The sequence below is a fragment of the Bradyrhizobium sp. SZCCT0148 genome, assembly GCF_018129985.1.
Classification (GTDB): domain Bacteria; phylum Pseudomonadota; class Alphaproteobacteria; order Rhizobiales; family Xanthobacteraceae; genus Bradyrhizobium; species Bradyrhizobium japonicum_H.
On sequence record NZ_JAFCKT010000007.1, the window covers coordinates 112,409 to 223,894 of the forward strand.

The 111,486-nt window shown below is 64.5% G+C and carries 113 protein-coding genes, 1 pseudogene and 1 riboswitch; of the genes and pseudogenes, 51 read left to right on the forward strand and 63 right to left on the reverse strand.

Translation table 11 applies throughout. The features are described from left to right. Positions 1–48: 48 nt before the first annotated feature. The 5 genes from JQ580_RS21530 to JQ580_RS21550 are packed head-to-tail and all read right to left on the reverse strand — an operon-like array spanning position 49 to position 4,934. Entirely contained in the window at positions 49–1,356 is a 1,308-nt protein-coding gene (locus tag JQ580_RS21530) for an adenylate/guanylate cyclase domain-containing protein (RefSeq protein ID WP_212282222.1), read from the reverse strand. Positions 1,357–1,385: 29 nt separating this feature from the next. Further along, positions 1,386–2,549: an ABC transporter permease gene (locus JQ580_RS21535; RefSeq protein ID WP_212282223.1), complete on the reverse strand. Its 1,164-nt coding sequence runs from the start codon at positions 2,547–2,549 to the stop codon at positions 1,386–1,388. After that, positions 2,546–3,478, reverse strand: coding sequence for an ABC transporter ATP-binding protein (locus JQ580_RS21540; protein ID WP_212282224.1), 933 nt, complete (start codon positions 3,476–3,478; stop codon positions 2,546–2,548). Before JQ580_RS21540 ends, JQ580_RS21535 begins: the two co-directional genes overlap by 4 nt. After that, entirely contained in the window at positions 3,475–4,263 is a 789-nt protein-coding gene (locus JQ580_RS21545) for an HlyD family secretion protein (RefSeq protein WP_212282225.1), read from the reverse strand. Before JQ580_RS21545 ends, JQ580_RS21540 begins: the two co-directional genes overlap by 4 nt. Next, positions 4,260–4,934 carry a TetR/AcrR family transcriptional regulator gene (locus JQ580_RS21550; protein WP_249134336.1) on the reverse strand — a complete coding sequence of 225 codons (675 nt, stop codon included), beginning with the start codon at positions 4,932–4,934 and terminating at the stop codon, positions 4,260–4,262. Before JQ580_RS21550 ends, JQ580_RS21545 begins: the two co-directional genes overlap by 4 nt. 105 nt (positions 4,935–5,039) lie before the next feature. Here JQ580_RS21550 and JQ580_RS21555 point away from each other — a divergent pair, with 105 nt between their 5' ends. From JQ580_RS21555 to JQ580_RS21565, 3 genes are read left to right on the forward strand one after another with little or no spacing between them, the layout of a single operon-like run. Beyond that, positions 5,040–5,375 carry an ArsR/SmtB family transcription factor gene (locus JQ580_RS21555; RefSeq protein ID WP_212282227.1) on the forward strand — a complete coding sequence of 112 codons (336 nt, stop codon included), beginning with the start codon at positions 5,040–5,042 and terminating at the stop codon, positions 5,373–5,375. Then, a complete protein-coding gene (locus JQ580_RS21560) occupies positions 5,372–5,836 on the forward strand; it encodes an SRPBCC family protein (protein ID WP_212282228.1) in 465 nt (154 codons plus the stop codon). Before JQ580_RS21555 ends, JQ580_RS21560 begins: the two co-directional genes overlap by 4 nt. Before the next feature lie 9 nt (positions 5,837–5,845). After that, positions 5,846–6,259, forward strand: coding sequence for a GFA family protein (locus JQ580_RS21565; RefSeq protein WP_212282229.1), 414 nt, complete (start codon positions 5,846–5,848; stop codon positions 6,257–6,259). Between the two features lie 4 nt (positions 6,260–6,263). Here the strand turns inward: JQ580_RS21565 and adhP are convergent, their stop codons facing one another. The 11 genes from adhP to JQ580_RS21620 form a co-directional block, all read right to left on the reverse strand. After that, positions 6,264–7,289, reverse strand: coding sequence for an alcohol dehydrogenase AdhP (adhP, locus tag JQ580_RS21570; RefSeq protein WP_212282230.1), 1,026 nt, complete (start codon positions 7,287–7,289; stop codon positions 6,264–6,266). 134 nt (positions 7,290–7,423) lie between these two features. Further along, positions 7,424–7,834, reverse strand: a complete 411-nt coding sequence (locus JQ580_RS21575) for a DUF2000 family protein (protein WP_212282231.1) — start codon at positions 7,832–7,834, stop codon at positions 7,424–7,426. Positions 7,835–7,914: 80 nt separating this feature from the next. Beyond that, positions 7,915–8,304 carry a DUF4189 domain-containing protein gene (locus JQ580_RS21580; protein ID WP_212282232.1) on the reverse strand — a complete coding sequence of 130 codons (390 nt, stop codon included), beginning with the start codon at positions 8,302–8,304 and terminating at the stop codon, positions 7,915–7,917. Positions 8,305–8,501: 197 nt separating this feature from the next. Continuing rightward, the gene (locus JQ580_RS21585; RefSeq protein WP_212282233.1) at positions 8,502–10,106 is read right to left on the reverse strand and encodes an NTP transferase domain-containing protein; all 1,605 of its coding nucleotides are present in this window, start codon (positions 10,104–10,106) and stop codon (positions 8,502–8,504) included. Continuing rightward, a complete protein-coding gene (locus JQ580_RS21590; protein ID WP_212282234.1) occupies positions 10,103–10,804 on the reverse strand; it encodes an XdhC family protein in 702 nt (233 codons plus the stop codon). The genes JQ580_RS21585 and JQ580_RS21590 overlap by 4 nt, the downstream gene beginning before the upstream one ends. Positions 10,805–10,806: 2 nt before the next feature. Continuing rightward, a complete protein-coding gene (locus JQ580_RS21595) occupies positions 10,807–11,130 on the reverse strand; it encodes an XdhC family protein (protein ID WP_007602422.1) in 324 nt (107 codons plus the stop codon). Between the two features lie 11 nt (positions 11,131–11,141). After that, the gene (locus JQ580_RS21600) at positions 11,142–12,344 is read right to left on the reverse strand and encodes a vWA domain-containing protein (protein WP_212282235.1); all 1,203 of its coding nucleotides are present in this window, start codon (positions 12,342–12,344) and stop codon (positions 11,142–11,144) included. A 137-nt stretch (positions 12,345–12,481) separates the two neighbouring features. Then, positions 12,482–13,390, reverse strand: a complete 909-nt coding sequence (locus JQ580_RS21605) for an AAA family ATPase (protein ID WP_212282236.1) — start codon at positions 13,388–13,390, stop codon at positions 12,482–12,484. Between the two features lie 60 nt (positions 13,391–13,450). Then, positions 13,451–14,257 (reverse strand): FAD binding domain-containing protein, encoded by an 807-nt coding sequence (locus JQ580_RS21610; RefSeq protein WP_212282237.1) that lies wholly within the window; start codon positions 14,255–14,257, stop codon positions 13,451–13,453. Between the two features lie 33 nt (positions 14,258–14,290). After that, the gene (locus JQ580_RS21615) at positions 14,291–14,776 is read right to left on the reverse strand and encodes a (2Fe-2S)-binding protein (protein ID WP_026201687.1); all 486 of its coding nucleotides are present in this window, start codon (positions 14,774–14,776) and stop codon (positions 14,291–14,293) included. Between the two features lie 134 nt (positions 14,777–14,910). Further along, positions 14,911–15,357 (reverse strand): SRPBCC family protein, encoded by a 447-nt coding sequence (locus tag JQ580_RS21620; RefSeq protein WP_212282238.1) that lies wholly within the window; start codon positions 15,355–15,357, stop codon positions 14,911–14,913. A 173-nt stretch (positions 15,358–15,530) separates the two neighbouring features. Between JQ580_RS21620 and JQ580_RS21625 the strand changes: the two genes are divergently transcribed. The 3 genes from JQ580_RS21625 (at position 15,531) to JQ580_RS21635 (ending at position 18,271) form a co-directional block, all read left to right on the forward strand. After that, on the forward strand, positions 15,531–16,886 hold the full coding sequence (locus JQ580_RS21625) for a 3-carboxy-cis,cis-muconate cycloisomerase (RefSeq protein ID WP_212282239.1): 1,356 nt from the start codon (positions 15,531–15,533) through the stop codon (positions 16,884–16,886). Between the two features lie 98 nt (positions 16,887–16,984). Further along, a complete protein-coding gene (gene pcaD / locus JQ580_RS21630; protein WP_094972207.1) occupies positions 16,985–17,767 on the forward strand; it encodes a 3-oxoadipate enol-lactonase in 783 nt (260 codons plus the stop codon). A 111-nt stretch (positions 17,768–17,878) separates the two neighbouring features. Continuing rightward, complete coding sequence (locus JQ580_RS21635) at positions 17,879–18,271, forward strand: carboxymuconolactone decarboxylase family protein (RefSeq protein WP_014494190.1); 393 nt, start codon at positions 17,879–17,881, stop codon at positions 18,269–18,271. Here the strand turns inward: JQ580_RS21635 and JQ580_RS21640 are convergent. Both JQ580_RS21640 and JQ580_RS21645 read right to left on the reverse strand, forming a co-directional pair. Continuing rightward, positions 18,233–18,769 carry a hypothetical protein gene (locus JQ580_RS21640; RefSeq protein WP_212282240.1) on the reverse strand — a complete coding sequence of 179 codons (537 nt, stop codon included), beginning with the start codon at positions 18,767–18,769 and terminating at the stop codon, positions 18,233–18,235. The genes JQ580_RS21635 and JQ580_RS21640 overlap by 39 nt on opposite strands. A 221-nt stretch (positions 18,770–18,990) precedes the next feature. After that, positions 18,991–19,176 (reverse strand): hypothetical protein, encoded by a 186-nt coding sequence (locus JQ580_RS21645; protein ID WP_212282241.1) that lies wholly within the window; start codon positions 19,174–19,176, stop codon positions 18,991–18,993. A gap of 276 nt (positions 19,177–19,452) precedes the next feature. Here JQ580_RS21645 and JQ580_RS21650 point away from each other — a divergent pair, with 276 nt between their 5' ends. The 5 genes from JQ580_RS21650 (at position 19,453) to JQ580_RS21670 (ending at position 24,553) form a co-directional block, all read left to right on the forward strand. Next, positions 19,453–20,370, forward strand: coding sequence for an ABC transporter permease subunit (locus JQ580_RS21650; protein ID WP_015685118.1), 918 nt, complete (start codon positions 19,453–19,455; stop codon positions 20,368–20,370). A gap of 11 nt (positions 20,371–20,381) precedes the next feature. After that, positions 20,382–21,701, forward strand: coding sequence for a high-affinity branched-chain amino acid ABC transporter permease LivM (gene livM, locus JQ580_RS21655; RefSeq protein ID WP_212282242.1), 1,320 nt, complete (start codon positions 20,382–20,384; stop codon positions 21,699–21,701). Continuing rightward, the gene (locus JQ580_RS21660; protein WP_212282243.1) at positions 21,698–22,531 is read left to right on the forward strand and encodes an ABC transporter ATP-binding protein; all 834 of its coding nucleotides are present in this window, start codon (positions 21,698–21,700) and stop codon (positions 22,529–22,531) included. The genes livM and JQ580_RS21660 overlap by 4 nt, the downstream gene beginning before the upstream one ends. Continuing rightward, on the forward strand, positions 22,528–23,271 hold the full coding sequence (locus tag JQ580_RS21665; protein WP_212282244.1) for an ABC transporter ATP-binding protein: 744 nt from the start codon (positions 22,528–22,530) through the stop codon (positions 23,269–23,271). The genes JQ580_RS21660 and JQ580_RS21665 overlap by 4 nt, the downstream gene beginning before the upstream one ends. A gap of 163 nt (positions 23,272–23,434) precedes the next feature. Further along, positions 23,435–24,553: a branched-chain amino acid ABC transporter substrate-binding protein gene (locus JQ580_RS21670; RefSeq protein ID WP_106951892.1), complete on the forward strand. Its 1,119-nt coding sequence runs from the start codon at positions 23,435–23,437 to the stop codon at positions 24,551–24,553. A 76-nt stretch (positions 24,554–24,629) separates the two neighbouring features. Here the strand turns inward: JQ580_RS21670 and JQ580_RS21675 are convergent, their stop codons facing one another. Beyond that, positions 24,630–25,016, reverse strand: coding sequence for a response regulator (locus JQ580_RS21675; RefSeq protein ID WP_212282245.1), 387 nt, complete (start codon positions 25,014–25,016; stop codon positions 24,630–24,632). A gap of 241 nt (positions 25,017–25,257) precedes the next feature. Here JQ580_RS21675 and JQ580_RS21680 point away from each other — a divergent pair, with 241 nt between their 5' ends. The 3 genes from JQ580_RS21680 to JQ580_RS21690 are packed head-to-tail and all read left to right on the forward strand — an operon-like array spanning position 25,258 to position 29,381. Continuing rightward, positions 25,258–28,065, forward strand: coding sequence for a PAS domain S-box protein (locus tag JQ580_RS21680; RefSeq protein WP_212282246.1), 2,808 nt, complete (start codon positions 25,258–25,260; stop codon positions 28,063–28,065). A 58-nt stretch (positions 28,066–28,123) separates the two neighbouring features. Next, positions 28,124–29,119, forward strand: coding sequence for a P1 family peptidase (locus JQ580_RS21685; protein WP_212282247.1), 996 nt, complete (start codon positions 28,124–28,126; stop codon positions 29,117–29,119). A 49-nt stretch (positions 29,120–29,168) separates the two neighbouring features. After that, the gene (locus JQ580_RS21690; protein ID WP_212282248.1) at positions 29,169–29,381 is read left to right on the forward strand and encodes a KTSC domain-containing protein; all 213 of its coding nucleotides are present in this window, start codon (positions 29,169–29,171) and stop codon (positions 29,379–29,381) included. 13 nt (positions 29,382–29,394) lie between these two features. Here JQ580_RS21690 and JQ580_RS21695 read toward each other — a convergent pair whose 3' ends face one another. After that, positions 29,395–30,171: an EF-hand domain-containing protein gene (locus JQ580_RS21695; protein WP_212282249.1), complete on the reverse strand. Its 777-nt coding sequence runs from the start codon at positions 30,169–30,171 to the stop codon at positions 29,395–29,397. Positions 30,172–30,425: 254 nt separating this feature from the next. Between JQ580_RS21695 and rpe the strand changes: the two genes are divergently transcribed. Together rpe and JQ580_RS21705 are read left to right on the forward strand one after the other, a co-directional pair. Beyond that, positions 30,426–31,127: a ribulose-phosphate 3-epimerase gene (rpe, locus tag JQ580_RS21700; protein WP_166475522.1), complete on the forward strand. Its 702-nt coding sequence runs from the start codon at positions 30,426–30,428 to the stop codon at positions 31,125–31,127. A gap of 166 nt (positions 31,128–31,293) precedes the next feature. Next, positions 31,294–31,437: a hypothetical protein gene (locus JQ580_RS21705; RefSeq protein ID WP_212282250.1), complete on the forward strand. Its 144-nt coding sequence runs from the start codon at positions 31,294–31,296 to the stop codon at positions 31,435–31,437. Here JQ580_RS21705 and JQ580_RS21710 read toward each other — a convergent pair. After that, positions 31,419–31,595 (reverse strand): hypothetical protein, encoded by a 177-nt coding sequence (locus JQ580_RS21710; protein ID WP_212282251.1) that lies wholly within the window; start codon positions 31,593–31,595, stop codon positions 31,419–31,421. The two genes, JQ580_RS21705 and JQ580_RS21710, sit on opposite strands and share 19 nt — an antisense overlap. An 81-nt stretch (positions 31,596–31,676) precedes the next feature. Between JQ580_RS21710 and JQ580_RS21715 the strand changes: the two genes are divergently transcribed. Further along, the gene (locus JQ580_RS21715; protein WP_245324506.1) at positions 31,677–31,835 is read left to right on the forward strand and encodes a hypothetical protein; all 159 of its coding nucleotides are present in this window, start codon (positions 31,677–31,679) and stop codon (positions 31,833–31,835) included. 23 nt (positions 31,836–31,858) lie between these two features. Here the strand turns inward: JQ580_RS21715 and JQ580_RS21720 are convergent, their stop codons facing one another. The 5 genes from JQ580_RS21720 to JQ580_RS21740 form a co-directional block, all read right to left on the reverse strand. Continuing rightward, on the reverse strand, positions 31,859–33,298 hold the full coding sequence (locus JQ580_RS21720; protein ID WP_212282252.1) for a serine/threonine protein kinase: 1,440 nt from the start codon (positions 33,296–33,298) through the stop codon (positions 31,859–31,861). Positions 33,299–33,304: 6 nt separating this feature from the next. Then, the gene (locus JQ580_RS21725; RefSeq protein ID WP_212282253.1) at positions 33,305–34,045 is read right to left on the reverse strand and encodes a metallophosphoesterase family protein; all 741 of its coding nucleotides are present in this window, start codon (positions 34,043–34,045) and stop codon (positions 33,305–33,307) included. Between the two features lie 129 nt (positions 34,046–34,174). Then, positions 34,175–34,780 carry a hypothetical protein gene (locus tag JQ580_RS21730; protein ID WP_212282254.1) on the reverse strand — a complete coding sequence of 202 codons (606 nt, stop codon included), beginning with the start codon at positions 34,778–34,780 and terminating at the stop codon, positions 34,175–34,177. Then, positions 34,773–35,459: a hypothetical protein gene (locus JQ580_RS21735; RefSeq protein WP_212282255.1), complete on the reverse strand. Its 687-nt coding sequence runs from the start codon at positions 35,457–35,459 to the stop codon at positions 34,773–34,775. The genes JQ580_RS21730 and JQ580_RS21735 overlap by 8 nt, the downstream gene beginning before the upstream one ends. Continuing rightward, positions 35,456–36,250 carry a MotA/TolQ/ExbB proton channel family protein gene (locus JQ580_RS21740; RefSeq protein ID WP_212282256.1) on the reverse strand — a complete coding sequence of 265 codons (795 nt, stop codon included), beginning with the start codon at positions 36,248–36,250 and terminating at the stop codon, positions 35,456–35,458. Before JQ580_RS21740 ends, JQ580_RS21735 begins: the two co-directional genes overlap by 4 nt. Positions 36,251–36,435: 185 nt before the next feature. Between JQ580_RS21740 and JQ580_RS21745 the strand changes: the two genes are divergently transcribed. From JQ580_RS21745 to JQ580_RS21755, 3 genes are all read left to right on the forward strand, one after another. Beyond that, on the forward strand, positions 36,436–37,806 hold the full coding sequence (locus JQ580_RS21745; protein ID WP_212282257.1) for a sensor histidine kinase: 1,371 nt from the start codon (positions 36,436–36,438) through the stop codon (positions 37,804–37,806). Positions 37,807–37,814: 8 nt separating this feature from the next. Further along, on the forward strand, positions 37,815–38,465 hold the full coding sequence (locus JQ580_RS21750) for a response regulator (protein WP_212282258.1): 651 nt from the start codon (positions 37,815–37,817) through the stop codon (positions 38,463–38,465). Between the two features lie 113 nt (positions 38,466–38,578). Continuing rightward, entirely contained in the window at positions 38,579–38,884 is a 306-nt protein-coding gene (locus tag JQ580_RS21755; protein ID WP_212282259.1) for a hypothetical protein, read from the forward strand. 35 nt (positions 38,885–38,919) lie between these two features. Here the strand turns inward: JQ580_RS21755 and JQ580_RS21760 are convergent, their stop codons facing one another. Further along, entirely contained in the window at positions 38,920–39,507 is a 588-nt protein-coding gene (locus JQ580_RS21760; protein WP_212282260.1) for a TetR/AcrR family transcriptional regulator, read from the reverse strand. A 558-nt stretch (positions 39,508–40,065) separates the two neighbouring features. Between JQ580_RS21760 and purB the strand changes: the two genes are divergently transcribed. Beyond that, complete coding sequence (purB, locus tag JQ580_RS21765; protein WP_212282261.1) at positions 40,066–41,373, forward strand: adenylosuccinate lyase; 1,308 nt, start codon at positions 40,066–40,068, stop codon at positions 41,371–41,373. Positions 41,374–41,432: 59 nt separating this feature from the next. Here the strand turns inward: purB and JQ580_RS21770 are convergent, their stop codons facing one another. Continuing rightward, a complete protein-coding gene (locus JQ580_RS21770) occupies positions 41,433–41,924 on the reverse strand; it encodes a hypothetical protein (RefSeq protein WP_212282262.1) in 492 nt (163 codons plus the stop codon). 152 nt (positions 41,925–42,076) lie between these two features. On the opposite strand from JQ580_RS21770, the gene JQ580_RS21775 reads away from it, so the two are divergent. Further along, a complete protein-coding gene (locus JQ580_RS21775) occupies positions 42,077–43,249 on the forward strand; it encodes a M20 aminoacylase family protein (protein WP_212282263.1) in 1,173 nt (390 codons plus the stop codon). A gap of 111 nt (positions 43,250–43,360) precedes the next feature. Here JQ580_RS21775 and JQ580_RS21780 read toward each other — a convergent pair. The 3 genes and pseudogenes from JQ580_RS21780 to JQ580_RS21790 form a co-directional block, all read right to left on the reverse strand. Further along, positions 43,361–45,216, reverse strand: a pseudogene (locus tag JQ580_RS21780) (caspase family protein). Positions 45,217–45,244: 28 nt separating this feature from the next. Next, on the reverse strand, positions 45,245–47,041 hold the full coding sequence (locus JQ580_RS21785; protein WP_212282264.1) for a caspase family protein: 1,797 nt from the start codon (positions 47,039–47,041) through the stop codon (positions 45,245–45,247). Between the two features lie 216 nt (positions 47,042–47,257). Beyond that, positions 47,258–49,165, reverse strand: a complete 1,908-nt coding sequence (locus JQ580_RS21790) for an acyl-CoA synthetase (protein ID WP_212282265.1) — start codon at positions 49,163–49,165, stop codon at positions 47,258–47,260. 247 nt (positions 49,166–49,412) lie between these two features. On the opposite strand from JQ580_RS21790, the gene JQ580_RS21795 reads away from it, so the two are divergent. Together JQ580_RS21795 and JQ580_RS21800 are read left to right on the forward strand one after the other, a co-directional pair. Continuing rightward, complete coding sequence (locus JQ580_RS21795; RefSeq protein WP_212282266.1) at positions 49,413–50,492, forward strand: SecDF P1 head subdomain-containing protein; 1,080 nt, start codon at positions 49,413–49,415, stop codon at positions 50,490–50,492. 254 nt (positions 50,493–50,746) lie between these two features. Beyond that, positions 50,747–51,553, forward strand: a complete 807-nt coding sequence (locus JQ580_RS21800) for a Crp/Fnr family transcriptional regulator (protein ID WP_212282267.1) — start codon at positions 50,747–50,749, stop codon at positions 51,551–51,553. Between the two features lie 10 nt (positions 51,554–51,563). Here JQ580_RS21800 and JQ580_RS21805 read toward each other — a convergent pair whose 3' ends face one another. Next, on the reverse strand, positions 51,564–52,205 hold the full coding sequence (locus JQ580_RS21805; protein ID WP_212282268.1) for a glutathione S-transferase family protein: 642 nt from the start codon (positions 52,203–52,205) through the stop codon (positions 51,564–51,566). 225 nt (positions 52,206–52,430) lie between these two features. On the opposite strand from JQ580_RS21805, the gene murI reads away from it, so the two are divergent. From murI to JQ580_RS21835, 6 genes are all read left to right on the forward strand, one after another. Next, positions 52,431–53,219, forward strand: coding sequence for a glutamate racemase (murI, locus tag JQ580_RS21810; protein WP_212282269.1), 789 nt, complete (start codon positions 52,431–52,433; stop codon positions 53,217–53,219). 61 nt (positions 53,220–53,280) lie between these two features. After that, on the forward strand, positions 53,281–54,054 hold the full coding sequence (locus JQ580_RS21815) for an HpcH/HpaI aldolase family protein (RefSeq protein WP_212282270.1): 774 nt from the start codon (positions 53,281–53,283) through the stop codon (positions 54,052–54,054). A gap of 63 nt (positions 54,055–54,117) precedes the next feature. Continuing rightward, positions 54,118–54,501: a cupin domain-containing protein gene (locus JQ580_RS21820; protein WP_166468824.1), complete on the forward strand. Its 384-nt coding sequence runs from the start codon at positions 54,118–54,120 to the stop codon at positions 54,499–54,501. A gap of 104 nt (positions 54,502–54,605) precedes the next feature. Further along, positions 54,606–55,373: an acyltransferase gene (locus JQ580_RS21825; protein ID WP_212282271.1), complete on the forward strand. Its 768-nt coding sequence runs from the start codon at positions 54,606–54,608 to the stop codon at positions 55,371–55,373. 198 nt (positions 55,374–55,571) lie between these two features. Continuing rightward, positions 55,572–56,189 carry a 30S ribosomal protein S4 gene (gene rpsD / locus JQ580_RS21830; RefSeq protein WP_212282272.1) on the forward strand — a complete coding sequence of 206 codons (618 nt, stop codon included), beginning with the start codon at positions 55,572–55,574 and terminating at the stop codon, positions 56,187–56,189. A gap of 88 nt (positions 56,190–56,277) precedes the next feature. Then, positions 56,278–57,345: a threonine aldolase family protein gene (locus JQ580_RS21835; protein ID WP_212282273.1), complete on the forward strand. Its 1,068-nt coding sequence runs from the start codon at positions 56,278–56,280 to the stop codon at positions 57,343–57,345. Between the two features lie 99 nt (positions 57,346–57,444). Here the strand turns inward: JQ580_RS21835 and JQ580_RS21840 are convergent, their stop codons facing one another. Genes JQ580_RS21840 through grxD form a run of 4 tightly spaced genes read right to left on the reverse strand, consistent with a single transcriptional unit; the run spans position 57,445 to position 60,923 of the window. Next, positions 57,445–58,707 (reverse strand): serine hydrolase domain-containing protein, encoded by a 1,263-nt coding sequence (locus tag JQ580_RS21840; protein ID WP_212282274.1) that lies wholly within the window; start codon positions 58,705–58,707, stop codon positions 57,445–57,447. Between the two features lies 1 nt (position 58,708). Beyond that, positions 58,709–59,995, reverse strand: a complete 1,287-nt coding sequence (locus JQ580_RS21845; RefSeq protein ID WP_212282275.1) for a serine hydrolase domain-containing protein — start codon at positions 59,993–59,995, stop codon at positions 58,709–58,711. Between the two features lie 46 nt (positions 59,996–60,041). After that, positions 60,042–60,593 (reverse strand): O-acetyl-ADP-ribose deacetylase, encoded by a 552-nt coding sequence (locus JQ580_RS21850; RefSeq protein WP_212282276.1) that lies wholly within the window; start codon positions 60,591–60,593, stop codon positions 60,042–60,044. 3 nt (positions 60,594–60,596) lie between these two features. Beyond that, positions 60,597–60,923 carry a Grx4 family monothiol glutaredoxin gene (gene grxD, locus JQ580_RS21855; protein ID WP_094972247.1) on the reverse strand — a complete coding sequence of 109 codons (327 nt, stop codon included), beginning with the start codon at positions 60,921–60,923 and terminating at the stop codon, positions 60,597–60,599. Positions 60,924–61,162: 239 nt separating this feature from the next. Between grxD and egtB the strand changes: the two genes are divergently transcribed. Next, positions 61,163–62,458: an ergothioneine biosynthesis protein EgtB gene (egtB, locus tag JQ580_RS21860; protein WP_212282277.1), complete on the forward strand. Its 1,296-nt coding sequence runs from the start codon at positions 61,163–61,165 to the stop codon at positions 62,456–62,458. A 48-nt stretch (positions 62,459–62,506) separates the two neighbouring features. Next, on the forward strand, positions 62,507–63,478 hold the full coding sequence (egtD, locus tag JQ580_RS21865; protein WP_212282278.1) for an L-histidine N(alpha)-methyltransferase: 972 nt from the start codon (positions 62,507–62,509) through the stop codon (positions 63,476–63,478). A 195-nt stretch (positions 63,479–63,673) separates the two neighbouring features. Here the strand turns inward: egtD and JQ580_RS21870 are convergent, their stop codons facing one another. Together JQ580_RS21870 and JQ580_RS21875 are read right to left on the reverse strand one after the other, a co-directional pair. Further along, the gene (locus JQ580_RS21870; protein WP_212282279.1) at positions 63,674–64,867 is read right to left on the reverse strand and encodes a low temperature requirement protein A; all 1,194 of its coding nucleotides are present in this window, start codon (positions 64,865–64,867) and stop codon (positions 63,674–63,676) included. Positions 64,868–64,892: 25 nt separating this feature from the next. Next, positions 64,893–65,129, reverse strand: coding sequence for a BolA family protein (locus JQ580_RS21875; protein WP_018316584.1), 237 nt, complete (start codon positions 65,127–65,129; stop codon positions 64,893–64,895). 196 nt (positions 65,130–65,325) lie between these two features. Here JQ580_RS21875 and JQ580_RS21880 point away from each other — a divergent pair, with 196 nt between their 5' ends. Then, complete coding sequence (locus tag JQ580_RS21880) at positions 65,326–65,685, forward strand: DUF427 domain-containing protein (RefSeq protein WP_212282280.1); 360 nt, start codon at positions 65,326–65,328, stop codon at positions 65,683–65,685. Between the two features lie 121 nt (positions 65,686–65,806). Here JQ580_RS21880 and JQ580_RS21885 read toward each other — a convergent pair whose 3' ends face one another. After that, positions 65,807–65,980, reverse strand: a complete 174-nt coding sequence (locus JQ580_RS21885) for a DUF1328 domain-containing protein (protein WP_007612121.1) — start codon at positions 65,978–65,980, stop codon at positions 65,807–65,809. Between the two features lie 163 nt (positions 65,981–66,143). Here JQ580_RS21885 and JQ580_RS21890 point away from each other — a divergent pair, with 163 nt between their 5' ends. Then, on the forward strand, positions 66,144–67,331 hold the full coding sequence (locus tag JQ580_RS21890; protein ID WP_212282281.1) for an acyltransferase family protein: 1,188 nt from the start codon (positions 66,144–66,146) through the stop codon (positions 67,329–67,331). Between the two features lie 120 nt (positions 67,332–67,451). On the opposite strand, the gene purL is transcribed toward JQ580_RS21890, so the two are convergent. Next, complete coding sequence (gene purL / locus JQ580_RS21895; protein ID WP_212282282.1) at positions 67,452–69,662, reverse strand: phosphoribosylformylglycinamidine synthase subunit PurL; 2,211 nt, start codon at positions 69,660–69,662, stop codon at positions 67,452–67,454. A 184-nt stretch (positions 69,663–69,846) separates the two neighbouring features. On the opposite strand from purL, the gene JQ580_RS21900 reads away from it, so the two are divergent. Next, the gene (locus tag JQ580_RS21900; RefSeq protein ID WP_212282283.1) at positions 69,847–70,326 is read left to right on the forward strand and encodes a PaaI family thioesterase; all 480 of its coding nucleotides are present in this window, start codon (positions 69,847–69,849) and stop codon (positions 70,324–70,326) included. Positions 70,327–70,402: 76 nt separating this feature from the next. Next, the gene (locus JQ580_RS21905; RefSeq protein WP_212282284.1) at positions 70,403–71,368 is read left to right on the forward strand and encodes a DMT family transporter; all 966 of its coding nucleotides are present in this window, start codon (positions 70,403–70,405) and stop codon (positions 71,366–71,368) included. Between the two features lies 1 nt (position 71,369). On the opposite strand, the gene JQ580_RS21910 is transcribed toward JQ580_RS21905, so the two are convergent. The 3 genes from JQ580_RS21910 to purQ all read right to left on the reverse strand — a co-directional run bounded on the left by JQ580_RS21910 (position 71,370) and on the right by purQ (position 73,969). Then, positions 71,370–72,107 carry a tetratricopeptide repeat protein gene (locus JQ580_RS21910; protein WP_212282285.1) on the reverse strand — a complete coding sequence of 246 codons (738 nt, stop codon included), beginning with the start codon at positions 72,105–72,107 and terminating at the stop codon, positions 71,370–71,372. Between the two features lie 192 nt (positions 72,108–72,299). After that, the gene (locus JQ580_RS21915; protein ID WP_212282286.1) at positions 72,300–73,271 is read right to left on the reverse strand and encodes a tripartite tricarboxylate transporter substrate binding protein BugD; all 972 of its coding nucleotides are present in this window, start codon (positions 73,269–73,271) and stop codon (positions 72,300–72,302) included. Continuing rightward, positions 73,268–73,969: a phosphoribosylformylglycinamidine synthase subunit PurQ gene (gene purQ / locus JQ580_RS21920; protein WP_212282287.1), complete on the reverse strand. Its 702-nt coding sequence runs from the start codon at positions 73,967–73,969 to the stop codon at positions 73,268–73,270. Before purQ ends, JQ580_RS21915 begins: the two co-directional genes overlap by 4 nt. Positions 73,970–74,137: 168 nt before the next feature. Between purQ and JQ580_RS21925 the strand changes: the two genes are divergently transcribed. After that, a complete protein-coding gene (locus JQ580_RS21925; RefSeq protein WP_212282288.1) occupies positions 74,138–75,154 on the forward strand; it encodes a magnesium and cobalt transport protein CorA in 1,017 nt (338 codons plus the stop codon). Positions 75,155–75,163: 9 nt separating this feature from the next. Here the strand turns inward: JQ580_RS21925 and JQ580_RS21930 are convergent, their stop codons facing one another. Genes JQ580_RS21930 through purC form a run of 5 tightly spaced genes read right to left on the reverse strand, consistent with a single transcriptional unit; the run spans position 75,164 to position 77,984 of the window. Next, the gene (locus JQ580_RS21930; RefSeq protein ID WP_249134337.1) at positions 75,164–75,712 is read right to left on the reverse strand and encodes a hypothetical protein; all 549 of its coding nucleotides are present in this window, start codon (positions 75,710–75,712) and stop codon (positions 75,164–75,166) included. A 12-nt stretch (positions 75,713–75,724) separates the two neighbouring features. After that, positions 75,725–76,387, reverse strand: a complete 663-nt coding sequence (locus JQ580_RS21935; RefSeq protein WP_212282289.1) for a hypothetical protein — start codon at positions 76,385–76,387, stop codon at positions 75,725–75,727. Positions 76,388–76,401: 14 nt separating this feature from the next. Next, positions 76,402–76,947, reverse strand: a complete 546-nt coding sequence (locus JQ580_RS21940; protein WP_212282290.1) for a hypothetical protein — start codon at positions 76,945–76,947, stop codon at positions 76,402–76,404. A 14-nt stretch (positions 76,948–76,961) separates the two neighbouring features. Then, the gene (gene purS / locus JQ580_RS21945; protein WP_008135030.1) at positions 76,962–77,204 is read right to left on the reverse strand and encodes a phosphoribosylformylglycinamidine synthase subunit PurS; all 243 of its coding nucleotides are present in this window, start codon (positions 77,202–77,204) and stop codon (positions 76,962–76,964) included. Positions 77,205–77,216: 12 nt separating this feature from the next. Continuing rightward, a complete protein-coding gene (gene purC / locus JQ580_RS21950; RefSeq protein WP_173015815.1) occupies positions 77,217–77,984 on the reverse strand; it encodes a phosphoribosylaminoimidazolesuccinocarboxamide synthase in 768 nt (255 codons plus the stop codon). A gap of 321 nt (positions 77,985–78,305) precedes the next feature. Between purC and JQ580_RS21955 the strand changes: the two genes are divergently transcribed. Continuing rightward, complete coding sequence (locus JQ580_RS21955; RefSeq protein ID WP_106951846.1) at positions 78,306–78,629, forward strand: DUF1476 domain-containing protein; 324 nt, start codon at positions 78,306–78,308, stop codon at positions 78,627–78,629. Between the two features lie 15 nt (positions 78,630–78,644). Here JQ580_RS21955 and JQ580_RS33915 read toward each other — a convergent pair whose 3' ends face one another. The 8 genes from JQ580_RS33915 to JQ580_RS21995 form a co-directional block, all read right to left on the reverse strand. Then, positions 78,645–79,028 (reverse strand): hypothetical protein, encoded by a 384-nt coding sequence (locus JQ580_RS33915; RefSeq protein WP_249134338.1) that lies wholly within the window; start codon positions 79,026–79,028, stop codon positions 78,645–78,647. 115 nt (positions 79,029–79,143) lie between these two features. Beyond that, on the reverse strand, positions 79,144–79,632 hold the full coding sequence (gene cynS, locus JQ580_RS21965) for a cyanase (protein ID WP_106951845.1): 489 nt from the start codon (positions 79,630–79,632) through the stop codon (positions 79,144–79,146). 16 nt (positions 79,633–79,648) lie between these two features. Continuing rightward, on the reverse strand, positions 79,649–80,572 hold the full coding sequence (locus JQ580_RS21970; protein WP_212282291.1) for an ABC transporter ATP-binding protein: 924 nt from the start codon (positions 80,570–80,572) through the stop codon (positions 79,649–79,651). A gap of 5 nt (positions 80,573–80,577) precedes the next feature. Next, positions 80,578–81,417, reverse strand: a complete 840-nt coding sequence (ntrB, locus tag JQ580_RS21975; RefSeq protein ID WP_212282292.1) for a nitrate ABC transporter permease — start codon at positions 81,415–81,417, stop codon at positions 80,578–80,580. 148 nt (positions 81,418–81,565) lie between these two features. After that, on the reverse strand, positions 81,566–82,948 hold the full coding sequence (locus JQ580_RS21980) for a CmpA/NrtA family ABC transporter substrate-binding protein (protein WP_212282293.1): 1,383 nt from the start codon (positions 82,946–82,948) through the stop codon (positions 81,566–81,568). Between the two features lie 118 nt (positions 82,949–83,066). Next, on the reverse strand, positions 83,067–83,945 hold the full coding sequence (locus tag JQ580_RS21985; protein ID WP_212282294.1) for a sulfurtransferase: 879 nt from the start codon (positions 83,943–83,945) through the stop codon (positions 83,067–83,069). Between the two features lie 55 nt (positions 83,946–84,000). Then, positions 84,001–85,134 (reverse strand): acyl-CoA dehydrogenase family protein, encoded by a 1,134-nt coding sequence (locus JQ580_RS21990; protein WP_212282295.1) that lies wholly within the window; start codon positions 85,132–85,134, stop codon positions 84,001–84,003. A gap of 34 nt (positions 85,135–85,168) precedes the next feature. Then, complete coding sequence (locus tag JQ580_RS21995) at positions 85,169–85,711, reverse strand: OsmC family protein (RefSeq protein ID WP_212282384.1); 543 nt, start codon at positions 85,709–85,711, stop codon at positions 85,169–85,171. A 246-nt stretch (positions 85,712–85,957) separates the two neighbouring features. On the opposite strand from JQ580_RS21995, the gene JQ580_RS22000 reads away from it, so the two are divergent. After that, the gene (locus tag JQ580_RS22000) at positions 85,958–86,635 is read left to right on the forward strand and encodes a TetR/AcrR family transcriptional regulator (protein ID WP_212282296.1); all 678 of its coding nucleotides are present in this window, start codon (positions 85,958–85,960) and stop codon (positions 86,633–86,635) included. Positions 86,636–86,740: 105 nt separating this feature from the next. Here the strand turns inward: JQ580_RS22000 and JQ580_RS22005 are convergent, their stop codons facing one another. Further along, entirely contained in the window at positions 86,741–88,303 is a 1,563-nt protein-coding gene (locus JQ580_RS22005) for a bifunctional AfsR/SARP family transcriptional regulator/alpha/beta hydrolase (protein ID WP_212282297.1), read from the reverse strand. Positions 88,304–88,450: 147 nt separating this feature from the next. Between JQ580_RS22005 and mddA the strand changes: the two genes are divergently transcribed. Genes mddA through JQ580_RS22025 form a run of 4 tightly spaced genes read left to right on the forward strand, consistent with a single transcriptional unit; the run spans position 88,451 to position 91,660 of the window. Further along, positions 88,451–89,242 (forward strand): methanethiol S-methyltransferase, encoded by a 792-nt coding sequence (mddA, locus tag JQ580_RS22010; RefSeq protein WP_212282298.1) that lies wholly within the window; start codon positions 88,451–88,453, stop codon positions 89,240–89,242. A gap of 35 nt (positions 89,243–89,277) precedes the next feature. Beyond that, positions 89,278–89,925 carry a helix-turn-helix transcriptional regulator gene (locus JQ580_RS22015; protein WP_212282299.1) on the forward strand — a complete coding sequence of 216 codons (648 nt, stop codon included), beginning with the start codon at positions 89,278–89,280 and terminating at the stop codon, positions 89,923–89,925. After that, the gene (locus tag JQ580_RS22020) at positions 89,922–90,899 is read left to right on the forward strand and encodes an NADPH:quinone oxidoreductase family protein (RefSeq protein WP_212282300.1); all 978 of its coding nucleotides are present in this window, start codon (positions 89,922–89,924) and stop codon (positions 90,897–90,899) included. The genes JQ580_RS22015 and JQ580_RS22020 overlap by 4 nt, the downstream gene beginning before the upstream one ends. Before the next feature lie 8 nt (positions 90,900–90,907). Continuing rightward, positions 90,908–91,660 carry a hypothetical protein gene (locus tag JQ580_RS22025; protein ID WP_212282301.1) on the forward strand — a complete coding sequence of 251 codons (753 nt, stop codon included), beginning with the start codon at positions 90,908–90,910 and terminating at the stop codon, positions 91,658–91,660. A gap of 59 nt (positions 91,661–91,719) precedes the next feature. Here the strand turns inward: JQ580_RS22025 and JQ580_RS22030 are convergent, their stop codons facing one another. Beyond that, positions 91,720–92,613, reverse strand: coding sequence for a LysR family transcriptional regulator (locus JQ580_RS22030; protein ID WP_212282302.1), 894 nt, complete (start codon positions 92,611–92,613; stop codon positions 91,720–91,722). 114 nt (positions 92,614–92,727) lie between these two features. Here JQ580_RS22030 and JQ580_RS22035 point away from each other — a divergent pair, with 114 nt between their 5' ends. The 3 genes from JQ580_RS22035 to JQ580_RS22045 all read left to right on the forward strand — a co-directional run bounded on the left by JQ580_RS22035 (position 92,728) and on the right by JQ580_RS22045 (position 96,920). Next, complete coding sequence (locus JQ580_RS22035; RefSeq protein ID WP_212282303.1) at positions 92,728–93,480, forward strand: SDR family NAD(P)-dependent oxidoreductase; 753 nt, start codon at positions 92,728–92,730, stop codon at positions 93,478–93,480. 348 nt (positions 93,481–93,828) lie between these two features. Next, entirely contained in the window at positions 93,829–95,004 is a 1,176-nt protein-coding gene (locus tag JQ580_RS22040) for a GGDEF domain-containing protein (RefSeq protein WP_249134339.1), read from the forward strand. A 212-nt stretch (positions 95,005–95,216) separates the two neighbouring features. Continuing rightward, the gene (locus JQ580_RS22045; RefSeq protein WP_212282385.1) at positions 95,217–96,920 is read left to right on the forward strand and encodes an amidohydrolase; all 1,704 of its coding nucleotides are present in this window, start codon (positions 95,217–95,219) and stop codon (positions 96,918–96,920) included. A 21-nt stretch (positions 96,921–96,941) separates the two neighbouring features. On the opposite strand, the gene JQ580_RS22050 is transcribed toward JQ580_RS22045, so the two are convergent. Further along, complete coding sequence (locus JQ580_RS22050) at positions 96,942–98,141, reverse strand: TrmJ/YjtD family RNA methyltransferase (RefSeq protein ID WP_212282305.1); 1,200 nt, start codon at positions 98,139–98,141, stop codon at positions 96,942–96,944. 348 nt (positions 98,142–98,489) lie between these two features. Here JQ580_RS22050 and JQ580_RS22055 point away from each other — a divergent pair, with 348 nt between their 5' ends. Together JQ580_RS22055 and JQ580_RS22060 are read left to right on the forward strand one after the other, a co-directional pair. Further along, the gene (locus tag JQ580_RS22055; protein ID WP_212282306.1) at positions 98,490–99,704 is read left to right on the forward strand and encodes an NADP-dependent isocitrate dehydrogenase; all 1,215 of its coding nucleotides are present in this window, start codon (positions 98,490–98,492) and stop codon (positions 99,702–99,704) included. A 96-nt stretch (positions 99,705–99,800) separates the two neighbouring features. Beyond that, a complete protein-coding gene (locus JQ580_RS22060; RefSeq protein WP_212282307.1) occupies positions 99,801–100,301 on the forward strand; it encodes a DUF3455 domain-containing protein in 501 nt (166 codons plus the stop codon). Between the two features lie 14 nt (positions 100,302–100,315). Here the strand turns inward: JQ580_RS22060 and JQ580_RS22065 are convergent, their stop codons facing one another. Together JQ580_RS22065 and alaS are read right to left on the reverse strand one after the other, a co-directional pair. Next, positions 100,316–101,548 (reverse strand): cyclic nucleotide-gated ion channel, encoded by a 1,233-nt coding sequence (locus JQ580_RS22065; RefSeq protein WP_212282308.1) that lies wholly within the window; start codon positions 101,546–101,548, stop codon positions 100,316–100,318. A 6-nt stretch (positions 101,549–101,554) separates the two neighbouring features. Next, positions 101,555–104,233, reverse strand: a complete 2,679-nt coding sequence (gene alaS, locus JQ580_RS22070; protein ID WP_212282309.1) for an alanine--tRNA ligase — start codon at positions 104,231–104,233, stop codon at positions 101,555–101,557. Positions 104,234–104,456: 223 nt separating this feature from the next. Then, positions 104,457–104,547, forward strand: a riboswitch (glycine riboswitch). Positions 104,548–104,709: 162 nt separating this feature from the next. Here alaS and gcvT point away from each other — a divergent pair. From gcvT to gcvP, 3 genes are read left to right on the forward strand one after another with little or no spacing between them, the layout of a single operon-like run. After that, positions 104,710–105,858: a glycine cleavage system aminomethyltransferase GcvT gene (gene gcvT / locus JQ580_RS22075; protein ID WP_212282310.1), complete on the forward strand. Its 1,149-nt coding sequence runs from the start codon at positions 104,710–104,712 to the stop codon at positions 105,856–105,858. Positions 105,859–105,867: 9 nt separating this feature from the next. Further along, positions 105,868–106,236: a glycine cleavage system protein GcvH gene (gcvH, locus tag JQ580_RS22080; RefSeq protein ID WP_212282311.1), complete on the forward strand. Its 369-nt coding sequence runs from the start codon at positions 105,868–105,870 to the stop codon at positions 106,234–106,236. A 17-nt stretch (positions 106,237–106,253) separates the two neighbouring features. Continuing rightward, positions 106,254–109,121 carry an aminomethyl-transferring glycine dehydrogenase gene (gene gcvP, locus JQ580_RS22085; RefSeq protein WP_212282312.1) on the forward strand — a complete coding sequence of 956 codons (2,868 nt, stop codon included), beginning with the start codon at positions 106,254–106,256 and terminating at the stop codon, positions 109,119–109,121. A gap of 117 nt (positions 109,122–109,238) precedes the next feature. Here gcvP and JQ580_RS22090 read toward each other — a convergent pair whose 3' ends face one another. Together JQ580_RS22090 and recA are read right to left on the reverse strand one after the other, a co-directional pair. After that, positions 109,239–110,234 (reverse strand): hypothetical protein, encoded by a 996-nt coding sequence (locus tag JQ580_RS22090; protein ID WP_212282313.1) that lies wholly within the window; start codon positions 110,232–110,234, stop codon positions 109,239–109,241. Between the two features lie 103 nt (positions 110,235–110,337). Further along, positions 110,338–111,426: a recombinase RecA gene (gene recA, locus JQ580_RS22095; protein ID WP_212282314.1), complete on the reverse strand. Its 1,089-nt coding sequence runs from the start codon at positions 111,424–111,426 to the stop codon at positions 110,338–110,340. Between the last annotated feature and the right edge of the window lie 60 nt (positions 111,427–111,486).

The following is a 111,486-nucleotide window of genomic DNA, read 5'->3' on the forward strand; positions in this document are numbered from 1 at the left end:
AGCAATCGCCGATGCATGATGACCTGCGTGCCACAACGTGTTGGCGCCCTATCCGAGCTGAAACACCGGCACCTTCTGCTCATAGCCGCGCACCTCGACTTCGCCGAGCGCAACGGCATCGTCACCGTCGTTGCCCAGCGCCTCGCGCACCGTCGCGGAAATCAGGAGCTGCGAACCGAACTCCTTGTTGAGTGCCTCCAGACGGGAAGCGAAATTCACGGTGTCACCGATCACGGTGTATTCCTTGCGCCGGGGCGAGCCGATATTGCCGGCGACGACCTCGCCGAAATGAATGCCGATACCGATGCGAAGCGGCCAGCTCGTCTGCGCGTTGATGCGGTCCATCGCCCTCAGCATCTCGCGGCCGGCGGCGACGGCGCGCTGCGCCGCGTCTGACGCCTCCAGCGGCGCACCGAACAAGGCAAGAAAGCCATCGCCCAGGAATTTGTTCACGATGCCGCCCTGACGGTCGAGAATGTCCACCAGCACTGCAAAGGCGCCGTCGAGCCGGTCGACCACCTCCTGCGGAGTGCGGGACTGCGCCCCTGCCGTGAAGCCGCGAAAATCGACGAACATCACCGCGACGCGGCGAACATCGCCGCCCCCGCTGGTGCCCGCCGCCATCAGGCGCTCCACCACTTGCGGAGAGACGTGCTGGCCGAACAGGTTCGTCACCTGGTCGCGTGCGTTGGCCGCCGCGATGCTCGCGGCAAACTGGCGGCGCAGTTGCGCGCCGACGGCGCCCGCCAGCACACCGCAGATCAGGATGACGACGCTGCGCACGGCGTGGAAATACACCAGGGGATCGCCGGCCTCGTCCGCCGAATTGTAGTACAGCGCGACGGAGAGAAGCCCGGCTGCAGCCACAAAACCGGTGAATGCAGAGAGCCAGAAATCGAGCCGCAGGGTCGAAAGGATGACGAAGATGAAGTACATGAGCGGCACGGCGAAACCGAGCGCCTGGCTTGCGCCCATGGTGCGGGTTTGCAGGATCAGGATCACGGTCGGCAGTGACGTCTCGATCAGCGTGCCGATGTAGCGCCTGGCGACGGGTACGTCGCGACCGAGCCGCAAATTCTTTCTGATCTGGGTATGAACCCAGACCTCGAACAGAATGAAACCGGCAAGCAGAGCATAGACCGCGATAATTCCGTCCGATCCGCGCCATACCCGGTTCACCACGCCGGGGTCGATCAGATAGATCGAGGTGAGCAGCAGCATCATGATGCAGCCCGTCAGGATCAGTGCCCGCACCCGCAAGAGCTCGGTGCGCAACACCTCCCGTGTCAACTCGCGCTCGAAATCCTCCGACAGCACGGCATGGTGCCGCGTCTTCCTACTCGCAAACCTGACCATTTGCCCCTCGATTCCGGAAGCATTGTGCCTCAATCCAGGGTGCGGCGGAAGCGGGTCACGGCGATGGTCATGGCGAGCCCCATCAGGGCCGCCAGCGCCAGCGTGTCGAAGTGCAAATTCTGCATGCTCGCCCCCTTCAGCATGATGGCGCGGACAATGCGCAGATAGTGGGTCAGCGGCAGGCATTCGCCGACATATTGCGCCCAGGTCGGCATGCCCGCGAACGGGAACATGAAGCCGGACAGCAGAATGCTCGGCAGGAAGAACATCATCGACATCTGCATGGCCTGGAGCTGGTTCTGCACCACGGTCGAGATCGTGTAGCCGATCGACAAATTGGTGGTGATGAACAGGGTCGAGAGCAGTGCCAGCAGGAACAGACTGCCGAGCACGGGAACGCCGAACAGGCCGACGCCGATGCCGATGATGAGGAAGGCCTGCAGGAAGCCGACCAGCACGTAAGGAACGATCTTGCCGAACATCACCTCGACGGGCTTGATCGGCATCGAGAGCAGGCTCTCCATGGTGCCGCGCTCGACCTCGCGCGTGACCGACAGCGCGGTGAAGATCAGCATCGTCATGGTGAGGATGGTGCCGACGAGACCTGGCACGATGTTGAGGCTTGAGGATGCGGCCGGATTGTAACGGGCGTGCGCGCGGATCTCGAACGGCATCTCCGGGGGATCGCCGATATAGAGATCGTGCTTGAGCGCAGTCTGCACGATCATGCCGAGCGAACCGATCGCCGCACTGGCCGCCACCGGATCGGTCGCGTCGGCAGCGACCAGCAGCGCCGGCCTGTCACCACGCCGCACCGCGCGCTCGAAGCCGCGCGGGATCTCCACGCCGAACAGGACCTTGCCGGATTTCAGGAGGTTGTCGAAATCCTCGACGTCATGGACTTCGTAAAGGAAGCGGAAATAAGCCGTGTTCTCGAGAGCCTTCAGGATCGAGCGGGCGAGATCGGAGTCCTCCTGCAGCAGCACCGCGCTCGGCAGATGGTGCGGCGTGGTGTTGATGGCGTAGCCGAACAGCATCAGCTGCATCACCGGCAGCATCACGATCATCGCGAACGACACGCGGTCGCGCTTGAGCTGGATGAATTCCTTGATCAGCATCGCATAAGAGCGCCGCAGGAAACCGAAGCGCTCACGGATGTCGCGGCGCGGCGCGGGATGGTCGACGGCACTCATTGGAAATTGTCCTTGGAGCGCCCCATCAGTTCGATGAACACGTCTTCCAGCGATGGCGACGATTGGTGCCAGTGCAAGCCGCTTTTTTCCCGCCACGGCGCGATGCTGGCTTCGAGCGCGGCTACGTCGCGGCCGGAAACGTGGAGCGAGGTACCGAACGGCGCCACCATGTCGATCCCGGGCTTGCCCGTGAGCCCGGCGGAGAGCTCGTTCAGCCCCTCGCCCGTCACGGTGTAGGTCGTCAGCGCGGATTTCGCGATCACCTGCTCGACCGTGCCGTGCGCGAGCAGATGGCCGTAGGCGATGTAGGCGATCTCATGGCAGCGCTCGGCTTCGTCCATGTAATGGGTAGAGACCAATACGGTGAGGCCGTCGGCCGCAAGTGCGTGGATCTCGTTCCAAAAGTCGCGCCGCGCCTTGGGATCGACGCCGGCAGTGGGCTCGTCCAGCAGCAGCAATTGCGGATTGGGGAGCGTACAGGCCCCCAGCGCCAGCCGTTGCTTCCAGCCGCCGGAGAGTTCACCCGCCAGTTGCTCCTCGCGCCCTGAGAGCCCGATTCGCTTGATCATGTCGCGCGCGGCGCCGCGCGCGTCGGCGAGACCGTAGAGGCGCGCGACGAATTCGAGGTTCTCGCGCACCGAGAGATCCTGGTACAGGCTGAAGCGCTGGGTCATGTAGCCGACCTGCCGCTTGATCTTTTCGGCGTCGCGCAAAATGTCGTAGCCGAGACAGGTGCCCTCACCGCTGTCGGGCGTGAGCAGCCCACAGAGGATACGGATGGTCGTGGTCTTGCCCGAGCCGTTGGGGCCAAGGAAGCCGTAGATCGAGCCGCGCTTCACCTGCATCGATAGATCGTGCACGACCTCGCGGCCGCCGAACGATTTGGTCAGGCCCTTGACGTCGATTGCGATGCCGTTGTCGCCGTTCATCGCTTGTCCGCCACTGGGGTCTTCGGATTGAGATAGACGTCGATCGGTTGTCCAACCCGTAGCGCGTCGGGGCGCGAGGGCCGCGCCTGGATCAGATAGACCAGCTTGCTGCGCTCATCGAGGCTGTAGATGACAGGCGGGGTATATTCGGCCGACGTCGCGATGAAGTAGATCTTTGCGGTCAGATCGGCCGCGCAGTTGTCGCAGGAGACCCGCACCGTATCGCCGATCGCAAGCTTCGGCAGCGCGGTCTCCGGGACGAAGAAGCGCAGCTTCATGTTGCCGGGCGGCATGATCGACAGCACCGGACGCTGCGCCGCCACCATCTCGCCCTCGCGGAAATAGATCTGCTGGATGGTGCCAGCGACGGGCGCAAAGCCCTTGCGCCGCGCCATTCGGGTTTCCGACGTCGCCACCCGCGCTTCCGCGACGCGCAAGGCGGACACCGCGGAGTCGAGATTGGCCTGCGTGCCCGAGCCGGTCTTGCTCAGCGAGGCCGCGCGATCGTAGGTCTGCTGCGCGTTGGCAAGCGTCGCCTTCTGCTGGTTGAGATCGGCGAGCTGGAGATCGTCGTCGACGGAATAGAGGGCATCGCCAACCTTGACTTCATCACCCTCGCGGACATTGAGCTTCGTGACCCGGCCGGCTTCATCAGGGCTGACGAAAATCATGTCGGCTTCGACCCAGCCCTGAAAGCCGGGATCGCGCTTGTCGTTGCAGCCGGCAAGGCCGGCTGCGAACACGAGCGCCAATGCACCTAGAGAGAATAGCCGCGACGACCTCATGTCGTCCTCCGTTCGCCAAAAATCAAATCGAGATGGACGCGCAGCATCTCCTGCGCGTCGAGCGGCGCGTGCCGCGCAAACAGGCTTTGCCAGATCACCGCGATCATTGCGGGGGCGACCAGGATCTGCGGATAGCGCGCGAGGTCCTTCTCCCGGATCTCGCCACGGGCGATGCCCAGCTCGATCAGCGCGCGCATGGCGGCGATCCCGCGCGAGACGACCTCGCGGTAGTAGAAGTCGGCGACGGCGGGAAAGCGCGGCCCCTCCGCCACGATCAGCCGAACCAAATCGCCGCGCCTGGTGCCGATGACTTCTTTCAAGAAATTGCCGGCAAAAGCCTCGACGAGCTCCCGCACCGATCCCGTCGGCGGCGGCAGCGCAGTCAACTTCGTTACAACGGGCACGATGACGATGCGCACCAGCTCTTCGAACATCGATTCCTTGTCTTTGAAGTGCAGGTAGATGGTGCCCTTGGCGACGCCGGCACGCTTGGCGATGTCGTCGAGCCGCGTTGCGGCAAATCCGCGGGCGATAAACTCCTCCATTGCAGCGTCCACGATCGCCGCGCGCCGCTCCTGCGCGCGCGTAGCCCGATTCGATGCAGGCACATCTTCCTGGGGAGGCTTCGCGCTCTGGGCAGACTCATTGGTCAATTTGGTTGGCTTTCTCATGGGTCAATACTGACTGAACAGTCAGTCAACATCAAGCCTGGAGTCCATGGACCGAAAGATCGAATTAGTCTTGACTAATATATTAGTATTAGCTAATTGAATGGCATGATTGAAGCCGCTTCAAATCCCGTCACCACCGTGATGCGCGCCCTCGCCGATCCGACCCGGCGGGCCGTGTTCGAGCGCGTATTCGAGAGCAAGGAAATCACCGTCGCCGAGTTGACGCGCGGCAGCGGCGTGACCCAGGGCGCGATCTCGCAGCACCTGAAGTCGCTGAAACAGGCGGGCCTCGTCGCGGAGCGCGCCGAGGGCCGCAACGTCTATTATCGCGCCGCGCCGCAGGGGCTCGAACCGCTGGTCACCTGGATGGACCATTACGGCGTGTTCTGGCGCGAGCGTTTCCAGAATCTGCGTGACCTCTTGAAGGAGATCGATCCGTGAGTGCCGTGGCCTCCAAACTCCAGACCCAGGACATCGTCATCGACGAGGTCTTCCCTCACGCCGCCGCGACGATCTGGAAGGCGCTGACCAGCGCCCAATTGATTGCGCGCTGGCTGATGCCGCCGACCGGTTTCGAGGCCGTCGAAGGCAATACCTTCACCTTCAAGACCAATCCGGCCGGCGCGTGGGATGGCACGATTTATTGCCGCGTGCTGGAGGTCGTGCCGAACCAACGTTTCGCCTATGCCTGGAAGGGCGGCGACGACTGCAATACCGGCTACGGCTCGGCGCTCGACACCGTCGTCACCTGGTCGCTCACGCCGGTCGAAGCCGGGACGCGCGTGCGCGTGGTGCATTCCGGCTTCATGACGCCGACGAACGACACGGCTTATCGCAACATGAGCGACGGCTGGGTCAAGGTGCTGCGACGGCTCGATGCCGTCTCCGGCGAAGACAAGTGAGGCATCGCGATGGACAAGCCCTATACCGGCGGCTGCGCCTGCGGCGCGATCCGCTATTCGATTGCCGGCGAGCCCTTCTTCACCAATCATTGTCAGTGCCGAGACTGTCAGCGGGAAAGCGGCAGTGGCCACGGCTCGTACGCGACGTTCGCGCGGGCCGGCGTCACGGTCACTGGCGAGACCAGGCTTTGGGACATGGTCGGCGACAGCGGCAATGTGAAGACGCGCGGCTTCTGCCCGCAATGCGGCGTCGCGGTTTACCTGACCTTCGCGGCGATGCCCGACATCTTCACCATCCGCGCCGCAAGCCTCGACGAGCCCGCACGTTACAGGCCGCAGGCTGTCACTTACGCCGCGCGCGGCCACGGCTGGGACCACCTCGATCCCGACCTTATCAAGTTCGAAGGCATGCCGCCCGGATGAGGCGCTAGCCGAAATCAAGCACCATACGGCCATCAATCTTGCCGGCCTTCATCCGGTCGAAGACGTCGTTGATCTGCGCGAGCGGCACCTTCGTCACCTCGGCCTTCACCTTGCCGTCGGTCGCGAATGCGATGGCTTCGTCGAGGTCACGCCGCGTGCCGACGATCGAGCCGCGCACGGTGATGCGCTTGAGCACGACGTCGAAGATCGGCGTCGGGAATTCGCCCGGCGGCAGGCCGACGAGGCTGACGGTGCCCTTGCGGCGAACCATCTTCAGCGCCTGCGCGAACGCGGCGGTCGAGACCGCCGTCACCAGCACGCCGTGGGCCCCGCCGCCGGTTGCCGCAAGAACCTTGTCGACGGCGCCGGCTTCGAGCGCGTTGACCGCGAGATCGGCGCCGGTATCGCGCGCCAGTTCCAGCTTGTCCCCGGCGATGTCGATCGCCGCGACCTTGAGCCCCATCGCCTTGGCGTACTGGATCGCGACATGGCCAAGCCCGCCGACGCCTGAGATCACGACCCACTCGCCGGGCCTCGCCTCAGTCTCCTTCAGTCCCTTATAGGTGGTGACACCGGCGCACAGGATGGGCGCGATGGTGGCGAAGTCGACCGTCGCCGGCAGCTTTGCAGCGAAGGCGGCCGAGGCAATGACATATTCGGCGAAGCCGCCGTTCACGCTGTAGCCGGTATTGTGCTGGTGCTCGCACAGCGTCTCCCAGCCGGTCTCGCAATATTCGCAAGACATGCAGGCGTCGTGCAGCCAGGCAACTCCGACGGCATCTCCGACTTTCAAATTCTTCACGCCCGTCCCGAGCGCGGCGACGATGCCGGCTGCCTCGTGGCCGGGAATGAAGGGCGGTACCGGCTTCACCGGCCAGTCGCCGGAGGCTGCATGCAGATCGGTGTGACAGACGCCGCAGGCCTTCACCTTGACCAGAATCTCGCCGGGACCAGGCTGCGGCACCGGCACGTCCTCGATCACGAGCGGCTTGCCGAATTGCTTGACGATTGCGGCTTTCATGGTCGGCATCGGTCTGCTCCTGTGACTTTGGAGCAGAATAGCGACGACGCCCTCCACGCCTTTGATGGGGGTCAAACAGCACAAAGTTTGCGCAAGCCGGCCCCATCATGACACGACGATGACGACGTGCGGATGCCGGCGTGTCAGCTATGAAACTTCAGGCCGTCAACGATCTTGTCGATCACCTTGCGCTCGGCGCGCATCGCGATGCCGACGAGATTGAGGTCCGCGCGCGCTACCGCCCGCACCGCCTCGCGATTGGCCGCGTCGTGCGTGGTGCTGAACATGTCCTCGGTATAGACCGCCGGCTTGACGTTGCGCGCCAGCGCGCGGTCCAGCGCACGCGACAACGCCGGACCGTCGGCGCCGTAGATCAGGATCGGCTGTCCGATCAGGGCATGATATTTCGTGGCTGATGCGTCTTCATAGGCTTCGCCGATGCATTCGGGAAAAGCCGCGGCGATGCCGCTGGTGAGGAAGGACGCGACGTTGAGCTTTTGCCAGGCTTGAAGATCGGTACGGATCACGACCGCGATCTTGGTATCGAATTGCATGTGGTTCCTCGATTGTCATTCCGGATTGGATGCTACGCATCGCCCTGGAATGACGGCAAGACGAATCAGCACTCGAAAAATCAACCCTTGGCGTCGCAGGCCCAGGCGCGGATCACGCATTCCTTGCCGCCGTATTTGTAGCATTCGCGCGTGGCGGCATTGAGCGAGGCAGAGATCTTCGGCTTGACCGCATAGCCATACGCGCCGCAGGGGTTGGCGAGATCGACCGACATCGCGGCGCAGGCGCGCTTCATCGTCACGGTCGTGCAATCGCCCTTGCACTGCTTCTGCGCCGCGGCACGCGCTTCGTGCTCGTGGCCGTAATCAAAAGCCTGGCCATAAGCGCCGCACTTGCCGACTGCAATCGCGCCGGCGGCGTGGGCTTCGGTGATGTAGCGGGCGCCCGTGACGGCAATCGAAAGGACAAAGCAAAACATCGCGCAACGGCGCGCGACGGCGTTCGAAGACATGGAAAATCCCCTCCCCCCAAGGCAGGTGGAGGAACTCTAAGCGCGGGACCGTTTCCAGTTGGTGAACGAGCGGTTGAAATCGAACGATCGGGAGGTGCCGTAGGGTGGGCAAAGCGAAGCGTGCCCACAAGTCCAGACTGCAATTCGGAGGGATGGTGGGCACGACGCTGTGCGCCTTTGCCCATCCTGCGGCAGCGTCATCCGCCTCGGGCCGCCTCCAGCGCCTGCGGCGTGTCGATGTCGAGGAAGGCGCTCTCGCCATCGACCGGCACTTCGGCCACGGCCTCGGTGTGCTTGGCGATCAGATGGCGGGCGCCGACGTCGCCGTCGAGCGTCATCAGCTCCTTGAAGAAGCGGCGCGACCATAGCACGGGATTGCCGCGGCGGCCCTCGCTCACGGGCACGACGATGAGATTGCCGCGATCTGGCGCAAAGCCGTCGATGAGACGGTCGATCAGGCCGGCATCGATCAGCGGCATGTCGCCTAGGCACACCACGGCGCCGTCGCAAGTGTCGGGGACGGCAGCAATGCCTGATTTGACCGAGCTGGCGATCCCGCCGGCGAAATCCGGATTCTTCACAAACCGTACCTTCAGGCCCTGCAACGCCTGCTCGATCAGCTCGGTCTGATGGCCGGTGACCACGATCACCTCGGATGCTTTCGACGCCAGCGCCTGCTCGGTCGCGATCCGCACCAGCTTCTTGCCGTCGAGCTCGGCCAAAAGCTTGTTCGGTCCTCCCATCCGGGTCGAACGACCTGCCGCGAGCACGATGGCCGCGACCCGGCTGTTGCCCTCGATCTCGGGCGTCGCGCGGGGCTGCGGCCGCGTGACGATCTCCATCAGCAGGCCGCCCACGCCCATGCCCATCAGTTCGGCGCGCGTCACCTTGATGCCGGCGAGCAGCCGCATCAAGACCCAGTCGAAGCCATTCTCGACCGGCGAGCGGGCGCAACCCGGGGCGCCCAGCACCGGGACATCGCCGGCGCGGGCGATCAGCAGGAGATTGCCGGGATCGACCGGCATGCCGAAATGCTCGATCTCGCCGCCGATCCCCGTGACGGCCGCCGGGATCACGTCGCGGCGATCGGCGATTGCGGAGGCGCCGAACACGATGACGAGCTCGGCACCGAGGCCGAGCAATTCCTTGATCGCGGCCGAAAGCGCCTGCTCCTCGTGCGGCACGCGACGCTCGGCGATGATGCCAGCGCCGGCCGGCGCGAGCCGCTCCGACGTGACGCGCAGCGTCTTGTCGATCACCTTGGAGGAGAGGCCCGGCAGCAGCGTCGAGACCACGCCGACGCGCTTGATCACGTAAGGCGCGATCTTCAGCACGTTCCTGCCGGCGGCTCTCACCGCGGCATCGCGCAAACGGCTTTCGACGCCGAACGGGATGATCTTGACGGTGCCGACCATCTCGCCTTCGACCACCGGCTTGCATGCGGTGAGCGTCGCAAAGGTGATGGCCTCGTCGATACTGTTGATGCGGTCGACCGCGGCGCGGTCGATCACCAGCACGCCCGGACGTGCGGCAAACAGATTTGCGCGGCCGGTGAAAGCACGCTCGACATGGATGCCCTCGCCGCCGACGGCCAGCGCGATGCCGGCGGCCGCAACGTCCTCGGAGACGTCGCCCGCCTCCATGCGCACCACGACGATGTCCTTGATTCCGGCGCGCTCCAGCGCCTCAACCTCGGCGGCGCCGATCGTCGTCCCCTTCTTCAGCACGAGCGGTCCCTGGCGCAGCGTGTGGACGGTTACTCCGCCGATTGCATCCTTGGGACTCGCAGGGCCGAACTTCATGCCGCCTCTTCTTTTTCTTTGGGTGGCAGGCGTAGCACCGCTGTGATCTCCGCCATGATCGACACCGCGATCTCGGACGGGGAGACCGCGCCGATCGCGAGGCCAATGGGCGCGTGGATGCGCGCGATGTCGCTTTCCTTGGCGCCCTGCGCCCGCAGCCGGTCGCCGCGCTTGGCGTGCGTCTTCCGCGAGCCGAGCGCGCCGATATAGAAGCAGCCGCGCTCGAAGGCGTGCAGCAGTGCGGGATCGTCGATCTTGGGATCGTGCGTCACCGCGACGAAGGCGGTGTAGGCATCGACATTGAGCGGCGGCAGCGCGGTGTCCGGCCATTCGGCCACCAGCGGAATGTCGGGGAAGCGCTCGGGGCTCGCAAAAGCCGTGCGCGGATCCACGACCGTGACGTCGTAGCCGAGCGAACGCGCCAGCGGCGCCAAGGCCTGGCTGATATGGACCGCGCCGACGATGACGAGCTTCGCGGTCGGCGCATAGACGTTGAGGAACAGCTTCTTGCCGCCGGCCTCGACACTGGCGCTCTTGCCCATGCGAAGTTGCTTCTCGAGTTCGGCACGCAAGGGATCTTTTGCAAAATCCTTCGCCTTCACCAGGCGCTGTTCGCCGCTCTCGGTGTCGGTCACCAGGATTGCCGGGCGGCGCGCGGCGCGCTCGGCGTTGAGTTCGTGCAGGATCTCGAGCTTCACGGCTAACCCACCTTCTCGACGAAGACGCGGATGGTGCCGCCGCAGGATAGCCCGACATTCCAGGCGGTCTCGTCGGCGACGCCGAACTCCAGCATCCGCGGCTTACCGCTCTGGATCACGTCCATCGCCTCGGTGACCACGGCGCCCTCGACGCAGCCGCCGGAGACCGAGCCCAGGAACGTGCCCTCGTCGTTGATGACAAGGCTCGAGCCCGCCGGGCGCGGCGCCGAGCCCCAGGTCTCCACCACGGTGGCGAGCGCGACGCCGCGGCCGGCCTTCTGCCAGTCCTCCGCGGCCTTCAGAATGTCCTCGTCGCGATCGAGCATGGCATAACCTCTCAAGCTGCGGAACGGATCAGGTTGCGATGATGCGGCGGCAGCGGCCGCGAGAGCGTCGTAATCAGCTCCTGGATCGAGCTCAAATTATGTACCGGACGGAATTCGTCAACGTGCGGGAGCATCATTTTGATGCCCTGGGCCTTGGCCTCGAAGCCGCCGAACCGCAGCAGCGGATTGAGCCAGATCAGCCTCCGGCATGACCGGTGCAGCCGGTCCATCTCAAAAGCCAGCTTGGAGTCCGCCTCCCGCTCCAGCCCGTCCGATATCAGCAGCACGATGGCGCCCTGGCTCAGCACGCGCCGCGCCCACAATTTGTTGAAGTTGTGCAGCGAAGCCGAGATCCGGGTGCCGCCGGCCCAGTCCTCGACCGAGGCCGAGCAGCTTGCCAGCGCCTCGTCGGGATCGCGCTGGCGGAGCGCGCGGGTGACGTTGGTGAGCCGGGTACCGAAAAGGAACACCGAGACGCGCTTGCGCGCATCGCCGATAGCATGGAGGAAATGCAGGAACAGGCGGGTGTACTCGCTCATCGAGCCCGAGATATCGAGCAGCGCCACGATCGGCGCCGGCTTCTCGATCCGGCCGAGGCGATGGATTTCCACGATGTCGCCGCCGGTTCGCAAGGAGGCGCGCAGCGTGCGGCGCAGGTCAAGACGCAGCCCGCGCGCATCAGGCCGGTGGCGGCGCGTCAGGAGTTCGGCCTGTGGCAATCGCATCCGCTCGACGGCACGCAGCGCCTCGGCGATCTCCGCGGCGCTCATCTGCGCAAAATCCTTTTTCTGGAGGATTTCCCTGTCGGACACCGACAGCCGCAGATCCTGCTCCTGATGCTGCGGCGTCTCTGTCATGCGCGGCTGTGACATCGCCTCCTGCACGCGGCGGGAGCCGGCCTGCGGCTTCTTCTTGGCCTCGTCCGGCAGCGGCACCGAGTCCAGCATGTGCTTCCATTCTTCCGAGGCGCGGAAGAACAGATTGAAGGCCTGCTTGAAGATCAGCGCATGCTCATGACGCTTGACGAAGATCGCCTCCAGCGTGGTGAAGACGTCGGCGCGGTTGCCGATGTCGATCACCTGCAGCGCGCTCATGGCATCGATGACCGCGCCCGGACCGACCGGCATGCCGGCCGAGCGGAGCGCGCGGGCAAAGCCGACGATGTTGTCGGCGAATTGCTCGGTCTGCTCTGGGGCAAGGTGGTTGATGGCCATGGTCTCGTATCCATCCCGTCGTCATTCCGGGGCGCGCCTCTTGGCGCAAGCCCGGAATCCATACTCCCGATCGTGGTTATGGATTCCGGGCTCGCGCTACGCGCGCCCCGGAATGACGAACTCAATTCGACGCGCGATCAGTTCTCGCTCGTCGCTTCCTTCAGCACCTTCTGCAGGGTGTCGCCCTGCATGCGGGTGATGTCGTCCTGATACTTGAGCAACGCGCCCAGCGTGTCGCCGACCACTTGCGGGGTCAGCGAGCGGGCATCGAGTTCGGACAGCGCTGTGGCCCAGTCGATGGTCTCGGCGACACCCGGCGACTTGTAGAAGTCCTGGTTACGCAGAGCCTGGACGAAGCGCACGACCTGCTGCGACAGCTTCGCGGAGATGCCGGGCACGCGCGACTTGACGATCGCGAGCTCGCGCTCCGCGGCGGGATAATCAACCCAGTGATAAAGACAGCGCCGCTTCAGCGCGTCGTGAATCTCGCGCGTGCGGTTGGAGGTGATGATGACGATCGGCGGATGTGGCGCCTTCACGGTGCCGAATTCGGGGATCGTAACCTGGAAGTCGCTGAGAATTTCGAGCAGATACGCCTCGAACGCCTCGTCGGCGCGGTCGAGTTCGTCGATCAGCAGCACCGGGGGTCCTGCGACGTCGGGCTCGAGCGCCTGGAGCAGCGGCCGCTTGATCATGAAACGGTCGGCGAAGATGTCGCTCGACAACTGGTCGCGGTCGGTGTCGCCGGCGGCTTCCGCCATCCGGATCGCGATCATCTGCGCGGCGCTATTCCACTCGTAGACCGCGGAGGAGACGTCGAGACCCTCGTAGCATTGCAGGCGGATCAGCTTCCGCCCCAACGCGGCCGACAAAACCTTGGCGATCTCAGTCTTGCCGACGCCGGCCTCGCCTTCCAGAAACAGCGGCCGGCCCATGCGCAGCGAGAGATACGTCACAGTTGCCAGCGACCGCTCGGCGAGATAGCCGCGCGACGTCAGGAGTTCGAGCATCGCATCGACTGATGCCGGCGGGGTCGCTGAAGTCATGAAAAAGCCAGTCTCGCTACGCCCTCACCGGGACAAGTTTGGCCGAGGCGTGAGGTTGACTCACTCCTTGGCATTGGCGGCATCGAGGGCGCGCCGCGTCAGCACACCAATGAGATGCGCGCGATACTCGGCGCTGCCGTGGATATCGCTGTTGAGGCCCTCGGCCGGCACCTCGATGCCGTCGAGCGCTTTCGCGGCGAAGCGCTTCTTGAGGGCTTCCTCGAACGCCTCGACGCGGAAGACGCCGTCGGAGCCGGCACCGGTCACGGCAACCCGCACGTCCGACGGACGCCGCGCGACGAACACGCCGACCAGCGCATAGCGCGAGGCCTGGTTGCGGAACTTGATGTAGGCCGCCTTCTTCGGCAGCGGGAACATCACCTTGGTGATGATCTCGTCGGCTTCCAGCGCGGTCGAGAACAGCCCTTGGAAAAACTCCTCGGCCTTGAGGCGGCGCTTGTTGGTGACGATGGTGGCGCCCAGCGCCAGCACGGCGGCTGGATAATCTGCGGTCGGATCGTTGTTGGCGAGCGAGCCGCCGATCGTGCCCTTGTGACGTACGGCGGGATCGCCGATCTGGCTGGCGAGATTTGCGAGCGCCGGAATGGCCTCACCCACGATCGCGGAGCTTGCGACTTCGGCGTGCTTTGCAGTGGCGCCGATCACCAGCGAACGGCCCTTCATCTCGATCGTGTTGAGCCCCTCGATATGAGAGAGGTCGACGAGATGCGGGGGGCTCGCGAGGCGCTGCTTCATCACGGGAATCAGCGTGTGGCCGCCGGCGATGAGCTTGGCGTCTTCGTTCTTCACCAGGAGGTTGGCGGCCTGCCGCACGGTCCCGGGGCGATGATATTTGAATTCGTACATCTGAATGTCCTGATCGCGGGATCGTTGCGCGCGTTAGGCGAGATCGGATTTCGCCATCGCCTTGGCGCCGGCGGAGATCGAGGCGACGATGTTCTGGTAGCCGGTGCAGCGGCAGAGGTTGCCTTCCAGCTCTTCCCGGATCGTATGGTCGTCGAGCTCGTTGCCCTTGCGATGGACAATGTCGATAGCGGTCATGATCATGCCCGGCGTGCAAAAGCCGCACTGCAGGCCATGGTGCTCGCGGAAGGCCTCCTGCATCGGATGCAACGGCGCGCCGTCCGCGGCCAGCCCCTCGATCGTCTTGACCTCATGGCCGTCGGCCATCACCGCCAGCGTGGTGCAGGACTTTACGGCCTTGCCGTCGACATGAACGACGCAGGCGCCGCACTGCGAGGTATCGCAGCCGACATGGGTGCCGGTCAGGCGCAGATTCTCGCGCAGGAACTGCACCAGCAGGGTGCGGGGATCGACGTTGGCCGTAACTGGATTGCCGTTCACGATGAGGGAGATTTTTGCCATAAGCACTCTCTATCAGCGCCCCAACGGGTCCCGTCGAAGCGGTTCTTATAATTATTCCAACCCATCATATGGGCCATTATGCCCCGGGGCAACATCACCCGGGGCGCAAGGCGCCATGCCGAAGGCGCTGACCTTCAGCCCTGTACCGCCTTGGCGAAGTTCGCAAAAAATTCGTCGGCGAGCTTCTTGGCGGCGCCGTTGATGAGGCGTTGGCCGAGCTGCGCCAACTTGCCGCCGATCTGCGCCTCGACCTCGTAGGACAGCAGCGTGCCGCCGTCCTTCTCCGCCAGCTTGACCACGGCGCCACCCTTGGCAAAGCCGGCGACCCCGCCTTCGCCCTCACCCGAGATCTTATAGCCGTTCGGCGGATCGAGATCGGAAAGCGTGACCTTGCCCTTGAAGCGGGCCGACACCGGGCCGACCTTCATTTTCGCCGTCGCGCGAAAGCCGCCGTCCTCGGTCCTCTCGAGCTCCTCGCAGCCGGGGATGCAGGCCTTCAGCACCTCGGGATCGTTGAGCTTGGCCCACACGGCCTCGCGCGGCGCCGCAAGCTGGACTTCGCCGTTCATCGTCATGGCCATGAGGGTGCCTCCCGGATCGCGTAACTTATAGCGCTGATCAAGTAACGCAGGGACGCGGCAAAGGAAAGGGTGGCGGCCGGTCAAGTGCAATGCATATTCGCAACTGCAAAAGGACGTGTGAGCCGGGTTGGGGATTGGCACGGCCGGGCCATGGTGATTAGGTCGCGCGCAATATGAGCACCTCCCTCTCCCCCCTGCTCGCACCGATGCTGTCGAGCGCCGCCATGCGCGCGGTCTGCGATGATTGCTCGACCCTGCAGAACATGCTCGATTTCGAGGCAGCCCTGGCACGCGCGGAGGCCGCCACGGATGTGATTCCGGCCTCTGCTGTCGGAGCCATCGAGGCCGCCTGCAAGGCTGATTCCTTTGACATGGCGGCACTGGCCGAGGCCGCGACGCGATCGGGCAATCTGGCGATACCCCTGGTCAAGATGCTGACCGCCAAGGTCGGCAAGGCCGACACCGAGGCCGCGCGCTTTGTGCATTGGGGCGCCACCAGCCAGGACGTCATCGACACCGCGACCATGCTCACGCTTCGCGCCGGTATCGACGCTCTGGACACCGACCTCAGCCGCGCCATCAAGGGCTTTGCCGAGCTGGCTCGGACCCATCGCAACACCGCGATGGTGGCCCGGACCTGGCTCCAGCACGCACTGCCTATGCCGTTCGGCCTCAAGGCCGCCGAATATGCGGCAAGCCTCGCCCGCTCCCGCTGCCGCCTGCGGCGGCTTCGCCGCGAGGGCCTCGCCCTGCAATTCGGCGGCGCGGCCGGCACGCTCGCGGCCCTCGGCGACAAGGGGCTGGCGGTAGCCGAACGGCTGGCGCAGGAGCTGAGCCTGCCGCTGCCGGAAGCGCCTTGGCATACCCATCGCGACCGGATCGCGGAGGCCGCCTCGTGCCTCGCGATCCTCGCCGGCAGCTGCGGCAAGATCGCGCGCGACGTCTCGCTGATGATGCAGACCGACGTCGGCGAAGCGTTCGAGCCGGCCGGCGAAGGCCGTGGCGGCTCCTCGACCATGCCGCATAAGCGCAACCCGGTCGCGGCCGCCAGCGCGCTTGGCTGTGCAACCATGGCCCCACAGCTTGCCGCGACGATTTTTGCCGCGCAGGTGCAAGACCACGAGCGCAGCGCCGGCTCCTGGCACGCCGAATGGCCGACGCTGCCGCAATTGATGCTGGTCACCTCCGGCGCGCTGGCCGCCATTGTCGACATCGCAGAGGGCCTGGAGGTCGATGCCGCACGCATGCGCAGCAATCTCGATGCGACGCATGGGCTGATCATGGCCGAGGCAGTCACCTTTGCGCTGGCCGACAAAATCGGCAAGAGCGATGCGCATCATCTCGTCGAGGCCGCCAGCAAGCGTGCAGTCGCCGAGAAGAGACATCTGCGCGAGGTGCTGTCGGCCGATTCGCACGTCACCGCGCACCTCTCGCCGGAAAAAATTGCGGCATTGTTCGAGCCGATGGCCTATCAAGGGTCTTCCCAGGCCCTGATCGACCGGCTGCTCGCTTCATTGGATCTCCCTTGATGTCATTGCCGGGCTTGACCCGGCAATCCATCATCTTGGATAGATTCCCTTTCTAGATGGATGCGCGGGTCAAGCCCGCGCATGACGAGGAGTAACCCATGCCCATGATCGATGCCGATGGATGCCTGCTCAACGTCTCCGTCGAGGGCCGCGACGGCGGGCCGACGTTGATGCTCTCCAATTCGCTCGGCTGCACGCTGCAGATGTGGGAGCCGCAGATGAAGGCGCTGACGCAGGTGTTCCGCGTCATCCGTTACGACCGCCGCGGCCACGGCAAGTCGAACGTTCCGCCCGGTCCTTATACGATGGAGCGCTTCGGACGCGACGTGCTCGCGATCCTCGACGACCTCAACATCGAAAAGGTGCATTGGTGCGGCCTGTCGATGGGCGGCATGGTGGGACAATGGCTGGGCGCGAACGCGCCGGAGCGCTTCGGCAAGCTCATCCTCGCCAATACCTCCTGTTACTATGCCGAACCGACCAAATGGCTCGAGCGCATCGACGCCGTGAAGAAGGGCGGCATCGCGGCGGTCGCCGATGCCGTGATCGCGGGATGGCTGACGCAGGATTTCCGGGACCGCGAGCCCGACATCACCGCGAGGATGAAATCGATGCTGCTCGCCTCCCCCGTCGAAGGCTACCTCGCCTGCTGCGAGGCATTGTCGACGCTCGACCAGCGCGAGTTGCTTCCCAAAATCAAGAGTCCGACGCTGGTGATCGCCGGCCGTCACGACATGGCGACGCCGATCTCGGCGGGCGAGTTGATCCGCTCGAGGATTCCGGGCGCCAGCATGACCATCATCGACGCCGCGCATATTTCCAACGTCGAGCAGCCGCACGCCTTTACGGATGCGGTGGTTGGATTTTTGACGCAGCGCTAACCGCAGAACGCCGTCATTGCGAGCATAGTGAAGCCATCCAGAGATCTCTCCGCGGAGACATTCCGGATTGCTTCGTCGCTACGCCCCTCGCAATGACGGAGAGGAGGATGAATGGACGACCAGAAGCGCCGCGATGCCGGCATGAACGTACGCAGGAAGGTGTTGGGCAACGCCTGGGTCGACAAGTCGATCGCTAACCGCAATGCCTTCAATACCGATTTCCAGGACATGATCACCCGCTATGCCTGGGGCGAAATCTGGACCCGGCCGCATTTCGACGAGCGCACGCGGCGGGTGCTGGTGATCGGCACGATGGTCGCGCTCGGGCAATGGGACGAGTTTCGCCTGCATGTGCGTGCGGCGCTCGCAGAGGGGGGCTTCACCCCCGACGACATCAAGGAGATCCTGCTGCAGCAGGCGATCTATTGCGGCGTGCCCGCGGCAAACCACGCCGTCAAGGAAGCCTCAGCGATTGTGCAGGAGCTCGGCCTGCTCAAGTCCTAGCGACGCAGGGATCTCGGCAGGGGTCTCGACGGTCTGCGGCGCCGCCTCGGGCCGCTCGATCAGGATCACGATGGCAGCACCGAGCAGCAGCAGCAGTTCGGTGGCGTGCAGCCGCAGCGCGGCCATCTCGCCGACCTTCGACGCCATCACCATACTCGCAAACGAAATCAGGCTGCCGATCGCCAGGGCAATTCCGAGCGCCTCGTCGCTGCCGCCGGACTTGCGGATGCGGGGAATGCAGAGCAGCACGAGGTAGATCGCAAAGAACGCAACGACGGTCAGCCGGCCGAGCGCAAGCAGCCAGGCGGCACGTACCGTCTCCATGCCCGCCATCTGAAGATGGTCGCTGAGATATAGTGCAACGGCCACGCTCGGCCGCTCGTAGAGGCCGTGCACCGGCGCGATGATGATGTTGATGGCCACAAGTGTCCAGGCCGGAATGAAATAGGCCGCCAGCAGCGCGCCGTTGACCGAGCCGATCCGCCAATTCCTGAACATGCCGCTTCCCGCTTCTCGACCATGCGCCTTCGCTGGAAGGCTTTGCCGGGGAGCTAACTCGCATCAGACTGTGGCGGCAATTTAAACCCTTTGTTTACCTTAACTGCCCTCGCAGAGGTCGTCGTCCGGCTTCGGCTCTGCGAGCCGCGCCGGACGTGAACGACCAAAAGAAAAGACCCCGCCTTTCGGCGGGGCCTCGTGCTCCTGAGCTCCCAAACTCGCTACTTCTGGCCGTGCTGGCCGCCCTGCTGCTGGCCCGGGCGATCGCCCTGGCGCATCGGATCGTTCTGTTGCTGCTGTCCAGGTTTCTGACCACCGCCCTGCTGCTGCCCGGGCTGTTGATCGGGGCGCTGCTGGCCGGGATTCTGACTCTGCTGACCCGGGTTCTGGTTCTGCTGCTTCGTCATTCGGGGAACTCCCTTGTTGAACATCAGAGAAGAGATAACCACTGGGAGACGGATTGGTGCCCATGAAACCGGGTTCCTCGTAGTTCCGGAACCAGAGCCCCAAATGACCTCTGTACAAGACCTTCTGCCGTGGCGTGAGCTGTTGCAGCGGCCAGTTCCCTCCTGTTACAAATCCGGAAGAATGCTTAAGGGCTGCCGGGGCCCAAGAAACCACACTCCAACCCACTCTCCTAAGAGCTCCCTTTTGAGCCCGCGTCAGGTTTGGTACGGCAGCCCATGGATTACTTCGCCCAGCAGCTCATCAACGGTCTCGTTCTGGGCTCCATCTACGGCCTGATCGCCATCGGCTACACGATGGTCTACGGCATCGTCGGCATGATCAACTTCGCCCATGGCGACGTCTTCATGATCGGCGGCTTCATTGCCCTGATCACCTTTCTGCTGCTGATCTCGACCGGGCTGACCGCGATCCCGGTGATCCTGCTGATCGTGCTGCTGGTCTCGATGGCGATCACCGCGCTGTATGGCTGGACCATCGAGCGCATCGCCTACCGGCCGCTTCGCCACTCCTTCCGCCTCGCCCCGATGCTGTCGGCGATCGGCATGTCCTTCGTGCTGACCAACTATTCGCAGGTCGCGCAGGGCGCACGCGTCAAGCCGATCCCGCCCGTCATTACCGGCGGCTATACCCTGCACGAGAGCGCGGACGGCTTCGTCATCCAGCTCTCCAACATCCAGATCATCGTGGTCATCACCACCATCGTGCTGCTGGCGATCTTCACCTGGCTGGTATCGCGCACAAGGCTTGGCCGCGACATGCGCGCCTGCGAGCAGGACCAGACCATGGCGGCGCTGCTCGGCGTCGACGTCGACCGCACCATCTCGATGACCTTCGTGATCGGGGCGGCGCTAGCCGCGGTGGCGGGCCTGATGTACCTGCTCTATTACGGCCTCGTCGATTTCTTCATGGGCTTCGTCGCCGGCATCAAGGCGTTCACTGCTGCCGTGCTCGGCGGCATCGGCTCGCTGCCGGGTGCCATGCTCGGCGGCCTCGCGATCGGCCTGATCGAGACGTTCTGGTCGGCCTATTTCTCGGTCGAGTACAAGGACGTCGCCGCATTCTCGATCCTGATCGTGGTCCTGATCTTCATGCCGACCGGCCTGCTCGGCCGTCCCGAAGTCGAAAAAGTCTGACGGTCGCACGCGTGAAAGCTCCCTCGACCCACCCGATCAAACCTGCAACGAGCATCCCCGCTCTCCTGAAGACAGCCTTCGTCAACGCGCTGATCGCGCTGGTGCTGTTCTCGCTGATGATCGGCATCCGCACCGAAGCGGGCTCCTCGGGCCAGCTCACCTATTGGACCCGCTTCGGTGACCTCGCATCCATCGTTGCCGCCGTGTTCGGCGGCTCGATCGTGATCGAGCTGCTCAGGCAATGGATCGGTCCGACCGGCGCCGAGAAGCTGGTGCCGCCGGCGGTGCAGAGCGGCATATCGTTCATCGGCCGCTATCTCGCGCCGGCGCTCCTGATCTTTACGCTGCTGGTGCCGGTGATGTTCTATAACCAGCGCTACATCCTCGACCTCGCGATCCTGGTGCTCACCTATGTCATGCTGGGCTGGGGACTGAACGTCGTGGTCGGCCTCGCCGGCCTGCTCGATCTCGGCTACGTCGCCTTCTATGCGGTCGGCGCTTATTCCTACGGGCTGCTCGCCACCAATTTCGGCTGGTCGTTCTGGATCTGTCTGCCGCTGGCCGGCATTCTCGCCGCGTTCTGGGGCGTCCTGCTCGGCTTCCCCGTGCTGCGCCTGCGCGGCGACTATCTTGCCATCGTGACGCTCGCCTTCGGCGAGATCATCCGCCTCGTGATCATCAACTGGCAGGATCTCACCGGCGGGCCCAACGGCGTCTCAGGCATTCCCCGCCCCTCCTTCTTCGGCATCCCGCTCGACAACAGCGATGACGGGCTCGCCGCCCGGCTCGGCATCGAATATTCGCCGACGCACCGCATTGTCTTCCTGTTCTATCTGATCCTGGCCTTGGCGCTGCTCACCAACTGGGCGACGATCCGGCTGCGCCGCCTGCCGATCGGGCGAGCCTGGGAAGCCCTGCGCGAGGACGAGGTCGCCTGCCGCGCGCTCGGCATCAACACCACGACCACCAAGCTCACGGCGTTCGCGACCGGCGCGATGTTCGGCGGTTTTGCCGGCGCGTTCTTCGCCACCCGGCAGGGCTTCATCAGCCCGGAATCCTTCACCTTCCAGGAATCGGCACTGGTGCTCGCCATCGTCGTGCTCGGCGGCATGGGATCGCAGCTCGGCGTCGCGCTCGCCGCGCTGGCCATGATCGGCGGCTTCGAATTGTTCCGGAGCCTGGAGAGCTATCGCATGCTGGTGTTCGGCATGGCCATGGTCCTGATCATGATCTGGCGGCCGCGCGGCCTGATCGGCCATCGTGCGCCCACCGTGTATCTGACCAAGGCTCAGGCGATCTCCTCCGACCTCGTCAAGGAAGGGCACGGATGAGCGGCGACAAGATTCTCAACGTCGACCGGCTCGCCATGCGCTTCGGCGGCATCGTTGCCGTGCAGGACCTTTCGTTCGCCGCCGAGCGGAGGAAGATCACCGCGCTGATCGGGCCGAACGGCGCCGGCAAGACCACCGTCTTCAACTGCATCACCGGGTTCTACAAGCCGAGCGGCGGCGCCATTCGCCTCACCCATGACGGCGGGACGACAATCGCGCTGGAGCGGCTGAACGATTTCCGCATTGCCAAGCAGGCCAAGGTGGCCCGCACCTTCCAGAACATCCGGCTGTTTCCCGGCATGACCGCGCTGGAAAACCTGATGGTGGCGCAGCACAACGCCTTGATGCGCGCCTCCGGCTTCACCTTCCTCGGCCTGATCGGCGCCCCCGGCTATCGCGAGGCCGAAAAGCGTGCGATCGATCTCGCCACGGACTGGCTCAAGCGGGTCAATCTGCTCGACCGCGCCGACGACGCTGCCGGCAATTTCGCCTATGGCGACCAGCGCCGGCTCGAGATCGCGCGCGCGATGTGCACCGAGCCCGCGCTGCTGTGCCTGGACGAGCCTGCCGCCGGCCTCAATGCGCGCGAGAGCGCGGCCCTGAGCGAACTCCTGCTTTCGATCCGCGACGAGCTCGGCACCTCGATTCTCCTGATCGAGCACGACATGTCAGTGGTCATGGAGATCTCCGACCACATCGTGGTGATGGACCATGGCGTCAAGATCGCCGAAGGCACGCCGCGTGAGGTCCGCGACGATCCCAAGGTGATCGCCGCCTATCTCGGCGCCGATGAGGAAGAGGCGGCAGCCGTGATGGAGGGCGGCTCATGACCGCGGCACCGTCCCCCCTGCTCGCGATCCGAGGGTTGCGCGCCGCCTACGGCAAGATCGAGGCGCTGAAGGGCGTCGACGTCGAGATCAACTCCGGCGAGATCGTGGCGCTGATCGGCGCCAACGGCGCCGGCAAGTCGACGCTGATGATGACGATCTTCGGCAAGCCGCGCGCCCGTGCAGGCCAGATCCTGTATGAAGGCCGCGACATCACCGACGTGCCCACCCACGAGATCGCACATTTGCGCATCGCGCAATCGCCGGAGGGCCGCCGCGTCTTCCCGCGCATGAGCGTGGCGGAAAACCTCCAGATGGGGGCGGATGCCACCGAATGCACCGATGCCGAACGCGAGGCGACGCTGCAACGCGTCTTCGCGCTGTTTCCGCGGCTGAAGGAACGCTACGCCCAGCGGGGAGGAACCCTGTCCGGCGGCGAGCAGCAGATGCTGGCGATCGGCCGCGCCTTGATGAGCCGTCCCCGCCTGCTCCTGCTCGACGAGCCCTCGCTTGGCTTGGCGCCGCTGATCGCGCGCCAGATCTTCGATGCGATCCGGACACTGAACCGACAGGACGGCCTGACCGTCCTGATCGTCGAGCAGAACGCCAACCACGCCCTCAAGCTCGCTCATCGCGGCTATGTCATGGTCAATGGCCTGATCACGCTGGCCGGTACCGGCGCCGAGTTGTTGCAGCGCCCCGAGATTCGCGCCGCCTACCTGGAAGGCGGCCGGCACGGCTGACCGGACCGGCAAGCCCCACCTGCGTCCGGGCTCATGTGGCGAGATATCTCTCTCGATGCCCGTATTTTGCCGGTGACTTCTCGGTAAATTCATTCGACAATGGCGCCGGTTTGGACCGGGCACGCCCGGCAACTTCCACAGGCGACCACCCGCGAGGTATCTCATGAAATCACTGAAGCTCATCGGTCTGGCATTCGGCGCATCGCTCGCGCTGTCGGGCGCGGCATTCGCGCAGGATGTCACCGTCGCAGTCGCAGGCCCGATGACCGGCGGCGAGTCCGCCTTCGGCCGCCAGATGAAGAACGGCGCCGAAATGGCCGTGGCCGATATCAACGCCGCCGGCGGCGTCAACGGCAAGAAGCTCGCGCTGTCGGTCGAGGACGATGCCTGCGACCCGAAGCAGGCGCGCTCGATCGCCGAAAAGATCGCCGGCGCGAAGATTCCGTTCGTGGCCGGGCACTATTGCTCGTCGTCGTCGATCCCGGCTTCGGAAGCCTATGCCGACGGCAACGTGCTGCAGATCACGCCGGCCTCGACCAACCCGCTGTTCACCGAGCGCAAGCTCTGGAACGTGGCGCGCGTCTGCGGCCGTGACGACCAGCAGGGCCTGATCGCGGCGCAGTACATCGCCAAGAACTTCAAGGGCAAGAACATCGCGATCCTCAACGACAAGACCACCTATGGCAAGGGTCTGGCGGATGAGACCAAGAAGGCGCTCAACAAGGCCGGCGTCACCGAGAAGATGTATGAATCCTACAACAAGGGCGACAAGGACTTCAACGCGATCGTCTCGCGCCTGAAGCGCGACAACATCGACCTCGTCTATGTCGGCGGCTATCATCAGGAGAGTGGCCTGATCCTGCGCCAGATGCGCGACCAGGGTCTCAAGACGATCCTGATGGCCGGCGACGCGCTCGCCGACAAGGAGTACTCCTCCATCACCGGCCCGGCGGGCGAAGGCACGCTGTTCACCTTCGGCCCGGATCCGCGCAACAAGCCGACCGCCAAGAAGATCGTCGACGCCTTCAAGGCCAAGAACATCGATCCGGAAGGCTACACGCTCTACACCTACGCGGCGATGCAGGTGTGGTCGCAGGCGGCCAAGAAGGCCGGCACCACCGACGCCAAGAAGGTCATGGAAGCGATGAAGGCCGGCAAGTGGGACACCGTGATCGGCCCGATCGAGTACGACGCCAAGGGCGACATCAAGCAGCTCGACTACGTCGTCTACAAGTGGGACGCCAAGGGCGGCTACGCCGAGATCAAGGGCAACGGCACCTAAGCCCGCTTACGGCACCCAGCCGGTACGATCATCACCGCGCCCCGGCTTGTCCGGGGCGTTTCTTTTCGCGGCGGCTTTAGACAGCTGCGGGCAGCTCGCCGCCGGCCGCAGCCTGGGCTTTCCGAAGCGCCTGCAGCAGATCGTTCGGCCGAAACGGTTTCTGCAGGCAGACTACGCTGGCGAGGTGAGGCGACTGCTCCATGAAATCCAGCGCCGTCATTCCGGACACCGCAATGACGGGAAGCCCCGGCGCGCGCTCGCGCAAGGCCGCGATGACGTCGACACCGCTGATATCGCCGAGGAAGATATCAACGATCGCAGCGTCAAAGGAGCCTTCCGCGAAGGTTTTCAGCCCGGCCGCACCGCTGTCGGCCTCGGCCACCTCGTAGTGATTGACCCGAAGCACGATCGCAACCATCGCGCGCACGTCCTTCTGGTCGTCGATGATGAGAATACGAGGCATGAGAATAACCCTCACGGATCAAATCGTACGATTCAAACCTGGAACCCGCTGCAATGGGGAAGCATTATGACATCGCGCAGTAAAGCGCACCTTACCCAATCCCCATTCCGCGTTCCCACCAAAATTAAGTAAGCTGTAACCTTCGGTTGAGTCGCCGCTGCAACAGTTCACGACACGCGCCCGGGCCGGGCTACCGTGGGTTCGTGGATGTCGAGACTGCCAGTTCTTGGAGTTGCGGTGGATGCTCAAGACGGGTCTGCATGAGATGAACGCGCCTGCGATCGACCGAAGCACGTTTCTTTCAACGCTGCCGGCCACACCGGCCGACCGGACTGCGGCATTATGGATCGTCGGCATCTCCTCAATCCTGTTCGCAGCGGCAGTTCCGTTTGCAGGTATAAAGTTACCTCCGATTCCCGCCTTCGTCGCATGCTATCAATCAGCATTGGCGGTTGGCGACATCGTCACGGCCGTGCTGCTGCTGTCGCAGTTTTCGGTGTTGCGGACTCGCGCGCTGCTGTGGCTGTCGGGCGGCTTCCTGTTTACCGCCACGGCAGCGGTGCTCCATGCCCTCACCTTCCCCGGCCTGTTCGCACCGGACGGGCTGTTCGGCGCCGGCGCCCAGACCACAGTCTGGCTCTACATGATCTGGCACGGCGCCTTCCCGGTGTTCGTGCTGGGCTACGCCTGGCTCAAGGATGAGGATGGCGGCCCCAGAATCCGGGGCGCGACCACCAACGCGATCTACGCCATCGTGCTCGGCGTCATCGCGACCATGGGTGCGTTCGCCTGGATTGTCACTGCCCAGCATGATCTGTTGCCGGTGCTGCTCCGCGACGGCCGTTACACGCCGACCATGATCGGGGTCGTGTCCTTTGTGTGGTCGCTGAGCTTCGCCGCGCTCGTTTCGCTGTGGTTCCGGCGCCCGCATTCGGTCATCGACGTCTGGCTCATGGTCGTGATGTGCGCATGGTTGTTCGACATCGCGCTGTCCGCAATCGTCAACGTCGCGCGGTTCGATCTCGGTTTCTATGCCGGCCGAATCTACGGCCTCTGCGCGTCGAGCTTCGTGCTCGCGGTGCTGTTGATCGAGAACGTTCGCCTTCAGGCCCGGACGGTGGGTCTCGTCGGCCGACTGCGCGAGCAATCGGCGTCGGATCGCGACTTCTATGGCAAGCGTCTCGCCCTGTATGGCGCCGTCGTCGAATCGTCCAACGACGCCATCATCACCCAGTCGCTCAACGGCGTCATCACCGGCTGGAATCGCGCAGCCAAGCACCTGTTCGGCTACTCCGCCGCAGAGGCCGTCGGCAAGCCGATCGACATCATCGTGCCGGAGGACCGCAAGCCGGAAGTCAGGAGCATTCTCAATCGGATCAGCGCCAACGAGTCGATTGCCCAGCACGAGACGGTCCGTATCAGGAAGGATGGTCGTGCGCTCGACGTCGTCCTCAACGTCTCGCCGCTTCGGGCGGAGAGCGGCGAGATCATCGGCGCCTCGAAGATCGCCCACGACATCACCGAGGAGAAGCAATCCAGGGAAAAGCTTCGCCGCGAGATCGAGGAGCGCCAGCGCATCTTCGAGACCTCGCAGGACCTGATCCTGGTCACCGATGGCTTCGGCAATCTCATCCAGGTCAGCCCGAGCGTGAAGGATATTCTCGGATACAGCCCGGACGCGATGATCGGCCACAGCGCGACCGAGTTCATCCACCCCGACGACCTCGATAGAACCCGGGAGGAGATGCGCGCGGCGCGGCGCGGTGCGGTCAAGCGCAGCTTCGAGGCGCGCTATTATCATTACGACGGTCACGAGGTCGCGCTCAACTGGATGGGCACCTGGTCCGAGCCGGTGAAACGTCACTTCTTCATCGGCCGGGATCTCACGGAGAAGCAGGCCGCCGAAGCCCAGTTCCGGCAGGTTCAGAAAATGGATTCCATCGGTCAGTTGACCGGGGGCGTCGCTCACGACTTCAATAACGTGCTGACCGTCATCACCGGCACGATCGGCATCTTGTCGGATGCCGTCGCCGACAGGCCCGAGCTGGCTGCGATCACCAAGCTGATCGACGACGCCGCCGAGCGCGGCGCGCAGCTGACCAAACATCTGCTTGCCTTCGCCCGCAAGCAGCCGCTGCAGCCCCGTGAGATCGACGTCAATGCGCTGGCGCTCGAAGCCGCCAAGCTGTTGCACCCCACCTTAGGCGAGCAGATCACGATCATCCCGCAGCTCACCGAGGACGCCTGGCCTGCGCTGGTCGACCCAGGCCAGCTTTCGACAGCGATCCTCAATCTTGCGCTGAACGCGCGTGACGCCATGCCCGAGGGCGGCACCTTGGTGCTGGAGACCCGCAACGTCTTCCTCGACGACGGCTATGCCAGCATGAATGCCGACATGGTCGCCGGCAGTTACGTGATGATCGCTGTCAGCGACACCGGATCCGGAATCCCGCCGGAGCTGATCGACCGGGTTTTCGACCCCTTCTTCACCACCAAGGAAGTCGGCAAGGGCACCGGACTCGGGCTCAGCATGGTGTTCGGCTTCGTCAAGCAGTCCGGCGGCCACATCAAGATCTACAGTGAGGAAGGCCACGGCACGAGCGTCAAGATCTACCTGCCGCGCTCGAGCGGCGTGCAGGAGGCCGATATCGACGCTCTGCAGAACGCGCCCATCGCCGGCGGCGACGAGAAGATCCTGATCGTCGAGGACGATGCGCTGGTTCGGCAATATGTGGTGACCCAAGTCAAGAGCCTCGGCTACACCGCGCTCGAGGCTGCCAACGGCGCCGAGGCCCTGACCATCATCGACAGCGACAAGACCATCGACCTGCTGTTCACCGACATCATCATGCCGGGCAACATGAACGGTCGCCAGCTTGCCGATGAGGCCGCCCGCCGGCGCCCCGACCTCAAGACGCTATTCACCTCGGGCTACACCGAAAACGCGATCGTCCACCACGGCCGGCTCGATTCCGGCGTGCTGCTGCTGGCAAAGCCCTACCGCAAGTCCGAGCTTGCCAAGATGCTCAGGACCGCGCTCGCCAGTTGAGCCTGCGGCCTCCCTGAGGTATCGCAGATCGCGAACTGCACTCGACGATGGGGCTGCCTTGAAAAATCTGCTCACCGATATTGCCGGCGTGCGCGTCGGCCATGCCGAAGATGCGAAAGTGGCCTCGGGCACGACCGCGATCATCTTTGACCAGCCGGCAGTCGCGGCAATCGATGTCCGCGGCGGCGGACCCGGCACGCGCGAAGACGCACTGCTCGATCTCGCCAACACCGTCGAGCGCGTCGACGCGATCGCACTGTCAGGCGGTTCCGCGTTCGGCCTCGATACCGGCGGCGGCGTGCAGGCCTGGCTCGCCGAGCAGGGCCGCGGCCACCGGGTTCGGGAAGCATTGATCCCGATCGTGCCGGGCGCCATCCTGTTCGACCTGCTGAATGGCGGCGACAAGGCCTGGGGACGGTTCTCGCCCTATCGCGACCTCGGCTACGCCGCGGCAGCCGCCGCCGGCACCGACTTCGCGATCGGCAGCGTCGGCGCCGGCCTCGGTGCGACCACGGCGACGTTCAAGGGCGGGCTCGGCTCGGCCTCGGCAGTGACGCCTGATGGCGTCAAGGTCGCCGCGATCGTCGCCGTCAACGCGGTGGGAAACGTCACCATCGGCGACGGACCTTGGTTCTGGGCGGCGCCGTTCGAGGTCAACGGCGAGTACGGCGGACGCGGCCTGCCGAAGAAATTCACCGACGACATGCTGCGCATGCGCATCAAGGGTGGCCCTGCCGCGAACGCGCGCGAAAACACCACCATTGGCGCCGTCGTCACCGACGCGGTGCTGACCAAGCCCCAGGCCAAGCGGCTGGCAATGATCGCGCACACCGGATTTGCACGCGCAATCTATCCGGTACATGCACCACTCGATGGCGACGTACTGTTTGCCGCGGCCACCTGCAAGAAGCCGATCGAACCGCTGGTTGGCCTCACCGAGCTCGGCATGGTCGCCGCCAACGTGGTCGCGCGGGCGATCGCGATCGGCGTGTACAACGCGACGGCGCTGCCGTTCCCCGGCGCGCTGCCAGCGTGGAAGGACCGGTTCGGCTAGAAACGAAACGGCGGATACGGCGTTGTTCCGGCGGTCGAGGTGTATCGCAATGCCGTCTTCCGTGATCCGCTTCTTCCGCTATGCGCCGGACAGGCGCGAGCTGAAGGTGACTTTCGTCAGCGGACGCATCTATGCCTACGAGGGTGTTCCGGCCGAGGTCGCCGCCGCCTTCGGAGAAGCGCGTTCAAAAGGAACGTTCTTCAACCGCAACATCCGTGACCTGTATGTCTATCGTGACATCACGCACGAGTATGCCGACTGATCTCGGATGCCGCTCAAACGCTCATCGACATCGACGTACCGGCAGACGCCAAGGAACCCTGCCCCTTTCCGCCCTGCTGCTGCATCAACTGCGCGAACAGATCGTAGGCCGAAGTGCGGGGGCTGGAGGCGCCCTGGACTGTCGTCGACATCTTGAAGCCGTCGGCATAGGTGACGGTCGTCGTGGTCGAGCCGTCGGCAGCGGTCGTCGTTGTCGAGGTCGATCCGCCGCTGGGCTTCGACGAGGAGTCCGATCCATCGCCCGCGCTTCCGGCACCTTGCGCGTGATGCTGCCCGTGGCCGCTCTTCAGCGCCTTCGACATCTCATCCAGGCTCACGCTGCCGTCCGCATTCGAATCCAGCTTGGAGAATACGTCGTCGGCCTTTGCGAGGTTGGTCCCGCCGGCGCCGAGCGCGTCCTCGAATTCGGACTTGGTGATGCTGCCGTCGCCATCCGCATCGATTTGCGAGAACAGATCCTTGAGTGCTGCATCCCGGCTCTTCGACGCCGAAGAGGTCGAGTTCGAGGAGGTCGAATTCGTCGCGCCGCCGGTGGCGTTACTCGACGACTGGCTCTGTGCCGCGAACAGCGCGTTCATCGTTTCCGGCGAGATCTGCGGAGATTTGCCGGCGCTGACCAACGAGGTGGTGGTGATGCTGCTGTCGATTGCGAACGGATTTGTCGCGCCCTGCGAGGATCCCGCCTTCTGCGTCGGCGAGGACGACTTCGCGTTCGTCAGCGACTGGATCGCGTCGAGCGCGCTCGATACGGCACCAAGAGCGAACAACATTGCACAACTCCAACCGATGCGGCATGCCGCAGCCAATGTTCTGGCAGTGAAGTCAGCAAGCGGCATGCCAGCGCAAAAAGTTCAATGAAATCCGCGCCTCGTGCGCATCGCCGAGCCTCGAAACACCGGCAATTCGTGCCGGTGGCGGCAGAAATTTCCGCCCACAGGACGCACGCCTGTCGTGCATTGCCCGCCGGGGGAGCCCATGTTAGGCGAGGCTCAATCACCTTTCGGCCGCCATCGGAAACCGCGTCATGACCCAAGCCTTTGCCCCCCGCCCCCTGGCAATTGCGCCCTCGATCCTGGCCTCGGACTTCTCCAGGCTCGGCGAGGAGGTGCGCAGCGTCGACGCCGCCGGCGCGGACTGGATTCATCTGGATGTGATGGACGGTCACTTCGTTCCCAACATTTCCTACGGCCCCGACGTCATCAAGGCGATGCGCCCGCACACGAAGAAAGTGTTCGACGCGCACCTGATGATTTCGCCCTGCGACCCCTATCTCGAGGCCTTTGCTAAAGCCGGCTGCGACCACATCACCGTGCATGCGGAGGCCGGTCCGCATCTACACCGCTCGCTCCAGGCGATCCGCGCGCTCGGCAAGAAGGCCGGCGTGTCGCTCAATCCCGGCACGCCGATCAGCACGCTCGAATATGTCCTCGATCTCGTCGACCTCGTGCTGGTGATGTCGGTCAATCCCGGTTTCGGCGGCCAGGCTTTCATCCCCTCCGCGATCGGCAAGATCCGCGACATCCGCGCGATGACGGCGGGACGCCCGATCGACATCGAGGTTGATGGCGGGGTCGGCCCCGACGTTGCGGGCGCGCTCGCGGCGGCGGGCGCCAACGCCTTTGTTGCCGGTACATCCGTGTTCCGGGGCGGCACGCAGGAAGCCTACAAGACCAACATTGCCGCGATCCGCAACGCTGCGTTGGGGGCGCGCGGCGAAGCGATCTGATCTGGATCGAGCGCGCACGCGAACGAGCGGATTTTCCAGCGGCTTTTACGGGTGTTGCAACGCGCAATGCCTAAAATTTGCAACCTTCATCCGTACTCGTCCGGACTTCACTGATTCGCGCAAATCACCGCTAGTGATTCCTGCCTGCTTTTGACGGGAGGACATCATGACGACGACGCTGATTTGGACTGGCGTGGCATTGTGGCTCGGGTTCAACGCGGCAATTGCAGTTCGCAGCTGCTACGTGGCGCAGCCGGCGAAGGTCGCGGATTCAGCCCGCATCATTCACCTTCATCGTCGGCAGGGTTGAGCGTCATGCAAATCGCCCTCGTGAAGCGCCAGCCGAAGCGCAGATGCCGAATCCCGCGCCGCCCGCATCCGAGCCTCGATTTCTTCTTCGGCCGCTTCGAGCGCACCGATCACCAGCTCGACGACGATGCGGGGCTCGACACGACGGACCTCGATCATTGTTTTCCCTCGCAACGCCGACACTGAGACTTCCTTTCCGGACACCCCATGAAGCCGCACTGCCCGAACTGCCTGAAAGAAATGACCAAGGCATCCGCCTCGCGTAACCTGTTCAATTGCGAGCCCTGCCGCGAGATCATCCAGTATTTTGGCGGCAGCGCAGATCACGGCGAGCCCGGCCCGCAATTCTCGTGGCCGATTCGCCGCAAGCGCGTCGCCCACACCGCCCACGCGGCCTGATCGAGCCTCAAGTCGGCAGGTGCCTAACGCGGCGCTTCGCCGGCATCGGGCTCGCCGGCTTCCCCCGCCATTCGCGGCGGCCGCACCACGGTGACGGTGCAGGACGCTTCCGCGGCCACCTTGGCCGAAACGCTGCCGAGCAGCGTGCGCCTGAACGAACCCTGCCGCGCCCCGATGATGACGTGGTCGACGTGGTTGACCTCGGCGAATTCCAGGATCGCCGCGGCGGGATCGACCGCCTCCAGCACATGAGCCGACAGCCGGCTCTCGTCCAGCTTCAGCGGCGTGGCCCAATGCCGGAGCGCCACCAGCCGGTCGATATGCTTGTTGGAGCCCTGCTCGTCCAGCGTCCGGTCAATCGCGATGCGGTTGAGCTTCAGCACGTTGAGGCAGGCAAGCCGCGCGGACGGCAAGGTAGCGAGGATGCGCTCGGTGGTGACGCGCAACGCCTCGTTCAGCTCGGGTGCGCCTTCCGTCGTATCAAGCGCGACGGCGAGGATCGGGCTCGATGCGATCTGGGCAGCAACATCCGATTTCGCGCGTGGCGCCATGACACCTTGGTTGAAGCGGCGCCGCCAGGCGATGCTGAGGGGGTCGCGCTTCATCCGTTCCGAGCGCGTCGTGAGCCTGATCTGATCCGGATGGGTGAGATCGAAAGCGAGCTGGGACGCCGTCGGATAGCGCCGCACCGGCTCGATCTCGAGGCACCGCAATACCACTTCCTGGAGCCATGGCGGATAGTCCGCGCGCAAGCTTCGCGGCGGATGCGGATCGCGCCACAGCCGGCGCCGCATCGCACGCAACGTCTCGCCCTCGCCGAACGGCCGCTCGCCGGTGGTGAAGAAATAGAGCAGCACGCCGAGCGAAAACAGGTCGCTGCGCGGATCGTCGCGAACACCTGACAACCGCTCGGGTGCCATGTAGGGCGCGGTGCCGTAAGGCAGGCGGAATTCCTCCTGCAGGAGATCCGGCAGGTGGTTGTGATGCGACAGGCCGTAGTCGATCAGCACGGCCTCGCCGCTCTCGCGGAACATGATGCTGCTGGGCTTGATGTCGTGATGGATCACGTTCTGGCGGTGCAGATCAGCGAGCGCGGTTGCGATCCTGGCGACGAGCTGCCGCGCTTCGTCGTACGGCAGCGGCAAGTCGGGCAGCCGCTTGTAGAGCGTTGTGCCGCCGATGCGCTCGATCACGACATAGGCCTGATGCGCGAAATCGCCCGTGCCGAAGCAGGCCGGGACGTGCGGACCCGCCAGCCGCGGCAGGATCATCATCTCCATCTCGAAGGAGACGATCGCGGCGGGGTCCTCGCCCTCAGACACCCGCGGGATTTTCATCAGCAGGGGCACGTCGATGCCGGGATGGGTGACCGTCCACAGCGTCGCCATGCCGCCGGCATGAACGCATTCCCCGATGGTGTAACCATCGATCACCGCACCGGATTTGACCAGGGGCTTCGGCATCGACCTCTAACGCCCCTGCGAGAGCCGATCGGCGAGCCAGTGCGGCAGGCCGTTGTCGCGAATCCTGTCCGCCGCGGTGCCGATGTCGTAGGGCGCGCGGCAGTAGGTGATCTGGCACGATTCGGTGTCGAACAATACGAAGGCCGCCGACGGATCGCCGTCGCGGGGCTGGCCGACCGATCCGAGCACCGCGAGCCATTGCCGGCCGCGCAGAAGCTGCACCGGAACGTCGGTCTTGGGCACGAAGCTCGTCATCTTCGCTGTCACCGACATCGAATAGAGCGCGGGACGATGGACATGGCCGCAGAACGTGACATGGGCGGGCGTCGCAATCAGGCTCTTGGCGGCGTCCGCCGTAGAGCGGATATAGTGCCAGCGTTGCGGGCTGGAAGCTTCCGAATGCACGAAGAGACGGTCACTATCCTCCACCAGCATCGGCAGTTCGGTCAGGAACCGCCGCTGCGCGGTATCAAGCCGGCCGCGGGTCCATTCGATTGCAATCTGCGCCTCGGCGTTCATGGTCTCCGTCGGGGAATTGACGGCCTGGTCATGATTGCCGCGGACGGCGATCGCCCCCTGGGCAACGAGCTCCTTCGCAGTATCCACCACCCATTCCGGATCGGCGCCATAGCCGACGAAATCGCCAAGCAGGACAAAGCGCTCCGCGCCCCTGGCACGGGCGACCTTGAGACAGGCCTCAAAGGCCTGCCTGTTGCCGTGGATATCCGAGAAGACAGCTAGCAGCACGCACCCTCCACCCTCCAATTCTTATTGAAGGCCGGTAAGGCCAAATTGAGGGAAGTCAAAACCATGCGCCAGAGGCGCGCCGTTTACCAGCGCAGCCTTTCGGGGATGATCCTGCCGATGCTGACGAGCCTATTGCTCGTCCTTTGGCGGCATTCGGGGCGGCGGCAGCGGCGTAAAGCTCACGCCTTGCGCGCCGGCTGGCGGCGCGATGAATTCGCCAGTCGAGGAATCACCGCCGGTCGTTTCCATGATCGTCTTGGGCGTCACATATTCCCGGACCATGTCGATGAGGCTGCCATCGCCGCCGCCGAAATCCGCGGCGCGGCCACCTTGAGGATGGCCCAGAGCGATCTCGTTCTCTGCGGCATGGGTCTTGTCGGCAAGGGCATCGTTATAGGGCACGCGGAACGCACGTGGGATACCGCTCGGGCGATTGTCCTCGTCCAGTTGCTCGACCCACAGGTAGATCGAGCCGGGATCGCCCCGAAGCGAATGCGGCTCGACGATGCGAGCCTTCAGCAGCTTGAAAGTCGCCGGCAGCCGGTCGGAGCTGGCCCAGCCGAGCAGCCCGCGCATTTCGCTGAAGCTGACGACGTAGAAGGCGCTGGTCACGACCACCGCGATCGCCTTCCACGACCAGTGCAGGCGCGCGTAGACCAGCACGACCAGCAGCAGCGCGCCGATCACGGCGTAGGCGAGCGACAGCGTGAGGATGACCGTTTGCAAATTACTCACGGATCGTCCTCACTGCGGGCATCCTGACCCCGGTGTTGGGATCGACACCGGCGCCGTTGGCTCTCACGTTGCGGAAGGTCTCCAGCAGCGATTTCGGCCGCTGGCTCACGTCGATGACCTTGCCCTCGGCATCGAGCCGGAACCGCACCGCTGTCTTTTCGTCGCCGGTGTGGTCGAGCGTGAACTTGTTGTCGAAGACCACCTGCGCCGTCGGATTGAGCTTCTGCACCTTCACATTGGCCGTGACGGGTTCGCCGGTCGTGGCGACGAAATGCGAGACGTTCACCGTGTATTCGCCTGGGACGATGCCGCGCACCGTGACGATCTCCTCACGGATCGGCGAGGCAATCTTCTTGCCGGCGACCATGATGAAGTCGTTGGCCCCGCCACGGTCGTCACGATCGAGGGTCAGGAAGCCGGCCTCGCGATGGCGATACCAGGCGATGTTGCCGGCGGGATCCTGCACGAACAGGTCGAGATCGTCGGGATGGCTATCCGGCCAGTCCAGTGTGATCATGAACTCCGCCTTGGAGTCGATCTTGCCCTCCTTGGCATCCGGGGAGACCGCGAGCAGCGCGAGGAAAAACAGGAACGCGATCACCTGGAGCGCCTTGAACAGCATCACGCCCAGCGGATCGAACGGCTCCTCGCGCGGATAGAGACCGAAATCATCCATCATGGCGGCGTTCCGGAGCCCTTGTCTGAGCTCTTGTCCGAACCCTTGCGCTCCAGCACCGGCGTTACATAGGTTTCGGTCAGTACGACCGCATCCGAGAACACCCGCTGGGTCGCGGCGTCCAGCATGTAGTACTGAATGCGGACCAGGATCGAGCCGACGAGGCCGGCGAGCGTCGTGTACATCGCAACCGCCATGCCGTCGCTCATCAGCCCCATCGAAGAGCGCATCGCCACCTTGTCGGCAGCATCCAGCCCCGCGATAGGCGCCAGCATGATGATGAAGCCGACGATGGTGCCGAGCAGGCCGAGCTTCATCAGCGTATCCGAGACGAACGCCCCGAACCCATTGGAGCCGCGCAGCCGGTCCGCAAGCGTCCGCAGCAGCAGCGTCTGGTCCACCGGGCGAAAGTCCTGCGCGGCCGCTTTCGTGACCAGGCTCTGGATGTGGTCGCGCACCAGTCCGCGCGGCAGCACCGCCGCGTTCGCATCGAGCACCTTGCCGCCATCGGGCGCCGCGAGCGCCTCACGGCAGCGCCGCGCTGCTGCGCCTTCACGCGCGATCGCGCGCGTGCGCAGAAAGCAGTGGCCGCAAGTCAGGACATAGAGCACCGCGATGACGCTGGAAATGTAGGTGCGGTCCGAGGTCAGCATCAGGTGGATCAGGCCGAACCGCCACAACAGCACGGCGGCGAAGATCGAGAGCCCCGTGAAGATCATCCAGAACAGGAGCGCGCTGCGCTCTGACGGGTCGGTCGTCGCAGACGCGATCGGTCCAATCGTGATCGAACTCATGCTGCACTGCTCCTGGCCAGTCACGTTTCCCACTCGATTAGATCAAAACCGCCCCATCAGGTCCAAAGACCCATGCCCAATCCGGCTTGGGAAATTTGCCCGAGCTGCAATCTGGCCCTACCCCGCAATTGGCAAGGCGCGGCGGCGTTGTTAGGCTGACCTTATCAAACGTCGAGGGTGATCGCATGCGCCTCGTGCTTCAGCTTGTCGCCCGTCTCCTGCTTATCGTGGCGCTGTGCCTCGGCGCGGCAACCATATGGGCCACTTTCGACGCCTATCGCAGCGTCGACCGCTCGACTGCGGCCTCCGCGCAGCGGGTCGCGCAGGCGCTTCAGGCCTTGTACTGGCATGAGTTCTTGTTGCGCAGCAGCAGAACGCGCGAGCAGCTTTTGCCGGTTCCAGAATGGCGCACACTGGAGACGATGAAGTTGATCTCGCCCGGCGTCTGCGTCGAGTTCCAGCCGGCCATCGCATTTGAAAAGCCGCTCTGCGGCCAGAGCGAGGGGCTGGGCAAAACCCCGCCACGCTGGTTTGCATCGATCGTGCCGAGCTTCCTCGGCAACCATGCTGAAGTCATACGGCCCGTCAGTCCCCGCGCCGCCTCGGCCGGAACGGTGGTCGCGACACCGGATGCCGCGGCCGCCATCTCGCTCGCCTGGGAGTACATCCTCAACGTGATCGACGTCGCGCTGTTGATGGCGGCCGCGATCGCGCTGCTGGCTTCGCTGGCGATCGCCCATGCGCTGGCCCCGGCACGCACGATCGTGACCGCCCTGCAGCGCATGGCGCGCGGGCAGTATCGCACCAAGCTGCCACGCTTCCGTTCGATGGAACTGGCCATGATCGGCAGCGCCGTCGACGAGCTCGGCGGCCGGCTGGAGGAAGCCACCGAGCAGCGCGCTGCGCTGACGCGGCGGCTCATCGAAATCCGCGACGACGAGCGCCGCGCCCTTGCCCGCGAGCTGCACGACGAATTCGGGCAGAATCTCTCGGCGATCCTCGCCTTTGCCAATACGATCGAGACGGCGAGCACGAAGGGAAAAGCCGACAACGGCATCGCACAGGATGCGCGCATGATCTCGCAAGCCACCCATCATCTGATGGCCTCGCTGCGCGATGCGCTGAAGCGCCTGCGAAATCCCCTGCCTGATGAGCTCGGGCTCGAGGCAAGCCTCGTCAATCTCGTCGACAGTTGGCGCTCGCAGAGCACGGCACGGCCGACGATCCAGCTCGATCTCCGGGGCGACCTCACCGACATCAGCGGTCCGGCCGCCACCACAGCCTATCGCGTGGCGCAGGAATGCCTGACCAACGCGCTGCGTCACGGGGCGGCGCGAGAGATCTCCTTGCGCATCGAACGCCAGGCCGGCGAGGACGACGCGCTGCTGATCCGGGTCGAGGACGACGGCGGCGGCGATGCTGAGCGCGTCGCGCAATCGGCCGGCTTCGGCCTGACCGGCATTCGCGAGCGCATCACGGCGGCCGGCGGATCGCTCTCGATCCTGCCTGCGCGCGGCGGCCTCAGCGTTGCCGCCACCATCCCGCTCGCCGCGTGAGGCCGCAGGTGAGCGAGGTCGCGGCAACAGGCATCTCCGTGCTGCTGGTGGACGACCACCCGATCGTCCGGCAGGGCTATCGGCGCGTGCTCGAAAGCCAGGGCGATCTGCATGTCGTGGCGGAAGCCGACAACGCCGCGGACGCCTACGGCGCGTTCAAGGCGCATGATCCCGATGTCGTCTTGCTCGACATCTCGATGCCGGGCGCGAGCGGGCTGGAGGCGATCCGCAACATCCGCGCGCGCAGCCCGCGGGCTCGGATCCTCGTCTTCACCATGCACAATGAGGCCGTGTTGGTGAAGTCGGCCTTCAGCGCCGGCGCCAGCGGCTTCGTCACCAAAAGCAGCGAACCGTCCGCCGTCGTCGCAGCGATCCGTGCGGTCGCGCGCGGCGAGCGTGCCATGAGCGACGATATCGCACACATCCTCGCCGAGGACAGCCTGTCGGCGGGGTCAGTGCTGGATCAGTTGGGCGAACGCGAGATCGAGATCCTGCGCCAGTTCGCCGGCGGCGCCACCACCGAGCAGATCGCGACGCATCTCAATCTCAGTGTGAAGACAGTGCAGAACTACCACTATCTGATCAAGACCAAGACCGGTGCGCGCACGGACGCGCAGCTCGTGCGGCTCGCGGCGACGTGCGGGCTGGCGCGGATCTAGCAGCAAAGCTGCCGCACTGCCCTGGTCCCTTGAAGCTTCTCAATCTTCCGAACGATATTGGAACGGACCCCATCCGGCTCCGGTTGTTACCGGCGGGAAGGAGTCACGAGGTCATGAGTAAGGGTCATCACAAGGCAGCCGACCATCACCCGATCATCACCGTGGGCGAGCTCATCGACGAGCTTTGCCGCTTGCCGGACACGGCCGTCGTCCACTTTTGCTGTCCGATGCTCGACCAGGAGCTGACCTTCCACCGCCTTCGCAAGCGGTCGAAGGAGGCCGTCGAAATCGCGGTCAATGCCTATCCGAACAGTCCGCCGGTCGTGCCGTCGGCGGATGCCGCCTTCCACGCGCGCAGACGTCCGGCTTCAGCGCCCCCGCTTGGCGACGGCGCTCTTCTTCACAAGGCAAGAGGTTAATCGGCGGCTTCCGGCTTGAACCGGGTGTTGCGGCCTCAGGCCGCCTTCAGACCGCGCAGCAATAGCGCGAGCGTCGCATCGACGCGCGCAGGAAGATCGGCGTCCTTCCACTCGTCGGCATGAGCCGGATGGTGGAAACGGACGGTCGCATCGAAGATCGCGCGAGCCGTCGTCTTGACGTCGCCCGGGGCGAACACACCCTGCGCCACTCCATCAGTCAGGATCGCCGAGATCTGGTCGATCATCGTGTCCTTGTGGCATTTGACGGCCGCGCAGGCTTCGCGGGCCAGCGTCAGATACGTATCGAACATTTCGGGGTCGTCGAGCACGCGCGATCGCTTGGCGGCGAACAGCGTGCGCAGCCAGCGATCCAGTCTTGCCGGCGCCGGGCCCTGCTCCTCGGCGATCTGGCGCAACGGCGCATCGATGCGGTCCAGCCAGCGTTTGGCGACGGCCTCGCGCAGCGAGGCCTTGCTCGGAAAATGGCGATAGACGCTGCCGTGGCTCACATCGAGTGCACGGGCGACGTCGACCACGGTGGCCTTGGCAAGTCCAAAGCGCCTCAGCACATCCTCGGTGACTTCGAGGATCCGCTCCGGCGTCAAGACAACGGCTTCATTCATGCCAGCACCATGTTCCCGTTGAGGGCTCAGTTACTCCGGCAGTAGGGCCGCTTCCGAAGCGCCCTAGCCGGTCGTTTCGGAAAGCCTATGCCTTAATGAGGCAGTTTTGCAGCCTGCGCCGCGATTTGGCGCGCCACCAGCATGTTGAGCCATTGCCCAATCACACCGGTCAGATTGAGGATTTCGGTCGTCATCGTCGTAAGTCTCCATTCGTCCGCGGATCCCCGTTCTTCAATCCGCCCTCCGATCCGAGCTTGCTTCGGATGTCGGGCTTTCCGGGGCTTGTCGCGGGACGCCAAGTGAAGCGTCGGGAACGGATATACACGTCCCGCTGACAGATTTCAATATCTGTCAGTCAATGATCCGTGATTGATAGCTAATTTTTGCGGCCAGAGCCTCGTCCGGCTAGCCGGTCCGGTGGATAGGCTCGGCGATACTCCACTCCTGTGGCCCAGACCGTTTGTTTCGCCCTGCCCGCTCTGTTAAATCACGGCGTAAAAAGCATTTTGGCCGGCGCCGCCCCTTTGGACCGCCCGCCCACCTTCCTGGAGCCGTCAGATGATCCCCCGCTATACCCGCCCGGAAATGGCCTCGATCTGGGAGCCGCAGACCCGGTTCAAGATCTGGTTCGAGATCGAGGCGCATGCGGCCGACGCGCTGGCCGAGCTCGGGACCATCCCCAAGGAGGCCGCCAAGACGGTCTGGGCCAAGGCCAGGAACGCCACCTTCGACGTCGCCCGCATCGACGAGATCGAGCGCGAGACCAAGCACGACGTCATCGCCTTCCTCACCCACCTCGCCGAGATCGTTGGCCCCGAGGCGCGCTTCGTGCACCAGGGCATGACATCCTCCGACGTGCTCGACACCTGCCTCAACGTCCAGCTGACCCGCGCCGCCGACCTCCTGCTCGCCGACCTCGACAAGGTGCTGGCCGCACTCAAGAAGCGCGCCTTCGAGCACAAGATGACGCCGACCATCGGCCGCAGCCACGGCATCCACGCCGAGCCCGTGACCTTCGGCCTCAAGCTCGCTTACGCCTATGCCGAGTTCTCGCGCGCCAAGGAACGCCTGATCGCGGCGCGCAAGGAGGTCGCCACCTGCGCAATCTCTGGCGCCGTCGGCACCTTCGCCCAGATCGATCCGCGCGTCGAAGAGCACGTGGCCAAAGCCATGGGTCTCGTCCCCGAGCCGATCTCGACGCAGGTGATTCCGCGTGACCGCCACGCGATGTATTTCTCGACCCTTGGCGTGATCGCCTCCTCGGTCGAGCGCATCGCGGTCGAGATCCGCCACATGCAGCGCACCGAGGTGTTGGAGGCCGAAGAATTCTTCTCCGAGGGACAAAAAGGCTCCTCCGCCATGCCGCACAAGCGCAACCCGGTGCTGTCGGAGAATCTCACCGGTCTCTCCCGCATGGTGCGCGCTTACGTGACGCCGGCGCTTGAGAACGTCGTCCTCTGGCACGAGCGCGATATCTCGCACTCCTCGGCCGAGCGCATGATGGGCCCGGATGCCACCGTCACGCTCGACTTCGCGCTGGTACGCCTCGCCAGCCTGATCGACAAGCTGCTGGTCTACCCCGCCAACATGCAGAAGAACCTCGACCGCCTCGGCGGCCTCGTGCATTCGCAGCGCGTGCTGCTGGCCCTGACCCAGAAGGGCGCGAGCCGCGAGGATTCCTACAAGCTCGTGCAGCGCAACGCGATGCCGGTTTGGCGCGGCGAAGGCGATTTCCTTCAGCTCCTGAAGAAGGACGCCGAGGTGAAAAAATATCTGGGCGATGCCGAGCTCGATGAGCTGTTCGACCTCGGCTATCACCTCAAGCACGTCGACACGATCTTCAAGCGCGTGTTCGGGGAGAGCTAAGCGCTCATTGCGTCGCCCGGTAGCCACGCACGTGGCGGCCGGGGCCCGTGCGATGGGGTCTAGAGTCGCTTCTGCAGCCATTTCACGAGCGCGGGGCTGCCGATGGTGGCGGCGGTGAAACCGCACATATTGCCGTCGACATAGCCCGCGCGGCCGCGCCCCTGCACGTAGCGCTTGCTGAAGAAGATCGTGTGCGGCTTGGTTCCGGCCTCATCGACGAAAATGAGCTGCCAGCGCAGATCGGGCTGATAAGACAATTGGGCCGGCGCCAGCACCTTGACGGCTGCCGCAAGTTCGGTCGCGTCGCTCTCGCTCAAAACCAGCGACTTGCGTTCGCTTGTGTAGCTCGCAAAATGCTCCGGCGAGATCGGAATGCTGGCGAGAAGACGATCGGAGATCTTCAGCAGATCGACCCGCTTGATCCGGCCTGCCTGGATCCCCTGACCGATCGATGCGATCGCCGACGCCGCAGATCCGATATCGCAGGCGAAAGCCGGGCTGGTCATAATCGCGAGGCAGGCCGCCAGCACGAGTCTATCGCGTCCAAACATCTTGGCTTGCCCCTGTCCCCGGCCTGTTGCTGCCTCATCTTATAGTCGCCTAACGTCACGACGAAAGCCCGTCGACCGTTTGCGGAGTGCGATGCTGCGGAGTACGCTTGCCGTTGTCGCCCCTGCGAACACAGAAGAAACGGACCCTTCCCATGCCCATCGTCAACCGTGTTGCCGCCCTCTCCGACGAAATGGCCGCCTGGCGCCATGACTTCCACGAGAACCCGGAATTGCTCTACGAAGTCCACCGCACTGCCGGCATCGTCGCCGAGAAGCTGCGCGAGTTCGGTTGCGACGAGGTGGTGACGGGCATCGGCAAGACCGGCGTCGTCGGCGTGATCCGCGGCCGCAAATCGGCGTCCGGCAAGACCATTGGGCTCCGCGCCGACATGGACGCGCTTCCAATCATGGAGACCTCAGGGGTGTCTTACGCCTCGAAAGTCCCCGGCAAGATGCACGCCTGCGGCCATGACGGCCACACCGCCATGCTGCTGGGTGCTGCCAAATATCTCGCCGAGACGCGCAATTTCGACGGCACGGCAATCATGATCTTCCAGCCCGCCGAGGAAGGCGGCGGTGGTGGCAAGGCCATGGTCGAGGACGGGCTGATGACGCGCTGGAACATCCAGGAGGTCTACGGCATGCACAACATGCCCGGCCTGCCGGAAGGACACTTCGCAACCACGCCCGGCGCGATGCTTGCCTCCTCCGACAACATCCAGATCACGGTCCACGGCAAGGGCGGCCACGCCGGCGCGGGCCCGCACAAATCCGTCGACAGCGTGCTGATCGGCTCGCAGATCGTGAATGCGCTGCAGTCAATCGTGGCGCGCAACGTCGATCCGCTGAAGTCGGCGGTCATCTCGATCACCCAATTCCACTCCGGCACGGCCTTCAACATCATCCCTGAAGTCGCCGAACTCGGCGGCACCGTGCGCACACTCGATCCCGAAGTGCGCGATCTCGTCGAGCGCCGCATCGGCGAGGTTGCCGAGAGCGTTGCCCGCGCCTATGGCGGCTCTGCCGAGACGAAGTACACGCGGATGTATCCGGTGACGATGAACCATGCGCGCGAAGCCGGGCTTGCCGCCGACGTCGCCCGCGACATCGTCGGCGCCGAGCGCGTCAACGACAAGTTCATCCCGATGATGGGCGCCGAGGATTTCTCCTTCATGCTGGAAGCGCGTCCCGGCGCGATGGTGCTGGTCGGCATGGGCGACGGCAACGAGTGCCATCACCCGGCCTACGTCTTCAACGACAACATTCTCGGGCACGGCGCCTCGTTCTGGGCGCGTCTGGTCGAGACGCGGATGCCGGCGGGGTAGTCGCGTGGCACCGCGATGCGGATCCACGCGACGCCGGCGGCAGTAAGTTCTAATTGTCTGCGGAATACGGGCGCTTTGCACGACGTTCGCGCGCAGCAATTGGCGAGCGCGTCAATTACACACTTCTACGTTGGCGCCGGCAGTGCCGTTAATACCCTTTGCCTGCAGCGCCGGTGAGAAACCCTGGATGTGGCAGCCTGCTCGGACTGGGCGGCAGCCCGCATTGTTACAAACCATCTGCCCGGATGCCTGCGGCTTCGAGGGTGCCGCCTCAGTTTTCCTGCGCTCAACATCACGCTTCCTGGAATCATCCGGTGTCGCAACCGGCTTCTTCTCCGGAATCTTCTCGCACTCGTTGTCGTCACCGACGCGATAACCGGCGCGGCAGGTGATCTTCGCACATTGATCGCCGTCGGCCTTGAAGCCGAAATTGCACACCAGCGGGCAGACCCGTCCGGGCTTCGCCTTCAGTGCGTCGAGCGCATCGACGCTGGCGAGCTTCACGTTGAACTGGGTTCCGGCATATTTGTTGAACAGCGTCAGCGAACGCTGCGAATTGGCGTCCAGTCGCCATCGGCGGGAGCAGACAAGCAGCCGACGCGGCGCAATTCGCTATGCACCGATTTTGTCAGATCAACCGTCGACAATGTGGATGCCGGCGCGGGCGAAAGGGCCGCAACCTTTTGCTCGGCCTCGGACACTTGCCGATCGGTAGGGAGCTTTGCGTCCTGCTCCGCCTTTTCCGCAGCTTGCCTTGCGGCAAGTTCGGCCTTGGCCTTTTCCGCTACCTGCTTCTCGGCCAGCGCTTTCTCAGCCGCCGCCTCGGCCGCCTTGCGCTGCCGTTCGGCGGCTTCGGCCCTCGCTTGCTCGATCTGCTTCTGTTTCTCCGCCGCGACCCGGGCTTCCTCGGCAGCCCGGGCCGCCACTGCCGCCTTGTCCTGCTCGGCCTTCTGGGCGCGCTCCGCAATGAGCCTCGCTTTTTCCAGCTCTGCCGTCCTCGCCTTCTGTTCGGCGGTCGCGCGCGTTTCTTCGGCCGCTATCTTGTTCAACTGGCCCTTGGCGAGGTTGGCATAAAAGCCATCGGGATATTGCGCGAGGAACGCCTCCCAGCCGTCGCGCGTGCCGAGTTGAAGCGCAAGTTCGTAGTCGCGCCTGAGCTCAGACTGCGGATTCGCCTGCGGACCCGCTGCGACCGGCCTGGCAGGAACCAGCGGCACGTCATCACCGCCCAGCGAACCATACACAAAGGGTTCCTGCTTGTTCGCGGTGCTCCTCAACACATCATCGCGTACGAAGCCGAATGCCTTGCGCAGATCGAGCCCAGGCTTTGGGAGATGCTCGGCAAGAGCGACCGCAAACGGGCTATTCCGGGCGTCGCCATCCGACGCCGTCGACCCCGCCTTGGCCGCGAACGCGATCATCGTGTTCGGGCTGGTGGGCTCGACCTTGGCAAGTCCCCGCCCGATCGCGCGCGAAGCCACGGTGCGCTTCATCGTCTTGGCAAATGGATTGTCACGGCATGCATCGAGAATGATGAGGCGAAGCTGCTTGGCAGGCTCTATGCTCACCAGCACGCGATCGATCGGCAACGCCTCGTCATAGACGTCGGTGTCGGTCTCGAGCGCGGCATCGGTCGGGATCAGGTAGTTGGTGCCATCCACCTCCATGCCGTGCCCCGCATAGTAGATCACCGCGACATCGGCATCTCGGGCCCGTCCGCCGAATTCGCGCAACGCCTTTCGCATGTCAGACGCGTTCAGGTCCTGCCTGACATCGACCGTATCGAAGCCGGCTTTCCTCAACATCCCGCCGATCAAGCCGGCGTCGCTCGCCGGATTGGCCAGCTTCGGCACGCTTTTGTAAGCGGAATTGCCGATCACGAGCGCGACGCGCTTCTCGGCCTGCGCGGGGGCGCTGCCGAACCATATCGCCAAGGCGCAGAAGGTAATGAGCCGTAGCGCAATCATCGGTGGCCCCGAACGCGATGTCTGGCCATCAATTGCACACCTCGCCTGTGATCTTGACACTGGCGTTTGCATTAGGAACTAGCCCGAGACGACAACCCTTTGCGACGGGCCTGCATCCAGCGCTATTGCAGATTATCTGCCCGGAGGCTTGTGACTTCGGCGTGGCAGATTCCGCATCCCTTCGGCCTTGGTCTCGCTTTATGGACTCCTCACGCGCGACCGGCTTCTTCTCCTGGATCTTCTCGCACTCGTTGTCATCGCCGACGCGGTAGCCGGCACGGCAGGTGATCTTCACGCATTGATCGCCGTCGGCCTTGAAGCCGAAATTGCACACCAGCGGGCAGACCCGTCCGGGCTTCGCCTTCAGTGCGTCGAGCGCATCGACGCTGGCGAGCTTCATGTCGAACTGGGTTCCGGCATATTTGTTGAACAGCGTCAGCGAACGCTGCGACGTCGCATTCCAATCACCGTCCGCAGCGGCGGACAGGCAACCGACGCGGCGTAACTCGCTTTGCACGGATTTTGTCAGGTCGGCCGCCGATAAGGTAGAGGCCGGCGCGGGCGAGAGCGCAGCGACTTTCTGGTTCTCGGCTTCGGGCATCTGCCGATCGGCCGCTGGCTTTGCGCCCTGCTCCGCCTTCTCGGCCGCCTGCTTGGCAGCGAGCTCGGCCTTGGCCTTCTCCGCCGCCTGCTTCTCGGCCAGCGCTTTCGCCGCCGCCGCCTCGGCCGCCTTGCGCTGCCGTTCGGCCGCTTCGGCCTTGGCCTGCTCGATCTGCTTCTGCTTCTCGGCGGCGATCCGGGCCTCTTCCGCTGCCTTGGCAGCCGCTGCCGCCTTCTCCTGCTCCGCCTTCTGGGCCCGCTCGGCGATCAGCCTCGTCTTCTCCAGCTCGGCCGCCTTGGCCTTTTGTTCGGCCGAAGCGCGCGTCTCTTCGGCGCCGATCTTGTTCAGCTGGCCCTTGGCGAGGTTGGCGTAGAAACCATCGGGGTATTGCGCCAGGAATGCCTCCCAGCCATCGCGCGTCGCAAGCTGGAGCGCGAGCTCGTAGTCCCTGCGGATGGCTTCCTGTGGGTTGGCCTGGGGACCGGTTGCCGCCGGCCTCACTACGAGGGGAACGTCGTCGCCGCCGAGCGAGCCGTAGACATAGGGCTCCTGCTTGTAGCCGGTAGCCTTGAGCACGTCGTCGCGCACGAAGCCGAAGGCCTTGCGCAGATCGAGGCCGGGCTTGGGCAGATGCTCGACCAGCGCGGTGGCGAACGGGCTGTTCCGGGAATCGCCATCGGACGCCGTCGATCCTGCCTTGGCCGCAAAGGCGATCATCGTGTTCGGGCTGGTCGGCTCGACCTTGGCCAATCCCCGACCGATGGCGCGCGAGGCCAGCGTGCGCTTCATCGTCTTGGAGAACGGGTTGTCCCGGCAGGCGTCGAGAATGATCAAGCGCAGCTGCTTGGCCGGCTCGACCGCGAACAGCGCACGTTCGACCGGGATGGTCTCGTCGAGCACGTCGCCATCCGTCTCCAGCGTGGCGTCGGTCGGAATGAGATAGTTGGTCCCGTCGAGCTCGATGCCGTGGCCGGCGTAGTAGATCACGGCCATGTCCGCATCGCGCGTCCTGCCGGCGAACTCGCGCAGCATGCGCCGCATCTCGCTGGCGCTGAGGTCCAGCCGGACGTCGACGGAATCGAAGCCGGCCTTCTTGAACATGCCGCCGACCAGCGTGGCATCGTTCGCGGGGTTACCCAGCCTGGGAGCGCTTTTGTAGGCTGAATTGCCGATGACGAGCGCCACCCGGCGGTCGGCTTGCGCCGGACCGCAGGCAAGTCCCATCGCCAACATCAACAATGCAAATAGCCGAAACGGAATCACTTGCGTCCCCCCGGATGCAATTCCATGAGACTATTCGGTAGCGTCGCCGATTACCAATTCTTCCTCTGTGAGGTCAGTCACATAGGACCTTTCCAGCTGCGATATGGATAATGCGGCGAAGCGTCGCCCCCTCCCTGTCGAGTTGGGCGACGCCGAAGCCTGTTCCGTTTGGGCTCGCTAGACCTGCACCACCTCGTGCCGCATCACGAACGGCGCCAGCAGTGAGTGGACCTCGCCCGCAACCGCCTCGCGCTGGTCCGCCGGCAGGCCGGCAAGCGTCACGGTCGCAATCGAGCCATGGCTGCCGTGAGCGCCGACCTTGACCTTACAGTCGATGCCGCGCGCGACCAACGGCGTGAGCACCTGGGCAAATACCCGCTCGGCCGCATCCCAGCGCAGTCGCGGCTTGAACACCTTGCCGACGCCGGTCACCGGCATCGGATCGATCGGAATGACTTGCACAGGCACCGCGGCGCGCTCCGGGGTACGCTCGCGCACCCACGTCTCCAACTCGCCCGGCTCGACTTTCGCGCCCGGCTTCAATTGCACGTAACCAACGGGCAGTTCGCCGGCATAGGCGTCGGGCTGGCCGACGACGGCGGCGAAGCCAACCGCGGGATGCCGGAACATGATCTCCTCGATCGGGGCGGGATCGATGTTGTGGCCGCCACGGATCACGAGATCCTTGGCGCGACCGGTGATCCAGAGATAGCCGTCGGCATCGAGCCGGCCGAGATCGCCGGAATTGACCCAGACGTCGTCGACGAAGGCACCCTTGTTGTGCTCGTCGTTGAGATAACCGCCGAACACGCCGGGCCCAGCCATGATGACCACGCCGATCTCGTCAGGCTTGCAGTCTCGGATCAGGCGACCATCGGCATCGAGCTGCACGATGCGCACGCGCGCATAGGGCATGGGAAGGCCAACCGAGCCGAGCCGGATCGGCCGCGACGGATAGGCCAGCGTGTGCACGCTCGACGTCTCGGTCATGCCGTAGACCTCGACCACTGGCAGCTTCAGCTTGTCCTGGATGGCGGAGCCCACCGCTACGGGGATCGCCGAGCCGCCGCCAGCGGCGTATTTCAGACTTGAGATATCGGCTTGATCAGGCGGCACCGCGAGCGTCGCGGCGAGCACCGTCGGCACGCTCGACAGCGCCTCGGGCTTGAAGCGTTCGACCAGGCGCCAGATGTTCTTCACTGCATTCGGATTGCGCCAGCCGCCGGGCGACAGCACCACCAGCGAGCCGCCGCTCGATAGCGTCGTCAGCACCTGTGTCAGCGAACCTCCGACGTGAAACAGCGGCATGCCGAACAGCAAATTGGCGCCGGGCTTCGCCTTCAGCAAGAGATTAAGACCCCAGGCCTGATAGACTTGGTTGCTATGCGTGTGCCGCACCAGTTTCGGCGTGCCGGTGGTGCCGCCGGTGTGGAAATAGGCCGCGATGTCCCCGCCCGAAATCTTGCGCCCGCTGACAAGCCGGTCCGACGGCTGCTGCTTGACCAGGTCGTTGAAGGCGAAGACGCCATTCGCGGGATCCCCGCCGCCGAACACTTGCACGATCGCCTTGAGGTGCTTCAATTGCGGGCGGATCTGCTCGACCTTCTGCCAGATGTCGGTGCCCGGCATCGGCCCGAGAGCCACCAGGATCTTGGTGTTTGCAGCTTCCAGGATCTCCGCGATCTGGTGCGGCTCCAACAGCGGATTGACGGGATTGGCGATGCCGGCGGCCTCCGCGCCGAACAGCGTCACGAAGGCATCCGGCACCAGCGGCAACATGAAGCTGATGACGTCGCCCTTCTCCGCGCCGAGCGCGTGAAACATGTTGGCGGCCTGCGTGACGCGTGCAATGAAATCGCGGTAAGTGACCACCAGCGGCGTGTCGGCGGGATCGGCGTTTTGCAGAAACTGGATCGCCGCCCCTTCGGGATTGCGCGCTGCGCCGAGCTTGATCGCGTCAAACGTGCTCTCGGCGGCGATGCGGTCTGCATAGGGGACTTGCTCGAGCGCACGGACCTCCTCGTCTGTCAAAAGATCCGGATAGTCGTTGCCGATAAGCCGATCGAGCGCGTGGATGCCCGCCATGGAATTCCGTCCTCCCTCAGATACATGTCCCCGCCCCTGTCTTTTGACATTTTGGCTCGGCGAGGCCCGACCGATGGCCGACCGGGCGCGGACAGAATGATGGATGATTTGGTGTTCGTCCATGGCTGGCGAACTCCCACGATCGAACGCGACGTGCCCGGCGCTTGAACCTCGGCCGCCGACCCGGGGACCAAGAACTGGCACTGGATTCGCTCGCCAGCGCCCTGCCGCAAGACTTGAGGTCATCATGACGACGCCCATGCGGAACCGCATCACACGGCTGATCGCCACGTTCGCTATCGCGTCGGCCATCGCCCTGCCCCGCGCGGCCCTCGCTGCAGACAGCGGGCTCGACAAGATGCGCGCCAGGATCGCGGCATTCATCACCGACAAGATGGAGAAGCTGGGCGGATCGCACATCATCTACAAGGTGGACAGCGACGCCTTGCGGGAGACGATCACCACCGATCTGCGCGACGAGGTGTACAAGGCCCTGCGCGAAGGCAAGATCGCCTTCGCCGGCCTTGCGATCCGCGATGGCGGCGTCGACGTCAAGATCGCGGACGCCAAGGGCCGCGAACTGCTCGCGCGCAAGCTCGAATCAGCCGCGGAGGGATTGCCGACGCACGCGCTCGCCGTGACCGACGCCGGAGACGGGCTGATCAGGCTCGCGCCAACCGATGCCGGATCCGCAGCACGTCTGCGCGATCTCGTCGAGGACTCCATCGCCATGATCGAGCAGCGCCTCAAGGACGCCGGCGTCACACTGGCCAGCGTCCAGCCTGAGGGGACGGACCGCATCCGCATCTTCCTGCCAGGCGTGATGGAGCCCGACCGCATCACCGCGATCTTTGCCAAGCAGGTCAAGGTCAGCTTCCGCCTGATCGACGCCACGATGTCGGCGGAGCAGGCGCAATCCAGCACGCCTCCGGCGGGCACGGAAGTCATGTTCGGCTTCAAGGACAAGCGCCCCTATCTCGTCAAGGCCAGCGCGCTAGACGGTGACGACATCAGCTACGCGGGACCGGGATACACAGGCGACACCAAGGAGCCGATCGCCTCGTTTCGCTTCAACGGTCGCGGTACGCGACGCTTCGCTCACATCACCGCCGAGAACGTTGGAATGCCCTTCGCCATCGCGCTCGACGACAAGGTGATCTCCGCTCCCGTGATCCGTGAGCCCATCACCGGCGGCTCCGGCCAGATTTCCGGCAACTTCACCCTGGAAGAGGCCAACAGCGTCGCGATGCTGCTGCGCGCCGGCTCGCTGCCTGGACGTCTTGGCCTCGTCGAGCAACAGGTCGTCCAACCCGCCGCCAAGCCGTAGCGCGAAGATCGTCCGAGGCGCCCCGCCCCAAGGGCACTCGCCCCCTCCGCGACGCTGACGCCCGCCTGCGAATCACGGCGGCGTTTCAGCCGAGGCACGACCAACCGACAATTGCCGAAACGCACAATCAGGCTAAAATTTGCCTCTTGCGGCGTGACGGCCAAAGGCTTCATTTCAGGCGGCCGTCATTCGTTTTCGGCTATACCTGTCGAGCATACCGACCAGGACTGAAGGCCTTACGCGGGGTTAGTACCATGCCGACCGGCAGCGCAGACATTTCCTCGATTCTCGACCGCATTCTCGATGCGGCGACCGACAATCTCAGGATCGCGAAGATCCTGGTCCAGATGGGCCTCGATCCGAACAACGTCACCTACGACGCGATCTTCAATCGGATGCTGGAGATCTTTGTCCAAAACATCACGCTCGCCAATCTGTTCGCCGCGGTCGGCGCCGGCTTCTTCGTCGCCACCCTCCTGATGCGGACGATGGTGCCCCTGCGCGTCGCAAACATGATCGGCTGCGGGTTCTTCGCCGTTTTCGGCGCGCTCTCCGCCAACGTCGCGACGTTCCTGCTCTATCTGTTGCTGCTTCCGATCAACGCCCTGCGCCTGCGGCAGATGCTCAAGCTGGTCAAGAAGGCGCGCCATGCGGCCGAAGGAGACATGTCGATCGAATGGCTCAAGCCGTTCATGACCGAACGCAAATATCGGCGCGGCGACACGCTCTTCAAGCTCGGCGATCCCGCCAAGGAGATGTTGCTCACGGTCACCGGCAAGTTCCTGGTCAAGGAGATCAATGTCGAGATCGGGCCCGGCGCGCTGATGGGAGAGCTCGGCTTCCTGACGCCGGACAATCGGCGCACCGGGACGATCGAATGCATCGAAGGCGGCCAGGTCCTGACCATCACCTATGACCGGCTGCTCGAGATTTACTTCCAGGATCCGCAGTTCGGCTACTATTTCCTGGTATTGACCAGCCAGCGCCTGCTGCAGAACATCGATCGCCTGCAGAAGCAGCTGGCGACGGAGCGGGCGGCCACGACGAACAGGATCGCGTGATCGCTGTCGCTTAGTCCAGCAGCAGCGCCATGCCGGGATCGCCCTTCTCCATCGCGCGCCGGTAGGCCGGGCGGGCACTGACACGGCCAAGATATTTGACCACGTTCGGGCAGCGCGCGAGATCATAGGGCTGGAAGTAGCGCATCGTCGTCAGCGAAAAGCCCATCATGATGTCGGCGGTGGTGAAGGCCTCGCCCGCCAGATATTCGGCATCGCGAAGGCGCGCATCGAGCATATCGTAGGAGCGATCGAGCCGTCCCTTCATGGCAAGCAGGGTCGGGTTGTCCTTTGCAAGCTCCAGCCGATTCAGAATCATCATCCGCCCCATGCCGGGTTGCAACGTGCCGTTGGCGAAGCGGAGCCAGTACAGGAACTGCGGGAAGCCGGGATCATTGGGGCCCAGCACCAGGCGGCCGTTGCCGTATTTTGCAATGATGTAGTCGACGATGGCGCCGGACTCCGCGAGCACGAGATCGCCGTCGGTCACGACGGGTGCCGCCCCGCTCGGGTGCAGCGCCTTGTACTCAGGCGGCGCCAGCATGGTGATGGGATCGCGTGCGTAGCGCTTCAGCTCGTAGCGAAGCTCCAGTTCCTCGCACAACCAGACAATGCGCTCGGACTGAGACTTGCCGAGATGATGGACGGTAAGCATGTTGCCTCCTTCGGCGGTAAATTGGTCACCTCGTGATGACGCATATGGCCCGCCATTGCCAGAGCTGGATTGGGGTCTCGTGCCCGGGCGGCAGCGCATCGCTTCTTCGACGGTGCGCTGCAGAGCCGAGGTCCACCGAGGGGACTTACAGCCGCCCCATCAGCGGTCCCGCCGCAAAATCGCCCTAAAAACCGAATGGTAACCATGACGGGCTAGGGTAACGACGTGACCAATTCTCCAACGATCCTGGTGTTCGATTCCGGCCTTGGCGGGCTCACGGTGCTGCGCGAAGTCGTGGCCGCGCGTCCGGACGCTCATTTTGTCTACGTCGCCGACGACGCATTCTTCCCTTACGGCCATCACAGCGAGGACGAGATCATCGCCCGGGTCGTGCCGCTGATGGGTGAACTGATCGGCACGCATGACCCTGATATCGTTGTCATCGCCTGCAACACGGCCTCCACTCTGGTCCTGTCCCACTTGCGCGACGCTTACTCGGTGCCCTTTGTCGGCACGGTGCCGGCGATCAAGCCGGCCTGCGCGCAATCGAGGACCCGGCGCGTCTCCGTGCTCGGCACCAAGGGCACGGTGAAGCGCGAATACACCAAGGCCCTGATCCGCGATTTCGCGCAAGGGTGCGAGGTGACGCTGGTCGGCTCGCCCGAGCTCGCGTCGCTGGCTGAAGCCGAGCTCAGCGGCGCTTCCGTCAGCGACGGCGACATCCTGGCCGAACTCGCCCCCTGCTTCGTCGGCGAAGACGCAACCTCGCGTACCGATACCGTGGTGCTCGCCTGCACACATTACCCGCTGCTGCTCGACCGGCTCAAACGGCTGGCGCCCTGGCCGGTCGACTGGATCGACCCGGCGCCGGCGATCGCCCGCCGCGTCTCGGATCTGCTCGGACCGCCGGCCGATGGCAGCCAGTCCGGCGCCGAGATGATCTTCACCTCGAACCGCGTCCATGGCCTCAGCGCCAGGCTGACGCCGTTCTTCGGCGGCCGCGCGCTGGCCTGACTTTGCGCCTCGGCGCCGCGCTGCTAGGTTTTGCCGTCGCCACCTCACCGCAGGCCTTTCCATGTCGGTCCAGACCCCGCCGCTCAACCGCCTCCGCCAATTGTGGCGCGAAGGCCGCCCCGCCTTCGGCGCGATCGCGACCATCCCGAGCGTGCAGACGGTGCAGATCATGGCGCGCTCACTCGACTGGATCATCGTCGATCTCGAGCATGGACCGATCGGCCTTACTGAAGCGCACGCGATGATCGCCGCGACCACAGGCACGCCGTGCACGCCCTTGGTGCGGATCGCGGCGAACGAACCGTGGCTTGCGAAAGCGCCGATGGACATCGGTGCCTTCGGCATCAACTTTCCGATGATCACGAACCGCGCCGATGCCGAGAAGGCGGTGCGCAGCGTGCGCTACCCGCCCCGCGGCGACCGGCTCTGGGGCCCGTTCCACGCCCCGTTCCGCTGGGGCCAGTCGATGCCGGACTACATGGCAAGCGCCGATGACGAAATGATCTGCATGATCACCATCGAGCATGTCGACGCCGTCAACCGCATCGACGAGATCATGGCGACGCCGGGCATCGACGTCGCGGTGATCGGGCCCGGCGATCTCGCGACGTCCATCAACAAGCGCGGCCAGATGGACGATCCGGACTTGCTGGAGCTGGTCGCCCGCGCCGAGGCCGGCATCCTCAGAAGCGGCGTGCCGATCGGCGGGGTGGCCCGCACCGCCGATCAGGCCAACGCCCTGGTCGATCGCGGTTACCGCGCGATCGCGCTCGGCTTCGACTGGTCGCTGTTTCAGCGCGGCATCATGGCGGCATTCGAGGGCATCAGACGCTGAGCGGGCCGATGCCACCTTGCCGGGAACTGCGGCCCTGCTAGGGTCGGCACCAGGGAGGAAACAATGCTCAAAAAGACCTTGCTCGCTCTTGCCTTCACCGGCCTCGCCGTCGCGGCTTTCGCGCAGCAGCCCGGAATCAAGCGCACTCCGCTCCAGAAAGTCGAATTTCCGGACGGTTACAACACCATCACAGCCATCGCGGAAGTCCCGGCGGGAGGCTCGGCCGGACGCCATACCCATCCGGGAATCGAGACCGGCTACGTGCTCGAGGGCGAGCTCAATCTCCTGATCGACGGTCAGCCTGAGAAAACCCTGAAAGCCGGCGATTCCTACCAGATCCCGGCAGGCGTCGTGCACGACGCCAAGGCCCATGGCGATAAAGCCATGAAAGTGCTGGGAGTTTACGTGGTCGACAAAACCAAGCCGTTGGCGTCGCCGGCTCCCTGAACCGGTCGAACCGCCAGACCCCTGGCGGGTTGGTTCGTGCTAAGAAAACGGCGAGCGGGACCCCGCTCGCTGCACATTTTTTCATCTCTGGGAACCGAAGACCAATGCGCGGGACGCCAAAGCCCATTTCGCTGCCGCGGCGCCTGATCTGCGACCTCATGCACGCGTCGATGGACGTGCCGTTCGTTTCGCTCTCCCGTTCGCTGGATATCCGCCCCCTGCTCGAGGCACGCGCCAGTGCCGCCGCACCAGCGGGCTGGGCTGCGACCTTCGTCAAGGCGTTCGCCCTGGTCGCCAGGGACGAGCCGATCCTGCGTACGGTCTACGCCAAATGGCCCTGGCCGACGTTCTACGAATTGCCGCACAGCGTGGCGTCGGTGGCGATTGCCCGGGTCGAGGACGGCGAGGAATGCGTGATGCCGCAGCGAATCGCGGCGCCCGAGGCCATGGCGTTGGCCTCGGTCGACGCCGAGATCCGGCGCGGCAAGACGGCGCCGATCGCAGACGTCCCGATGTTCCGGAAGATCATGCGGGCAACCCGCCTGCCGCTGCCGCTGCGGCGGCTGTCCTGGGCGATCGGCCTGAATTTCGGCCGTCAGCGTGGCAATTGGTTCGGCAGCTTTGCGGTGAGCTCGGTGGCCGCCTATGGCGGCGGCGAGCTTCGTCCCATCACGCCCGGCCCGTTCATCATCAGCTATGGCCTAGTCGAGCCAGATCAGACTATCCATGTCGTAATCCGCTGGGATCACCGCGTTACCGATGCGGCGCCGATCGCCCGGGTCCTGACCCGGCTGGAACAGGTCCTGAATACTGAAATCGCTGCCGAATTGCGGGCGGGCGGCGCGAAGCCGATAAGAGCAGTCGGGACATGATTCCTGGCCCATTCGCATTGACAGAACGGCCCAAACTCACCTAAAAGCCGCCTGCTCGCGGGCCGATTTCGGCCCGCGAAGCGTTTCGCGACCCGTGGTCCACTCCCTTAAGCTTTGGGGATCGGACCTGTCAGTGCCGGGCTAGCCCGGCACACAGGAGGGCGCGTTTCCTCAAACCAAGTACCTGAAGAGGACGCGATGACTAAGCGCAGTGAGGCGAAGTATAAACTCGATCGCCGTATGGGCCAGAACATCTGGGGCCGCCCGAAGAGCCCCGTGAACCGCCGCGAGTACGGCCCCGGACAGCACGGCCAGCGCCGCAAGGGCAAGCTCTCGGACTTCGGCGTGCAGCTGCGCGCCAAGCAGAAGCTGAAGGGCTACTACGCTAACATCTCCGAGCGCCAGTTCCACGGCATCTATGTCGAGGCGAGCCGCCTCAAGGGTGACACCGGCGAGAACTTGATCGGCCTGCTCGAGCGTCGTCTCGACGCGGTCGTGTACCGCGCCAAGTTCGTCTCGACGATTTTCGCCGCCCGCCAGTTCATCAACCACGGCCACATCAAGGTGAACGGCCGCAAGGTCAACATCTCGAGCTACCAGCTCAAGGTCGGCGACGTGATCGAGGTCAAGGAAGCCTCCAAGCAGCTCGCCCACGTGCTCGAAGCCAGCCAGCTTCCCGAGCGCGACACTCCCGACTATCTCGAAGTCGACCATGGCAAGATGACCGCGAAATACATTCGCATCCCCGGCCTCTCCGACGTGCCGTTCCCGGTGCAGATGGAGCCCCATCTGGTCGTCGAATTCTATTCGCGCTAAGATCTGAATATAGAAAGGCCCCGGTTCGCCGGGGCCTTTTTGCTTAAGAGCCACGTTGCAGTGGCCGCAATGCTTTAGGAGGCGTCGCATGCTCTATACCCCTCCCCCGATCGACCCCAAGGCGCCGCCGGTGCGCATCAATCTGCTCTCGGACACGCAGACCAAGCCGACGGCTGCGATGCGCGAGGCGATGGCACGGGCGGAGGTCGGTGACGAGCAGGTCGGCGACGATCCGACCGTGAACGCACTGTGCGAGCGAGTCGCGGAGCTGCTCGGCAAGGAAGCCGCCGTCTACATGCCGTCGGGCACGATGTGCAACGTCACCGCGACGCTGGTGCATTGCCGTCCCGGCGACGAGATCCTCGCCCATGAGACCGCGCACATCATCGCCCGGGAAGGCGGCGCGCATGCCGCGATCGGCGGTTTCCAGGTGACGCAGCTCAAAGGCCCCGACGGCCAGTTCACGCCGGAGACATTCCGGAAAGCTCTGCATCCGCGCACCCGCTACCAGCCGCCGCAGACCGTCGTCAGCGTCGAGCAGACCGCCAATATCGGCGGCGGCACGATCTGGAAGAAGGCCGCGCTCGACGAGATCGTCGCAATCGCGAAACAGCACGGCCTGGTCACCCACATGGACGGCGCGCGCCTATTGAATGCGACCGTCGCCAGCGGCATCTCCCCGCGCGACATGACCGCGGGCTGGGATTCGGCCTGGATCGACTTCTCGAAAGGACTGGGCGCTCCAATCGGCGGCGTACTCGCCGGCTCGCGCGCCTTCATCGACGCGGTCTGGCAATGGAAGCAGCGCCTCGGCGGCTCGATGCGGCAAGCCGGCATTTGCGCCGCCGCCTGCATCTACGCGCTCGACCATCACGTCGACCGTCTTGCCGACGACCACGCCAATGCGCGCGCGCTTGCCCGCGGGCTGTCGCAGATCGCAGGAATCGAGGTGCAGGAGCCTGAGACCAATCTGGTGTTCTTCAAGCCCGACGGCGCGGGCGTTGCCGGCGACAAGATGGTTGCGGCGCTGCGCCAGCGCGGCGTGACGCTGGCGATGATGGATGGCCGCATTCGCGCCTGCACCCATCTCGACGTCACTGCGGCCCAGGTCGAGGAGACGATCGGCTACGTGCGCGAGATCGTGCGCGGGGCGTGAATTCTCGTAGCCCGGGTGAGCGCAGCGATACTCGGACTTCACGCGCAGAAATCCCGGATGTCGCTTCGCTCATCCGGGATAACACAGACCGCGAAGTGCCTACCGCCCCATTGTCTGAAGGATCAGCGTCTTTAGCGCCAGCTGGATCCGGCCGCGCTGCGACGGCGTCTGCACCATGAAGATCCCGAACAGATCGTCTTCGGGATCGATGAAGAAGAAAGTGCCGCCGACGCCGTCCCAGCGATATTCGCCCAGCGGCCATGACGTGCCTGGCGGCACCGAGGTGCGCACGGCGAAACCGAGGCCGAAGCCGGAACTTCCGCCCGGATAGTACATCTGGTCGCGCGCGATCCCTGTCTCGGGGCCGATATGGTCCGATGCCATCAGCGCGATCGTCTCTGCCTTGAGATAGCGCCGGCCGTCATAGGTCCCGCCGTTCAGCAGCATCTGCGCAAAACGGGCGTAGTCGCCGACGGTGCCGACCATGCCAGCGCCGCCCGACTGCCAGATCGCCGGACGCCTGATGTCGCGGAGCGGCGTCGCGGGATTGATGTTGCGATCGTTCGGCAACGGTTCGGCAATGCGCGAGAATTTGACAGGGTCAGTGACGAAGAATGCCGTCTCCGTCATGCCGAGCGGATCGAGCAACCGCTCCTTCTCGAACTGCAGCAACGTCTTGCCAGAGATGATTTCGATGACGCGGCCGAGCACATCGGTGGCAAAGCCGTAGTCCCACAGCGTGCCCGGCTGCTCGGCGAGCGGCAGCGTGGCGAGCTTCGCGACGAAATCGGCGTTGGAAACATCGCCATTGAAGAGGTTGGCCGCCGCATAGAGCTCGCGCACCGCACCGCCGCCAGAAAATCCATAAGGCAGCCCCGCGGTGTGGCGCAGCAGGTCCTTGATCGTCACCGGACGCGCCAGCGGCTCCAGCGTCAGCGAGACCTTGCCGTCCTCCGCCTTCTTCTCGACGCCGACCTTCATACCGGCAAAGGCCGGAATGTAGTTTGCGACGGGATCGTCGAGCGAAAGCTTGCCTTCCTCGATCAGCATCATCGCCGCGACCGACGTGACCGGCTTCGACATCGAGTAGAGACGGAAGATCGTATCCGCGCTCATCGAGATTTCGGTCGCGACGTCACGGACGCCAAAATTCTCGTAATAGACCGGCTTGCCGTGCTGCTGGAGCAGCAGGATGGCACCGGGGATCTTGCCGGTGGCGACCTCGTTCCGGATGTAGTCGGAAACCTTCGCCAGCCCCTCGGGCGAGAAAGTGCGGGCGGCACGTCCCTCGGAGCCGGCCTTCGCACCGACCACGCCAATCAGAAATACGAGCGCCGCGAGGAACGCGCGGCGCCCGAACATGTCACTTTTCCATGGCTTCATAGACCAGCTGCTTCAATGTCCGCTGTACGCGCTGGCGCTCGGTCGGGGTCTGCTCCAGCAGCACGAAGAACATGTCCTGCTTGGGGTCGATCACGAAATAGCAGCCGGAGGCGCCGTCCCATTTCAGCTCGCCAAGATCACCGGGCGGCGGCGGCTTGGCGTTGCCGGGATCGGTACGAACGGCGAGCCCGAGACCGAAGCCGAAACCGTCGCCGGGAAAATAGAAATAGTCGCGATCAACGCCTGAGCCCGGGCCGATCTGATCGGTCGTCATCAGCTTGAATGTCTCGGGCTTGAGAATGGTCCTGCCGTCGAGGCTGCCGCCATTGAGCAGCATTTGCGCGAAGCGTTCATAGTCGGCCATGGTCGTTACCATACCGCCGCTGGCAAACTGGATCTTCTTGGCCACCGTCGGATCGTTGATCCGGCCGACCCGGAAATCGCTGTCGTTTGGCACCGGCTGCGCCAGCAGCTTCTGCTTCTCGGGAGCCGTCACGAAGAAGCCGGTATCGACCATGCCGAGCGGGTCGAGCAGCTTCTCACGCATGACGTCGATCAGCGGCTTGCCGGCCGCGATCTCCATCACGCGTGCCAGCACGTCGGTGGAATGGCCATATTGCCAAAGCGCGCCCGGCTGGTTGTGCAGCGGCAGTTTCGCGATGCGTTCGGCGAACTCGGCGAGGTCGAAATCGCCGGCATAGATGTTGGCCTCGCGATAGGCCTTGCGGACCAGGCTGTCGCCATAGAAGCCGTACGTAATGCCCGACGTGTGCGTCATCAGATCGTGCACCGTCATCGGCCTGTTCGGCGGCACCAGTTCGAGCGACTTGGTGCCGTCCTCCGCCTTCTTCTCGACGCCGACCTTCACGTTGGCGAAGGACGGGATGTATTTCGAGACGGGATCATCCAACTTGATCTTGCCGTCCTCGATCAACCGCACCGCGACCACCGACGTGAGCGCCTTGGTCATCGAGAACAGGCGGAAGATGGTCTTGTCGGTAATCGGTGCCTTGCTGACCACGTCCTGCACACCGAAGGCTTCGTGGTAGACGGGCTTGCCGTGCTGCTTGATCAGGACAGTCGCGCCGGCGATCTTGCCGGTCGCGACCTCGTTCTTGAAGAATTCGCTGATCTTGCCGAGCTTGTCCTGATTGAAATGCGCGCCGGCCGGAATCTCGTAGGTGCCCTCGGCTTGAGCCAGCGACATCGCGCCGAGCGACACCAGCGCGCCGCAGGCCAGCGCACGCAGTCCAGATTTTGAAATCATATCCCCTCCCCGGAACATGGTCCGGCGGAGTGTACCGGCCGCATCATCAGGCACAAGGGCCGGGGTGTCGCGCAAGTGCATCGGCATGGAGCCTGGCGTTCGGCTCGGAGAAGCAGCAGAACACGACACGCGTTACGGATGGCGCTGCCGAGAGCCCTTCGACCGTCGTGCGCACAGCAATGTCGGCGGCGCGGTCGGCGGGGAAACGGAAAATGCCGGTCGAAATCGCGGGGAATGCCACCGAGGTCAGTCTGTGCTTCCCGCACAGCTCCATCGAACGGCGATAACAGGAGGCGAGCAGATCGTCCTCGCCGAGGATACCGCCATTCCAGACGGGCCCGACGGTGTGGATTACATGGGCAGCCCTAAGTCGGTAGCCCTTGGTGATCTTGGCATCGCCCGTCTTGCAGCCATGGAGCATGCGGCATTCGGCGACCAGATCGGGCCCGGCGGCCCGATGGATCGCACCGTCTACGCCGCCTCCACCAAGAAGGGACGTGTTCGCAGCGTTGACGATGGCGTCAACGCTCAGCGTGGTGATGTCGGCGACGACGACCTCGAGCTCGGCGCCGCCAATGCGGCGCGTCAGCCAAGTCACCTATCAGGCCGCGACGACGACGCCCTTCTCGGTGAGAAGCTGCTGCAATTCGCCAGCCTGGAACATCTCGCGGACGATGTCGCAGCCGCCCACGAACTCGCCCTTCACATAGAGCTGGGGAATCGTCGGCCAATTGGAGAAGGTCTTGATGCCGTCGCGAAGCTCGGCGGATTCGAGGACGTTGAGGCCCTTATAACCGACCCCGACATGGTCGAGGATCTGTACGACCTGGCCGGAGAAACCGCACTGCGGAAATTGCGGCGTGCCCTTCATGAACAGAACCACGTCGTTCGACTTCACTTCGTTGGCGATGAATTCCTCGATGCTCATATCCGTGTCCTTCTGGGGCCGAGCCCTCTCCGATCGCTTCGGGCCGGCTCAGCCGATTTAACCCGATACCTGCCCATATATGTAGCCCAAACCGTTGTGCATCCAAAGTAAAATGGCGGCGACATGCCCCGCAGGCCGGTTTCCCCGCCGGCCGGATTCATAGTCTGACGGCATCAATATCATCGCCCGGGAGGACTTTCATACCGTAACGGAGCCCCTATCTAGGACGAACCCAGGTTTTGGAACCGGGCAACGCCAACAACGTTCTCTTGTCCTGTCTGGAGAAAAACGTGACGAAACAAGCCTCCGCTACGGCCGCCCCCTCGCTTTCGTCACTGTCGACCGCCGGCAACCTCGCCCGGCGCCTGGAAGAGGCTTTTCTCGCCGTCCGCAACGAGACCGAACGCCGGGCTGCGCCGCTTTCGCCGGAAGACCAGCAGATCCAGTCCATGCCCGATGCGAGCCCGACGAAATGGCACCGGGCCCATACCACCTGGTTCTGGGAGCAATTCCTGCTCGGCGAGCACGCGGCTGGCTACCGACCGTTCCACCCCGATTTCGCGTTCCTGTTCAATTCCTATTACGTCAGCGCCGGCCCGCGTCACGCCCGCAACCATCGCGGGGATATTACCCGCCCCAGTGCGAACGAGGTCGGGGCCTATCGCAATTATGTCGATACGGCCGTCGTCAAGTTCTTCCGAGAGGCGGAGCCGGACAAGCTTCACGAGATTGCACCACTGGTCGAGGTCGGGCTCAATCACGAGCAGCAACACCAGGAATTGATGTTCACCGACATTCTGCACGCCTTTGCGCAGAACCCGGTCTATCCGGCCTACGACCCGGACTGGCGCTTCCCGGCCGCGACGCGCGCCGCCGACGACTGGCTGACGCTGAACGAAGGCATCCACACCGTCGGCCATGTCGACGACAGCTTTCATTTCGACAACGAGAAGCCGGCGCATCGCGCCCTGGTCGGTCCTGTCAAGCTCTCTCGCAATCTCATCACCAATGCCGAATGGCTCGCTTTCATGAGCGATGGCGGCTACGCGAACGCAACGCTGTGGCTGATGGACGGCTTCGCCGCGGCCAGCAAGGAAGACTGGCAGGCCCCGGGGCACTGGCGCGAGATCGATGGCCAGTGGCATGTGATGACATTAGCCGGCGTAAGGCCGGTCGATCCTACCGCCCCGGTCTGCCATATCAGTTACTACGAGGCGGACGCCTTCGCGCGCTGGGCCGGCAAGCATCTGCCCACCGAGATGGAGTGGGAGGTCGCGGCCCGCGCCGGCCAGCTCAACGACGCCTTCGGCATCGTCTGGCAGTGGACCCGCAGCTCGTATTCGCCCTATCCCGGCTACCGCGCCATCGAAGGCGCGCTCGGCGAATACAACGGCAAGTTCATGATCAACCAGCTGGTGTTGCGCGGCTCCTCGCTTGCAACTCCGGAAGGCCACAGCCGTATCACTTATCGCAACTTCTTCTATCCGCACCACCGCTGGCAGTTCACCGGACTCCGGCTCGCCGATTACGACTAACATTTCCGACGACAAATGCGCGCCGGACAGCGCGTTCAGGAGAGTATCATGAATGTGCACGCCAGCGCTTTGGCCGAAGCCCATCTTCCCGACGAGCAGACCACCGCTTTTGCCCGCGAGGCGATCGAGGACCTCTCGCAGCAGCCGAAGAAACTGTCGCCGAAATATTTCTACGACGCGACCGGATCGGAGCTGTTCGAGGCGATCACCAAGCTGCCCGAATATTATCCGACGCGCACCGAGCTTGCGATCCTGAAGGAGCGCGGCAGCGAGATCGCGAAGATCATTCCGGAGCATGCCGCGCTGGTCGAATTCGGCGCTGGCGCGACGACGAAGGTTCGTCTGCTGCTGAACCATTGCAGGTTTGCGGCCTATGTTCCTGTCGACATCTCCGGTGATTTCCTCAAGGCGCAGGCAAACGGCCTGAAGCGCGACTTCCCGTCGCTCGGCATCTATCCGGTCGCTGCCGACTTCACCACGCCGTTCGAGCTGCCCAAGCACGTCGCATCGATGCCCAAGGTCGGCTTCTTCCCGGGCTCGACCATCGGTAATTTTGAGCCGCATGAAGCCCAGGCCTTCCTGAAGACCGCGCGGGAGATCCTGGGCCGGGGCGCGCAGATGATCATCGGCGCCGACCTCGAAAAGGACGAGCGCGTGCTGTTCGATGCCTACAACGATGCCGCCGGCGTCACCGCCCGCTTCAACCTCAATGTTCTCGTTCGGATCAACCGCGAGCTCGGCGGCAATTTCGACCTCTCGGCGTTCACCCACCGCGCGATCTACAATCGCGAGCGCCACCGCATCGAGATGCACCTGATCAGCAAGAAGAGCCAGACCGTGCGCCTGCTCGGCACCAGCTTCTCGTTCCGCGCCGGCGAGAGCATCCACACCGAAAGCAGCTACAAATACAGCATCGAGCGTTTTGCCGCCCTCGCCCAGGGCGCCGGCTGGCGGGTGCGCGAGAGCTGGACGGATGCGGCGAAGATGTTCTCGGTGCATGCGCTGGAAGTGGCGGAATAAACGTCCCGCCCTCCGCTGAAACGTCGTTCCCTGCAGCGTGTCCTTTGAGACGCTCGCCTTTGAGGCGGGCTCCTCGGGATGAGGATGCAGTGCGCGACAAGTTGAACGAGCGCCGACGCCAATTAGCCTCAGCCTGAAGAGACCGGGCAGCGGTCCTCAAGAAGGACGCGGGCGCTTGCCCAGACCGCTCCAGAGTCAATGCGCTTCGGCTTCTTCCGAAGCAGATCCCAGCGACATCGACTCCCACACCGCCACCACGATCATGATCACGCTCGTCGCGACCGACAGCCACAGCGGCGGGAGGTCGGCGGCGAACCACCACAGCACCAGCAGCAGAATGATGCCGATCCCGTGCGAGAGCTGGAGAAAGCCGCGGATCGCCAGCTTGAACAGGATAGTGCCGATCAGAAACACCAGCGGTCCGCCGATCGTGCTGACGATGATGCGCATGTCGGAATGGCCGGTCGGGTGCTTCAGCACCAACTCGTCGGAGACCGCGGTCAGGATGATGCCGGCGATGATCGGCATGTGCAGATAGGTATAGGCAAGCCGCGCCAGCCGCCCAGATTCGGCGGACTTCGAGATCCGTTCGGCGCCGGCTTCGGCGCCCTTGTGAAAATAGACCCACCACATCGCGATGGCGCCGACCAGTGCCGAGACGAAGGCCAGGATGTTGTCCGCGGTCCACTCCAGCTCGGCAAAGGTCGCGCCGTTGACCACGACGGCTTCGCCAAGCGCGATGATGACGAAGAGCGAGCAACGCTCGGCCATGTGACCGCCCTCGACGGCCCAGGCCTCCACAGAGGAGAAGCCGAGCTTGGGAACCCAGAAGCGCGCCGCCGGCGAGACGTACTCCCAGGCGACCGCCGCAATCCACAGCCATAGCCGCGTCTCACCTTCGGACAGGCCGCCTGCGATCCACAACACCGCGGAGATCGAGAGCCAGGTTAGAATGCGGATCGCGTTGTGGCGGACCGCTGTCCTATGCGGCGGCGTCGCGAACAGCCAGAAGGCGGTCCGCCCGATTTGCATCGCTGCGTAGGCGATCGCGAACCACAGGCCCCGCCCTTCAAAGGCGGTCGGGATCGTCGTCGACAAGACCAGGCCGCCGAGCATCATCAGGAAGAGCATGACGCGGACCGGCGTCAGCTCCGGATTGAGCCAGTTGGTGACCCACGCGGTGTAGACCCACACCCACCACACCGCGAGAAACAGCACCGTGACATGCAGCGCGCCCAGCGGCGTGAAATGGTGCAGCAACGTATGCGACACCTGCGTGACGGCGAAGACGAAGACGAGGTCGAAGAACAGCTCGACGTTGGTGACACGGCTGTGCTGGTTCGGCACGATGACGCGAAACATCGCGCCGCGAGAATTGTCCGCAGCCATCGTCGCCTCCGGTCGCGCGATCAGGTCAGGCGCCCGGCACGCCGGTTTGCAGCGCCAGCGCGTGCAGCACGCCGCCCATCTGACCACGGAGGGATTGATAGACGATCTGGTGCTGCTGGACGCGGGACTTGCCGCGGAAGGATTCCGAAATCACGGTTGCGGCATAATGGTCGCCATCGCCGGCGAGGTCACGGATGGTCACCTCGGCATCGGGGATCGCTGCCTTGATCATCGCCTCGATATCGTGGGCGTCCATGGGCATTAGGGTCTAGCTCCTGTCTCGGCAGAGAATCGCTTGCCGGGGTCGAATCTGCAAAACCAAACGTGTCGGCATGGCGAAACTTAGCGTGAACGGCCTTCTACGTCACGCCTTCAGGCACTATATCCCTGATCCCATCAGGATAAAGGCACGACAAAGTGCCGCGCGCGGCAGATCGATCGAAAAAAGGCGTGACATCATGAAGATCCCAGGGCCCGACCACCCCATCACCATCACCCAAAATCCCCGGCGCGTCCGCGTCACCGCGGGCGGCGTCGTGATCGCCGAGACCAGCAAGGCATTGACCCTGAAGGAGGCCAAATACCCGGCGGTGCAATATGTGCCGCGCGAGGACGCCAACATGGCCCTGCTGGAGCGCACCGATCGCACGACCCATTGCCCCTACAAGGGCGACGCCAGCTATTACAGCGTAAAGGCCGACGGCAAAACGTTGGAAAATGCCATCTGGACCTATGAAACGCCCTTCCCCGCGATGACCGAGATTTCCGGCCATCTCGCCTTCTATCCGGACAAGGTGAAGATCGAAGAAGTGGGGTGATATCTCCGGGTACGTCATGCCCGGGCTTGTCCCGGGCATCCACATTCTTGGTCGTGCTTGCGAGCGTGGATGGCCGGGACGAGCCTGGCCACGGCAGCGCGCCGGGTGAGATCGGCGCCGGCTACGCCCTGAAGATCGTCAACCCCAGGATCAGCAGCACCAGGAAGATCACGACGAAGACGTAGAACAGGAAGCGGGCGATATCGGCGGAGGCGGCCGAGATGCCCGTGAAGCCGAGCACGCCGGCCACGATCGAGACCAGTAAGAAGATCAGTGCCCATTTCAGGATCGTCATCGCCAGCTCCGAAAATATTGCCGCACCAGCGGCCCATCCCTTTTCGGGAACGCTAACTTCGCTGCGCGGAACTGGTTCCTACGAGCGGCACAGCCCAAACGAGGCTTGATGAATCCGGTTCCGGGCGGCACAGTCGCGCCGGGAGCAGGAGCGCGGGGCGGCCATGACCACGATAACACATTCGGCGACGATCGGCGCGGACGCGCACGCCGCGCCAAAGAGCAAGTCGCGCAATCTTTCGCTCGATCGGGCCCGCACCTTCCTGACGCTGGTGGTGCTGCTGCATCATGCAGTGATCCCCTACACGCATTTCGGTCACACCGATCCGACTTCCTTTGCCGGGTTCGACATGATCGTGCTCGCCACCGACAGCTTCTTCATGGCGATGTTCTTTTTCCTGTCGGGGCTGTTCACCTGGCCCGGTATCGCGCGCAAGGCGCCGTCGGTCTTTTTGCGCGACCGCCTGCTCCGGCTTGGGCTGCCGTTTGCGATCGCGGCCTTGACCGTGATCCCGCTCGCCTATTACGCGATCGCGCTCCGCGCCGAGCCCGAGCTGACCTTCGCTGCCTTCTGGTGGAAGACTGTCACGGCGGGCCCATGGCCGAGCGGCCCGATCTGGTTCGTGTGGGTGCTGCTCGCCTTCGACCTGACCGCGAGCCTGCTCTACCGGATCTCGGCGCATCTGGTCGATCCCGGCAACCGCGTTTCGCTGCGCGGGTTCGAGCAGCCCGCCGTGTTCTGGCTGATGCTCGTCGCCGTCAGCGGCATCGTCTATCTGCCAGCGCTGCTCTATTTCGGCACCAACAAATGGTTCGAGTTCGGACCGTTCTCGGTGCAGGCGAGCCGCATCCTGCTCTATTTCAGCTACTTCTTCATCGGCGCCAGCGTCGGTGCGGCGAACTTCGACCGCGGCATCCTCAGCGCCGACGGTCAATTGCCGAAGCAGCGCTGGCTCTGGGTGATCGTCACGCTGATCCCGTATTGCCTGATGTGGGGCATGATCTACATCAAGCGCGAAATCCTCGGCAATCCCGGTCACCTGCCGCACTGGTACCATGTGTTTTACGGCACGTTCCTGGTCCTGTTCTCAGCTTCGATCCTGCTCGCGATCCTCGCCTTCTTCCTGCATTCGAAGGCGCCGGGGCCGACCCTGCTCGACCGCATGCAGGCCGATGCCTATGGCATCTTCCTGGTGCACTATCCGATCGCACTGTGGATCCAGTACGCGCTGCACGACTACGAACTGTCGGCGATCGTGAAGGCCGCCATCGGGTTCGTGCTGACGGTGATCCTGAGCTGGGGCGTGACGGCGGTCTTGCGGAAGATACCGGGGGCGTCACACGTGTTGTGAGGCACGCTCCCTCAACGCGTCATTGCGAACGCCGCGAACCAACCCAGAGTCCTTGCGCTGAGACAGTCTAGATTGCTTCGTCGCTTCGCTCCTCGCAATGACGGAGTATGTGCCCCCGCCTCAGGCCGCCTTGCCGCCCATGTAGTCCGGCAGCCAACGCTCGTGCGACGTCCGCAGCGCATCGATCGTGACAGGCGCTTCACCCGCGATCGCGATCGCGTCGCCGCCGGTGGTGCCGATCCGAACGCAGGGCACCTCGCAGCCGCGCATCTTGGCGAGCACGCGACCGGCTTCCGCCTCCGGCACGGTGACGAGATAGCGCGCCTGGTCCTCTCCGAACCAATAGGCCTGCGAGACCAGCGACGTCGGGGCCGCCAGGAGCTTGGCGCCGATTCCGCCTGCCATCGCCATCTCGGCCAGCGCGATCAGCAGGCCGCCGTCAGACAAGTCGTGCACGGCGGTCGCGGTGCCCGCATGGATCATGCCGCGCACGCAATCGCCGTTGCGCTTTTCGGCGGCGAGATCGACCGGCGGCGGGGCGCCCTCCTCGCGGCCGCAGATGTCGCGCAGATAGACCGACTGACCGAGCCAGCCATGGGTGTCGCCGACCAGCAGGATGGCCTCGCCCGCGGCCTTGAAGGCCAGCGACGCCGACTTGGTGAAATCGTCGAGCAGGCCGACGCCGCCGATCGAGGGCGTCGGCAGGATCGCGCGGCCGTTGGTCTCGTTGTAGAGCGAGACGTTGCCGGAGACGACCGGGAAGTCCAGCGTGCGGCAGGCTTCCGAAATGCCCTTCAGGCAGCCGACGAACTGGCCCATGATCTCGGGCCGCTCGGGGTTGCCGAAATTCAGATTGTCGGTGATCGCGAGCGGCTTGCCGCCGACCGCCGTAATGTTGCGCCAGGCTTCCGCCACCGCCTGCATGCCGCCCTGATAGGGATCGGCCTCGCAATAGCGCGGCGTGACGTCGACGGTCAGCGCCAGGCCCTTAGGCCCGTCCTCGACCCGCACCACGGCGGCATCGCCGCCGGGACGCTGCATGGTGTTGCCGAGGATGACGTGGTCGTACTGCTCCCAGACCCAGCGCTTGCTGCACATGTCGGGCGTGCCGATCAGCTTCTCCAGCGCGTGACCTAAGCCCATCGGCGCCGGCACGTCGCGCGCATGCACGACCGGCAACGCGGCTGAAGGTACGTGCGGACGATCGTACAGCGGCGCCTCGTCGCCGAGCTCCTTGATCGGCAGATCGGCCATGACGTCGCCGCCATGCTTGACCACGAAGCGCTTGCTCGGCGTGGTGTAGCCGACCACCGCGAAGTCGAGGCCCCACTTTTTGAAGATCGCCTCGGCTTCCTTTTCCTTCTCCGGCTTGAGCACCATGAGCATGCGCTCCTGGCTCTCCGAGAGCATCATCTCGTAGGCGCTCATGCCGGTCTCACGGGTCGGCACCGCGTCGAGATCGAGGTCGACGCCGAGGTCGCCTTTGGCGCCCATCTCGACCGCCGAGCAAGTCAGCCCGGCCGCGCCCATGTCCTGGATCGCGATGACGCAGCCCTTCTCCATGATCTCGAGGCAGGCTTCCAATAGCAGCTTCTCGGCGAAGGGATCGCCGACCTGAACGGTCGGGCGCTTCTCTTCGGACTTGTCGTCGAACTCGGCCGAGGCCATCGAGGCGCCGTGGATGCCGTCGCGGCCGGTCTTGGAGCCGAGATAAACGATCGGCATGTTCACGCCGGAGGCCGCCGCATAGAAAATCTTGTCGGTGTCGGCGAGGCCGACCGCCATCGCGTTGACGAGGATGTTGCCGTCGTAGCGGGTGTGGAAACGCACCTGACCGCCGACCGTCGGCACGCCGAAGGAATTGCCGTAACCGCCGACGCCGGCGACGACGCCGGAGACGAGGTGCCGCGTCCTGGCATGCTCGGGCGCGCCGAAGCTCAGCGCATTGAGGCAGGCGATCGGGCGCGCGCCCATGGTGAAGACGTCGCGCAGGATACCGCCGACGCCGGTGGTCGCGCCCTGGTAAGGCTCGATGTAACTCGGGTGGTTGTGGCTCTCCATCTTGAAGACCACGGCCTGGCCGTCGCCGATGTCGATCACGCCGGCGTTCTCGCCGGGACCCTGGATCACCCAGGGGGCCTTGGTCGGCAGCCCCTTGAGATGGATGCGTGATGACTTGTACGAGCAATGCTCGTTCCACATCGCCGAGAAGATGCCGAGCTCGGTAAAGGTCGGCTCCCGCCCGATCAGCTTCAGGATGCGCTCATATTCGTCGGGCTTGAGCCCGTGGGCGGCAACCAGTTCGGGGGTGATCTTGGGTTCGTTCTTCATGGAATCCAGGCTTTCGGCGGCGGCTGGGCCGTTCTTAGGAACATCCGGGGCTCGCGAAAAGCCCTTTATGGCGCATTTTCCCGCTGTCCCACGTTTTGCAGGCGGGGGCGGCGGGAACAGGAATTGCACGGCGCGGACGGATCGGATTTAAGGGCTCAAGACCCGCAATTGAAGGCCCATTTCCTTGCACGAATTGACCAAAACGCCCCCGCCCCGCCGTCCCGACCTCCACATCGCCACCGAGGGCGAATTTCTGGGCTGGAGGACCTGGATTCGCGACAGCTTTGAAGCCCATGTCGGCCCCTTCTGGCACCTCATCGAGGCGGACGGCAGCGTCCGCAGCGCATTCCGGGTCGAGAAAAAGCACCTCAACGGCTCCGGGAACGTCCATGGCGGCTGCTACATGGCGTTTGCCGACTACTCCCTGTTTGCAATTGCCACCCACGTCCTGGACAGCCGGGCGGTGACGACCAATTTCGCCTGCGAATTCCTCGACGCGGCACGCGAAGGGGAGCTGATCGAGTGCACCGGCGAGGTCACCCGCGCCGGCGGCTCGCTCATCTTCCTGCGCGGCAAGATGATGTCCGGCGACCGCGTGCTGCTGACCTTTTCCGGCACGATCAAGCGGATGAAGCGGAAGGCGCTCCCTCAGCCAAACGCATAGCTCGGCGGCTTCCCTTTTCGCGCGCCCTCGCCCAGACTCCCCGGCAAGCGCTGTCGCGCCGGGGAGCAGGAACAAGGTGCCGCAGAGCACATCGGAGGCGCGTCGCGCGACGGCGGCCGCGGCAACGCCGCTGCCGTCCATCGTCACCACCGGCGCCCGCAACTGGCGCGATTATGCGTTGCTGCTCGCGCTCGCCTGTTGCTGGAGCTCGACCTATCCGCTCGCCAAGCTCGCGCTTCCCACCATCCCGCCCGTCACCTTCATCTCCGCACGCTCGCTGATCGCAGCCGCCTTCCTGTTCGCGATCCTGTGGATGCGCGGCATCAAGGTCCCGACCGACGCGAAAGCCTGGAAGCTGTTCGCGACCCAGCAATTGATCAACTCGACGGTCCCGTTCCTCATCATCACCTGGTCGCAGCAATACGTGCCGGCGTCGAACACCGTGGTGCTGGCGTCCACGACGCCGATCTTCGCCTTCCTGATCACGTCGCTGATCACAAGGCACGAGCCGGCAACGCTGTTGAAGCTGGCTGGCGCGATTCTCGGCCTTGCCGGGACCGTCGTCATCGTCGGCCTCGACGCGCTGCGAGGCTTCGGCAGCGAGATCGTGGCGGAGATCGCGATCCTGCTCGCGACCATCTCTTTTGCCTGTGCGACCATCTTCGGCCTTCGCCTCTCCGAATACGATCCGATGGTGGTGGCCGCCGGCTCGCTGCTGTTCGGCGGTCTGCTCCTGCTGCCTCCGTCGCTGATCATCGATCAGCCCTGGACGCTGCAGCCGACGCCGGAGGCCATTGTCGCCACCATCGTCATGGGCATCGTCTCCAGCGCGCTGGGCCTGATGCTGTTCTACGTCTGCCTCGGCCGCCTCGGGACGCTGACCACGAACGCGCAAGGCTATCTGCGCATCCCGATCGGCGTCGGCCTCTCCGTGGTGCTGCTCGGCGAGAGCGTGCCGTCCAACCTCGCACTCGGCCTGCTGCTGGTCATGGCCGGTGTAGCGGCCATGACGGTGCCGGCGGAGCGGCTGAAGTGGCGCTAGTTCAAGCTGACAGCTGCTTCTCCGCAATCGACAGCCACTCCGCCTGCGCCTTGCGCAGATATTTCGGCGCCCGCCGCATCTGGATCAGAAGCTCGTTGAAGACCATGCGTGCCTCGGCGCTGCGGCCGACCGATTGCAGCAGCATGCCGTAGCGCACCCGCGCCTCGGCGCCGGGGAAATAGCCGGCGAGCGCGTGATATTCTTCGAGCGCCTCGTCGAGACGTCCGACCTCGGCGAGCCCGCGGGCATAGAGAAGATGCGCGTCGGCGGAATCGAAGTCCGGCCATTGCTTCTGCAGATCGTCCAGGGTCGCGAGCGCGTCAGCGGGCAGTCTGGCGGAGAACTCCACCTGGGCCTTGCGAAGCGCATAAGCAGGATCATGGCCCATGGGCAGCTTCAGAATGTGATCATAGTGCGCTTGTGCTTCGCTGAAACGTCCGACATCCGCGCACTCATCCGCCAGTGCCGCGCGGTTGGCGATAGTGTCGGTGCCGGCCAGGCGATCGGACAGCTCACGATAACGCTTCTCGGGATCGAGCCGGTTGGCAACGCGCTGGCGCGCCTGACGCGCGCCGGGGCTGGAGAACCATTCGGGCACGAGCTCGACCGCGATATAGGCAATCGCGCCCATCATCGGCACCAGCAGGATGATGAAGGCCCACGGCCGCAACCGCCCGGTTCGCGAAGCGTGATAGATCAGCGAGAGATCGAGCAACAAAACGACGAGAGCAACGGGCATGTGACATCCGGAGAACGATGCGGCGCGGGCATTCTCGGATACAACAGATATCGCGGCGAAACAACTTTGAGTTGTTCGCCTCCGCATGAAATTGGCACCCGGAGCGCGCGCGCCTTGACGGCGACGACCAATCAGTCGCCTCGATCTCGATGGAGGTTCACGAAGGGACGGAGCCGCGGTGCGGCCCGGCAATCACTTGGCGTCGTCCGCCAGCATCTTGCGGTACTTCTCGACGTCGCGGGTCACCAGCTTTTGCAGCACTTCCGGCGCATGCTCGTCGGCATCGGGAGCAACGGTCGACAGGTCAGCAAAGCGCTTCTTCACCGCGTCGGTCTCGACGGCGGTGCGCGCGGCGGTGTTGAGCTTGGCGATCACGGCGGGAGGCGTACCCTTCGGGGCGAACAGGCCGTTCCAGCCCTGCGCCTCGAATTCGGGCAGGCCCGCCTCCGCCGACGTCGGCAGGTCCGGCAGCGTGGCGAGCCGCACGGTCGAGCCGACCACGAGCCCCTTCACCAGCTTCTCGTTGATCGACTGAGAGACCGAGGCTGCCGCATCACAGACGCCGTCGATCTGGCTGCCGACGGCATCGGTCAGCGCAGGCGCCGCGCCGCGATAGCCGACCAGCGTCGCGTCGATCCCGGCGGCGGTGACGAAGCTCTTGCAGATCAGATAGTTCGAGGAGCCGACGCCGGCATGGCCGAGATTGATCCTGCCGGGATTGGCCTTGGCGTAGGCGATGAATTCTTTCAAATCCTTCGCCGGAAAATCCTTGCGCAGCGCGATGATGCCGAACGTCTTCGCCACCATGGCGATCGGCACGAAGGACTCAGGCGTGAACGGCAGTTTTGGATAGATCGTGTAGGTCGCGGCATTGGTGCCGGCATTGCCGATCGCGATGGTGTAGCCGTCGGGCTCGGCGCGGGAGGCGCGTGCCAGCGCGGTCGAGCCGCCGGCCCCCGCAACGTTCTCGATCACGATTGTCTGCCCGAGCGCGATACCCATCTGCTCGGCCACCGCGCGCGCGATCACGTCCGAGGTGCCGCCGGCCGCGAACGGCACGATCATGGTAACGGGACGTTTTGGATAATCCTGCGCGAACGCGGCCGTCGCGAATGCCAGCGTCGCGATCGCGGCGAGAGCCCGCTTCACCGCGAACGCAATCATGCGGCTTTTTCCAGATGCGCGGTGAGACCCGCGAACAGGCCGCGGCCGTCGGTGCAGCCCATGATGTCTTCGACGTGATTTTCCGGATGCGGCATCATGCCGAGCACGTTGCCCCCGTCGTTGACGATGCCGGCGATCGAATGTGCCGCGCCGTTGATGTTGTGCGCTTCATCCACAACACCCTCCGCGGAGCAATAGCGATAAAGCACCCGCCCCTCGCCTTCGAGCCGCTTGATGGTCTCTTCATCCGCCTCGTAATTTCCCTCGCCGTGGGCCACCGGTACGCGGATCACCTGGCCGGCATTGTAGCCGCGGGTGAACGGCGTGTCCGATCGCTCGACGCGCAGATGCACGTCGTGGCAAATGAACTTCAGCCGCGCGTTGCGCATCAGCACGCCCGGCAGGAGGCCGGACTCGCAGAGGATCTGGAAGCCGTTGCAGACGCCGAGCACGAGGCCGCCCTTGGCCGCATAGTCGCGCACCGCGTCCATCACCGGCGCGCGTGCCGCGATGGCGCCGCAGCGCAGATAGTCGCCGTAGGAGAAACCGCCCGGCACCACCACGAGATCGGTTCCGGCGGGCAGCGCCGTCTCGGCGTGCCAGACCATCGCCGGTTCGCTGCCGGAGATCAGCCTCAGCGCACGCGCCATGTCGCGCTCGCGGTTGATTCCGGGAAACACGAGGATGGCGGCTTTCATGGCGGAGGTTCCGGCGGTACTGGGAATCGGGCTGGCCAAAGGGCCAATTCGCGAAGAGACATAGCCATTTGACGCGGATTTTACCAGTGCTAGCCTTGCCGGACGGCCTTGTACACAGGCCATAGCCGAGGCACTTCTGCCCGACGAATCTTGCCCGGGATTGAAGCCATGAACGTCCCGTCGCTACCCGCATCCCTCTCCGAGCCGGTGTCCGCCGAGGGCGTCGTCGCGGCCGGTGCCTATGTCGACGGCCGGCGCGTCGCCAATATCGCCATCAGCGAGGCCTCGAGCTGGCGGGCGAAGCCCGGCCACGTGGTCTGGATCGGTCTGCACGAGCCCGACATGGCGCTGCTCGGCGCGGTGCAGAAGCAATTTGACCTGCACGAGCTCGCGATCGAGGACGCCAACCACGCCCATCAGCGCCCCAAGATCGAGCAGTATGGCGAAGCCCTGTTCATCGTGGCGCGAACGGCGCAACTGCTCGAAGGCCGAATTGTCTTCGGCGAGACCCACATCTTCGTCGGCGAAGGTTATCTGGTCTCGGTGCGCCACGGCGCCTCGACGTCCTACACCCCCGTGCGCGAACGCTGCGAAAGCTGCCCGCGGGCGCTCGCCCGCGGCGAGGATTACATCCTCTACGCGATCCTCGATTTCATCGTCGACAATTACTCGCCCGTGCTCGAGAGCATCCACGACGAGGTCGAGGGCATCGAGGACGACGTGCTGTCCAAGCCGATCAGCAAGACGCAGATCGAGCGCCTCTACATGCTGCGCCGTGATCTGCTACGGCTGCGCAACGCGATCGGACCGCTGGTGGAGGTCTGCCGCCGGCTGGAGCATGACGAGCTGTCGATGGTGCGGCGGGCGATGCAGCCGCTGTTCCGCGACGTCACCGACCACGTCCGCAACATCCAGGAGCGCATCGATTCCATGCGCGAGGTGCTGGCCTTCGCCTTCGAGGCCAGCCTGTTGGTCGGTCAGGCGCAGGAGACCGCGGTGTCCAAGAAGCTCGCCTCGTGGCTCGCGATCATCGCAATCCCGACCGCGCTTGCCGGCATCTACGGCATGAACTTCAAGCACATGCCGGAGCTGGAATGGGACTACGGCTATTACATGCTGCTCGGCGTGATGCTGACCGCCTGCACAGCGCTGTACTGGCGCTTTCGCAGCGTCGGCTGGCTGTGACGCCGGTCCTCAACGGTTGACTGGCATTAGCAGCAACATCACCGCGGCAGCGAATTGCGCAAAATTGTTGTCGCCAGCCTTGTTACCCGGCGCAGAGCTGATCACGCTGGCAGCGCCGCGTGCGCCAATAAACCAGCCGCTGACTTGATATTCCCTGGTGCCGTCCGGCTTCACCATCACGCGACGCGCCTTGAACATGCGCGGCACCGCGGTGCCACTATCGCCGTCGATCCCGAGGATCGAGATCTTCTGTCCGGGCGTCCGCTGCTCCAGAACCTTCACGATCTGCGCCTGCTCTTCGCGGAATTGCTCCAGCGTCATCGCGGTGCCGGGAGGATAGAGCCGATAGCTCACTCTGGACTGCGCGGCGCAGGCCGGCTGCTCGCAAAGAAACATGTGAACGTCGTTGGGACGCAGCTCATAGCGCCAGCCCCTAACCGAGACCGGCGGGCGCTGCGCCGCGGACTGCGGCGCCGATGTCGACGATTGGGCAAAGGCGTTTCCGCCCGCTAGCAGCAGCGTCGCAAGCATCACCAAGGAGCGGACATTGAACCACATGCCGGGCTAAACTCACTGCCGCGCCGGAGGTGCGAAGTCCTCGATCTCCATCACGCCGACAAAGTCTGCGCTGTTGCGTCTAGCGACCTCGACGCCGAGCGATGTGGAAATGACGTCGATCATGGTGTTGCCTGCGAACACCATGTCGCGGACGAAGTAGACTGGCTTGTCGTTCGAGCCGGTCGCCTTGTACTCCCAATGCACCGCTGGAAATTCCTTCAGCTTCACAATCCGTGACGACACCAGCATGAGGTCTCTCAGGCGCCCAACCGCCTCGGTCGATGCCTGCTCGGTCTGGGCCATCTGACGCTGCGCATCGGCTTCGGCAAATTTCTGCAAGGCGACCGGATCGGGGCTACGGGTGGGACTCGCCGCGGTGCGGATGGAGACGATCGAATTCTCCGGACACGCAAGCGGCTTGCAGCGAAAGATCGAACGTCTCTCACCGTAGACCCTTGTACCGGTCCATTTTTCCGGATCCGGCGATTTGAAGGTCACTTTGGTACCCGGATGCTCAGGCCCAACGGCCGCCGTCACGCAACCCGCCAGTGACAACGCGGCCACGGCAATAACCGCATACCGGAAAAGGTCTGAAAAGGTCCCCATCACCCCCGCCTCGAATGCACCCTGCCCGGAGTGCAGACAACCTGTAGTTTTCGATGAAGGGGGCGTCAACAGCCGCGATGCTGCTACCGCGGGATCGGGGTGTCCGTCACGTCCATCGCCTTGATGAACAGATCGCGATTACGTCGCGCGAGGTCATGCGAGGGCGAAAATGAGGAGATGCTGACCAAAGCCGATTTGACGAACAAGGTCGCCTTGCTGAGATAGGCGGGGCCCTTCTCGCCGACCACGCGCAGTTCTTGCACGATTGCGGGATAGCCGCGCAATGTCGTCGTACCGCTGGAAACCCGCTCAAGCTTCCTGCCTGCGGCAGCGGCATCCTGATTGGCGCGTTCCACCGATGCGGGGATCTGACTGGCCAATTTGGCCAGCGCCTGCGGGTCCGGACTGCGGGTTGGACTACTCGAGATGGTTGCAGTGACCTTGGCTGCGTCGGGACACGCCAGCGGACGGCAGACGAACTCCCCGGTGCTCTTGCCGAAGAGATTGCTGCGTCCGGCCCATTTGGCTGGATCTGGATTTCGTATCGTGACGCTGGTCGTGCCCGGAGTCTGGGCGGCTGCGAGCTGAATACAAAAGACCGGCAGCAAAGTCGCCAAACCGGCGACCAAGGCAACCGCTCGTATCACCCCAGCAGCTCCACCCGGTAGTTTTCGATCACGGTGTTCGCCAGCAGCTTGTCGGCGGCGTCCTTCAACGCCGCCTCCGCCTTGGCCTTGTCGGCGCCGGCGAGCTCGATGTCGAACACCTTGCCCTGGCGGACGCTGGCAACGCCGTCGACGCCGAGCGACTTCAGCGCGCCTTCGATGGCCTTGCCTTGCGGATCGAGGATGCCCGTCTTCAAGGTAACGGTGACACGTGCCTTCACGTCAAAATCCCCTCAGCTCTTCACCAGCACCGGGCCGGAGCCCTGCGGACGCTCGTTCTCCATGAGGATGCCGAGGCGCTTGGCGACTTCGGTATAGGCCTCGAGCAGCCCACCGAGGTCCCTGCGGAAACGGTCCTTGTCGAGCTTCTCGTTCGACTTGATGTCCCAGAGTCGGCAGCTGTCCGGCGAGATCTCGTCGGCGACGATGATCCTCATCATCTCGTTCTCGAACAGCCGGCCGCATTCCATCTTGAAGTCGACGAGGCGGATGCCGATGCCGAGGAAGAGGCCGGTGAGGAAGTCGTTGACACGGATGGCGAGCGCCATGATGTCGTCGATCTCCTGCGGCGTCGCCCAGCCGAAGGCCGTGATGTGCTCTTCCGACACCATGGGGTCGTTGAGCTGGTCGTTCTTGTAGTAGAATTCGATGATCGAACGGGGCAACTGGGTCCCCTCCTCGATGCCGAGGCGCTGCGACAGCGAGCCGGCAGCGACGTTCCGCACCACCACTTCCAGCGGCACGATCTCCACCTCGCGAATCAATTGCTCGCGCATGTTGAGTCGGCGGATGAAGTGGGTCGGCACCCCGATGTCGTTGAGGTGCTGAAACAGGTACTCCGAGATCCGGTTGTTGAGGACACCCTTGCCCTCGATCACCTGATGCTTTTTCGCATTGAACGCAGTTGCGTCGTCCTTGAAGTGCTGGATCAGGGTACCGGGCTCCGGGCCTTCATACAGAACCTTTGCCTTGCCTTCATAAATGCGACGCCGACGGCTCATGGGGATGTACCGTGTTTTGTTAAAATCCATGTATTTGGTGTGCTCCGGTTACCAGGATTACGACCCACAGCGGAGCTGCCGTGAACGGCTGGGAACCCGTCTATGACCCGTGGAAACAGAACGAGAACCAAGCCTTCCGGCAACCTATCCGATTGGCCGACCGAGCACAATCGATCCGGCCGTCCGCCGCCAACTTATACCATCTTGCCTGCGGCTTAACGGCCCGTTGTTTTGCCGATTCGTGCTATCTATGTAGGCATGCAGTCGGGTCGCCGCAACGGAAGGCTCCCGCTCCATTCAGCAGGGGATTTGGAACAAGGTATGAGCCAGTTCGACAAGCGCCAGGAAGGTTTTGAGAAGAAGTTCGCCCTCGACGAGGAGCAGAAGTTCAAGGCGGAGGCCCGCCGCAACCGGCTGCTCGGGCTGTGGGCGGCCGAAAAGCTGGGCATGTCAGGTGACGCGGCCACCGCCTACGCCAAGGAAGTGGTCGCTAGCGATTTCGAGGAGGCCGGCGATGCCGACGTCCTGCGCAAGATCACGACCGATTTCGCCGCCAAGAACGTGGCCGTCACCGAACAGGCGATTCGCGCCAAGATGAGTGAACTGCTTGCGGTCGCGGCCGCGGAGGTGAAGGCGGGGAAGTGACCCCGCCGTCGGGCTCTATTTCAGCGTGATCTGAAAACCCATCGATCCGCTGATATTAAACCCCTCCGCCTGTTGCGGTCCGAACTGCCGGTTGATGTTGGTGTTGACCGACTCCATCCGGCAATCGCGGGCGAGCACCTCGCGCAGCAGATCACATTCGCGCGCCGCCATCTCATAGACCGTGCGGCGCGCGCGGTCGCGCAGTTTCTGGGCCTCCTCGCTGTCCCCGGTCGGACCAGCGACAAAGAAGTTGATCGACGTCTGCACGCGCACCGATCCTTCCTGCCGCAGACCGCCGCCGCCTTGCTCGACGATGACACGTTGCGACTGGGCCTTGGCGGGAGCAATCACGACCAGCAGACCAACGCCTGCCAAGACGAAACACGAGCGAACTTTCATCACGGTTACCTGTGGTTGAAGCAAGGCCCGTTACGTAACCTCCAGAGGTTGCCAACGGGCAAACCGTCGACCGCAAACACCGGGCCGCCGCTTCACCAGCGGTTAACTGCGCCGGTCACTCCTCCTTGAAGCCGTATTCCGGCACGTTGCCGCTGGCGCCGTAATATTTGTACGGCAGGAATTTGCCGCTCATCGTGATCTTGACGCGGTCGCCCTTCGGATTGGCGACGCGTTCCATGGCCATGTCGAAGTCGATCGCCGACATGATGCCGTCACCGAACTCTTCTTCGATCAACGCCTTCCAGGCCGGACCGTTCACCATCACCATTTCGTAGAAGCGATAGATCAGGGGATCGGTCGGCGGCATCGGCGTGCCGGTGCCGCGCATCGGCACCTCGTTGAGCATCGCCGTTTCCGCCTTCGACAGGCCGAACAGCTCGCCGGCATTGGCAGCCTGCGGCTTCGTCAACTTCATCTGGCCGAGAATGGCGCCGACAATGAGCACCTCCGAATAGCCGCCGATCTTCTCGCAGATGTGCTTCCAGCTCCAACCCTTCTCGCGCTTGATGTCGAGCAGCTTCTCGGTAAGGTCTTCGCGTTTCATGTCGGCTTCTCCTTGGTTAGGCACTTAATCCGGGATTTGTCCCGGGCATCCACGTTTGCCGTGGCTCATCGCTGCCCGCCGCAATCGTGAGCCCCGGCTTGCCGATCTGCACCAGCGGCACGTTGCGCGGATCGTGATCGGACATCTCGGTCGTGAAGGTCTTGCTGCGCGTCACCAGGAAATCGATGATGTGGTTGCGCAGCGCGTAATAAAGCGGATGGCGGTGCAGGTCGATGCGGCCGCGATCCCGCGGCAGCGGGTTTTCGACCACCTCTGCCAACACCGCGCCGGGTCCGTTGGTCATCAGAAAGATCTTGTCGGCGAGGTAGATCGCCTCATCCACGTCATGCGTGATCATGAACGCGGTCTGTCCGGTCTCCAGGCAGATCCGCCGTACCTCGTCCTGGAGCGTGCCGCGCGTCAGCGCATCCAGCGCCGAGAACGGCTCGTCCATCAGCATCATCTTCGGCGTGATCGAGAGCGCCCGCGCGATGCCGACACGCTGCTTCATGCCGCCCGACAGCTCAGACGGCCGCTTGTGCTCGGAGCCGGAGAGACCGACGAGATCGGTGAAGGTCTGCGCATGCGCCTTCACCTTGGCGCGGTCCCAGTTCCGCCATTTCGAGCTTACGGCATAGGCGACGTTGCCGAGCACGGTGCGCCAGGGCAACAGCGCGTGGCTCTGGAAGATCACGGCGCGGTCGAGGCTGGTGCCCGAAATCGCCTGGCCGTCGACGATGACGGCGCCCTCGCTCGGCGCATCGAGGCCGGCGAGGATGTTGAGCACGGTGGTCTTGCCGCACCCCGAATGCCCGATCACGCAGGCGAACTCGCCGCGTGCCATCGAGAGCCACAGATTTTCGAAGATCGTGGTCGTAGCGCCGCTGGCGCCGGGATAGCGCTTTGCGATGCCCTCGATGGAGATGAATTTGTCGGTCATGCCCCCTACTCCGGAAACGTGACCATGCGCGTGAAGCGCGCCAGGACCTGGTCGAGCAGCATGCCCACGATCCCGATCAACAGGATCGCGATGATGACGTTGGTGATCGAGAGGTTATTCCACTCGTTCCAGACGAAATAGCCGATGCCGGTGCCGCCGACGAGCATCTCGGCGGCGACGATCACGAGCCAGGCGATGCCGATGGAGATGCGCATGCCGGTCAGGATCGTCGGCGCCGCCGCCGGGAGGATGACGGTGAAGGCGCGCCTGACGGTGCCGACCTCGAGCGTGCGCGCGACGTTGATCCATTCCTTGCGCACGCTGGCGACGCCGAACACGGTGTTGAGCAGCATCGGCCAGATCGAGCAGATGAAGATGACGAAGATCGCCGAGATCGAGGAATCCTTGATGGTGTAGAGCGCGAGCGGCATCCAGGCCAGCGGCGAGATCGGCTTCAGCACCTGGATGAAGGGATCCAGCGCCTTGCTGAGCAGCGGCGACATGCCGATCAGAAAGCCGAGCGGGATGGCGACGAGAACCGCCAGCAGATAACCGAGCCCGACTCGCGCGATGGAATAGCCGAGCTGGATGCCAAGCCCCTTGTCGTTCGGTCCGTTGTCGTAGAATGGGCGCCGCAGGTGCTCCCAGAGCTTGGCGCCGACGTCGAGCGGCCCTGGCATCGCCGATTTGCCCTGCGTCGCCGTCAGGCCCATCAGCTTGGCGTATTCCGGACTCATCGTCGTCGTGGTGCCGGTCGAGCGCGTGGCCAGATGCCAGATGCCGAGGAACGCGGCGAGCAGCACGATGGAGACGAGGCCGGCACGAAGACGGAGGGAGGATGTCATGGCGCAAATCCTACCGCACGTGTCCCGGACCCTGTGCAGCGTGTAACGCTGCTCCGCAGAGGCGGGACCCGGTCGGTCCCCATGGGTCCCGGTTCTGCGTCGCACCGCTTCGCGCTGCGCCGCGCCCGGGACACCAGAACGTCGCCCATCACGACGCCTTCCTGATCTTGAAGCTCGCGACGTAGTCCTCCGGCTTGGCCGGATCGAACGTCTTGCCCATCACTGCGAACGATTTGTACGCGGTCGTCGGCGGCGACAGGCCCATCTCCGTCATCAGCTTCTTGGTGTCGGTCGCCAGATACACCTGCTCGGCAACCGCCTTGTAGTCGACATCCCCCTTGATCTGGCCCCAGCGCTTCATCTGCGTCAGCATCCACACCGCAAAGGACTGCCAGGGGAACGGATCGAAATCGACGCGCTTGGCGTCGGTCTTCACGCCGCCAAGACCGTCGGCATAGGTCCCGGTTAGAACCTGCTCCAGCACCGTGACGGGGGCGTTGATGTAGTTGGCCGGCGCGATGGCTTCGGCGATCTGCTTGCGGTTCTCGGCTTTCGAGGCATAGGCCGTGGCATCGACGATGGCGCGGGTCAGCGCGGCAAAGCTGTTCGGCGCGGTGGTGATGAACTCGCGACTGGCGGCGAAGCTGCAGCAGGGGTGACCGTCCCAGATCTCCTTCGACAACAGATGCATGAAGCCGACGCCGTCGTAGATGGCGCGCTGGCAGATGTTGTCGGGCGCAAGGAAGCCGTCGATATTGTCCGCGCGCAAATTCGCGACCATCTCCGGCGGCGGCACCGAGCGCAGCTGTACGTCGGTGTCGGGATCGAGACCGTGCTCGGCGAGATAATAGCGCAGCAGGTAATTGTGCATGGAATAGTCGAAGGGGATCGCGAATTTCATCCCCTTCCAATCCTTTGGGTCGCGCTTGTCCTTGTGCTTGGTCGCCAGCACGATGCCCTGCCCGTTGATGTTCTCGATCGCGGGCACGGCGAACGGAATGGCATTGGCAGCGAGGCCCAGCGAGATCGCGATCGGCATCGGCGCCAGCATGTGGGCTGCGTCGTATTCCTTGTTGATGGTCTTGTCGCGGATCACCGCCCAGCCGGCAGTCTTGACCACTTCGACATTGAGGCCGTGCTTGGCATAGAAGCCCATCGGCGCGGCCATGATGATCGGCGTCGCGCAGGTGATGGGAATGAAGCCGACCTTGAGGTCCTTCTTCTCGGGCGTGCCGGCCTGCGCGAACACCTCGGTCGCGGTCTGCAGTGGGAAGAACTGCGACAGCGCAGCCAGCGCGGTCGACGCACCGACCGACTTCAGAAATGCCCGTCGTGCCACATCCTGCGGGAACATCGCGCGCATCACCGCGGAGGCAACCACGCCCTCGTATCGTTTCTCCTCGCTCTCGACCGCCTCGCAACGCAAGGCCGAAGCCGCCTGCTCATGCTCCGCTGTGGAGCTGTGCTGCCCGCACACGCAGCCGGACTGAAGACTGCGGTCGGCATCGAACGGATTGTCGAACGTGGACATGCTGCTGCGCCCCTTTGTCACACCGCGCGAGGGACATCGTCGTCCGCCGTGCCGGCTCAAAATTCCATCGTGGCCCGGCTACGGCTTGCGCAGCCGGACCATTGGAAACATGCAGGTTCTATGCCGCCTTGCCCGTTACCTGGGCAGCCATTGGCGGCCCCTGCTCGATCGGCAGCGAAGGGTCACGCGACCACTCGTTCCAGGAGCCGAAATACATCCGCACGTCCTTCACGCCGGCATTCTTCAGCGCCAGGAACGTGTTCGAGGCGCGCGCGCCCTTGAAGCAGTAGAGATAAACCGGCGTCGACGGCGAGATGCCGACGGTGGCGCATTCGGCCAGGATCTCGTCCTTGGACTTGAAGCGCGGGCCTTCCGCGGTCGGCTTCATCATGCGGTACCATTCCAGCCACACCGCACCGGGAATCCGGCCCTTGCGCGGGCAGAAATCCTTGCCGTACGGGGACGAGCTGTCACCGATCCATTCGTCGACATCGCGCACGTCGAGAATGGCAATGCCGGGCTTGCCGACCGCGGCAAGCATCGTCTTCGCGTCGATCAGGATGTCGCCGGCTTCCGGCACGATCGCGAACGAGGCCTTCGCCGGGGTCGGAACGTCCTTCGTCACCGGCAAGCCCGCGGCAGACCAGGCATCGAAGCCGCCATGCAGCACCTTGACCTTGGGATAGCCGAGCATGGTGAGCAGATAGTAGCCGCGGCAGGACTGGCCGAAGCCGGAATTCATCGACTGCTCGTAAATCACCGCCGTCTCCTTGCCGGAGAGACCGGCGGCCCCGAAGGCGTCGGCGAATTTGGTCTTCAGCTCGCTGATGCCTTCCGGCGTCGAGGTCGCGAGAAACGTGAAAATCTCGTGCACGTTCACGGCATCAGGCAGATGCCCGGCGGCATAGGCGTCGGGATTGCGGGTGTCGATCACGACACACGGCTCGGTCTTCAAGAGATCGGCAAGTTCGCTGGCAGAGATCAGAACGTCCGTCATTGGCAGCCTCTCCGTTGAGGTTAAGTGGTCTTTCTGGGGGGTGGACTCGTAAAGCTCAGCTATCGGCGAGCATCTTGCGCAGCTGCTTGGTGGCCGGCGTGACGATCGCCACGAAATAGGCCTCGCGCAGGCGCCGCTGCGCGCGGTGACCCTTGAGATAGCCGCGCGCGCCACAATGCAGCATCGCCGCATGCGCCGCCGCGACGCTGGCCTCGCCCGCGCGAAGCCTGAGCGCGATCACCTTGCGCCAGTAGGTGTCCTCCTCGTTGTAGGGATCGCGCGCCAGTGCCATGGTCTCGGTCTCGAGCTCGGCCGCGAGATCGCGGAAGTGCACCGGCTGCTGCGGCAGATAGCGGTTGATATGGCCGAGCGGGTTATCCACCTCGTCCATGATATTGATGCAGTCCTTGATGAGACCAAGCGCCATGCCGGCCTGCAGCAGGATGAAGCCCGCGCGGATCTTCTTGACGAAGGGGCCGGCAGGATCGGCCAGGATCAGCTCATCCGGCACGAAGGCATCGCGAAACTGCACGCCATAGGTACCGGTGCCGTCCATCGCCATAAACGGCTTGCACGGCGTCAGCGTGATCGCAGGATCGGAGCAATCGGCCAGGAACATGACAGTGCCAGGCTCGCCACTTGCGCTGCCCTGATCATCCTCGCGCTCGAAGATGGTGCCGAAATAATGATCGGGGCCGAGATTGGAGACCCACGGCAACGCGCCGCGCACGATATAGCCGCCCTCGACCTTCCTGCCTTTCAGCTTCAGTTTCTCGATGCCGAAAAAGCTCTTCATCGGGTTGGAAAGCCCGGTGCCGCCGAGCACCCGGCCGGTCGAGAAGCCATCGCCTAAACGCTTGGCGAGCTTTACATTGGTCGAATTCGCCGCGTACCAGACCAACGTGTTCTGGCACCAGGCCATGAAGGCCGTGGCGCCGCAGACCTCGCCGATCGCGGCCATCGACTGGATCGCGCAGCGCAGATCGGCAGGACCTTCGTGCGGTACGTGACTGCTCCAGGCGCCGGCCGCGCCGAGCTTGCGCAACACCTCGGCCGGATAGACCGAGCCGTCATCAATGCCGGCGGCAAGCGGCGCGAGATCTTCGCGCACGATTCGCGCCACCTCCCCTGCAATGGACGGTGCGGGCTGATCCAAAACCTCGGCCCGCGATAAAGCCAGTGAACCCATGATCGTCTCCCGCACCTTGTCCTGGTTGTGTCAGCTAGATGCCGACCTCGAGATTGACCGGACGCGTGAATGTGTTGGCCACCGGCGACCATTTCTTCACATGCGCGACCAGCGCGTTGATCTCGTCCTGCGAGATGCCCTCGCATTCCATGTCGACCTTGACCCGCACGTCGGTGAAGCCGACCGGCTTGTCCGAGGTATCGCCGGTGCCCCAGACCGCGGTGATGTTGAGGTCGCCTTCGAGCTCGAGCTCGAGCTTGTTGACGATCCAGCCGCGATGCACGGCGTTGGCATGCAGGCCGACGGCAAGGCATGAGCCGAGCGCGGCGAGCGAGGCTTCCGACGGATTGGGCGCGGTGTCGTCGCCCAGCAGCCCCGGCGGTTCGTCGACGATGTAGGGCGGCAGGTTGCGGATGTAGTTGGCGTGCCGGAATTTGCCTTCCGCGACCGTCTTGCACTTCAAGGTCTTGACGACCTTCGGATTGGCCTTGCCGCTCGCGATCAGTTGCTCGAGGCCATTCTTGTCGATGGGCGCTAGGCACCCGGTCAGCACTGTCTTTTGAACGACGGCAGTCATCATCTTCTCCCTGGCAGCCGCGGAACGCGGCAGGATACCGAACGGTCTGTTTCCTTGCATGGAGCGTGCCAGAGCATGTCGAAAACGAAATGCGAGGTATTGGAGCCGCTTAGCGCTGGCTGCCCGCGGATTGGTCAGCCGCACCCTGCTCAAAGGCGATGCAGATGAGATCGCCGATGCGAATCTTTTTTGCGCGGAGCAGATGCGGCTTGATGATACCGCGTGGCTGCGATTAAGTTGCAGTCCATGGCCAAGCCTTCATTGCACAAGCCCTCACTGAACAAGATGTCGTCGAAGATGAATGCGCCGCATTCAGGTTCAGGCGACGACGAATCCGCGCGCGGGCGCCTGCTCAGCGCCGCCTCGCATCTGTTCTGCAAGAACGGGATCAACGCCACCGGCATCGATGCGATCATCGGAGAGGCCGGCACGGCGAAAACCACGCTGTACAAACTGTTCGGCTCGAAGACCAATCTCGTCAACGCGGTGCTGGAGAGCGAAGGCAAGCAGTGGCGCGAATGGTTCATCGCCGCCATGGAAGACGGCGGCGGCGATGCACAGACGAAGCTCACGCGTATCTTCCCGGCGCTGAAGAGCTGGTTTGCCCAAGAGCGCTTCTACGGCTGCCCCTTCATCAACGCGGTCGGCGAGCACGACAAGGATGCCAAGCAGTTCCGCAACATCGCGCTGAAACACAAGAAGATCGTGCTCGGTCACATCGAGAAGCTCGCCGGCGAGCTCGGCTCGAGCGAACCCGCGGTGCTTGCCCACCAGCTCGGCCTGCTGATCGATGGCGCGATCGTCGCGGCGATGATTTCGCGCGACCCCGGCGTGGCAGATACGGCGGCGCTGACGGCCGGCCCTCTGCTCGGCCAATCCAAGGCGAAGAAGAAGCGCGCGGCGGATCAGCTGGAGGCTGTGTAAGCTTCGGAGGGTCGGCAAAAGGCGCGTTGCGCTGCCCACCACTTCTGATCCCGATCGCTCGCAGACGTTGGTCGCGCTTCGCCTTGCCCGCCCTACAAATTCTGGTTACCGCCCCGCCTTCCCCTCTCGCGGCAACGCATCGGTAAAGCGCCTGATCGCCTCCAGCACCGGCTGCTGATCGCCCGCAAAGAACCAGTGATCGTTGCCGTCGAGCTCGACGAACTCCGCGCCCTTGATCCGGCTCGCGATGTCGCGGCCGGCCGCGATCCGCACCGCCTTGTCGCCGCGCCGGTGCAGCACCAGCGTCGGCACGGCAATCTCCCCCAGGATATGCCGCACGTCGGCGTCGCGAAAGGCTTCGAGCACGGCCGAGATGCCGCCGGGACTTGAGGCCGCACGCAACAGCCCGGCCCACCAGGCGCGCGCCTGGGGATCGCCCGCCAGACTTGGCGCAAACGTCTCGATCCCGACCGGTCCACCCCATTGTGCGATGAGTTGCTTGCTCCAGGCATCGTACTGGCTGGCTCGCAGGGCATGCGGATAATCCTGCGACCAGCAGCCCTTGGCCAATGCGCCGAACAGGATGAGCCCGGCGACGCGGCGCGGTTCGTCGACCGCAAACTTGATGCAGGCCGGTCCGCATTCGGAGGCGCCGAACAGCACGACGCGGCGCGACTCCACCGCCCGCAGCACGGTGCCGATATCCTCCGCGGTGACGTCGATGCCCGGTGCCGATCCGACCCGGTCGGACAGTCCGATCCCGCGGCGATCGAAAACGATCAGCCGTCCGAGCCTCATCAACGACGCCAGGAACGTCCGGCTTGCTGGGCTCTCCCAGGCGCGCTCCACATGCGACACGAAGCCCGGCATCACCAGGATATCGAGCTGACCATTTCCGTAGGTCTGATAGGCCAGATGCACGCCGGAGCCCTTCACGTAGCGCGTCGGCGGAACGTCCTGCGGCGCCGCGGCGGGAGTCATGAGCGCCTCGGTCTCGGCTTCCGGCGCAACGCCGAGTTCGTCCCGCAGCCGCTGGGTCAGGGCCGCGTGATGACGCTCCGCCGCGCTGCGGTCGCCCGCCAGCAAAAGGCTGCGGATCAGATGCCGGCCATAGACCTCGCTGAGCGGATCGAGTTCAGCGAGGCGTCCCGCATGCGCTGCCGCAGCAAAATGGTCGCCGGCGGCATTCTTGTCCTGCACCAGACGCTCCAACGCGTGCATCAGCCGGCCCCTCAGCGCCTCGCGGCGAAAGAACGCCCAATCATCGAAGTCGGGGCCGTCGTCGAGAGCAAAGCCCGCCAGGAAGTCGCCGCGATAGACCGCGCAGGCCTCGTCGAAGTCGCCGCGGTCGCAGGCGCTCTCGAAGGAATGCGCATCGACCTTCAGCACGACCGCCGGAGACCAGCGCACGCTGGTGCGGTCGGTCTCGAACACCGGCTGGCCGAGCGCGAGCTCGACCCGATGCAGCAGCCGCCGCAACCGCGCGAGGCCCGTCTCCCGATCGGCCTCGGGCCAGAGCAGGGTGGCGATGATTTCGCGCGCGACCGCAGCCTTGGCCTCCGCGAGATAGACCAGCAGCGCAAGACCCTTGCGCAGGTTCAACTTGATCGGATGGCCGTCGGCATGGACCTCCGGAAACCCGAACGTCTCCAGCGAGTAGGCCGTCATGGAAATCCTCTCTCCTCCCGGGACGTCCCCAGGGGACGCACGGGGGACGGGGCCGCGGTAGCCATCGGCCCGGATCGCACCCGCTCGCAGGCGACCACTTGGCGCTCTGCATGCGGCACTCCCGGATCAGGCACAATAGGAAAAGCCATGTTCTCGCGCCTCGCAATCCTGCTCTACGCAATCGTGAGCTATGCCGTGTTCACGGTGTCCTTCCTCTATGCACTCGGTTTCGTCGGCAATTATGTCGTACCCAAGTCGATCGATCAGCCGGTCGACGTCGGCAGCCCCTCGAATGTAACCGAGGCCATCGTCGTGAACCTGCTGCTGATGAGCCTGTTTGCCATCCAGCACAGCGTCATGGCGCGCCCGGCCTTCAAGCGATGGTGGACCAAGGTGCTTCCCGTGGCCTGCGAGCGCAGCACCTACGTGCTGCTTTCCAGCCTCATTCTCCTCCTGCTGTTCTGGCAGTGGCGTCCGATCCCGGCACCGATTTGGCAGACCGCCGGGATCGTCGCCTGGTTGCTGACCGGCATCCATTGGCTCGGCTGGCTGATCGCATTCGCCTCGACCCACATGATCGATCATTTCGACCTGTTCGGCCTGCGCCAGGCCCTCGCGGCGTTGCGCGGGACACAGCCGCAGGAGCCATCCTTCAAGGCGCCGCTGCTCTACAAGATCGTGCGACATCCGATCATGCTTGGCTTCCTCCTCGCATTCTGGGCCACGCCCGAGATGACCGCCGGCCATCTGCTGTTCGCGCTCGCGAACACCGCCTATATCCTGGCCGCGTTGCAGTTCGAAGAGCGGGATCTGGTCGCGGAGTTCGGGGAGACCTACCGGCAATATCGCCGCCGCGTTCCGATGCTGTTGCCGCGCCCCTTCGCACGGACCCGGACAGGGGACCGTGACGCCACCCGGAGCATCGGGGCGCCCCGATGAGCGCGGTGTTGTGGAGGGTGTCCTCCGGTCCGCAAATGTCTGCCGATGCTGCGATGTTTGCCGATGCCTTCGACGGGCTCCATGCCGGGATGTATCTGGTCGAGGCGGACGCCCATCTCATTCACGCCAATATCGCAGGCCGCGCGCTCATCGACGCCGGGGACATCCTGCATGAGGTCCGCGGGCGTCTCGTCGCCAGGGATCTGCCAGCCAACCTGACCTTGCAATGTGCCTTCGCGGCTGCGGGACACGCCGACCGGAGTCCGGCCGCCGGCGCAACCGCCGTGCCGATGACCGGGAGGGATGGCCAGCGTTACGTCGCAGATGCGCTGCCGCTGCCCGCAGGCACGCGCCGAAGCTCCGGCGCAAATCATCGAGCGGCAGCAGCGCTGTTCGTGCGCAAGACGGCCCTGCCGATCCCGTCCCGCGCGGAAGTGATCGGCAAGGCCTTCAGATTGACGCCGGCCGAGTTACGCGTGTTGCTCGCCCTCGTCGAGCTCGGCGGCATTCCTGAAGTCGCCGCGGCGCTCGGCGTTGCCGGATCGACCGTCAAGACGCATCTCCGCCGTCTGTTCGACAAGACCGGCGCTGCGCGGCAGGCTGATCTCGTCAAGATCGTCGCCGGATATGCGACACCGCTGAGAGAACTCCCCAGATGCAATGCCGTTGGAGCGCCACCATGAAAGCGGTTCTGTGTCATGCGTTCACCGGACCGGGCGACCTCAGCCTCGGTGAGATCGAGGTGCCGAAGCCGGCCGGCGACGAGATTCTCATCGACGTCCACGCGGCGTCGGTCAGTTTCATGGACCGGTTGATGGTCTCGGGCCTCTACCAGATGCGGCCGCAAACGCCCTTCGTGCCCGGCACGGAAGCATCCGGAACCGTGGTGGCGGTCGGCGGCGACGTGACAAGGTTCGCGCCCGGCGACCGCGTGGCCTGCAGCAGCTGGACCGGCGGCTACGCCGAACGAATGATTGCGAAGGAGTCGAAGACCGTACGCTTGCCTGACGGAGTAACATTCGAAGCGGCGGCAACCATCCTGCACAATTACGGCACGGCCTATTATGCGCTGGTCGAACGGGCGCGGGCCGTGCGCGGCGAAACGCTGTTCGTCACGGGCGCTGCCGGCGGCGTTGGACTTGCCGCCGTCGACCTCGGCCGCCATCTCGGCCTGCGCGTCGTCGCCGGCGTCGGCTCCGACGACAAGGCGGGCCTGGTCCACCGCTACGGCGCCAGCGCGGTCATCAACTATCGCCGCGAGGATCTGCGCGACCGGATCAAGTCGATCACGTCGGGAAACGGCATCGATGTCGGCTTCGACAATGTCGGCGGCGCGATCTTCGAACAAATGGCCCGGCTGATGAATTGGGGCGGACGGCTGATGCCGATCGGCTTCACCGGCGGCGAGATCCCGTCCATCCCGATGAACCTGCCGCTGCTGAAGAACTTCTCCATCGTCGGCGTCTTTGCCGGCGCATGGGCGGAGAAATTCCCGCACGAGGGCGCACGCATGAACGACACGCTGATGCGATGGCTCGCCGACGGACAAATCCGCCCGCATATCGATCGTATCCTCCCTTTGGAGGAGGTCACCGAGGCCATGCGCGCCGTGGCCAACCGGACGGTTCGGGGGCGAATTGTGCTCAGGATCAGGTAGAGTGTGCCATGGCTCAAATCATCATCGACAAACGCTATTGCGGCCCTCCGAATTCCGGCAACGGCGGCTATGTCTGCGGTCGGCTGGCCCGGCACGTCCCCGGAGCTGCAGAGGTGACATTGCGCGCGCCGCCGCCTCTGGACACCCCGCTCGCTGCGGTCGCGACGGATGACGGCACATGGGAGCTTCGCGATGGCGGCAAGGCCGTCGCCACCGGCCGCGCCGCGAGCGTCGAGCTTGTGCAGGTTGAGACAGCCACCTTGCCGGAAGCCCGTGCGGCCGAATTGCTCGCGCTGTCCAGGCCGCACGACCATCCGCTGCCCCACTGCTTCGTCTGCGGTCCCGCAAGGACGAAAGGCGACGGCCTGCGCATCTTCGCCGGCCCGCTCGGCCGTCATGTGAAGACCCCTGTTCTTGCCGCGAGCTGGGTACCCGATCCGAAGCTCGCTGCCGAGGACGGCCTCATCGCACCGGAATTCCTCTGGTCCGCGCTGGATTGCCCCACGGGCTTTGCCTGCAATTACGACCAGCAGAGCGCCAGCTTCGAGACGACCCCGCTCCTGCTCGGACGGATGGCAGCCCGCATCGAAGCCCGCCCCCGCACCGGCGTGCCCTGCATCGTCACCGCCTGGCCCACCGGCCGCGACGGCCGCAAGCGCACGGCCGAAGCCGCGCTCCACGATGAAGCCGGGAAACTGCTCGCTGTGGCGAAGACGACATGGATCGCAGTCGAGCGCGAGGTGCAGCTCGGACGCGGCTGATACAAGCCCGATCCCGCAGGTGGCAAAGCTAGGCGTCTTTGCCCTTCTGCACGACCGCGCTACAGCAACGTCTTGGAGAAACCCGCCGCCAGATGATCGATCAGAGCGCGAACGGCCATCGGTAGGCCTCGTCGTGTCGTGAACACGAGATGCACTATACCTTTGTGACCACGCCAGTCCGGCAGCACGTGGACGAGCTTACCCTGCGCGAGCGCCTCCCGGCAGAGATGGTCGGGCAGAAGCGCAATGCCGAGCCCGGCGATCGCGGCATCACGCACCGCGCTGAAGTCGCTGCATCCCATCCGCGGCTCGTGCCTGTGAATACGAGCTTGCCCGTCATTGGTCTCCAGATGCCATTCGACCGTCACGTCGTCGTCGGATGTCGCGAGCGTCGGAAGCGCAGCGAGATCATCGAGAGTTCGCAGCCGGCTTGCCAGTTGCGGGCTTCCGACAAGGATCCGCATCGATGTGCCGAGCGAGCGCATCGTGAGTGCCGCGTCGCCGACGAGCACTGCACGGACCCGCAGGGCCACGTCGATCCGCTCTTCGATCAGGTCCACGGGCCTGTCGATGGCAACGAGTTGCAGGCGCACCTTGGGATAGCGCGCCAGGAAGCTCGACACCAGTCCGGAGATCTCCCCGACCATGCCGGTTGGACAGCTGAAGCGAATGCGGCCGTGCGGTTCGGCCTGCGCCTGCGTGACCAGCGCCTCGGCCTGTTCGGCCTCCGCCATGATGGCGCGACAGCGCTCGTAGAAGGCCTGCCCCACCTCGGTGACGCGGAAGCGTCGGCTCGAGCGTTCGATCAGGCGCAACCCCAGGCGTTCCTCGAGCCCGGCAATCCGCCGGCTCAACTTTGATTTGGGCTCGCGCAGCGCCCTGCCTGCAGCGGCAAATCCGCCATGTCCGACCACCTCGGCAAAATAGGCAAAGTCGTTCAGATCGACCCTCATCGTTCCTCCCATAGAACGCTGAGTAGCAGATTTGCGTCCTACCGTCACCATCGTTCCGTACGCATCTACAACGGACAGCGGCGCTTTTGCCGGAAGCTTTAAAGGAGACGGACGATGACCAACAGGTTCGACAACAAGGTCGTGGTGGTGACCGGCGGTACCAGCGGCATCGGGCTTGCCACCGCAAAGGCCTTTGTGGCTGAGGGCGCCTCGGTGTTTATCACCGGCCGCCGCAAGGACGCGTTGGAGGCAGCCGTGAAATCGATCGGCGGTCGCGTGACCGGCGTCCAGGGCGACATGGCCAATCTCGCCGACATCGACCGGCTCTACGACGCCGTCCAGAAGAAGCACCAGCAGATCGATGCGATCTTCGCCAATGCCGGCGGCGGCGAGTTCGCGCCGCTCGGCGCGATCACAGAGGAACACTATCAGCGCACCTTCGACACCAACGTGAAGGGCGTCCTTTTCACCGTGCAGAAAGCGCTGCCCCTGCTCCGCGACGGCGCTTCCATCGTGCTGAACGCATCGACCGCGGGCGCCTCAGGTACGCCGGCCTTCAGCGTCTATTCGGCAACCAAGGCGGCCGTGCGGAATTTCGCGCGCAACTGGATCCTCGACCTGAAGGATCGGCGCATCCGGGTCAACGCCGTAAGCCCCGGGGTCACCGAGACGCCGGCCTTGAACCATCTGTTCGGCGGCGGCGAGCAGGCCGAAGGCACCAAGACTCAGCTTGCGAGCCTGATCCCGGCCGGCCGCGTCGGCCAGCCCGAGGAGATCGCCAAGGCCGTGCTGTTCCTTGCCTCCGACGATGCCAGCTTCGTCAACGGCGTCGAGCTCTTCGTTGATGGCGGTCAGGTTCAGATCTGAGCGGGACTTCACCAGGATCAATCACGGAAATCCCAATGATCCGGACAATCGCCGGATCGCATCCACGAACTCCTTCGCCGCAACCCTTAAGAGCGTTACTTGGCCAAAGGCGCGGCGCAGTGCCCACGGCTTCTGTCGCGGTCACGTTGATCGCACCTCCGACCGCCGGACATTCCGTCCGGCGGTGAGGCGAACTGCCTCAATTTACCTTCCATCAAGCACGGCTCGCGATCAGGGAACCCTGTAAATACGGTTTTAGGACCCCCCGCGCCTAATTATCCGCGGGACAAGGGGATGCTTGGGATGCGGTCCGACGCTGGACGATACAGCTTGCCACGCTGGCGCGTGATGCAGTGGTTGACGGACGTCGGCCCCGACGTGCCGGCCGACATTCGTGCAGCCCTCATCGCCCAACTCTTCGGTGCGGTCCCGATCTTTGCCGGCGGCGCCATCAATTCGGTCGCGATCGCAGCCATCATCGCCTATCGACAGCAGACGGCGCCGCTCATCGCCTGGTTTGTGCTTGAACTCGCGATTTGCCTGGCGCGCCTCGCAATCTTGCTCGCAGCACATCGCGCGATCCGGCTGCACCGGCCGACTCCGACCGATCTGCATCTCCTGTTCTCGATGGCCTGGAGCCTGAGCCTCGGCCTCGGCGCCATGGCGAGCATCGCGAGCGGCGATTGGCTCGCGGCGATGCTTGCTTGCATGTCGACGGCGGCGATGATCGGCGGCATCTGCTTCCGCAATTTCGGTGCACCGCGATTTGCCGGAGTCATGATGCTGATCTGCCTCGGTCCGGTCGTGGCATACATCGCATTTCTCGGCGAGCCGATGCTTTACATCATGATCTATCAGATCCCGATGTATCTGGCGGCCATGGCGGGCGCGGGTTTCCGGCTCAACAGGATGCTGATAACCACCATGCAGGCCGAGCGCGAGAACAGCCGCCGCGCGCACCATGACGCGCTCACGGGGCTGCTGAACCGCGCCGGATTTGTCGACGGCCTGGAGGCGAAGCTCGCGCAATCCATTCGCGAGAAGCGCTCCTTTGCCTTGTTCTTCTCCGACCTCGACGCATTCAAGCCGATCAACGACACGTTCGGACATGCAGCCGGCGATCAGGTGCTCAAGGTGGTCGCCGAGCGGCTGCGCAAGGCGGTGCCCGAAGGCGCGGCGATCGCGCGAATGGGCGGTGACGAATTCGTCGCGCTGGTCGATGGCATCACGGCCGATCAGGCGCTGGCGATGGGACAATGCATCGTCGACGAGATCGCAGCGCCCTACCAGATCGACGGCGAGACCCCTGTCACCATCGGTGCAAGTGTCGGTATCGCATTGGCGCCCGATCACGGTTCCCAGGTCGATGATTTGCTCGTGGTCGCGGACATGGCCCTCTACGAAGCGAAATCCGGCGGCAAGTCACGCTGCTGCCTGGCCGGCCGCGATATCGGCCTGACGGCGCTGCGCCGGCTTCAGCACGGTGGCAGGCGGCCTGCGAACGCGACCAGCGTCGCCGCCTGAGCCGCGATCCTCGACGTGTCTGCTCGCCCACGAGCGGGCGCGAAAAAGGTAAGAAGCCGGTTGGAAATGATCGCGTCTTGAGGCGACCTCGCCGCGAACGCACCCCGCTTTGCCCACGATGTGGAGCCTCAAGCCGTCGAGCGGCGTTGAACCCACGGTGGATCAAAGTTACGCTCGCAAACGTCGGTCAACAAGAGCACCAGGGGGACGCGATGGTTCGCGAGTTTGCCGCATTTGCAATCGTTGCCACGGTCATTTGGATTTCTGGCGCAGCATCCGCCGACGCCCAGCAACGGGAGTTCAACGCACCCGATCTGTTGATCCTCAACGGAAAGGTTCTGACGCTGGATGACCGGTCGACGGTCACGGAGGCCGTGGCCGTCGCAGATGGCAAGATTATCGCAACGGGGACCAGCGCTTCGATGAGATCGCTTGCCGGCGCTCAGACCCGCGTGCTCGACGTGTCCGGCAAGACCGTCATCCCCGGTTTGATCGATACGCACGCTCACTTCAAGGCCGCTGGTCTGGGAGACTACGTCGTCATCATGGGCCGCGCCAAGACCGTTGCGGAAGCGCTCGAGGCCATCAAGTCGTTCGCTGCGAAGAGGAAGCCGGGCGAATGGATCGTCGGTGGCGCGTGGCATCCGCCGTCACAACTGGCCGAGAAGCGCTACCTGACGCGGCAGGAGATCGATAGCGTTGCGCCGAACAACCCGGTCTATCTCCGCACCGTCGGGCACTTTTCGATGGCGAACACCATGGCACTGCAGCGGGTCGGGGTCGACAAGACCACCGATGATCCGAGTGGTGGAAAGTTCGAGCGCGATGCGGCGGGCGAGTTGACCGGCCTGCTCGTGGAAACGGCGATCGATCGGGTCGAGAAGGCGGTGCCGCCCTGGACGGAAGACGACGAGATGCGGCAATTCACCATCGCCGAAGGCGTGCTGAACAGCTTCGGCATCACCAGTGCGGTCGAAGGCGCGACAGAGCCGCGCGATATTCGCACGCTGCAGAAGCTCGTCGCATCCGGCAAAGCGACCTTGCGCACCGGCGTGATGTTTCGACCGGAGCCACCGGCCGATCTGAGCGCATGGGAAGCGATCATGTCGGGCAACGGAGCCTCTTCGGGCTTTGGCGACGATTGGCTCAAATTCGCCGGCATCAAGATCTTCTACGACGGCGGCATGACGTTGAAGACAGCGCTCATGCGCGACGTGTATCCGGACTCACATGACAACTACCATGGCATCGCGCAGCAGACACCCGAGCGGCTGAAGCAACTCATTTCCATCTGCAACCGGTATGACTGGCGCGTCGGTGTTCACGTCGTGGGCGACCTCGGTATCGACCAGGTGCTCGATGCGTTCGAGGCCGTGGATCAGGAAAAATCGATCCGCGACCGTCGCTTCGTCCTCATTCACGCCAGCCTGATCCGGCCAGAGCAGATGGAACGTGCGCAAAGGCTGGGAGTCCGCATCGATGTCCAGAACGTTTTCATGTGGGACAAGGCAGCCACCGTCGAACGTTTTCTCGGGAAAGCGATCGCGGACCGCGCCGTGCCGACCAGGACGCTGATCGAAAAAATGGGGCTCGACAACCTCGGCGCCGGGACGGATTTTCCCGTCAACCCGATCAACCCCTTCCTCAACATGTACATCATGGTGACCCGGAAGGACCCCGCCGGAAAAGTCTACGGCGCAGCGGAAGCCATCACCCGCGAGCAGGCCCTGCGCCTCTACACCAGCGCGGCGTCCCGCTACACCTTCGATGAAGCGCGCAAAGGGACCATCGAGCCCGGAAAGCTCGCCGACATCGTGGTGCTCTCTGCTGACTACACGGCCGTGCCGGAGGAGCAGATCAAGGACATCAAGGTGGACCTGACCCTGGTCGGCGGCAAGGTTGTGTTTCAGCGCTGAACCGGCGCTGATTGGCCAGGGTTAAGCGCCCTGCTCCATCATCCCCTGCAGCCGCGCCAGCTCTGCTTCGAGATCGCGCTCCACATCCGCCGCCCGCATCTCGATCACCCGGTAGTCCCGCGCCTCGAGCCAGCTCCGCCGCGACGCACGATCTGCTGCGATGGCTTCCCCCTCGCCCGGGTTGACCAGCTCGATCGCGATCCGGTGCGGGAACGAGACGAAGTCCGGGATATGGCGGCCGACCGGGGTCTGGCGCTTGAACCCGCCTGCAAAGCGGCGGTCGCGGGTCAGGGCCTGCCAGAGCAGGCGCTCGGCATCGGTCGGGTTGCGGCGGAGCAGGCGGGCGAGGCCGCGCACCGTCGAGCCGCTGTCGGGAACGCCGCCGCCCTGCCCGTGCTCGGCGAGGAGCGCGCGCAGGCGCGTGGCCTGCTCGCCGTCGAGCACGCCTCCCTTGGCCGGTCCCTTGCGCCCTTCGGCGATCGCCATGACCACCCCGTGCAGGGTGTGCATGTCCTGCTTGGTCGGCTCCATCCGGCTGAAGATGTTGCGCAGGTTGACCAACATTGTGTCGCGCTTCTCGGCCGGGCGCAGGAATTCCACCTTGTCGAGCTCGCGGATGAGGTTGTCGAAGAAGGCCTGCATCTGATGCTGGGAGGCGCGCTCGGAGCGCTCCGGCATGGCGTGCGGCAGCGCGCCTGAGGTCGCCCGCTTGAACCATTCATAGCCGACCAGCAGCACGGCCTGGGCGAGGTTGAGCGAGGCGAAGCCCGGATTGACCGGAAAGGTAATGATCCGATTGGAGAGGCCGACCTCCTCGTTGGTCAGCCCCCAGCGCTCGCGGCCGAACAGGATGCCGGCCTTGCCACCGGCTGCGACGTGACCCGCGATCTCGCTCGCCGCCGCTTCCGGCCCGACCACGGGCTTGGCCTGGTCGTGGGGGCGCGCGGTGGTGGCAAACAGCAGGTCGAGGTCGGCAACGGCCTCTTCGACCGTGCCGAACAACTGCACCTTTTCCAGAATGTGGTCGGCACCCGCCGCCGCCCGCTGCGCGGCGATGTTGGGCCAGCCATCCCTGGGGTTGACGATGCGCAGGGCACCGAGCGCAAAATTGCCCATGGCGCGCGCGGCCATGCCGATGTTTTCGCCGAGCTGCGGCTCGACCAGGATCACGATGGGACCGTCGAGGGACAAACCCGCCTTGCTCTTGTCAGTCCCCGACATCTCGTTTCGCTTTCACGCTGTCTCTCAAGGCCTTGGCAAGGCCGCCTCAGGAATTGATTCAGGCCGGTCGTCAAGATCTCCTTGGGACCGGCTGCCCGTTCGCCTGTCGTTTGCCTGTCCTGACGAAATTCTCAAGGGAAATAACGGGTTGGAATCGACTTTTGAATCTCTGCCGAAGCCTCAGGCCCGCCCCGGCCTGCGGGCCCCTCCCCGCCCCCCGTCTGCGGGGGCTGGATCGGCTAAAAGTGCATAATCCCTTGGCTTTCGCCCGCCGCGTCCGGGTGCTATGAGGCGGCGGATATTCCCGTGGCGCACCGTAAGCGCCGTTCCCAAGAGGCTTCCCCGATCATGGCAAAAATCAAGGTATCCAATCCCGTCGTCGAACTCGATGGCGACGAGATGACCCGGATCATCTGGCAGTACATCAAGGACAAGCTGATCACCCCGTTCCTGGATGTCGAGCTGATGTATTTCGACCTGGGCATGGAGTACCGCGACCACACCAATGATCAGGTCACCATCGACGCCGCCGAGGCGATCAAGAAGGTCGGCGTCGGCGTGAAGTGCGCCACCATCACCCCCGATGAAGCCCGGGTGAAGGAGTTCAACCTCAAGCAGATGTGGAAGTCGCCGAACGGCACCATCCGCAACATCCTCGGCGGCGTGATCTTCCGCGAGCCGATCATCTGCAAGAACGTGCCACGCCTGGTTCCCGGCTGGACCAAGCCGATCATCATCGGCCGCCACGCCTATGGCGACCAGTACCGCGCCACCGACTTCAAGTTCCCGGGCAAGGGCACGCTGTCGATGAAGTTCGTCGGCGAGGACGGCACCGTGATCGAGAAGGAAGTGTTCAAGGCCCCCGGCGCCGGCGTCGCCATGGAGATGTACAATCTCGACGACTCCATCATCGACTTCGCCCGCGCCTCCCTCAATTACGGCCTGCTGCGCAACTACCCGGTCTACCTCTCGACCAAGAACACGATTCTCAAGGTCTATGACGGCCGCTTCAAGGACATCTTCCAGGACATCTACGACCGCGAGTTCAAGAAGGAATTCGAGGCCAAGGGCCTGACCTACGAGCACCGCCTGATCGACGACATGGTGGCCTCGGCGCTGAAATGGTCGGGCGGCTATGTCTGGGCCTGCAAGAACTACGACGGCGACGTGCAGTCCGACACCGTCGCGCAGGGCTACGGCTCGCTCGGCCTGATGACTTCGGTGCTGCTCACCCCCGACGGCAAGACCGTCGAGGCCGAAGCCGCCCACGGCACGGTGACCCGCCACTACCGCGAGCACCAGAAGGGCAAGGAGACCTCGACCAACTCGATCGCGTCGATCTTCGCCTGGACCCGTGGCCTCGCCCACCGCGCCAAGCTCGATAACAATGCCGAGCTCGCCAAGTTCGCGAACACCCTGGAGAAGGTCTGCGTCGACACCGTCGAAGCCGGCTACATGACCAAGGACCTCGCGCTGCTGGTCGGCGCCGACCAGCGCTGGCTCTCGACCACCGGCTTCCTCGACAAGGTCGCCGAGAACCTGACCAAGGAGCTGGCGGCCTGAGCCGTCCGCAATTCCGCCCGACTGGGCCGGACATCATCACGGGCCGCGCGACAGCGCGGCCCGTTTCTTTTTGGGACCTCGCCCGGAGATGCCACCATGTTCATCAAGCTTGCCGGCCCCACAATGCTGCTCGCGGCCCTGATCGGGCCGGCCGTGGCTGCAGAGCCGCTTCCCGACACCATCGCCGCACCGGGCGAGAGCGTCGTGCTCAGCGTCCACGCCGAGGGCGCACAGGTCTACGAATGCAAGGCCGGTAGCGACGGCAAGCTCGCCTGGACCTTTCGTGAGCCGATCGCAACGCTGCTGTCCGAGGGCAAGACGATCGGCAGGCACTATGCCGGCCCGAACTGGGAACTCGCCGACAGCAGCGCCGTGGTCGGCAAGGCGATTGGCAACGCGACCGGTGCGACGGCTGCCGATATCCCCTGGCTGAAGCTGGAGGTCACCGCCCGCCGCGGCAGCGGCGCCCTCACGCCTGTCACCACGGTCCAGCGCATCAACACCCATGGCGGCAGGCTCGACGGCATGTGCGACAAGGCCGGCGAGTTCAGAAGCGCGCCCTATTCGGCAGAGTATGTTTTCCTGAAGAAGGGCTGAGGTGGAGTATGCGATCAGTTCGCCTCGCCACCGCTTTCCTGCTCGGCCTGCGCCAGCTCGGCCAGCGCGAGATCCCCGGTATCGGCGAGCCGCGCCTTGGCGGTGGTGTGGACGTGGTCCGCCAGCGTCGGCATGCGCGCGATCAGGGCGTGAAAATCCTGGGCGTCGAGCACCAGCAGGCGCGTCTTGCGCGTTGCCGTCACCGTGCCGCTGCGTTTTGTTTTGTGCAGCAGCGCGATCTCGCCGAAGAAGGTGCCGTCGGTGAGCCGCACTTGCTGGCTCGGCAGCGTGATCTCGACCTCGCCGGCGGTGATGAAATACATTGACGAGGCCGCATCGCCGCGGCGGACCAGTATTTCACCCTCCTCGATGGTGCGCGCGCGCAAGAGGCGCATGATGTCGGCGATCTCCGCGGCCGACAGATGCGAGAACAGCGGCACCCGCGCCAGCATGCCCCAGGTGACGACGAAGTCGCGCCGCTTCACCTCTTCGGCAAAGGCGGTGGAGATGATCGCGACCGGCAGCGCGATCATGGCAAAGCCCGAGATGATGGCGAAGGTGGAGACCAACTTGCCGAGCGCCGTCACCGGTACCACGTCGCCATAGCCGACGGTGCCGAGCGTCACGATGGCCCACCACATCGCCTGCGGGATGGTGCCTAGCTTGTCCGGCTGCACGTCGCGCTCGATGGCGTAGAGCAGCGAGGCGAACGTCAAGACCGCGCCGATCAAAATGACGATGCAGCCGATCAGCGCCCGCCGCTCGGCATGGACAGCGGCGAGCAGCGAGCGCATCGCCGGCGAATACCGGATCAGCTTGAAGAACGGCAGCACGCCAAGCGCCGCCAGCGTCGCGTGCCGGCCGGTGGCGAGCACCACGGCCGCAGGCAGGAACGCCATGAGGTCGATGAGGCCCAGCGTCGAGAACACGTAGCCGAGCCGGTCGGACAGCGCGGAGCCCTTGCGCTGGGTATGGCCCGCCACGGTCCACAGCCGTGCCAGATATTCCAGCGCGAACACCATCACGGCGAGGGCTGTGATGGCCGAGAACAGCGTGCCGAATTGCGCGTCCAGCTCCGGCACCGAGGCGAGGATCATGGAGACGACGTTGAGCACGATGACGCCGATGATGAACTTGATGAAGCGCGACCCGGCTGAATAAGCCAGCGGGTCGTGCTCCAGCAATTCATACAGGCGATCCCTCAAATTGGGATCACGCAAGCCACGTCCTCGCGGAACGGGGCCCATGGTGGTTTACGCGCCTGCCATCGCTTTTTCGATCGCCGCCAGCGCCTCGGTGGCCTTGGCCCCGTCGGGGCCGCCGGCCTGCGCCATGTCGGGCCGGCCGCCGCCGCCCTTGCCGCCGAGCGCTTCGGACGCGATCTTGACCAGGTTCACCGCGTTGAAGCGCGCGGTGAGGTCGGCGGTGACGCCGACCACGACGCCCGCCTTGCCGTCCTCGGTGACGCCGACGATGGCGACGACGCCGGAGCCGATCTGCTTCTTGCCGTCGTCGGCAAGGCTCTTGAGATCCTTCATCTCGATGCCTTCGACCGCGCGCGCCATCAGCTTGACGTCGCCGACCTCGCGCACGCCTGAAGCTGCGCCACTGCCGGCAGCAGCGCCGCCACCCATCGCCAGCTTCTTGCGGGCGTCGGACAATTCGCGTTCGAGCTTCTTGCGCTCCTCCATCAGCGCGGTGATGCGCGCGGGAACGTCGTCGATCGAGGTGCGCAGCTCGTTGGCTGCCGTCTTCGCCAGTGCCATGGTCTCGTTGGCGTGCCTGCGCGCGTAATTGCCGGTCAGCGCCTCGATGCGGCGCACGCCCGAAGCAACCGCGCTCTCGCCGGTGAGCGTGATCAGGCCGATATCGCCGGTGCGCTTGACATGCGTGCCGCCGCAGAGCTCGACCGACCAGCCGAGCGCGTTGGCGCCGCGCTCGCGCGCGGTCCTGCCCATCGAGACGACGCGAACCTCGTCGCCATACTTCTCGCCGAACAGCGCACGCGCCCCGGCTTCGCGGGCTTCGTCAACGCCCATCACGCGCGTCGTGACCTCGTCATTCTCAAGCACCACGTCGTTGGCAATGTCCTCGACGCGGGCCAGCTCCTCCGCCGTGATCGGCTTCGGATGCACGAAGTCGAAACGCAGGCGGTCCGGCGCGACCATCGAGCCGCGCTGGGCGATGTGGTCTCCGAGCACCTGGCGCAGCGCCTCGTGGATGAGATGCGTCGCCGAGTGATGCGCGCGGATCGAGAAGCGCCTGGAATGATCGACCTCGAGCTGCAGCGCGGTGCCGAGCTTGAGCTCGCCGCTCTCCACCGTGCCGACATGCACGAAGAAATCGCCGAGCTTCTTCTGCGTGTCGGTGACGCGGAATTTGATGCCGCCCTCGCCGGTGAGCACGCCGGTGTCGCCGACCTGGCCGCCCGATTCCGCGTAGAACGGGGTCTGGTTCAGCACGATCGCACCGGTCTCGCCGGCCTTGAGGCTGGTGGCTTCCTTGCCGTCCTTCACCAGCGCGGTCACCACGCCTTCGGCGCTCTCGGTCTCGTAGCCGAGGAATTCCGTGGCCCCGAGCTTCTCGCGCAGCGGGAACCAGATCGCCTCGGAGGCCGCCTCGCCCGAGCCCTTCCAGGACTCGCGCGCCTTGGCCTTCTGGCGCTCCATCGCGTCGGTGAACGAGGCCTGGTCGACGCTGATGCCGCGCGACTTCAGCGCATCCTGCGTCAGGTCCAACGGAAAACCATAGGTGTCGTAGAGCGTGAAGGCGACGTCGCCGTCGAACATGTCGCCCTTCTTCAGGGACGCGCTCTTCTCGTCGAGGATGGCCAAGCCGCGGGTCAGCGTCTTGCGGAAGCGGGTCTCTTCCAGCCGGAGCGTTTCCTCGATCAGGTTTTCCGCGCGCATCAAATCCGGATAGGCCTGACCCATCTCGCGCACCAGCGCCCAGACCAGTCGATGCATCAGCGGCTCTTTCGCGCCCAGCAGCTGCGCATGGCGCATCGCGCGGCGCATGATCCGGCGCAGCACGTAGCCGCGGCCCTCGTTCGAGGGCAGCACGCCGTCCGCGACCAGGAAAGCCGATGAACGCAGATGATCGGCGATGACGCGGAACGAGGCCACGGTCTGCTCGTTCGGCCCGTGGCCCAGCGCGGACGATGTCGCGTCGATCAAATGACGGAACAGATCGGTCTCGAACACGCTGTCGACGCCCTGCATGATGCAGGCCATGCGCTCGAGGCCCATGCCGGTGTCGATCGAGGGACGCGGCAGATCCACGCGCTCCTCCTTCGTCACCTGCTCATATTGCATGAACACGAGATTCCAGAATTCGAGGAAGCGGTCGCCGTCCTCTTCCGGCGAGCCTGGAGGGCCGCCCCAGATGTGATCGCCGCGGTCGATGAAGATCTCCGAGCACGGGCCGCACGGGCCGGTGTCGCCCATCGCCCAGAAATTGTCCGAGGTCGGGATACGGATGATGCGGTCGTCGGAGAAGCCGGCGATCTTCTTCCAGAGCGCGTGCGCTTCGTCGTCGGTGTGGTAGACGGTGACGAGCAGCTTGTCCTTGTTGAGCCCAAAATCCTTCGTGATCAGCTTCCAGGCCAGCTCGATCGCGCGCTCCTTGAAATAGTCGCCAAACGAGAAGTTGCCGAGCATCTCGAAGAAGGTGAGATGGCGCGCGGTGTAGCCGACATTGTCGAGGTCGTTGTGCTTGCCGCCGGCGCGCACGCATTTCTGCGACGTGGTGGCGCGCTGGTAGGGCCGCTTCTCGACGCCGGTGAAGACGTTCTTGAACTGCACCATGCCGGCATTGGTGAACATCAATGTCGGGTCGTTGCGCGGCACCAATGGCGAGGATGTCACGACCTCGTGGCCGTTCTCGGCAAAGAAGTTCAGAAAGGTCGACCTGATCTCGTTGACGCCGCTCATGTTCATCCAATCGGGTATGCCTGGACCCGCTTCTCGCCATCCAAACCGTAACGTTGAGGCTGATATCTGCGGGCCAAAGCGCTTTTAGACAAGGCCAGCTTCGCTGTCCAGAAACTGTGCAGAGAGATCAGTGGGTTGCCGCAGGCGCGCAATCCCGTTGGATAGGACGCGCGGACGCGTTGACAGGCTTGGCCCCGCTGTGGTCTTTACCCATCTGTATCGTACGGCCACGTCGGGAGAGACCGGCTTTAGGCAGCCGGCGCCGAAGGAGCAACCGCCCCGGAAACTCTCAGGCAAAAGGACCGCGTGGCTTTGACAGCATCTGGAAAGAGGCGCCGACGGGCAAATACCTTCTAAGAAGGGTTTGCCCGGATGGCTCCCGCCGACGGGATAATACTCTCAGGCACAGCGACAGATGGGGCTTCGACTGGTGTCCTCAGGGAATCGTCCCGGGGGAACCGCCGAGGGCCCCTGTGATGCTAGCGCGCGACGACCACGATTCCCTGAACCGTACGCCCCTTCATGGGCTTCATGTCTCCCTGGGCGGCAAGATGGTGCCGTTCGCGGGCTATGACATGCCCGTGCAATACCCCGCGGGCGTGCTGAAGGAACACCTTCATACGCGGGCTTCCGCCGGCCTGTTCGACGTCTCCCATATGGGCCAGATCGCGCTCCGGCCGAAATCCGGCAAGCTCGAGGACGCCGCCCGCGCGCTGGAGCGGCTGGTGCCGCAGGATATCGTAGCTGTCGCGCCGGGGCGGCAACGCTACGCCCAGTTCACCAACGAAGACGGCGGCATCCTCGACGATCTCATGGTCGCCAATTTCGGCGATCACCTATTCCTGGTCGTCAACGCCGCTTGCAAGGACGCCGACGAGGCGCATCTGCGCGCGAATCTCTCGAGCGACTGCGTCATCGAGCCGCTATCCGATCGCGCGCTGATCGCGCTGCAGGGGCCGAAGGCCGAGGCGGCGCTGGCGAAATTGTGTGCAGACGCGCCCGCCATGAAGTTCATGGATGCCGGCCCGCGCAAGGTTGCCGGCATCGACTGCTTCGTCTCGCGCTCCGGCTACACCGGCGAGGACGGGTTCGAGATCTCGGTCCCCGCAGCCGATGCCGAGCGTCTTGCCAAAACGCTGCTGGACAATCCGGACGTGCTGCCGATCGGCCTCGGGGCCCGCGACAGCCTGCGGCTTGAGGCCGGGCTCTGCCTTTACGGCCACGACATCGACACCGCGACTACGTCCGTCGAGGCCGCGCTGGAATGGTCGGTGCAGAAGTCCCGCCGCAGCGGCGGCGCGCGCGCCGGCGGCTTTCCCGGTGCCGAAAAGATCCTCGCTCATTTCGATCACGGCGCGGCCCGCCGCCGTGTCGGCCTGCTCGCCCAGGGACGCGCGCCGGTCCGCGAGGGTGCGCTGCTGTACGCGAATGACGCCGGCGGCGAGCCGATCGGACAGGTCACTTCAGGTGGTTTCGGCCCGAGCCTGAACGCGCCGGTCGCGATGGGCTATGTGCCCACAAGCCAGAGCGCGCTCGGCACAAACCTGTTCGCGGAAGTGCGCGGCCAGCGCTTGGCCGTGCAGGTCGCGGCCATGCCTTTCGTCAAGAACACCTACAAACGCTGAGGATCGACAATGACCACGACGCTGTACACCTCCGACCATGAATGGCTCGCCATCGACGGCGACGTCGCCACCGTCGGCATCACCGACTATGCCCAGCAGCAGCTTGGCGACGTCGTGTTCGTCGAACTGCCCAAGGTCGGCCGCACGCTTAAGAAAGCGGAAGCCGCCGCCGTCGTCGAATCGGTCAAGGCTGCCTCCGACGTCTACGCGCCCGTGACCGGCGAAGTGCTCGAAGCCAATGCCGAGCTCGTGGCCGAGCCGGCGCTGGTGAACTCCGACGCGCAAGGCAAGGCCTGGTTCTTCAAAATCAAGATGGCCGACAGGAGCGAGCTCGGCGGCCTGATGGACGAAGCCGCCTACAAGGCACACACGGCGTAGGGACAATGGAGCAAGCGATGACCGCGCACCGCAAGACCAACGGCGACACCGCCGCCAGTTTCGTTCGCCGCCATATCGGCCCGTCGGCGCGCGACGTCACCGCCATGCTGGAGACCGTCAGCGCCAAGAGCGTTGACGCGCTGATGGCCGAGACGCTGCCGGCCTCGATCCGGCAGGCCAGCCCGCTCGATCTCGGCAAGCCCCTGAGCGAAACCGAGGCAATCGCGCATATGGGCGAGCTTGCGCGTCAGAACCAAGTCTTCACCTCCCTGATCGGCCAAGGCTATTCCGGAACGATCCTGCCCGCTGTGATCCAGCGCAACATCCTGGAGAACCCCGCCTGGTACACGGCCTACACGCCCTATCAGCCCGAGATCAGCCAGGGCCGGCTTGAGGCACTGCTCAACTTCCAGACCATGATCTGCGACCTCACCGGGCTGGACGTCGCCAACGCCTCGCTGCTCGACGAGGCCACCGCCGCGGCTGAAGCGATGGCGCTGGCGGAGCGCCACTCGCAGGTCAAGGCGCAGGCCTTCTTCGTCGACAAGGACGTGCATCCGCAGACGCTGGCGGTGATGCGCACCCGCGCCGAGCCGCTCGGCTGGACCCTGATCGTCGGCGATCCCCTCACCGATCTCGACAAGGCCGACGTGCTCGGCGCGCTGCTGCAATATCCCGGCTCGTCCGGCGCGGTGCGCGACCTCCGGCCCGCGATTGCAACACTGAAGGCCAAGGGCGCGCTCGCGATCGTGGCCGCCGACCTGCTGGCCCTGACCCTGCTCGCCTCGCCCGGCGAGCTCGGTGCGGACATCGCGATCGGCTCGGCCCAGCGCTTCGGCGTGCCGATGGGCTATGGCGGACCGCACGCGGCCTATATGGCGGTGCGCGATGCGCTGAAGCGCTCGCTGCCCGGCCGCATCGTCGGCCTTTCCGTGGACTCCCGCGGTGCGCCTGCCTACCGGCTCGCACTGCAGACCCGAGAGCAGCACATCCGCCGCGAGAAGGCGACGTCGAACATCTGCACCGCGCAGGTGCTGCTCGCCGTGATCGCCTCGATGTACGCGGTCTATCACGGCCCCGAAGGCCTGACGCAGATCGCCCGCAATGTGCATCGCCGCACCGCCGTGCTGGCGAGCGGCCTGCGCAAGCTCGGCTTCGCGCTGCAGTCTGAGACTTTCTTCGATACGCTCAGCGTCGACGCCGGCGTTAAGCGAGCCGAGATCGTCGCGCGCGCGGCGGCCGAGAAGATCAATCTCGGCGTCGGCGACACCAGCTTGCGCATTGCGCTCGACGAGACCACGACACCCGCAACCGTCGAAGCAGTCTGGCGCGCCTTCGGAGGCACGCTGTCTTACGCCGAGATCGACGCGACCACGCGCGAGGCGCTGCCGGAGGCGCTGAAGCGCGCGACCTCCTTCCTCATTCATCCCGTGTTCCATGCGCATCGCTCGGAGACCGAGATGCTGCGCTACATGCGCAAGCTCTCAGACCGCGACCTCGCGCTCGACCGCGCGATGATTCCGCTCGGCTCCTGCACCATGAAGCTGAACGCAACCACCGAGATGATGCCGCTGACCTGGCCGGAGTTTGCGACGCTGCATCCGTTCGTCCCGCGCGAGCAGGCGGCCGGCTATCACGCGCTGTTCGCGCGGCTGGAAAAATGGCTGTGCGACATCACCGGTTATGATGCGATCTCGCTGCAGCCGAATTCGGGCGCGCAGGGCGAATATGCCGGCTTGCTCGCGATCCGCGGCTATCACGCCTCGCGTGGCGAAACGCACCGCAAGATCTGCTTGATCCCCTCATCCGCCCACGGCACCAACCCTGCTTCGGCCGCGATGGTCGGCATGGACGTGGTGGTGGTCGCCTGCGAGAAGAACGGCGACGTCGACGTCAACGATCTCCGCGCCAAGGCCGAGAAGCACTCGGCCAATCTCGCCGCTGTCATGATCACCTATCCCTCGACCCACGGCGTGTTCGAGGAGCACATCCGCGAGATCTGCGACATCGTGCACGGCCATGGCGGCCAGGTGTATCTGGACGGCGCCAACCTCAACGCGCAGGTCGGCCTGAGCAGGCCCGGCGATTACGGCGCCGATGTCAGCCATCTCAATCTGCACAAGACCTTCTGCATCCCGCATGGCGGCGGCGGCCCGGGCATGGGCCCGATCGGCGTCAAGGCGCATCTCGCGCCCTTCCTGCCCGGTCATCCCGTGACACAAGCCGATGCCCCGGTCGGCCCGGTCTCGGCCGCGCCGTTCGGCTCGGCGTCGATCCTGACCATCTCCTACATCTACATCCTGATGATGGGCGGCGACGGCCTGAAGCGCGCCACCGAGATCGCGATCCTGAACGCCAACTACATCGCAGCGCGCCTCGATCCGCACTTCCCGGTGCTCTACAAGAACGAGAAGGGCCGCGTCGCGCATGAATGCATCGTCGATCCCCGCCCGCTCAAGACCACGAGCGGAGTCACCGTCGACGACATCGCCAAGCGCCTGATCGACTACGGCTTCCATGCGCCGACCATGAGCTTCCCGGTGCCCGGCACGCTGATGATCGAGCCGACCGAATCGGAATCGAAGGCCGAGCTTGATCGCTTCTGCGACGCCATGATCGCGATCCGGAAAGAAATCGCCGAGGTCGAGGCGGGCCGCTTCAAGATCGAAGCATCACCGCTGCGTCATGCCCCGCATACGGTGCACGACATCGCCGAGGACGACTGGAAGCGCGCCTATACCCGCGCTGAAGGCTGCTTCCCCGCAGGCAGCTCGCGCACCGACAAATACTGGAGCCCCGTTGGGCGCGTCGACAACGTCTATGGCGATCGCAATCTGGTGTGCTCCTGCCCGCCGGTGAGCGATTACGCGGAAGCGGCGGAGTAGCGGATTAGTAGGGCGGGCAAAGCGGAGCGTGCCCGCCTTCTTTGTGCGTGTTAAAATAGGGTGGGCACGGCGCTTGCGCGCCTTTGCCGACCCTACGGCCCCTTCGCTCGACCTATCCTACGGCGCCACCAGCGAGCGGCTCGCCGCATCCCACCGCCAGAGCCGCTCGTTGGTCAGAAGCGTGCCGCCCCACCAGCGCCGGATCGGATTGTGGCGGCGGAAATCTTCGCGGCCTGCAAGCGCGGCTTGACCAAACTCTGTCAACGACAGCCGGCTGCGGCGATAAGCGGCGTTGCGACCTCGCGCATCGTGCAAGGCAAGTGTCGCGAATTTCGGATCAAGACCTGCGATCGCCGGCATCGGGCCGGACGCAAGCCCTTCGAGCAACGGGCCAAGCTCCCACTGGTCGAACACGCGCGTTTCGAGTAGCCCGCCTGGCTGAAACAGCTGCTTGGTACGGTTGTGGCCCGTCGCAATCAGGTCGAGAAGGCGCGCTTCCGTCGCGCCCAGTCCGGTGATCGGTGACGGCAGTTCTGCCAACAATTGTTCCATCGCCGGCTTCAGAAAGGGCAGCCTGGGAAATTCCCGGCGCAACAGTCCGAAGCAGAGCTCCGGCGTTGGTGCCCGATAGGCCTCCCAGGCCATGCGGGCAGTCTCGAAGTCGAGCTCCGTCACGTCGAACGCCCGCACGGTACGATCGCGAAGCCCCGCTCCGCCTGATTCGATAAAATCGAAATCGACCAAGCGCAATGTCAGGCGATCAGCCATGTAAGATTGAGAGCGGAGATAATCCAAGATCCAGACCAGCTGCAATTGATCGTTCGGGCGGGGATCAAACCACAGCTCGATGAGATCGAAGCCGTAGGCCTCGCAGAACCAATTAAGCGGGAGTTCCTTGTGGGCGAGACCGGCCTGGGGAGACCGGGCAACAAGATCGGACCACCGCACCTCCGGATCGCCTTTGTAATAGCCTCCCGTCAGGTATTGCTCGAGGTGGTGGGACGTAGGCAGCGGCCCCGAGACGAATCGGAAGATCAGAGGGACGACCATGTCGGCGCGATCGGCGTAGGTGAGACCGACGCCGGACGAACTCGTCAGGATCAGACGCTTCACTGGTGCTGCCCCACCCTCATGCAAAACGAAACGGGCACCGACGACGTCGGCAACTCAACGTCATCAGCGCCCGCTCCTCGCGAAAAACTCTACGATTTAGAACTTACTCCTCCGCCGGCTCCTCGCCGTCGGCATCACGCTCGGGGGTGCCGGCGAGAATCTGCTCGGCGATCAGGCCGGAGTTCTGGCGGATCGAGGTCTCAATCTTGGCGGTGATGTCGGGGTTGGCCTTCAGGAACGCTTTCGAGTTCTCGCGGCCCTGGCCGAGACGCTGGCTGTCATAGGAGAACCAGGCGCCGGACTTTTCGACGATGCCGGCCTTGACGCCGAGATCGAGGATCTCGCCCATCTTGGAGACGCCCTCGCCGTACATGATGTCGAACTCGACCTGCTTGAAGGGCGGCGCCAGCTTGTTCTTCACCACCTTGACGCGGGTGGTGTTGCCGACCACTTCGTCGCGCTCCTTGATCGCGCCGATGCGGCGGATGTCGAGGCGGACGGAGGCGTAGAACTTCAGCGCATTGCCGCCGGTGGTGGTTTCCGGCGAGCCGTACATCACACCGATCTTCATGCGGATCTGGTTGATGAAGATCACCATGGTGTTGGACTTGTTGATCGAGGCCGTGAGCTTGCGCAGCGCCTGACTCATCAACCGCGCTTGGAGGCCCGGCAGCGCATCGCCCATCTCGCCCTCGAGCTCGGCCTTCGGCACCAGCGCCGCGACCGAATCGACCACCAGAACGTCCACCGCGCCCGAACGCACCAGCGTGTCGCAGATTTCCAAAGCCTGCTCGCCAGTGTCCGGCTGTGAGATCAGGAGCTCGTCGATGTTCACGCCCAGCTTGCGCGCATAGACCGGATCGAGCGCGTGCTCGGCGTCGATGAAGGCGCAAATGCCGCCCTTCTTCTGCGCTTCCGCCACCGTGTGCAGCGCCAGCGTGGTCTTGCCCGAGGATTCCGGCCCGTAGATTTCCACGACGCGCCCCTTGGGCAGACCGCCAATGCCGAGCGCGATGTCGAGCCCGAGCGAGCCCGAGGAGACCGCCTCGACATCCATCGAGCGGTCGTTCTTGCCGAGCTTCATCACCGAGCCCTTGCCGAACTGACGCTCGATCTGGGAGAGCGCGGCGGCCAGAGCTTTACTCTTGTCCATGGAAGATCCTTCGACGATACGCAGGGCAGTGGTGGACATTGGGTCGTGCTCCTTATGGCGAGGATTCGCTAGAGGGACAAACGATTGGCGAGGCGGCTC

Excerpts from the sequence above, each read along its gene's own strand:
- cynS (WP_106951845.1), bottom strand. The coding sequence starts at position 79,632 with ATGAAACGCGAAGACCTTACCGAGAAGCTGCTCGACATCAAGCGCGAG.
- rpe (WP_166475522.1), top strand. The coding sequence starts at position 30,426 with ATGACCCAAGCCTTTGCCCCCCGCCCCCTGGCAATTGCGCCCTCGATC.
- JQ580_RS21815 (WP_212282270.1), top strand. The coding sequence starts at position 53,281 with ATGTCGGTCCAGACCCCGCCGCTCAACCGCCTCCGCCAATTGTGGCGC.
- JQ580_RS21680 (WP_212282246.1), top strand. The coding sequence starts at position 25,258 with ATGCTCAAGACGGGTCTGCATGAGATGAACGCGCCTGCGATCGACCGA.
- JQ580_RS21775 (WP_212282263.1), top strand. The coding sequence starts at position 42,077 with ATGCCCATCGTCAACCGTGTTGCCGCCCTCTCCGACGAAATGGCCGCC.
- JQ580_RS21635 (WP_014494190.1), top strand. The coding sequence starts at position 17,879 with ATGGACGACCAGAAGCGCCGCGATGCCGGCATGAACGTACGCAGGAAG.
- JQ580_RS21600 (WP_212282235.1), bottom strand. The coding sequence starts at position 12,344 with ATGGCCATCAACCACCTTGCCCCAGAGCAGACCGAGCAATTCGCCGAC.
- JQ580_RS21595 (WP_007602422.1), bottom strand. The coding sequence starts at position 11,130 with ATGCTCGATCGCGACGAGGACATTCTGAAGGCCGCGGAGGACTGGCAG.
- JQ580_RS21790 (WP_212282265.1), bottom strand. The coding sequence starts at position 49,165 with ATGGCGGGCATCCACGCGCTCGATCGGCTTATCGGCAACGACTATCCG.
- JQ580_RS21665 (WP_212282244.1), top strand. The coding sequence starts at position 22,528 with ATGACCGCGGCACCGTCCCCCCTGCTCGCGATCCGAGGGTTGCGCGCC.
- JQ580_RS21760 (WP_212282260.1), bottom strand. The coding sequence starts at position 39,507 with ATGAATGAAGCCGTTGTCTTGACGCCGGAGCGGATCCTCGAAGTCACC.
- purQ (WP_212282287.1), bottom strand. The coding sequence starts at position 73,969 with ATGAAAGCCGCCATCCTCGTGTTTCCCGGAATCAACCGCGAGCGCGAC.
- JQ580_RS22015 (WP_212282299.1), top strand. The coding sequence starts at position 89,278 with ATGTCTGCCGATGCTGCGATGTTTGCCGATGCCTTCGACGGGCTCCAT.
- JQ580_RS21980 (WP_212282293.1), bottom strand. The coding sequence starts at position 82,948 with ATGTCCACGTTCGACAATCCGTTCGATGCCGACCGCAGTCTTCAGTCC.
- JQ580_RS21740 (WP_212282256.1), bottom strand. The coding sequence starts at position 36,250 with ATGAGTTCGATCACGATTGGACCGATCGCGTCTGCGACGACCGACCCG.
- JQ580_RS21875 (WP_018316584.1), bottom strand. The coding sequence starts at position 65,129 with ATGCCCATGGACGCCCACGATATCGAGGCGATGATCAAGGCAGCGATC.
- purB (WP_212282261.1), top strand. The coding sequence starts at position 40,066 with ATGATCCCCCGCTATACCCGCCCGGAAATGGCCTCGATCTGGGAGCCG.
- JQ580_RS21565 (WP_212282229.1), top strand. The coding sequence starts at position 5,846 with ATGGACAAGCCCTATACCGGCGGCTGCGCCTGCGGCGCGATCCGCTAT.
- JQ580_RS21670 (WP_106951892.1), top strand. The coding sequence starts at position 23,435 with ATGAAATCACTGAAGCTCATCGGTCTGGCATTCGGCGCATCGCTCGCG.
- JQ580_RS21695 (WP_212282249.1), bottom strand. The coding sequence starts at position 30,171 with ATGTTGTTCGCTCTTGGTGCCGTATCGAGCGCGCTCGACGCGATCCAG.
- JQ580_RS21705 (WP_212282250.1), top strand. The coding sequence starts at position 31,294 with ATGACGACGACGCTGATTTGGACTGGCGTGGCATTGTGGCTCGGGTTC.
- JQ580_RS21910 (WP_212282285.1), bottom strand. The coding sequence starts at position 72,107 with ATGCCCGTTGCTCTCGTCGTTTTGTTGCTCGATCTCTCGCTGATCTAT.
- JQ580_RS21870 (WP_212282279.1), bottom strand. The coding sequence starts at position 64,867 with ATGGCTGCGGACAATTCTCGCGGCGCGATGTTTCGCGTCATCGTGCCG.
- JQ580_RS33915 (WP_249134338.1), bottom strand. The coding sequence starts at position 79,028 with ATGAAAGTTCGCTCGTGTTTCGTCTTGGCAGGCGTTGGTCTGCTGGTC.
- JQ580_RS22055 (WP_212282306.1), top strand. The coding sequence starts at position 98,490 with ATGGCAAAAATCAAGGTATCCAATCCCGTCGTCGAACTCGATGGCGAC.
- JQ580_RS21835 (WP_212282273.1), top strand. The coding sequence starts at position 56,278 with ATGCTCTATACCCCTCCCCCGATCGACCCCAAGGCGCCGCCGGTGCGC.
- JQ580_RS21710 (WP_212282251.1), bottom strand. The coding sequence starts at position 31,595 with ATGATCGAGGTCCGTCGTGTCGAGCCCCGCATCGTCGTCGAGCTGGTG.
- JQ580_RS21575 (WP_212282231.1), bottom strand. The coding sequence starts at position 7,834 with ATGCAATTCGATACCAAGATCGCGGTCGTGATCCGTACCGATCTTCAA.
- JQ580_RS21955 (WP_106951846.1), top strand. The coding sequence starts at position 78,306 with ATGAGCCAGTTCGACAAGCGCCAGGAAGGTTTTGAGAAGAAGTTCGCC.
- adhP (WP_212282230.1), bottom strand. The coding sequence starts at position 7,289 with ATGCCGACCATGAAAGCCGCAATCGTCAAGCAATTCGGCAAGCCGCTC.
- JQ580_RS21840 (WP_212282274.1), bottom strand. The coding sequence starts at position 58,707 with ATGTTCGGGCGCCGCGCGTTCCTCGCGGCGCTCGTATTTCTGATTGGC.
- JQ580_RS21880 (WP_212282280.1), top strand. The coding sequence starts at position 65,326 with ATGAAGATCCCAGGGCCCGACCACCCCATCACCATCACCCAAAATCCC.
- gcvH (WP_212282311.1), top strand. The coding sequence starts at position 105,868 with ATGACCACGACGCTGTACACCTCCGACCATGAATGGCTCGCCATCGAC.
- purL (WP_212282282.1), bottom strand. The coding sequence starts at position 69,662 with ATGAAGAACGAACCCAAGATCACCCCCGAACTGGTTGCCGCCCACGGG.
- JQ580_RS21930 (WP_249134337.1), bottom strand. The coding sequence starts at position 75,712 with ATGTGGTTCAATGTCCGCTCCTTGGTGATGCTTGCGACGCTGCTGCTA.
- JQ580_RS21825 (WP_212282271.1), top strand. The coding sequence starts at position 54,606 with ATGCGCGGGACGCCAAAGCCCATTTCGCTGCCGCGGCGCCTGATCTGC.
- JQ580_RS21845 (WP_212282275.1), bottom strand. The coding sequence starts at position 59,995 with ATGATTTCAAAATCTGGACTGCGTGCGCTGGCCTGCGGCGCGCTGGTG.
- JQ580_RS21925 (WP_212282288.1), top strand. The coding sequence starts at position 74,138 with ATGAACGTCCCGTCGCTACCCGCATCCCTCTCCGAGCCGGTGTCCGCC.
- JQ580_RS22035 (WP_212282303.1), top strand. The coding sequence starts at position 92,728 with ATGACCAACAGGTTCGACAACAAGGTCGTGGTGGTGACCGGCGGTACC.
- JQ580_RS22025 (WP_212282301.1), top strand. The coding sequence starts at position 90,908 with ATGGCTCAAATCATCATCGACAAACGCTATTGCGGCCCTCCGAATTCC.
- JQ580_RS21605 (WP_212282236.1), bottom strand. The coding sequence starts at position 13,390 with ATGACTTCAGCGACCCCGCCGGCATCAGTCGATGCGATGCTCGAACTC.
- JQ580_RS21585 (WP_212282233.1), bottom strand. The coding sequence starts at position 10,106 with ATGAAGTTCGGCCCTGCGAGTCCCAAGGATGCAATCGGCGGAGTAACC.
- JQ580_RS21580 (WP_212282232.1), bottom strand. The coding sequence starts at position 8,304 with ATGTCTTCGAACGCCGTCGCGCGCCGTTGCGCGATGTTTTGCTTTGTC.
- JQ580_RS21535 (WP_212282223.1), bottom strand. The coding sequence starts at position 2,549 with ATGAGTGCCGTCGACCATCCCGCGCCGCGCCGCGACATCCGTGAGCGC.
- JQ580_RS21625 (WP_212282239.1), top strand. The coding sequence starts at position 15,531 with ATGAGCACCTCCCTCTCCCCCCTGCTCGCACCGATGCTGTCGAGCGCC.
- JQ580_RS21970 (WP_212282291.1), bottom strand. The coding sequence starts at position 80,572 with ATGACCGACAAATTCATCTCCATCGAGGGCATCGCAAAGCGCTATCCC.
- JQ580_RS21640 (WP_212282240.1), bottom strand. The coding sequence starts at position 18,769 with ATGTTCAGGAATTGGCGGATCGGCTCGGTCAACGGCGCGCTGCTGGCG.
- ntrB (WP_212282292.1), bottom strand. The coding sequence starts at position 81,417 with ATGACATCCTCCCTCCGTCTTCGTGCCGGCCTCGTCTCCATCGTGCTG.
- JQ580_RS21735 (WP_212282255.1), bottom strand. The coding sequence starts at position 35,459 with ATGATGGATGATTTCGGTCTCTATCCGCGCGAGGAGCCGTTCGATCCG.
- JQ580_RS21645 (WP_212282241.1), bottom strand. The coding sequence starts at position 19,176 with ATGACGAAGCAGCAGAACCAGAACCCGGGTCAGCAGAGTCAGAATCCC.
- JQ580_RS21540 (WP_212282224.1), bottom strand. The coding sequence starts at position 3,478 with ATGAACGGCGACAACGGCATCGCAATCGACGTCAAGGGCCTGACCAAA.
- JQ580_RS22065 (WP_212282308.1), bottom strand. The coding sequence starts at position 101,548 with ATGGGCCCCGTTCCGCGAGGACGTGGCTTGCGTGATCCCAATTTGAGG.
- JQ580_RS21715 (WP_245324506.1), top strand. The coding sequence starts at position 31,677 with ATGACCAAGGCATCCGCCTCGCGTAACCTGTTCAATTGCGAGCCCTGC.
- JQ580_RS21820 (WP_166468824.1), top strand. The coding sequence starts at position 54,118 with ATGCTCAAAAAGACCTTGCTCGCTCTTGCCTTCACCGGCCTCGCCGTC.
- purC (WP_173015815.1), bottom strand. The coding sequence starts at position 77,984 with ATGAGCCGTCGGCGTCGCATTTATGAAGGCAAGGCAAAGGTTCTGTAT.
- JQ580_RS21885 (WP_007612121.1), bottom strand. The coding sequence starts at position 65,980 with ATGACGATCCTGAAATGGGCACTGATCTTCTTACTGGTCTCGATCGTG.
- JQ580_RS21690 (WP_212282248.1), top strand. The coding sequence starts at position 29,169 with ATGCCGTCTTCCGTGATCCGCTTCTTCCGCTATGCGCCGGACAGGCGC.
- JQ580_RS21795 (WP_212282266.1), top strand. The coding sequence starts at position 49,413 with ATGACGACGCCCATGCGGAACCGCATCACACGGCTGATCGCCACGTTC.
- JQ580_RS21805 (WP_212282268.1), bottom strand. The coding sequence starts at position 52,205 with ATGCTTACCGTCCATCATCTCGGCAAGTCTCAGTCCGAGCGCATTGTC.
- JQ580_RS21650 (WP_015685118.1), top strand. The coding sequence starts at position 19,453 with ATGGATTACTTCGCCCAGCAGCTCATCAACGGTCTCGTTCTGGGCTCC.
- gcvT (WP_212282310.1), top strand. The coding sequence starts at position 104,710 with ATGCTAGCGCGCGACGACCACGATTCCCTGAACCGTACGCCCCTTCAT.
- JQ580_RS22060 (WP_212282307.1), top strand. The coding sequence starts at position 99,801 with ATGTTCATCAAGCTTGCCGGCCCCACAATGCTGCTCGCGGCCCTGATC.
- JQ580_RS21755 (WP_212282259.1), top strand. The coding sequence starts at position 38,579 with ATGAGTAAGGGTCATCACAAGGCAGCCGACCATCACCCGATCATCACC.
- JQ580_RS21530 (WP_212282222.1), bottom strand. The coding sequence starts at position 1,356 with ATGGTCAGGTTTGCGAGTAGGAAGACGCGGCACCATGCCGTGCTGTCG.
- JQ580_RS21890 (WP_212282281.1), top strand. The coding sequence starts at position 66,144 with ATGACCACGATAACACATTCGGCGACGATCGGCGCGGACGCGCACGCC.
- JQ580_RS21995 (WP_212282384.1), bottom strand. The coding sequence starts at position 85,711 with ATGACTGCCGTCGTTCAAAAGACAGTGCTGACCGGGTGCCTAGCGCCC.
- JQ580_RS21990 (WP_212282295.1), bottom strand. The coding sequence starts at position 85,134 with ATGGGTTCACTGGCTTTATCGCGGGCCGAGGTTTTGGATCAGCCCGCA.
- JQ580_RS22005 (WP_212282297.1), bottom strand. The coding sequence starts at position 88,303 with ATGACGGCCTACTCGCTGGAGACGTTCGGGTTTCCGGAGGTCCATGCC.
- alaS (WP_212282309.1), bottom strand. The coding sequence starts at position 104,233 with ATGAGCGGCGTCAACGAGATCAGGTCGACCTTTCTGAACTTCTTTGCC.
- JQ580_RS21545 (WP_212282225.1), bottom strand. The coding sequence starts at position 4,263 with ATGAGGTCGTCGCGGCTATTCTCTCTAGGTGCATTGGCGCTCGTGTTC.
- JQ580_RS21800 (WP_212282267.1), top strand. The coding sequence starts at position 50,747 with ATGCCGACCGGCAGCGCAGACATTTCCTCGATTCTCGACCGCATTCTC.
- JQ580_RS21770 (WP_212282262.1), bottom strand. The coding sequence starts at position 41,924 with ATGTTTGGACGCGATAGACTCGTGCTGGCGGCCTGCCTCGCGATTATG.
- JQ580_RS21555 (WP_212282227.1), top strand. The coding sequence starts at position 5,040 with ATGATTGAAGCCGCTTCAAATCCCGTCACCACCGTGATGCGCGCCCTC.
- JQ580_RS21620 (WP_212282238.1), bottom strand. The coding sequence starts at position 15,357 with ATGGCCATGACGATGAACGGCGAAGTCCAGCTTGCGGCGCCGCGCGAG.
- JQ580_RS21745 (WP_212282257.1), top strand. The coding sequence starts at position 36,436 with ATGCGCCTCGTGCTTCAGCTTGTCGCCCGTCTCCTGCTTATCGTGGCG.
- JQ580_RS21985 (WP_212282294.1), bottom strand. The coding sequence starts at position 83,945 with ATGACGGACGTTCTGATCTCTGCCAGCGAACTTGCCGATCTCTTGAAG.
- JQ580_RS21915 (WP_212282286.1), bottom strand. The coding sequence starts at position 73,271 with ATGATTGCGTTCGCGGTGAAGCGGGCTCTCGCCGCGATCGCGACGCTG.
- JQ580_RS21785 (WP_212282264.1), bottom strand. The coding sequence starts at position 47,041 with ATGGGACTTGCCTGCGGTCCGGCGCAAGCCGACCGCCGGGTGGCGCTC.
- pcaD (WP_094972207.1), top strand. The coding sequence starts at position 16,985 with ATGCCCATGATCGATGCCGATGGATGCCTGCTCAACGTCTCCGTCGAG.
- JQ580_RS21615 (WP_026201687.1), bottom strand. The coding sequence starts at position 14,776 with ATGGCAAAAATCTCCCTCATCGTGAACGGCAATCCAGTTACGGCCAAC.
- JQ580_RS22040 (WP_249134339.1), top strand. The coding sequence starts at position 93,829 with ATGCAGTGGTTGACGGACGTCGGCCCCGACGTGCCGGCCGACATTCGT.
- JQ580_RS21720 (WP_212282252.1), bottom strand. The coding sequence starts at position 33,298 with ATGCCGAAGCCCCTGGTCAAATCCGGTGCGGTGATCGATGGTTACACC.
- mddA (WP_212282298.1), top strand. The coding sequence starts at position 88,451 with ATGTTCTCGCGCCTCGCAATCCTGCTCTACGCAATCGTGAGCTATGCC.
- recA (WP_212282314.1), bottom strand. The coding sequence starts at position 111,426 with ATGTCCACCACTGCCCTGCGTATCGTCGAAGGATCTTCCATGGACAAG.
- JQ580_RS22020 (WP_212282300.1), top strand. The coding sequence starts at position 89,922 with ATGAAAGCGGTTCTGTGTCATGCGTTCACCGGACCGGGCGACCTCAGC.
- JQ580_RS22000 (WP_212282296.1), top strand. The coding sequence starts at position 85,958 with ATGGCCAAGCCTTCATTGCACAAGCCCTCACTGAACAAGATGTCGTCG.
- JQ580_RS22030 (WP_212282302.1), bottom strand. The coding sequence starts at position 92,613 with ATGAGGGTCGATCTGAACGACTTTGCCTATTTTGCCGAGGTGGTCGGA.
- JQ580_RS21550 (WP_249134336.1), bottom strand. The coding sequence starts at position 4,934 with ATGAGAAAGCCAACCAAATTGACCAATGAGTCTGCCCAGAGCGCGAAG.
- JQ580_RS22045 (WP_212282385.1), top strand. The coding sequence starts at position 95,217 with ATGGTTCGCGAGTTTGCCGCATTTGCAATCGTTGCCACGGTCATTTGG.
- gcvP (WP_212282312.1), top strand. The coding sequence starts at position 106,254 with ATGACCGCGCACCGCAAGACCAACGGCGACACCGCCGCCAGTTTCGTT.
- grxD (WP_094972247.1), bottom strand. The coding sequence starts at position 60,923 with ATGAGCATCGAGGAATTCATCGCCAACGAAGTGAAGTCGAACGACGTG.
- JQ580_RS22050 (WP_212282305.1), bottom strand. The coding sequence starts at position 98,141 with ATGTCGGGGACTGACAAGAGCAAGGCGGGTTTGTCCCTCGACGGTCCC.
- rpsD (WP_212282272.1), top strand. The coding sequence starts at position 55,572 with ATGACTAAGCGCAGTGAGGCGAAGTATAAACTCGATCGCCGTATGGGC.
- JQ580_RS21610 (WP_212282237.1), bottom strand. The coding sequence starts at position 14,257 with ATGTACGAATTCAAATATCATCGCCCCGGGACCGTGCGGCAGGCCGCC.
- egtD (WP_212282278.1), top strand. The coding sequence starts at position 62,507 with ATGAATGTGCACGCCAGCGCTTTGGCCGAAGCCCATCTTCCCGACGAG.
- JQ580_RS21660 (WP_212282243.1), top strand. The coding sequence starts at position 21,698 with ATGAGCGGCGACAAGATTCTCAACGTCGACCGGCTCGCCATGCGCTTC.
- JQ580_RS21675 (WP_212282245.1), bottom strand. The coding sequence starts at position 25,016 with ATGCCTCGTATTCTCATCATCGACGACCAGAAGGACGTGCGCGCGATG.